Source organism: Amycolatopsis sp. NPDC051045 (assembly GCF_040682955.1).
GTDB lineage: Bacteria > Actinomycetota > Actinomycetes > Mycobacteriales > Pseudonocardiaceae > Amycolatopsis.
This window is the reverse complement of the sequence record NZ_JBFBCC010000006.1, coordinates 1-111,573: the sequence shown is the minus strand read 5'-3', so window position 1 is coordinate 111,573 and position 111,573 is coordinate 1. Positions and strand designations below refer to the sequence as shown.

Annotated in this window: 110 protein-coding genes (1 of these 110 only partly in view); 58 read left to right on the top strand and 52 right to left on the bottom strand. The window is 71.6% G+C overall.

Annotated elements, in window-relative coordinates; translation table 11 throughout:
- The 3 genes from AB0M80_RS16920 to AB0M80_RS16910 form a co-directional block, all read left to right on the top strand.
- Positions 1–375, top strand: the 3' end of a protein-coding gene (locus AB0M80_RS16920) for an ROK family protein (protein ID WP_364565774.1). Its footprint begins 564 nt before the window's first position; the window shows 375 of its 939 coding nt (coding positions 565–939); the start codon falls outside the window, past its left edge; the stop codon is at positions 373–375.
- Between the two features lie 175 nt (positions 376–550).
- Positions 551–814, top strand: a complete 264-nt coding sequence (locus AB0M80_RS16915) for a hypothetical protein (protein ID WP_364565046.1) — start codon at positions 551–553, stop codon at positions 812–814.
- A gap of 37 nt (positions 815–851) precedes the next feature.
- A complete protein-coding gene (locus AB0M80_RS16910) occupies positions 852–1,694 on the top strand; it encodes an NUDIX hydrolase (protein WP_364565043.1) in 843 nt (280 codons plus the stop codon).
- On the opposite strand, the gene AB0M80_RS16905 is transcribed toward AB0M80_RS16910, so the two are convergent.
- Genes AB0M80_RS16905 through AB0M80_RS16895 form a run of 3 tightly spaced genes read right to left on the bottom strand, consistent with a single transcriptional unit; the run spans position 1,691 to position 4,135 of the window.
- Positions 1,691–2,830 (bottom strand): glutamate--cysteine ligase, encoded by a 1,140-nt coding sequence (locus AB0M80_RS16905; RefSeq protein ID WP_364565041.1) that lies wholly within the window; start codon positions 2,828–2,830, stop codon positions 1,691–1,693. The genes AB0M80_RS16910 and AB0M80_RS16905 overlap by 4 nt on opposite strands.
- A gap of 13 nt (positions 2,831–2,843) precedes the next feature.
- Entirely contained in the window at positions 2,844–3,371 is a 528-nt protein-coding gene (locus AB0M80_RS16900; protein WP_364565038.1) for a hypothetical protein, read from the bottom strand.
- Complete coding sequence (locus tag AB0M80_RS16895; protein WP_364565036.1) at positions 3,368–4,135, bottom strand: alpha/beta fold hydrolase; 768 nt, start codon at positions 4,133–4,135, stop codon at positions 3,368–3,370. Before AB0M80_RS16895 ends, AB0M80_RS16900 begins: the two co-directional genes overlap by 4 nt.
- Positions 4,136–4,348: 213 nt before the next feature.
- Between AB0M80_RS16895 and AB0M80_RS16890 the strand changes: the two genes are divergently transcribed.
- Together AB0M80_RS16890 and AB0M80_RS16885 are read left to right on the top strand one after the other, a co-directional pair.
- Positions 4,349–5,110 (top strand): lysophospholipid acyltransferase family protein, encoded by a 762-nt coding sequence (locus AB0M80_RS16890; protein WP_364565035.1) that lies wholly within the window; start codon positions 4,349–4,351, stop codon positions 5,108–5,110.
- A gap of 17 nt (positions 5,111–5,127) precedes the next feature.
- Positions 5,128–5,616: a polyadenylate-specific 3'-exoribonuclease AS gene (locus tag AB0M80_RS16885; protein WP_364565034.1), complete on the top strand. Its 489-nt coding sequence runs from the start codon at positions 5,128–5,130 to the stop codon at positions 5,614–5,616.
- A gap of 214 nt (positions 5,617–5,830) precedes the next feature.
- Here AB0M80_RS16885 and AB0M80_RS16880 read toward each other — a convergent pair whose 3' ends face one another.
- Complete coding sequence (locus AB0M80_RS16880) at positions 5,831–6,913, bottom strand: 3-deoxy-7-phosphoheptulonate synthase (RefSeq protein WP_364565033.1); 1,083 nt, start codon at positions 6,911–6,913, stop codon at positions 5,831–5,833.
- A gap of 283 nt (positions 6,914–7,196) precedes the next feature.
- Here AB0M80_RS16880 and AB0M80_RS16875 point away from each other — a divergent pair, with 283 nt between their 5' ends.
- A complete protein-coding gene (locus AB0M80_RS16875) occupies positions 7,197–8,222 on the top strand; it encodes a 6-phosphofructokinase (protein WP_364565031.1) in 1,026 nt (341 codons plus the stop codon).
- Between the two features lie 52 nt (positions 8,223–8,274).
- Here AB0M80_RS16875 and AB0M80_RS16870 read toward each other — a convergent pair whose 3' ends face one another.
- The 4 genes from AB0M80_RS16870 to AB0M80_RS16855 form a co-directional block, all read right to left on the bottom strand.
- Positions 8,275–9,159 (bottom strand): CU044_5270 family protein, encoded by an 885-nt coding sequence (locus tag AB0M80_RS16870; RefSeq protein ID WP_364565029.1) that lies wholly within the window; start codon positions 9,157–9,159, stop codon positions 8,275–8,277.
- The gene (locus tag AB0M80_RS16865) at positions 9,152–9,736 is read right to left on the bottom strand and encodes an RNA polymerase sigma factor (RefSeq protein ID WP_364565028.1); all 585 of its coding nucleotides are present in this window, start codon (positions 9,734–9,736) and stop codon (positions 9,152–9,154) included. The genes AB0M80_RS16870 and AB0M80_RS16865 overlap by 8 nt, the downstream gene beginning before the upstream one ends.
- A 65-nt stretch (positions 9,737–9,801) precedes the next feature.
- Positions 9,802–11,238, bottom strand: coding sequence for an aromatic amino acid ammonia-lyase (locus tag AB0M80_RS16860; RefSeq protein ID WP_364565026.1), 1,437 nt, complete (start codon positions 11,236–11,238; stop codon positions 9,802–9,804).
- Positions 11,239–11,274: 36 nt separating this feature from the next.
- Positions 11,275–11,919: a group II truncated hemoglobin gene (locus AB0M80_RS16855; protein WP_364565023.1), complete on the bottom strand. Its 645-nt coding sequence runs from the start codon at positions 11,917–11,919 to the stop codon at positions 11,275–11,277.
- 67 nt (positions 11,920–11,986) lie between these two features.
- Here AB0M80_RS16855 and AB0M80_RS16850 point away from each other — a divergent pair, with 67 nt between their 5' ends.
- Positions 11,987–12,316: a helix-turn-helix domain-containing protein gene (locus AB0M80_RS16850; protein WP_364565020.1), complete on the top strand. Its 330-nt coding sequence runs from the start codon at positions 11,987–11,989 to the stop codon at positions 12,314–12,316.
- 78 nt (positions 12,317–12,394) lie between these two features.
- Here the strand turns inward: AB0M80_RS16850 and AB0M80_RS16845 are convergent, their stop codons facing one another.
- A complete protein-coding gene (locus AB0M80_RS16845) occupies positions 12,395–12,703 on the bottom strand; it encodes a metalloregulator ArsR/SmtB family transcription factor (RefSeq protein WP_364565772.1) in 309 nt (102 codons plus the stop codon).
- A 167-nt stretch (positions 12,704–12,870) separates the two neighbouring features.
- Between AB0M80_RS16845 and AB0M80_RS16840 the strand changes: the two genes are divergently transcribed.
- The 8 genes from AB0M80_RS16840 to AB0M80_RS16805 all read left to right on the top strand — a co-directional run bounded on the left by AB0M80_RS16840 (position 12,871) and on the right by AB0M80_RS16805 (position 22,275).
- Positions 12,871–14,085: a glycoside hydrolase family 18 protein gene (locus AB0M80_RS16840; RefSeq protein WP_364565019.1), complete on the top strand. Its 1,215-nt coding sequence runs from the start codon at positions 12,871–12,873 to the stop codon at positions 14,083–14,085.
- Between the two features lie 59 nt (positions 14,086–14,144).
- Complete coding sequence (locus AB0M80_RS16835) at positions 14,145–14,810, top strand: DUF2461 domain-containing protein (protein WP_364565016.1); 666 nt, start codon at positions 14,145–14,147, stop codon at positions 14,808–14,810.
- A 124-nt stretch (positions 14,811–14,934) separates the two neighbouring features.
- A complete protein-coding gene (pyk, locus tag AB0M80_RS16830) occupies positions 14,935–16,359 on the top strand; it encodes a pyruvate kinase (protein ID WP_364565013.1) in 1,425 nt (474 codons plus the stop codon).
- A 36-nt stretch (positions 16,360–16,395) separates the two neighbouring features.
- Complete coding sequence (locus AB0M80_RS16825; protein ID WP_364565010.1) at positions 16,396–17,292, top strand: acyl-CoA thioesterase II; 897 nt, start codon at positions 16,396–16,398, stop codon at positions 17,290–17,292.
- Between the two features lie 348 nt (positions 17,293–17,640).
- On the top strand, positions 17,641–18,543 hold the full coding sequence (locus AB0M80_RS16820) for a helix-turn-helix transcriptional regulator (protein ID WP_364565007.1): 903 nt from the start codon (positions 17,641–17,643) through the stop codon (positions 18,541–18,543).
- A gap of 12 nt (positions 18,544–18,555) precedes the next feature.
- On the top strand, positions 18,556–18,759 hold the full coding sequence (locus AB0M80_RS16815; RefSeq protein ID WP_364565005.1) for a DUF397 domain-containing protein: 204 nt from the start codon (positions 18,556–18,558) through the stop codon (positions 18,757–18,759).
- Between the two features lie 158 nt (positions 18,760–18,917).
- A complete protein-coding gene (locus tag AB0M80_RS16810; protein WP_364565003.1) occupies positions 18,918–19,127 on the top strand; it encodes a hypothetical protein in 210 nt (69 codons plus the stop codon).
- Positions 19,128–19,251: 124 nt separating this feature from the next.
- Positions 19,252–22,275: an AAA family ATPase gene (locus AB0M80_RS16805; RefSeq protein WP_364565000.1), complete on the top strand. Its 3,024-nt coding sequence runs from the start codon at positions 19,252–19,254 to the stop codon at positions 22,273–22,275.
- Between the two features lie 85 nt (positions 22,276–22,360).
- Here the strand turns inward: AB0M80_RS16805 and AB0M80_RS16800 are convergent, their stop codons facing one another.
- The 3 genes from AB0M80_RS16800 to AB0M80_RS16790 all read right to left on the bottom strand — a co-directional run bounded on the left by AB0M80_RS16800 (position 22,361) and on the right by AB0M80_RS16790 (position 25,708).
- Complete coding sequence (locus AB0M80_RS16800; RefSeq protein ID WP_364564997.1) at positions 22,361–23,971, bottom strand: succinic semialdehyde dehydrogenase; 1,611 nt, start codon at positions 23,969–23,971, stop codon at positions 22,361–22,363.
- Between the two features lie 109 nt (positions 23,972–24,080).
- Complete coding sequence (locus tag AB0M80_RS16795) at positions 24,081–25,007, bottom strand: hypothetical protein (RefSeq protein ID WP_364564994.1); 927 nt, start codon at positions 25,005–25,007, stop codon at positions 24,081–24,083.
- A gap of 83 nt (positions 25,008–25,090) precedes the next feature.
- Positions 25,091–25,708: a TetR/AcrR family transcriptional regulator gene (locus AB0M80_RS16790; RefSeq protein WP_364564991.1), complete on the bottom strand. Its 618-nt coding sequence runs from the start codon at positions 25,706–25,708 to the stop codon at positions 25,091–25,093.
- Between the two features lie 95 nt (positions 25,709–25,803).
- On the opposite strand from AB0M80_RS16790, the gene AB0M80_RS16785 reads away from it, so the two are divergent.
- Both AB0M80_RS16785 and AB0M80_RS16780 read left to right on the top strand, forming a co-directional pair.
- Positions 25,804–26,955: an acyl-CoA dehydrogenase family protein gene (locus tag AB0M80_RS16785; RefSeq protein WP_364564988.1), complete on the top strand. Its 1,152-nt coding sequence runs from the start codon at positions 25,804–25,806 to the stop codon at positions 26,953–26,955.
- A gap of 17 nt (positions 26,956–26,972) precedes the next feature.
- On the top strand, positions 26,973–28,109 hold the full coding sequence (locus tag AB0M80_RS16780) for a CaiB/BaiF CoA-transferase family protein (protein ID WP_364564985.1): 1,137 nt from the start codon (positions 26,973–26,975) through the stop codon (positions 28,107–28,109).
- Here AB0M80_RS16780 and AB0M80_RS16775 read toward each other — a convergent pair.
- Together AB0M80_RS16775 and AB0M80_RS16770 are read right to left on the bottom strand one after the other, a co-directional pair.
- A complete protein-coding gene (locus AB0M80_RS16775) occupies positions 28,106–28,636 on the bottom strand; it encodes a GNAT family protein (RefSeq protein WP_364564982.1) in 531 nt (176 codons plus the stop codon). The genes AB0M80_RS16780 and AB0M80_RS16775 overlap by 4 nt on opposite strands.
- A 127-nt stretch (positions 28,637–28,763) precedes the next feature.
- On the bottom strand, positions 28,764–29,537 hold the full coding sequence (locus AB0M80_RS16770; protein WP_364564979.1) for a crotonase/enoyl-CoA hydratase family protein: 774 nt from the start codon (positions 29,535–29,537) through the stop codon (positions 28,764–28,766).
- 103 nt (positions 29,538–29,640) lie between these two features.
- Here AB0M80_RS16770 and AB0M80_RS16765 point away from each other — a divergent pair, with 103 nt between their 5' ends.
- The 5 genes from AB0M80_RS16765 (at position 29,641) to AB0M80_RS16745 (ending at position 32,511) form a co-directional block, all read left to right on the top strand.
- Positions 29,641–29,808, top strand: a complete 168-nt coding sequence (locus AB0M80_RS16765) for a hypothetical protein (RefSeq protein WP_364564976.1) — start codon at positions 29,641–29,643, stop codon at positions 29,806–29,808.
- Between the two features lie 360 nt (positions 29,809–30,168).
- A complete protein-coding gene (locus AB0M80_RS16760; RefSeq protein ID WP_364564973.1) occupies positions 30,169–30,654 on the top strand; it encodes a helix-turn-helix transcriptional regulator in 486 nt (161 codons plus the stop codon).
- Between the two features lie 123 nt (positions 30,655–30,777).
- The gene (locus AB0M80_RS16755) at positions 30,778–31,692 is read left to right on the top strand and encodes a lytic murein transglycosylase (protein ID WP_364564971.1); all 915 of its coding nucleotides are present in this window, start codon (positions 30,778–30,780) and stop codon (positions 31,690–31,692) included.
- 110 nt (positions 31,693–31,802) lie between these two features.
- A complete protein-coding gene (locus AB0M80_RS16750) occupies positions 31,803–32,156 on the top strand; it encodes a hypothetical protein (protein ID WP_364565769.1) in 354 nt (117 codons plus the stop codon).
- 13 nt (positions 32,157–32,169) lie between these two features.
- Positions 32,170–32,511: a DUF3817 domain-containing protein gene (locus tag AB0M80_RS16745; protein WP_364564968.1), complete on the top strand. Its 342-nt coding sequence runs from the start codon at positions 32,170–32,172 to the stop codon at positions 32,509–32,511.
- Here AB0M80_RS16745 and AB0M80_RS16740 read toward each other — a convergent pair.
- Positions 32,489–33,922: an MFS transporter gene (locus tag AB0M80_RS16740; RefSeq protein ID WP_364564965.1), complete on the bottom strand. Its 1,434-nt coding sequence runs from the start codon at positions 33,920–33,922 to the stop codon at positions 32,489–32,491. The two genes, AB0M80_RS16745 and AB0M80_RS16740, sit on opposite strands and share 23 nt — an antisense overlap.
- A gap of 135 nt (positions 33,923–34,057) precedes the next feature.
- Between AB0M80_RS16740 and AB0M80_RS16735 the strand changes: the two genes are divergently transcribed.
- Positions 34,058–34,618, top strand: a complete 561-nt coding sequence (locus AB0M80_RS16735; protein ID WP_364564962.1) for a TetR/AcrR family transcriptional regulator — start codon at positions 34,058–34,060, stop codon at positions 34,616–34,618.
- Between the two features lie 7 nt (positions 34,619–34,625).
- On the opposite strand, the gene AB0M80_RS16730 is transcribed toward AB0M80_RS16735, so the two are convergent.
- Entirely contained in the window at positions 34,626–36,218 is a 1,593-nt protein-coding gene (locus AB0M80_RS16730; RefSeq protein WP_364564959.1) for a cation acetate symporter, read from the bottom strand.
- Complete coding sequence (locus tag AB0M80_RS16725) at positions 36,215–36,655, bottom strand: DUF485 domain-containing protein (RefSeq protein WP_364564956.1); 441 nt, start codon at positions 36,653–36,655, stop codon at positions 36,215–36,217. The genes AB0M80_RS16730 and AB0M80_RS16725 overlap by 4 nt, the downstream gene beginning before the upstream one ends.
- Positions 36,656–37,664: 1,009 nt before the next feature.
- Here AB0M80_RS16725 and AB0M80_RS16720 point away from each other — a divergent pair.
- From AB0M80_RS16720 to AB0M80_RS16705, 4 genes are read left to right on the top strand one after another with little or no spacing between them, the layout of a single operon-like run.
- Positions 37,665–41,579, top strand: a complete 3,915-nt coding sequence (locus AB0M80_RS16720) for a nitrate- and nitrite sensing domain-containing protein (protein WP_364565766.1) — start codon at positions 37,665–37,667, stop codon at positions 41,577–41,579.
- Positions 41,576–42,028: a roadblock/LC7 domain-containing protein gene (locus AB0M80_RS16715; protein ID WP_364564954.1), complete on the top strand. Its 453-nt coding sequence runs from the start codon at positions 41,576–41,578 to the stop codon at positions 42,026–42,028. Before AB0M80_RS16720 ends, AB0M80_RS16715 begins: the two co-directional genes overlap by 4 nt.
- Before the next feature lie 7 nt (positions 42,029–42,035).
- Positions 42,036–42,752: a DUF742 domain-containing protein gene (locus AB0M80_RS16710; RefSeq protein WP_364564951.1), complete on the top strand. Its 717-nt coding sequence runs from the start codon at positions 42,036–42,038 to the stop codon at positions 42,750–42,752.
- A 28-nt stretch (positions 42,753–42,780) separates the two neighbouring features.
- Positions 42,781–43,344 (top strand): ATP/GTP-binding protein, encoded by a 564-nt coding sequence (locus AB0M80_RS16705; RefSeq protein ID WP_364564949.1) that lies wholly within the window; start codon positions 42,781–42,783, stop codon positions 43,342–43,344.
- 42 nt (positions 43,345–43,386) lie between these two features.
- Here the strand turns inward: AB0M80_RS16705 and AB0M80_RS16700 are convergent, their stop codons facing one another.
- From AB0M80_RS16700 to AB0M80_RS16685, 4 genes are all read right to left on the bottom strand, one after another.
- Positions 43,387–43,947, bottom strand: coding sequence for a dihydrofolate reductase family protein (locus AB0M80_RS16700; RefSeq protein WP_364564947.1), 561 nt, complete (start codon positions 43,945–43,947; stop codon positions 43,387–43,389).
- Positions 43,948–44,026: 79 nt separating this feature from the next.
- A complete protein-coding gene (locus AB0M80_RS16695) occupies positions 44,027–44,686 on the bottom strand; it encodes a DUF899 domain-containing protein (protein ID WP_364564944.1) in 660 nt (219 codons plus the stop codon).
- Complete coding sequence (locus AB0M80_RS16690; RefSeq protein ID WP_364564942.1) at positions 44,683–45,129, bottom strand: SRPBCC domain-containing protein; 447 nt, start codon at positions 45,127–45,129, stop codon at positions 44,683–44,685. The genes AB0M80_RS16695 and AB0M80_RS16690 overlap by 4 nt, the downstream gene beginning before the upstream one ends.
- Positions 45,122–45,457 (bottom strand): metalloregulator ArsR/SmtB family transcription factor, encoded by a 336-nt coding sequence (locus AB0M80_RS16685; protein WP_364564939.1) that lies wholly within the window; start codon positions 45,455–45,457, stop codon positions 45,122–45,124. Before AB0M80_RS16685 ends, AB0M80_RS16690 begins: the two co-directional genes overlap by 8 nt.
- 137 nt (positions 45,458–45,594) lie before the next feature.
- Here AB0M80_RS16685 and icmF point away from each other — a divergent pair, with 137 nt between their 5' ends.
- Complete coding sequence (gene icmF, locus AB0M80_RS16680) at positions 45,595–48,828, top strand: fused isobutyryl-CoA mutase/GTPase IcmF (RefSeq protein ID WP_364564937.1); 3,234 nt, start codon at positions 45,595–45,597, stop codon at positions 48,826–48,828.
- Here the strand turns inward: icmF and AB0M80_RS16675 are convergent.
- A complete protein-coding gene (locus tag AB0M80_RS16675) occupies positions 48,825–49,520 on the bottom strand; it encodes a class I SAM-dependent methyltransferase (protein ID WP_364564935.1) in 696 nt (231 codons plus the stop codon). The two genes, icmF and AB0M80_RS16675, sit on opposite strands and share 4 nt — an antisense overlap.
- 87 nt (positions 49,521–49,607) lie before the next feature.
- On the opposite strand from AB0M80_RS16675, the gene AB0M80_RS16670 reads away from it, so the two are divergent.
- Positions 49,608–50,438, top strand: a complete 831-nt coding sequence (locus AB0M80_RS16670) for an LLM class F420-dependent oxidoreductase (protein WP_364564933.1) — start codon at positions 49,608–49,610, stop codon at positions 50,436–50,438.
- 105 nt (positions 50,439–50,543) lie between these two features.
- On the opposite strand, the gene kstR is transcribed toward AB0M80_RS16670, so the two are convergent.
- Positions 50,544–51,170 (bottom strand): cholesterol catabolism transcriptional regulator KstR, encoded by a 627-nt coding sequence (gene kstR, locus AB0M80_RS16665; RefSeq protein ID WP_360180369.1) that lies wholly within the window; start codon positions 51,168–51,170, stop codon positions 50,544–50,546.
- A 141-nt stretch (positions 51,171–51,311) separates the two neighbouring features.
- Between kstR and AB0M80_RS16660 the strand changes: the two genes are divergently transcribed.
- From AB0M80_RS16660 to AB0M80_RS16650, 3 genes are all read left to right on the top strand, one after another.
- Positions 51,312–53,366, top strand: coding sequence for an acyl-CoA dehydrogenase family protein (locus AB0M80_RS16660; RefSeq protein ID WP_364564931.1), 2,055 nt, complete (start codon positions 51,312–51,314; stop codon positions 53,364–53,366).
- A gap of 102 nt (positions 53,367–53,468) precedes the next feature.
- Positions 53,469–56,609 (top strand): SNF2-related protein, encoded by a 3,141-nt coding sequence (locus AB0M80_RS16655; RefSeq protein ID WP_364564929.1) that lies wholly within the window; start codon positions 53,469–53,471, stop codon positions 56,607–56,609.
- The gene (locus tag AB0M80_RS16650; RefSeq protein ID WP_364564926.1) at positions 56,609–57,769 is read left to right on the top strand and encodes an SWIM zinc finger family protein; all 1,161 of its coding nucleotides are present in this window, start codon (positions 56,609–56,611) and stop codon (positions 57,767–57,769) included. The genes AB0M80_RS16655 and AB0M80_RS16650 overlap by 1 nt, the downstream gene beginning before the upstream one ends.
- 37 nt (positions 57,770–57,806) lie before the next feature.
- Here AB0M80_RS16650 and AB0M80_RS16645 read toward each other — a convergent pair whose 3' ends face one another.
- Positions 57,807–59,042, bottom strand: coding sequence for an alpha/beta hydrolase (locus AB0M80_RS16645; RefSeq protein WP_364564924.1), 1,236 nt, complete (start codon positions 59,040–59,042; stop codon positions 57,807–57,809).
- A gap of 64 nt (positions 59,043–59,106) precedes the next feature.
- Here AB0M80_RS16645 and AB0M80_RS16640 point away from each other — a divergent pair, with 64 nt between their 5' ends.
- The gene (locus tag AB0M80_RS16640) at positions 59,107–60,501 is read left to right on the top strand and encodes a wax ester/triacylglycerol synthase family O-acyltransferase (protein ID WP_364564921.1); all 1,395 of its coding nucleotides are present in this window, start codon (positions 59,107–59,109) and stop codon (positions 60,499–60,501) included.
- Here AB0M80_RS16640 and AB0M80_RS16635 read toward each other — a convergent pair.
- Positions 60,488–60,982, bottom strand: a complete 495-nt coding sequence (locus tag AB0M80_RS16635) for a nitroreductase family deazaflavin-dependent oxidoreductase (protein WP_364564919.1) — start codon at positions 60,980–60,982, stop codon at positions 60,488–60,490. The genes AB0M80_RS16640 and AB0M80_RS16635 overlap by 14 nt on opposite strands.
- 122 nt (positions 60,983–61,104) lie before the next feature.
- Here AB0M80_RS16635 and AB0M80_RS16630 point away from each other — a divergent pair, with 122 nt between their 5' ends.
- The 6 genes from AB0M80_RS16630 to AB0M80_RS16605 all read left to right on the top strand — a co-directional run bounded on the left by AB0M80_RS16630 (position 61,105) and on the right by AB0M80_RS16605 (position 66,422).
- Complete coding sequence (locus AB0M80_RS16630; RefSeq protein WP_364564917.1) at positions 61,105–62,190, top strand: acyl-CoA dehydrogenase family protein; 1,086 nt, start codon at positions 61,105–61,107, stop codon at positions 62,188–62,190.
- Positions 62,175–63,329: an acyl-CoA dehydrogenase family protein gene (locus AB0M80_RS16625; RefSeq protein WP_364564914.1), complete on the top strand. Its 1,155-nt coding sequence runs from the start codon at positions 62,175–62,177 to the stop codon at positions 63,327–63,329. The genes AB0M80_RS16630 and AB0M80_RS16625 overlap by 16 nt, the downstream gene beginning before the upstream one ends.
- A complete protein-coding gene (locus AB0M80_RS16620) occupies positions 63,326–64,234 on the top strand; it encodes an OB-fold domain-containing protein (protein ID WP_364564912.1) in 909 nt (302 codons plus the stop codon). The genes AB0M80_RS16625 and AB0M80_RS16620 overlap by 4 nt, the downstream gene beginning before the upstream one ends.
- A complete protein-coding gene (locus AB0M80_RS16615) occupies positions 64,231–64,617 on the top strand; it encodes a MaoC family dehydratase (protein ID WP_364564909.1) in 387 nt (128 codons plus the stop codon). Before AB0M80_RS16620 ends, AB0M80_RS16615 begins: the two co-directional genes overlap by 4 nt.
- A complete protein-coding gene (locus AB0M80_RS16610; protein WP_364564907.1) occupies positions 64,614–65,798 on the top strand; it encodes a lipid-transfer protein in 1,185 nt (394 codons plus the stop codon). The genes AB0M80_RS16615 and AB0M80_RS16610 overlap by 4 nt, the downstream gene beginning before the upstream one ends.
- A 72-nt stretch (positions 65,799–65,870) precedes the next feature.
- Positions 65,871–66,422 (top strand): DUF5134 domain-containing protein, encoded by a 552-nt coding sequence (locus AB0M80_RS16605; RefSeq protein WP_364564905.1) that lies wholly within the window; start codon positions 65,871–65,873, stop codon positions 66,420–66,422.
- Between the two features lie 129 nt (positions 66,423–66,551).
- Here the strand turns inward: AB0M80_RS16605 and AB0M80_RS16600 are convergent, their stop codons facing one another.
- From AB0M80_RS16600 to kstD, 6 genes are read right to left on the bottom strand one after another with little or no spacing between them, the layout of a single operon-like run.
- Complete coding sequence (locus tag AB0M80_RS16600; protein WP_364564903.1) at positions 66,552–67,019, bottom strand: riboflavin kinase; 468 nt, start codon at positions 67,017–67,019, stop codon at positions 66,552–66,554.
- 56 nt (positions 67,020–67,075) lie between these two features.
- Entirely contained in the window at positions 67,076–67,924 is an 849-nt protein-coding gene (locus tag AB0M80_RS16595) for a MaoC/PaaZ C-terminal domain-containing protein (RefSeq protein WP_364564900.1), read from the bottom strand.
- A gap of 9 nt (positions 67,925–67,933) precedes the next feature.
- The gene (locus tag AB0M80_RS16590) at positions 67,934–68,971 is read right to left on the bottom strand and encodes a ferredoxin--NADP reductase (RefSeq protein ID WP_364564898.1); all 1,038 of its coding nucleotides are present in this window, start codon (positions 68,969–68,971) and stop codon (positions 67,934–67,936) included.
- Positions 68,964–69,221 carry a hypothetical protein gene (locus tag AB0M80_RS16585; RefSeq protein ID WP_364564896.1) on the bottom strand — a complete coding sequence of 86 codons (258 nt, stop codon included), beginning with the start codon at positions 69,219–69,221 and terminating at the stop codon, positions 68,964–68,966. The genes AB0M80_RS16590 and AB0M80_RS16585 overlap by 8 nt, the downstream gene beginning before the upstream one ends.
- Complete coding sequence (locus AB0M80_RS16580; RefSeq protein ID WP_364564894.1) at positions 69,218–70,354, bottom strand: Rieske 2Fe-2S domain-containing protein; 1,137 nt, start codon at positions 70,352–70,354, stop codon at positions 69,218–69,220. The genes AB0M80_RS16585 and AB0M80_RS16580 overlap by 4 nt, the downstream gene beginning before the upstream one ends.
- A complete protein-coding gene (kstD, locus tag AB0M80_RS16575) occupies positions 70,351–72,015 on the bottom strand; it encodes a 3-oxosteroid 1-dehydrogenase (RefSeq protein ID WP_364564892.1) in 1,665 nt (554 codons plus the stop codon). Before kstD ends, AB0M80_RS16580 begins: the two co-directional genes overlap by 4 nt.
- A 196-nt stretch (positions 72,016–72,211) precedes the next feature.
- Here kstD and AB0M80_RS16570 point away from each other — a divergent pair, with 196 nt between their 5' ends.
- From AB0M80_RS16570 to AB0M80_RS16545, 6 genes are all read left to right on the top strand, one after another.
- Positions 72,212–73,813, top strand: a complete 1,602-nt coding sequence (locus AB0M80_RS16570) for an FAD-binding protein (RefSeq protein ID WP_364564890.1) — start codon at positions 72,212–72,214, stop codon at positions 73,811–73,813.
- A gap of 35 nt (positions 73,814–73,848) precedes the next feature.
- A complete protein-coding gene (gene hsaA, locus AB0M80_RS16565; RefSeq protein WP_364564887.1) occupies positions 73,849–75,012 on the top strand; it encodes a 3-hydroxy-9,10-secoandrosta-1,3,5(10)-triene-9,17-dione monooxygenase oxygenase subunit in 1,164 nt (387 codons plus the stop codon).
- Positions 75,012–75,857, top strand: a complete 846-nt coding sequence (gene hsaD, locus AB0M80_RS16560; RefSeq protein WP_364564886.1) for a 4,5:9,10-diseco-3-hydroxy-5,9,17-trioxoandrosta-1(10),2-diene-4-oate hydrolase — start codon at positions 75,012–75,014, stop codon at positions 75,855–75,857. The genes hsaA and hsaD overlap by 1 nt, the downstream gene beginning before the upstream one ends.
- Positions 75,857–76,771 carry an iron-dependent extradiol dioxygenase HsaC gene (hsaC, locus tag AB0M80_RS16555; protein ID WP_364564884.1) on the top strand — a complete coding sequence of 305 codons (915 nt, stop codon included), beginning with the start codon at positions 75,857–75,859 and terminating at the stop codon, positions 76,769–76,771. Before hsaD ends, hsaC begins: the two co-directional genes overlap by 1 nt.
- Positions 76,768–77,307 (top strand): 3-hydroxy-9,10-secoandrosta-1,3,5(10)-triene-9,17-dione monooxygenase reductase subunit, encoded by a 540-nt coding sequence (gene hsaB, locus AB0M80_RS16550; protein ID WP_364564881.1) that lies wholly within the window; start codon positions 76,768–76,770, stop codon positions 77,305–77,307. The genes hsaC and hsaB overlap by 4 nt, the downstream gene beginning before the upstream one ends.
- 140 nt (positions 77,308–77,447) lie before the next feature.
- Positions 77,448–78,047: a hypothetical protein gene (locus AB0M80_RS16545; protein WP_364564880.1), complete on the top strand. Its 600-nt coding sequence runs from the start codon at positions 77,448–77,450 to the stop codon at positions 78,045–78,047.
- Here AB0M80_RS16545 and AB0M80_RS16540 read toward each other — a convergent pair whose 3' ends face one another.
- The 14 genes from AB0M80_RS16540 to AB0M80_RS16475 all read right to left on the bottom strand — a co-directional run bounded on the left by AB0M80_RS16540 (position 78,048) and on the right by AB0M80_RS16475 (position 89,904).
- Complete coding sequence (locus AB0M80_RS16540; RefSeq protein WP_364564879.1) at positions 78,048–78,302, bottom strand: Smr/MutS family protein; 255 nt, start codon at positions 78,300–78,302, stop codon at positions 78,048–78,050.
- A gap of 87 nt (positions 78,303–78,389) precedes the next feature.
- The gene (locus AB0M80_RS16535) at positions 78,390–79,451 is read right to left on the bottom strand and encodes an MBL fold metallo-hydrolase (protein WP_364564876.1); all 1,062 of its coding nucleotides are present in this window, start codon (positions 79,449–79,451) and stop codon (positions 78,390–78,392) included.
- Positions 79,452–79,477: 26 nt separating this feature from the next.
- Positions 79,478–80,497: an acyl-CoA desaturase gene (locus tag AB0M80_RS16530; RefSeq protein WP_364564874.1), complete on the bottom strand. Its 1,020-nt coding sequence runs from the start codon at positions 80,495–80,497 to the stop codon at positions 79,478–79,480.
- A gap of 82 nt (positions 80,498–80,579) precedes the next feature.
- Complete coding sequence (locus AB0M80_RS16525) at positions 80,580–82,961, bottom strand: excinuclease ABC subunit UvrA (RefSeq protein ID WP_364564872.1); 2,382 nt, start codon at positions 82,959–82,961, stop codon at positions 80,580–80,582.
- A gap of 24 nt (positions 82,962–82,985) precedes the next feature.
- On the bottom strand, positions 82,986–83,399 hold the full coding sequence (locus AB0M80_RS16520) for a VOC family protein (RefSeq protein WP_364564869.1): 414 nt from the start codon (positions 83,397–83,399) through the stop codon (positions 82,986–82,988).
- 5 nt (positions 83,400–83,404) lie between these two features.
- Complete coding sequence (locus AB0M80_RS16515; RefSeq protein WP_364564867.1) at positions 83,405–83,662, bottom strand: AraC family transcriptional regulator; 258 nt, start codon at positions 83,660–83,662, stop codon at positions 83,405–83,407.
- Positions 83,653–84,816 (bottom strand): MFS transporter, encoded by a 1,164-nt coding sequence (locus tag AB0M80_RS16510; RefSeq protein WP_364565763.1) that lies wholly within the window; start codon positions 84,814–84,816, stop codon positions 83,653–83,655. The genes AB0M80_RS16515 and AB0M80_RS16510 overlap by 10 nt, the downstream gene beginning before the upstream one ends.
- Positions 84,817–84,881: 65 nt before the next feature.
- Positions 84,882–85,292 (bottom strand): VOC family protein, encoded by a 411-nt coding sequence (locus AB0M80_RS16505; protein WP_364564866.1) that lies wholly within the window; start codon positions 85,290–85,292, stop codon positions 84,882–84,884.
- A 10-nt stretch (positions 85,293–85,302) separates the two neighbouring features.
- Entirely contained in the window at positions 85,303–85,764 is a 462-nt protein-coding gene (locus tag AB0M80_RS16500; protein WP_364564864.1) for a helix-turn-helix transcriptional regulator, read from the bottom strand.
- A gap of 524 nt (positions 85,765–86,288) precedes the next feature.
- Complete coding sequence (locus AB0M80_RS16495) at positions 86,289–87,704, bottom strand: FAD/NAD(P)-binding oxidoreductase (protein ID WP_364564861.1); 1,416 nt, start codon at positions 87,702–87,704, stop codon at positions 86,289–86,291.
- Complete coding sequence (locus AB0M80_RS16490) at positions 87,697–87,927, bottom strand: ferredoxin (RefSeq protein WP_364564859.1); 231 nt, start codon at positions 87,925–87,927, stop codon at positions 87,697–87,699. The genes AB0M80_RS16495 and AB0M80_RS16490 overlap by 8 nt, the downstream gene beginning before the upstream one ends.
- 1 nt (position 87,928) lies before the next feature.
- On the bottom strand, positions 87,929–88,546 hold the full coding sequence (locus AB0M80_RS16485; protein WP_364564856.1) for a ferric reductase-like transmembrane domain-containing protein: 618 nt from the start codon (positions 88,544–88,546) through the stop codon (positions 87,929–87,931).
- Positions 88,539–89,330, bottom strand: coding sequence for a DUF4142 domain-containing protein (locus tag AB0M80_RS16480; protein WP_364564854.1), 792 nt, complete (start codon positions 89,328–89,330; stop codon positions 88,539–88,541). Before AB0M80_RS16480 ends, AB0M80_RS16485 begins: the two co-directional genes overlap by 8 nt.
- Complete coding sequence (locus AB0M80_RS16475; protein ID WP_364564852.1) at positions 89,314–89,904, bottom strand: hypothetical protein; 591 nt, start codon at positions 89,902–89,904, stop codon at positions 89,314–89,316. Before AB0M80_RS16475 ends, AB0M80_RS16480 begins: the two co-directional genes overlap by 17 nt.
- Before the next feature lie 239 nt (positions 89,905–90,143).
- On the opposite strand from AB0M80_RS16475, the gene AB0M80_RS16470 reads away from it, so the two are divergent.
- The 4 genes from AB0M80_RS16470 (at position 90,144) to AB0M80_RS16455 (ending at position 94,241) form a co-directional block, all read left to right on the top strand.
- Positions 90,144–90,704: a sigma-70 family RNA polymerase sigma factor gene (locus tag AB0M80_RS16470; RefSeq protein WP_364564851.1), complete on the top strand. Its 561-nt coding sequence runs from the start codon at positions 90,144–90,146 to the stop codon at positions 90,702–90,704.
- Positions 90,705–90,711: 7 nt separating this feature from the next.
- On the top strand, positions 90,712–91,503 hold the full coding sequence (locus AB0M80_RS16465) for a zf-HC2 domain-containing protein (protein WP_364564848.1): 792 nt from the start codon (positions 90,712–90,714) through the stop codon (positions 91,501–91,503).
- A gap of 274 nt (positions 91,504–91,777) precedes the next feature.
- Positions 91,778–93,259 (top strand): DUF1996 domain-containing protein, encoded by a 1,482-nt coding sequence (locus AB0M80_RS16460; protein ID WP_364564845.1) that lies wholly within the window; start codon positions 91,778–91,780, stop codon positions 93,257–93,259.
- 40 nt (positions 93,260–93,299) lie between these two features.
- Entirely contained in the window at positions 93,300–94,241 is a 942-nt protein-coding gene (locus tag AB0M80_RS16455; protein ID WP_364564843.1) for an SCO0930 family lipoprotein, read from the top strand.
- Between the two features lie 549 nt (positions 94,242–94,790).
- Here the strand turns inward: AB0M80_RS16455 and AB0M80_RS16450 are convergent.
- Positions 94,791–95,855 (bottom strand): Lrp/AsnC family transcriptional regulator, encoded by a 1,065-nt coding sequence (locus AB0M80_RS16450; RefSeq protein ID WP_364564841.1) that lies wholly within the window; start codon positions 95,853–95,855, stop codon positions 94,791–94,793.
- 68 nt (positions 95,856–95,923) lie between these two features.
- Between AB0M80_RS16450 and AB0M80_RS16445 the strand changes: the two genes are divergently transcribed.
- The 3 genes from AB0M80_RS16445 to AB0M80_RS16435 all read left to right on the top strand — a co-directional run bounded on the left by AB0M80_RS16445 (position 95,924) and on the right by AB0M80_RS16435 (position 98,666).
- On the top strand, positions 95,924–97,141 hold the full coding sequence (locus AB0M80_RS16445) for a M20 family metallopeptidase (protein ID WP_364564839.1): 1,218 nt from the start codon (positions 95,924–95,926) through the stop codon (positions 97,139–97,141).
- Between the two features lie 134 nt (positions 97,142–97,275).
- Positions 97,276–97,467: a hypothetical protein gene (locus tag AB0M80_RS16440; protein ID WP_364564836.1), complete on the top strand. Its 192-nt coding sequence runs from the start codon at positions 97,276–97,278 to the stop codon at positions 97,465–97,467.
- The gene (locus AB0M80_RS16435) at positions 97,464–98,666 is read left to right on the top strand and encodes an amidohydrolase family protein (RefSeq protein WP_364564834.1); all 1,203 of its coding nucleotides are present in this window, start codon (positions 97,464–97,466) and stop codon (positions 98,664–98,666) included. The genes AB0M80_RS16440 and AB0M80_RS16435 overlap by 4 nt, the downstream gene beginning before the upstream one ends.
- A gap of 5 nt (positions 98,667–98,671) precedes the next feature.
- On the opposite strand, the gene AB0M80_RS16430 is transcribed toward AB0M80_RS16435, so the two are convergent.
- A complete protein-coding gene (locus tag AB0M80_RS16430; protein ID WP_364564832.1) occupies positions 98,672–99,469 on the bottom strand; it encodes an alpha/beta hydrolase in 798 nt (265 codons plus the stop codon).
- A gap of 64 nt (positions 99,470–99,533) precedes the next feature.
- Here AB0M80_RS16430 and AB0M80_RS16425 point away from each other — a divergent pair, with 64 nt between their 5' ends.
- Entirely contained in the window at positions 99,534–99,920 is a 387-nt protein-coding gene (locus AB0M80_RS16425) for a RidA family protein (RefSeq protein ID WP_364564829.1), read from the top strand.
- On the opposite strand, the gene AB0M80_RS16420 is transcribed toward AB0M80_RS16425, so the two are convergent.
- On the bottom strand, positions 99,917–101,074 hold the full coding sequence (locus AB0M80_RS16420) for a steroid 3-ketoacyl-CoA thiolase (protein ID WP_364565761.1): 1,158 nt from the start codon (positions 101,072–101,074) through the stop codon (positions 99,917–99,919). The two genes, AB0M80_RS16425 and AB0M80_RS16420, sit on opposite strands and share 4 nt — an antisense overlap.
- 228 nt (positions 101,075–101,302) lie before the next feature.
- On the opposite strand from AB0M80_RS16420, the gene AB0M80_RS16415 reads away from it, so the two are divergent.
- The 3 genes from AB0M80_RS16415 to AB0M80_RS16405 all read left to right on the top strand — a co-directional run bounded on the left by AB0M80_RS16415 (position 101,303) and on the right by AB0M80_RS16405 (position 104,626).
- On the top strand, positions 101,303–102,529 hold the full coding sequence (locus AB0M80_RS16415; protein ID WP_364564826.1) for a cytochrome P450: 1,227 nt from the start codon (positions 101,303–101,305) through the stop codon (positions 102,527–102,529).
- Between the two features lie 211 nt (positions 102,530–102,740).
- On the top strand, positions 102,741–103,532 hold the full coding sequence (locus AB0M80_RS16410; RefSeq protein ID WP_364564824.1) for a transglutaminase family protein: 792 nt from the start codon (positions 102,741–102,743) through the stop codon (positions 103,530–103,532).
- A gap of 74 nt (positions 103,533–103,606) precedes the next feature.
- The gene (locus AB0M80_RS16405; protein ID WP_364564822.1) at positions 103,607–104,626 is read left to right on the top strand and encodes a YhjD/YihY/BrkB family envelope integrity protein; all 1,020 of its coding nucleotides are present in this window, start codon (positions 103,607–103,609) and stop codon (positions 104,624–104,626) included.
- Between the two features lie 25 nt (positions 104,627–104,651).
- Here the strand turns inward: AB0M80_RS16405 and AB0M80_RS16400 are convergent, their stop codons facing one another.
- The 4 genes from AB0M80_RS16400 to AB0M80_RS16385 all read right to left on the bottom strand — a co-directional run bounded on the left by AB0M80_RS16400 (position 104,652) and on the right by AB0M80_RS16385 (position 108,681).
- Positions 104,652–105,815: a thiolase domain-containing protein gene (locus AB0M80_RS16400; protein ID WP_364564819.1), complete on the bottom strand. Its 1,164-nt coding sequence runs from the start codon at positions 105,813–105,815 to the stop codon at positions 104,652–104,654.
- Complete coding sequence (locus tag AB0M80_RS16395) at positions 105,812–106,825, bottom strand: thiolase domain-containing protein (protein ID WP_364564817.1); 1,014 nt, start codon at positions 106,823–106,825, stop codon at positions 105,812–105,814. Before AB0M80_RS16395 ends, AB0M80_RS16400 begins: the two co-directional genes overlap by 4 nt.
- A gap of 7 nt (positions 106,826–106,832) precedes the next feature.
- Complete coding sequence (locus AB0M80_RS16390) at positions 106,833–107,810, bottom strand: OB-fold domain-containing protein (RefSeq protein WP_364564815.1); 978 nt, start codon at positions 107,808–107,810, stop codon at positions 106,833–106,835.
- Positions 107,811–107,892: 82 nt separating this feature from the next.
- Entirely contained in the window at positions 107,893–108,681 is a 789-nt protein-coding gene (locus AB0M80_RS16385; protein ID WP_364564813.1) for a crotonase/enoyl-CoA hydratase family protein, read from the bottom strand.
- Positions 108,682–108,742: 61 nt separating this feature from the next.
- Between AB0M80_RS16385 and AB0M80_RS16380 the strand changes: the two genes are divergently transcribed.
- Positions 108,743–110,359, top strand: coding sequence for an acyl-CoA synthetase (locus AB0M80_RS16380; RefSeq protein WP_364564810.1), 1,617 nt, complete (start codon positions 108,743–108,745; stop codon positions 110,357–110,359).
- Positions 110,360–110,373: 14 nt separating this feature from the next.
- The gene (locus AB0M80_RS16375) at positions 110,374–111,474 is read left to right on the top strand and encodes a nitronate monooxygenase family protein (RefSeq protein ID WP_364564808.1); all 1,101 of its coding nucleotides are present in this window, start codon (positions 110,374–110,376) and stop codon (positions 111,472–111,474) included.
- Positions 111,475–111,573 lie beyond the last annotated feature (99 nt).

Here is a 111,573-nt window from a genome sequence, read left to right as displayed (position 1 = left end):
CACCCGGGCCGCTCGACGGTGCTGGCCCCGCAGGTCGCGGGCGACCCGGGCTCGGTGACGGGCCGCCGCGTCGCCGGCGCGGCTCGCGACGGCGACCCGATCGCCCAGCTGGCGATGGCCGAGCTGGCCAAGTGGCTGGGCGAGGGCCTGGCGCTGGTGGCGGACGTGTTCGACCCGGAGATCATCGTGATCGGCGGAGGGGTGTCGGAGTCGGCCCCGCTGTTCCTGGACGAGGCCCGCGAGCACTACGCGGGCGCCATCACAGGGGCGCGGCACCGCCCGTTGGCCCGGATCAGGACGGCTCACCTGGGCGACGACACGGCGATCGTCGGGGCGGCGGCGCTGGCGTTGGAAGCGGCGAAGACCCCGGTCTGACGCCGTCCGGCCGCCTTGGCCGGCGAAGCAGAACTGTCGGTGCACCCCGGTAGCGTGCAAAACGGGGGCTGCTCGAGACGGCTGACCGCGCTGACGGCGGCGAAGATCCCGGCCGTCCCCGTGTCGCCTGTCGCCCGATCGGGTACTTCCCCTCAGCCGAGGGGAGGGAGCGGGCATGCCGGCCGAGGTGTGGATCGGGGCAGGCGGTGCGGTTCTGATGGCCGCCGCGGGATTCGCCCGGGCGAAGGCGAGCCGGAAACGGGTGGCGGTGACGGCCGGTGTCCTCGTCTTCGCGGGCTGGACCCTCGTGGGGCAGTTCCTCGTCAAGCCGCTGGTGCCCGGCCCGGTGATGGCCGCCGTCCTGCTCGGCGGCATCACGCTCGGCATCATCCTGACCGCGATCATCGGCGGCCGCGCGAAGCGGGCCCCCAAGCGATGACCGGCGATCCGCCACCGACGTGTGACAGGCTGGGACGGTGAGTCACCTGTCCGCGAGCGTCTTCGTCCGCTGTTCCTGCGGGCACCTGCACTGGGGCCGCTACGGCGCCGCGGGCCTGCTGCTCGTCGACCCCGCCCGCGGCGTCCTCCTGCAGCGTCGCGCCTGGTGGGTGCACCACGGCCGCACCTGGGCCCTGCCCGGCGGCGCGATCGAGGCGGGGGAGACCGCCGTCGACGCGGCCGCCCGGGAAGCCTTCGAAGAGACCTCCGTTCCCGCCGATGCCTTCCGCGCCGTCTCGGCGTCCGTCGTCGACCACGGCGACTGGAGCTACACCACCGTGCTCGCCCTCGCCGACGGCGCCGAGGCGCGCGTCGCCAACACCGAAAGCGCGGAGGTGCGCTGGGTGGACCCCGACGACGTCCCCGGTTACCCCCTCCACCGCGACTTCGCCGCGGCTTGGCCCCACCTGCGCGACCGCGTCGGCCGGGAACTCGTGCTGGTCGTCGACGCGGCCAACGTCGTCGGCTCGCGCCCGGACGGCTGGTGGCGCGATCGGCACGGTGCCGCCGAGCGCCTGCGCGACCAGCTGGCCAAGCTCGCCGAAGCGGGCGTGCCGGACCCGGACGACCCCGCGGTGACCTGGTGGCCGCGGATCATCCTGGTCGTCGAAGGCCAGGCCAAGCACGTGACCGGAACCACGGGGGCCGAGGTCGTCGCCGCGGACACCGACGGCGACTCGAAGATCGTCGAAGTCGTCGCGCAGCAGAAAGCGAAGGTCCTGGTCGCGACGGCGGACCGGGAACTGCGGCGGCGGGTCGAAGCGCTCGGCGCGTCGATCCTCGGCCCCGGCACGCTCCGCACGCAGCTGGACGCGCTTTAGCCCTTCGCGATCCCGTCGCGCATCTCGGCCACCAGCGAGGCGACCACGGCCTTGAGGCTGCCCTTGTGCCGTTCCGCGACGGCCCGCTGACGCCGGTAGCTCGGCCCGTAGCGGAGGATCGTCTCGACGTCCCGCAGCTCGGCCACGCAGTCCAGCCGCCGCGCCACCGGCTCCAGCCGGTCGAGCAGGTCCGCCACGTCGTCGGTGACCAGCCGCTCGCGTCCGGCCGCGTCCAGGATGACGATCGCGTCCGTGCCGTAGCGGGCCGCACGCCACTTGTTCTCCTGGACGTGCCACGGCGGCAGCGACGGCAGGATCTCACCGTCGTCGAGGCGCTCGCTGAAGTCGTCGACCAGGCACTGCGTCAGCGCCGCGATCGCGCCGACCTCCTCCAGCGTCGGCAGGCCGTCGCAGACGCGCATCTCGACCGTGCCGAGCTTCGGCGACGGCCGGATGTCCCAGCGGATCTCCGAAAAACTGTCGATCACGCCGGTGGTGAACATGTCCTCGACGTAGCTCTCCAGCTCCGCCCACTTCCGGAACTGGAACGGCAGCCCGGCCGTCGGCAGCTGCTGGAACATCAGCGCCCGGTTCGACGCGTACCCGGTGTCCTCGGCGCCCCAGTACGGCGACGACGCCGACAGCGCTTGCAGGTGCGGCGCGTAGTTGAGCAGCGCGTCGAGGATCGGCAGCACCTTCTCGCGGTGGTCGATCCCGACGTGGATGTGGACGCCGTAGATCAGCATCTGCCGTCCCCACCACTGGGTCCGGTCGATGAGCTTGGCGTAGCGCTCCTTGTCGGTGACCTTCTGCTGGTACCAGTTCGAGAACGGGTGCGTCCCCGCCGAGAACATCTCGACGCCGAGCGGGTCGGCGACGCCGTGCACGACGTCGAGGGAGTCGTTCAGGTCCGCCTTGACCTCGGCGATCGTCGAGCAGACACCGGTGATGATCTCGATGGTGTTGAGCAGCAGCTCCTGCTTGATCTTGGGGTGCTCGGCCGCGCCGTCCGGGCGCACCGCCTCGAGGATCTGCTCGGCCACCGAGGACAGCTCGCCGCTGCGCCGGTCCACCAGGCCGAGCTCCCACTCCACGCCGACGGTCGATCGCCGCGAAGGACTGAACTCGATGTGCATCGCTGTCGGCGGCTCAGACCTGGGCGCCGTTGCTGGGGTCGGCGCCGGGCGGCGGACCCTGCCGGACGCGCAGCAGCAGCAACGCGATCGCCGTCGCGAGCGCGAGGATGCCCAGCGGGGTCGCCACCGTCGGGCCGACGCCGATCGCGCCGGGCAGGATCAGCAGGAACAGGCCGGCCAGGAACAGCAGCAGGATGAGGAACGCCCCCATCTTCGGCCGCGGCAGCGGCGGCGGCTCCGGCGGGACGTAGTGCTCGTCGTCGCCCGCCGGGTCGTCGGAGAACATCGTGGTGTCCCACGACGTGCCCCCGGACCGCCACCCGGGCTCCGGCGGGGTCTCCACGGACGGCGGCTCGGCGGGCCGGTCCGGCGTCTTGCGCGGCTCGCTCTCCGGGCCGGCCCCCGACCCCGCCGCCGCGGCGGTGCCCGCCGTGTCGGCGGTGTCGCTCTCGGGGAGCCCGAACCCGTCGGCCCGCAGGTCGGCGACGATCTCGGCGAACGTCGCGTCGACGTTCTCCGGCCCGTCCTTCCCCCGGCTCATGTGGTCTCCTCCGGCTGTGCGGCGTGCGCCCTCGCGAACTCGACGCTACGCGTGAAAATCACCTCGGCGTCGTTGTCCTGCGTCGCCACGTGGTAGCTGTTCTCCAGCACGACCTCGGTGACGTCGGTGCTCGAGACGCCTCGGAGCACCAGCTGGGAGTTCACCGGCTCGACGACGTGGTCGACCGACGAGTGCAGCAGCAGCACCGGCTGGGTGACCTTGCCCAGGTCGGCGCGCACGATCGCCCACAGCTTCGCCAGGCTCGCCGCCGCGCGCACCGGGGTCCGCGGGTAGGCCAGCTCCGTCTCGCCCGGCTTCTTGATGTCGTTCGCGATCGCCGGCACCGACGGCACGATCCGGCCCAGCACCGGCAGCAGCCGCGTGTCCCACTTCAGCCGCGTCACCGACGGGTTGACCAGCACGATCCCGGCGATCCGGTCGCCGAACTCCTCGGCCAGGCGCAGGGTGAGCGTGCCGCCCATCGAGAGGCCGCCGACGAACACGGTCCGGCACGTCGCCAGCAGCGCCAGCAGGGCCTCGCGGACGGCGCCGTACCAGTCCTCCCACGTCGTGCGGTTCAGGTCCGGCCAGCGGGTGCCGTGGCCCGGCAGCAGCGGGCAGCGCACGGTGAACCCGGCCGCGGCCAGGTGGTCGCCCCAGGCCCGCATGCTCGCCGGGGTACCGGTGAACCCGTGGCAGAGCAGGAACCCGGTTTCGGCCGAACCGGTGTGGCCGAACGGTTCCGCGCCGGCGAGCACGCCCATGCGATCGCCTTCCGTGTGAGCGGTGGAGTCCGTCCATGCTCTCACGGCCGGCGGACGTTGTGGGGGTCCGCCCGGGCCCGGAATCGGCTGTGAGAAGGATCGCTGCCGGCGTGGTAACCGGGTGGTCTCCGTTGTGCGGCGGCCGCCCGGGTTCGTAGGCTGTCCGACGCGGGTGAACAGGGGCTGCGGCTGCGATGGAGGACTGAGGCACCAGTGCTGTACTGGCTCATGAAGTGGGTGTTCCTCGGACCGCTGCTCAAGACGCTCTGGCCGACCAAGGTCGTCGGCGCGGAGAACATCCCCGAGACGGGTGGGGCGATCCTGGCCGGCAACCACCTGGCGGTCGCGGACTCGTTCTTCATGCCGCTGCGGGTCAAGCGCAAGGTGACCTTCCCGGCCAAGTCCGAGTACTTCACCGAGCCCGGGTTCAAGGGCAAGCTCAAGAAGTGGTTCTTCACCGGGGTCGGCCAGTTCCCGATCGACCGGTCCGGCGGCAACGCCGCGCAGGCCGCGCTCGACACGGCGATCCGCCTGGTCAAGGCCGGTCACCTGCTCGGCATCTACCCCGAGGGCACCCGCTCCCCGGACGGACGGCTGTACAAGGGCAAGACCGGCGTCGCCCGGATCGCCCTGGAGTCCGGCGGCGTCGTGGTCCCGGTGGCGATGATCGGCACGGACAAGGTCAACCCGATCGGCTCCAAGATGTGGTGGCCGCGCCGCCTCGAGGTCCGCTTCGGCAAGCCGCTGGACTTCTCGCGCTACGAGGGCCTCTCGGGTGACCGCTTCGTCGAGCGGTCCATCACCGACGAGATCATGTACGCCCTGATGGAGCTGTCGGGCCAGGAGTACGTCGACATCTACGCGGCGAAGGCGAAGGAACTGCTCGCCGCGGAGGCCGCCGGGATCGACCCGAAGGTGCCGTCGCAGCCGGCGGCGCGGGACGCGGCCCGGGTGCCGGATTCCAAAGTGGGTTGACCGACTACTGTTCACCGGTGCGGTTTTTCTACGACACCGAATTCATCGAGGACGGCGTGACGATCGACTTGGTGTCGATCGGTGTCGTTGACGAGCGCGGCCGGGAGTTCTACGCGGTTTCGACCGAGTTCGACCCTGCGAAAGCGGGGCCGTGGGTCCGGGACAACGTCCTGGACAAGCTGCCGTCCCCGGCCGACCGGGCGTGGCGGAGCCGGGAGAAGATCCGCAACGACCTGCTGGAGTTCTTCGGCAAGCCCCCGGGCGGCATCGAGCTGTGGGCCTGGTTCGCGGCGTACGACCACGTCGCGCTGGCCCAGCTGTGGGGCCCGATGCCCGCCCTGCCGCGGCAGCTGCCACGCTTCACGCGCGACCTGCGTCAGCGCTGGGAGGACGCCGGGAAGCCGAAGCTCCCGGCGGCGCCGACCGATCAGCACGACGCGCTGGCGGACGCGAAGCACAACCTGGCCCGCTGGGAAGTCATCGAGAACTACTTTCCGCGCCGCTGACCCCGGGTCGCCGACGCTCACCCCCCCGAACGCCCCAAGACGGCCTCCGTTGAGGGTGGTGGTGGGGGCATCGGTGGAGCCCCCAAGGCGGCCTTCGGTGCGTCTGACGCAACCAAGGCCGCCTCAGGCGCCGGTTCCCGGCGGAGCGCACGGCCGGAATTGTCGGGGGTCCCCGGTAACGTAAGAACCGGGGGACCCCCAGGCCGGGGACCTCTCAGCGGCGCGCCCGCACCGCCGAGGCCAGCTCGTCCAGCAGCGGCGCCGTGTCGTCCCACGCCAGGCACGCGTCGGTGATCGACTGGCCGTACGTCAGCTGCTCCGGGTGCCCCAGCGAAAGGTCCTGCCGCCCGCCCGCCAGGAAGCTCTCCATCATCAGCCCGGCGATCCCGCGCTCACCCGATGCCAGCCGCGCAGCCAGCTCCCGCACCACCGCTCCCTGCCGCACCTCGTCCTTGCCGCTGTTCCCGTGCGAAGCATCGATGATCACCCGCTCCGGCAGGCCCGACTTCGCCAGCCGCGCGAGCGTGTCGGCGACAGTGGGAGCGTCGTAGTTCGGGCCCGCGCTGTGGCCGCGCAGGATCACGTGGCAGTCCGGGTTGCCCGACGTCGTGAGCAGCGCCGCGAGGCCGTCGATGTTGATGCCCGGGAACACGTGGCTCGCCGCGGCCGCGCGGGTCGCGTCGATCGCCACCTGGACGTCGCCCTCGGTCGAGTTCTTGATGCCCACCGGCATCGACAGCGCGCTGCACAGCTGCCGGTGCACCTGGCTGGCCGCCGTCCGCGCGCCGATCGAACCCCACGTCACGATGTCGGCGATGAACTGCGGCGTGATCGGGTCGAGGAACTCGCAGCCCACCGGCAGGCCGAGCGCGGAGACGTCGAGCAGCAGCTTCCGGGCCAGCCGCAGGCCCTTGTTGACGGCGAAGGTGCCGTCGAGGTCCGGGTCGTTGATCAGGCCCTTCCAGCCCAGCGTGGTGCGCGGCTTCTCGAAGTACACGCGCATCACGACGTGCAGTTCGCCGCGCAGCTCCTCGGCCTTCGCGGCCAGCCGGCGGGCGTAGTCGAGGGCGGCTTCGGGGTCGTGCACCGAGCACGGGCCGACCACGACGAGCAACCGGTCGTCCCGGCCTTCGAGGATGTCGACCGTCTCGGCGCGGCCCTGGCGCACGACCTTGGCGACAGCGGCGTCCGCGGGATGGTCTTCGCGCAGCAGCGCGGGCGAAATGAGCGGACTGATCGACGTGGTGCGCGCGGCGTCGAGGTCACCGATGGTGGCTGGGCCGACGGAGAGCGTCATGGCGGGGGTGTTCCTTCCTGGTGGACACCGACCCGCGGGGGACTCGCCGAGCCGGTTTCGAAATCCGGCTCGGGGGTGGGAGTCAGCGCAGGTTCACGCCGCCGTGCCCACCCGGGGCCGGCTTCGTAAACCAGAAATAGCGCTGCACGGGGCCAAGTTAGCACAGGCCGCCCGCGGACCGATCCGGCAGGTGGTACGGGCTGCACCGATCAAGACGGGAGCCGCTACGCTGGCGAGCGACGAAATGTGACTGTCATCTCCCGAGAACAGACGGAGGCTTCTCATGCGTGTCGGTGTGCTGACCGGCGGCGGCGACTGCCCGGGACTCAACGCGGTGATCCGCGCGGTGGTGCGCAAGGGCATCGAGGTGCACGGCTGGGACTTCGTGGGCTTCCGCAACGGCTGGAACGGCCCGCTCACCGGCGACAGCCGCCCGCTGGGCCTGAACGACGTCGAGGACATCCTCACCCGCGGCGGCACCATCCTGCGGTCCTCGCGCACCAACCCGTACAAGGTCGAGGGCGGTGTCGACAAGATCAAGCAGGTCCTCGCCGACCAGGGCGTCGACGCGCTGATCGCGATCGGCGGCGAGGACACCCTCGGCGTCGCGAAGCGGCTGACCGACGACGGCATCGGCGTCGTGGGCGTGCCCAAGACGATCGACAACGACCTGGGCGCGACCGACTACACCTTCGGCTTCGACACCGCGGTCTCCATCGCGACCGAGGCGATCGACCGGCTGCACACCACGGCCGAGTCGCACCACCGCGCGCTGGTCGTCGAGGTCATGGGCCGGCACGCCGGCTGGATCGCGCTGCACTCCGGCCTCGCCGGCGGCGCGAGCGTCATCCTGGTGCCGGAGCGGCACTTCAGCGTCGACCAGGTCGTCTCCTGGGTCGAGCGCCGCTTCGAGAAGGAGTACGCGCCGATCATCGTCGTCGCCGAGGGCGCCCTGCCCGAGGGCGGCGAGGAAAAGCTGCTCACCGGCGAGAAGGACGCCTTCGGGCACGTCCGCCTCGGCGGCATCGGCACCTGGCTGGCCGACGAGATCGCCCACCGCACGGGCAAGGAGTCCCGCGCGGTCGTGCTGGGCCACGTCCAGCGCGGCGGCACCCCGACGGCCTACGACCGCGTCCTGGCCACCCGCTTCGGCCTCCACGCGGTCGACGCGGTCGCGGACGGCGACTTCGGCGTCATGGTCGCGCTGAAGGGCACGGACATCGTCCGCGTGAAGCTGTCCGAGGCGACGGCCGAGCTGAAGACGGTCCCGGTCGAGCGCTACCAGGAAGCCGAAGTCTTCTTCGGCTGAGTTCCCCGTCGAAGGGCCGCCCCGGGAATCCCCGGGGCGGCCCTTCGCGCGTTCAGGGCCGCTGGCGCACCGCGTCGACGATGCCCTGGCTCACGACCGCACCGGTCGTCCCGTTGCCGACGTAGGCGAAGGTCACCGGATCGAACAGGAACTCGTCCTGGTTGCCGATCCCGTGCTCGGTCGTGCTGTTCCAGGTGATCCCCAGGACGGCCCGGCCGGTGGCATCCTTCGCGTCGGTGCGGGCGACCAGCCCGGGCACCTTCGCCACGGCCTCGTAGAGGGCGGCCCGTGCCGCCGGGCGCAAGTAGCCCTCGGCCAGATCGACGACCTCGCGGCCGAGGTCGTGCAGGGTGTCGCCTTCGCCGTAGGTGCTCTTGTGCAGGTAGGCGAGCATGGCGTCGGCGTCCGTGGGCAGCTCCGGGTGAGCGGCGGGGTGCGGCGTGCACTGGCGCGTCACCGTCCGCCCCTGGCCCTCCTGTTGCACGCGCTTGCCGTCGCGGCAGCCCGCGATTTCCGATTCGTGGCCGAAGAGGACCTGGAACCCGTCGTGGGTCCCGTCCGCCGACGCCCAGAACTCGTTCTCCCGGCCGTCCGCGAGACGGGTCCTGGTGTAGAGGAACTGGTCCGGGCGCGGTTCGACGTCCGGCAGGGCGCGCGCCTTGGCGGCCGCGGTGTGCATGATCCACACCGGGTCGGTCGCCGGCCGGGGCTCGGGACCCGGCGAGACCGCCGGGCCTGCCGGGGTGAGCACGACAACGGCGGCGGCGGCCGCGGCGAGCCCGGTCGCGGTGAGCCCGCCCCACAGGACGTGCCGGCGCCGGGCCGGCTGACGCGCGGTCGTCGCCGCGATCAGTTCGGCCCGCTTCCGGGCCAGGTCGCCGTTCGCCGGGAGCCCGGCCGGTCCGGCGAAATCGCGAAGCAGCTGCATCTCATCCATGGTTCGAGACCTCCTTGGCGGGCGCGTGCCCGAGTTCCGTCCGGACCTTCCGGCGAGCCCGGTTCAACCGCGACCGGACCGTGCCGACCGGGATCCCCAGCGCGCCCGCGACCTCCTCGTACGTCAGGCCCTCCCAGGCGATCAGCACGAGCACGTCCCGGTCCCCCCGGGCCAGTCCGGCCAGGGCTCCGGCCAGCCGTTCGTTCATGGCCTGGGCGGTCACCCGCTCGGCGACGCGGTCCGCGTGACCGTCCTGCTCGGCGGGCGGCCCGAGGGCGGCTCGCAGCCGGTACTCGCGCGCTTCTTCGCGGCGGCGCTGGCCGACGAGATTGGTGGCGATGCCGTAGAGCCACGGCCGCGCGCTCGGGAACGCGGGGTCGTAGCGGGCGCGGCCGCCGAACGCGATCAGGAACGTCTCGCCCATCAGGTCGTCCGCGACCTGGCTGCCGAGCCGCCGGGCGAAATAGCGATGGATGTGCGGGGCGTGGCGGTCGAAGACCACCGCGAACCGCTCCGGATGTCGGAGCGACGCGGTGATGACGTCCGCGTCGTCCCCGGTTTCACCTGGTGAACTCATGAACCGCCTGCCTGTCGTGACGCTGTCTGCCCCGTTGTTGGCGGAACGGGCGGTTCGAGTTCACGCTAGATGCGGGCCAGCTGCTCCAGGACGCCGACGGCGGCGGCGATGTCGCCGGTCAGCGGCCGGTCCTCGACGCTCTCGTCCAACACCGCGGCCGCGGTGTCGAACGCGTCCCGCACCGGCAGCTCCACCAGGTCGGCCTCCCGCATCCGCAGCGCCCGGACCGCGGCCACCAGCTCGCACGCCAGGACCTGCTGGTAGGCCGAGCACGCCGCGGTCGCCGCGCGCGCGGCCTGGGTCGAGAAGCTCGCGTGGTCCTCGATACCGCGGGACACCACCGCCGTGCCGAGCGTGGCCGGGAGCGCCGCCTGGCGCAGCTCCGTGAGCGCGTCGTGGGCCACGTACTCCAGGATCATCACGCCCGAGCTGCCCGGCGGCCCCGCCGCGAGGAACGGCCGCAGCCCGGTGAACTCCGGCTCCACCAGGTCGCCGAGCCGCGCCACCGACAGCTCCGCCACCTGGTGCACGGTCGCCCGGGCCTGGTCCAGCGCCGTCGACACGTACGCGGTGTGGAAGTGCGCGTGGTGGTAGGCGTCCCCGTGCACGGTCGAGATCATCGGGTTCTCCGTGCTCGCGTTGATCTCCACGGCGAGCACGTCCCGCAGGTAGTGGATCGCGTCCAGGGCCGGGCCCTGCACCTGCGGGAAGGCCCGCAGCCCGAACGGGTCCTGGATCCGCCGCCCCGGCTTCGGCGTCTGGTGCATGCCCAGCAGCCGCCGCATCTCGGCCGCGCAGGCGACCTGCCCCGCGTGCGGCCGCGCTTCGTGCACCGGCGTCGCGTACGCCTCGGGGTTGCCGTCGAGCGCGACGTACGTCAGCGCCGCGACGGCGTGGCTCGCCCGGGTCAGCGTGTCCAGCCGCATCGCCGCGAGGGTCGCTTCGGCGAGGGTCGCGGCGTTGCTGCTCATGAACGCCAGCGCGTCCCCCGCCCGCACCGGCACCGGCGGCACGTCCCCGGTGACCCACGGGCGCTCACCGGTGAGCGCCAGCGCCGTCTCGGCCAGCGGGGCCAGGTCCCCCGTGCCGATCGCGCCGAGCCGGTGCACCTGCGGCCGCGCGCCGGTGCGGACCGCCGCGGCCAGCGCGCCGATCAGCTCGGGGCTGATTCCGGACCGTCCGGCGAGCAGCTGGTTGAGCCGGATCAGCAGCATGGCCCGCACCTGGCCGGGCGGCAGCTCGTCGCCGCTGCCGCCGGCGTGGCTGCGCAGCAGCCGCAGGCCGTGCTCCGTGGAGCTCTCGACCGTGTCGTCCTTGTTGGCCCCGACGCCGGTGGTCCGGCCGTAGACCACCCGCCGCGTGCTCAGTTCTTCGGCGAGCTTCCACGCCTGCTCGGCCGCCCGCAGCGCGGCGATCGAGACGTCGATGCCCAGCGGCCCTTCGGTGCTCGCCGCGATCACGACGTCGGCGCACCGCAGGGTCCGGCCGTCCACCCGGATCAACGGCAGCCCTCCTTTCCGGCTGCCCTCACTATGCGGCTAGGCCGCCGGTGGCTGCCAGGGCGGCCTCGCCCAGTCCCAAAGCGGGACCGGCTCGTGCAGGTTCGGCTCGGCCCCGGGCGCGGAGAACACGACGGCCAGCCGGCTGCCCCACTCGAGGTAGCCGGCGAACGCGGCCCGGAACTCCGGGTCGTCGGGCAGGCCGGCCTCGTCGGCGGCGTCGAGCAGCAGGCCCACCCACCGGCGGCGCTGCTGCTCGGTGATCCCGCGGCCGAGGTGGCGGCCGATCATGTGGGCGTGCCCGCCGTGCCCGGCCGAGTAGCCGGCCGGGCCCCCGAAGACCTCGCCGAGCCAGCCCGCGACGTGCTCGGCGTGGTGCGGGTCCATGTGGCGGAAGACCGGCTCCAGCAGCGGATCTTCGAGCACGTGGCCGTAGAAGATCGTCAGCAGCTGCACGAGCGCTTCGTGGCCGCCCGCCCAGTCGTAGAGCGTGGGAGTGGTGGTTTCGTAGCGTTCGGGGTCGCCGTCGGGCGTGAAGCCTTCGATGCCGGCGAAGGGCGCGCCGCCCTTGCGCCGCACGAGGTACCGCCCGGGGCCGCGCTCGATTTCGTGCCCGGCGGCGGCCTTTTCGAAGTCCGCGCTCGCGGTTTCTGGCACGGTGTAGCGGAGGTATTCGACGATCACCGGCCCAGGCAACCAGGCGTGGCCCGGCCGGGCAACCACGCACTTCCCGGTGCGTAGGGAGAGCGGGATGAAGCGCTACCACTGCGCGGTCGAGCTGGCCGTCGACCTGATCGGCGGCAAGTGGAAGCCGGTGATCCTCGCCCACCTCAAGGAGGGCGCCCACCGCTACGGCGAGCTGCGGCGCCGGATGCCGGGGGTGAGCGAGAAGATGCTGACCCAGCAGCTGCGCGAGCTGGCGGCGGACGGTCTCGTCCGCCGCGAGGAGTTCGCCGGCCGGGTCCCGCACGTCGAGTACCACCTGACGGAGGTGGGGGAGGAGCTGCGCCCGGCGCTGACGGCGCTCTACGAGTGGGGCGAGCGCCGCGCGGCGGACCGCGGCATCACGTTCGAGCCCTGACCGGAGCGTCCCAGGGTGGTGGCTGGGGGCAAGGGAGGAGCACCCGAGGCCGCCTCGGGGCGCATCGGCGGGTGTCGGTCAGGCGGGGTCCGTGGCGTCCAGGCGGCGCTCCAGCGCGTCGAGCCGGTCCGACCAGAAGCGGCGGTAGGGCGCCAGCCACGCGTCGACCTCCGCCAGCGGCTCCGGGCGCAGGGCGTAGCACCGGCGCTGCGCCGCGACCCGCACCGTCACCAGTCCGGCTTCGCGCAGCACCCGCAGGTGCTTGGACACCGCGGGCTGGCTCAGCTCCAGTTCGTCGACCAGCTCGCCGACCGAGCGCTCGCCGTCCCGCAGCAGGTCGAGGATGGTCCGGCGCCGGGGTTCGGCGAGGACGTCGAAAGTCTGCATCACCCCTGAAATGTGCTCCGCCGGGCATATTCCTGTCAAGGAATGTGGACCTTGCGTCCGGCGGTTTGGTCTGAACCATTGACCTAGTGGTCTAGTCCACTTACGGTGAGTGTGGTCCCCACCACTCCGGCACCGTCGCCGTGAGTCATTCTCGGAAGGGAGAACACATGTCCCGTTTCCGCAGGAAGAGCTACTCGGCCCTGCTGACCGTGGCCGCCGCCGCGGGCCTCGCCTTGGGCGGCGTAGCCGCCCCGGTGGCCACCGCCGCGACCGAGGCCTCCGTCGGCAAGGTGGTCGGCTACTTCACCGAATGGGGGGTCTACGACCGCAACTACCACGTCAAGAACATCGAGACGTCGGGCTCGGCGAGCAAGCTGACCCACATCAACTACGCCTTCGGCAACGTGACGAACGGCGGCTGCGCGATCGGCGACGCCTACGCCGACTACCAGAAGACCTACGACGCCGCGGGCAGCGTCGACGGCGTCGCCGACACCTGGGACCAGCCCCTCGCCGGCAGCTTCAACCAGCTCAAGAAGCTCAAGGCCAAGCACCCCGGCCTGAAGGTCATCTGGTCCTTCGGCGGCTGGACCTGGTCGGGCGGCTTCGCGCAGGCCGCGAAGAACGCAGCCGCGTTCGCGAGCTCCTGCTACAACCTCGTCAACGACCCGCGCTGGGCCGGCGTCTTCGACGGCATCGACATCGACTGGGAGTACCCCAACGCCTGCGGCCTGTCCTGCGACACCAGCGGCGCGGCGGCGTTCAAGAACCTCCTCCAGGCGCTGCGCGCCAAGTTCGGCTCGAAGCTGGTCACCGCGGCGATCACCGCCGACGGCACCAGTGGCGGCAAGATCGACGCGGCCGACTACGGCGGCGCCGCGCAGTACGTCAACTGGTACAACGTGATGACCTACGACTATTTCGGCGCCTGGGCCGCGCAGGGCCCGACGGCTCCGCACTCGCCGTTGACGTCGTACTCCGGCATCCCGACCGCCGGGTTCTACTCCGACGCGGCGATCCAGAAGCTCAAGAGCAAGGGCGTCCCGTCGAGCAAACTGCTGCTGGGCATCGGCTTCTACGGCCGCGGCTGGACCGGTGTCACCCAAAGCGCCCCGGGCGGCAGCGCGACCGGCCCGGCGCCCGGCAAGTACGAGCAGGGCATCGAGGACTACAAGGTGCTCAAGACGTCGTGCCCGGCGACCGGCACCGTCGCCGGCACCGCGTACGCCAAGTGCGGCAGCAACTGGTGGAGCTACGACACCCCCGCGACCATCGCCGGCAAGATCTCCTACGCCAAGACCCAGGGCCTGGGCGGCGCGATGTTCTGGGAACTCTCCGGTGACACCACGAACGGCGAGCTGATCACGGCCGTCGCCAAGTAGCACAGCGCCCGCGGGGGCACCGGCGGAAACCGTCGGTGCCCCCGTTTATCGTCCACGCCGTGACGTTCAGCGGATTCGGCGAGTACGCCGTCGACTTCTTCGACGGCCTGGTCGAGGACAACTCCAAGCCCTACTGGGACGACCACGTCGAGACCTACCGGGCCGACGTCCGGGCGCCGATGGAGGCGCTGCTGGCCGAGCTGGCGCCCGAGTTCTCCGACGGCTTCGGCGAGCCCAAGGTGTTCCGCCCCTACCGCGACGTCCGCTTCGCCAAGGACAAGACGCCGTACAAGACCCACTGCGGCGCGGTGATCGAGCAGGGCCGCGGCGGCGGGGCCTACTACGTCGAGGTCGGCCCGGCCGGCCTGCGCGTCGGCGGCGGCTGCTTCCACCTCGCGCCCGACCAGCTCGCCCGGTTCCGGACGGCCGTCGACACCGAGCTGCACGGCGAGGCGCTGCGGAAGATCCTGGCCAAGCTGGAGCGCGCCGGCTGGGAGGTCAAGGGAGACCGGCTGAAGTCGAAGCCACGCGGGTTCGATGCCGACCACCCGCGCCTCGACCTGCTGCGCCACCGCTCCGTGTACGCCGTGCGCGGCTGGGAGCCCGACGACGTCCTGCACGAGCGGGGCGCCCTCGACCGCGTCCGGAAGGCCTGGCGGCAGCTGCGCGAGTTCAACGAGTGGGCCCGCGACCGGGTCGGGCCGAGTGACCGGCCGCGTCGTTAGCGTGACGGTGACCTCCGGGACCACGCCCGCGAAGCGAACCTGAGCAGGCAGGTTTCTGAACACTTTCTTGAACATTCGGGATCGGTACAGACGAACGCGCGAAGAGGGTCTACGCTATGTGGACGTGAGCCGACGCGCGAAGATCGTTTGTACCCTGGGACCTGCCACTGCCACCCCGGAGAAGATGCGGGCCCTTGTCGACGCGGGCATGGACGTGGCCAGAATGAACTTCAGCCACGGCAGCCACAGCGACCACAAGCAGGTCTACGACCTGATCCGGGCCGCGGCCGCCGACAGCGGCCGCGCGGTCGGCATCCTGGCCGACCTGCAGGGCCCCAAGATCCGGCTCGGCACGTTCGCCGGTGGCCCGGTCGAGTGGCACAACGGCGACATCGTCCGGATCACCGTCGAGGACGTCGCCGGCACCCACGACCGGGTCTCGACCACCTACAAGGGCCTGGCGAAGGACGCCAAGCCCGGCGACCGGCTGCTCGTCGACGACGGCAAGGTCGGCCTGGTGGTCCGCAAGGTCGAGGGCCCGGACGTGGTCTGCGAGGTCACCGAAGGCGGCCCGGTCAGCAACAACAAGGGCGTCTCGCTGCCCGGCATGGACGTCTCCGTGCCGGCGATGTCCGAGAAGGACATCGAGGACCTCGAGTTCGCGCTCGAGCTGGGCGTCGACTTCATCGCCCTGTCCTTCGTCCGCTCGCCGGCCGACATCGACCTGGTCCACCAGGTGATGGACCGGGTCGGCAAGGGCAGGCTGCCGGTCGTCGCCAAGATCGAGAAGCCCGAAGCCGTCTACAACCTCGAGGCCATCGTGCTGGCCTTCGACGCGGTGATGGTCGCCCGCGGCGACCTGGGCGTCGAGCTGCCGCTGGAGCAGGTCCCGCTGGTGCAGAAGCGCGCCATCCAGATCTGCCGCGAAAACGCGAAGCCGGTCATCGTCGCGACGCAGATGCTCGAGTCGATGATCAACAACTCCCGGCCGACCCGCGCCGAGGCCTCCGACGTCGCGAACGCGGTGCTCGACGGCGCCGACGCGCTGATGCTGTCCGGTGAGACCTCGGTCGGCCGGTACGCGATCGAGGTCGTGGAGACGATGGGCCGGATCATCGAGGCGGTCGAGACCGACTCGCCGATCGTGCCGCCGCTGTCGCACGTCCCGCGCACCAAGCGCGGCGTCATCTCCTACGCCGCCCGCGACATCGGCGAGCGGCTCAACGCGAAGGCCCTGGTCGCGTTCACGCAGTCCGGTGACACCGTGCGCCGCCTGGCCCGGCTGCACACCCGGCTGCCGCTGCTGGCGTTCACCCCCGAAGAGTGCGTGCGCAGCCAGCTCTCGATGACCTGGGGCACCAACACCCACATCGTGCCGCAGGTCAGCTCGACCGACCAGATGATCCAGCAGGTCGACCACGCGATGCTGGAGATGGGCAGGTACCAGAAGGGCGACCTGGTCGTCATCGTGGCCGGGTCCCCGCCGGGCACCGTCGGGTCGACCAACCTGATCCGGGTGCACCGCCTCGGTGAAGACGACCACGCATAAGGGACGGGTCGCCCTCGCACCACATAGGGTCCGGTCATGACTGAATTGGCCAGGACGGCCGCCACCGAACTGGAGATCCCGGGTGGCGGCCAGCCGGTGCTGGACCGCCTGATCGCGTTGCTCGACCTGGAGAAGATCGAAGAGAACATCTTCCGCGGCGTCTCGCCCGCCCACTCGCCGGTGCGGGTGTTCGGCGGGCAGGTCGCCGGCCAGGCGCTGGTCGCGGCCGGGCGCACGGTCGCCGAGGATCGCCGGGTCCACTCGCTGCACGCGTACTTCATCCGCGGCGGCGACCCCAGCGTGCCGATCGTGTACGAAGTCGACCGGATCCGGGACGGCCGGTCGTTCACCACGCGCCGGGTCGTGGCGATCCAGCACGGCAAGGCGATCTTCTCGCTCTCGGCGTCGTTCCAGAAGGACGAACCGGGCATCGAGCACGCCGAGGTCATGCCGGAAGGCGTGCCGGCGCCCGAGACGCTGCCGACGCTGATGGAACGCGCCGAGGGCTACGCGATCGGTGCGCACGCCCGGCCGCGGCCGATCGACCTGCGGTACGTCAACGAGCCGCCGTGGGTCACCCGGGAGACCGGCGAGCGGCCCGCCCGCAACCAGGTGTGGATGCGGGCCGACGGGAAACTGCCCGACCAGCAGCTGCTGCACGTCTGCGTGCTGACCTACGCCTCGGACATGACCCTGCTGGACTCGGTGCTCGCGCGCCACGGCGTCTACTGGGACACCGACAAGGTGCTCGGCGCCAGCCTCGACCACGCGCTGTGGTTCCACCGGCCGTTCCGCGCCGACGAGTGGTTCCTCTACGACAGCGCCTCGCCGACGGCGTCCGGCGCCCGCGGGCTGGCCACCGGCCGGTTCTTCGCCGCGGACGGCACGCTCATCGCCACGGTCGTCCAAGAAGGACTCCTGCGCGTCTTGTGAAGTTCGGCGGCAAATCACCCTCACGGGCGACGAATAGCCCGAATAGCGATCGCCGGAAAAGGGCATTCGGCCTCGGCGAGGGGGCCGGGACCGATCGGGGGACGGCCCCGGACCCTTCGCCCGATGATTGCGCGGCACTTCGCGCGATCATCGTCTACCCTGCTCAGAGGCCGGTCGAAGCCCCGGCAGGCCGACCGCCCGGCGCTCGTCGCAGTGCAGGGTGCGAGGATACAAGAGCATTTTGCAAATTGCAGATCCGGTGCCGGAATCGACTCCCGTCAATGTTCCACCAAGTCCGGGCCCGGCTGGTCAGATACAGGAAGCACGTCGACATCCGGAGGTACCGCGATGGCAAGGGGACAGAGCCCCACGGTTCGCCGGCGGAGACTCGCGGGCGAGCTGCGCCGGCTCCGCGAGGCCTCGGACCTCACCATCGACGAGGTGGGCGAGAAGCTCGAGTGCTCCGCCTCGAAGATCAGCCGCATCGAAACCGGCCACGTCGGAGTCACTCCGCGTGACGCCCGCGACATGCTGGCCCTCTACGGGATCATGGGCGACGAGCAGGAGGCACTCGTCCAGCTGGCCAGGGAAGCCCGCAAGCGCGGCTGGTGGCACGCGTACAACGAGGTCTTCACCGGCACCTTCGTCGGGCTCGAGGCCGACGCCAGCTCCCTGCGAGCGTTCCAGGCGCTGCTGGTGCCTGGGTTGCTGCAGACCGAGCGGTACGCCCGCGCGGTGATCCGCGCACTGCGCCCGGACGCCGACGAAGCCGAGATCCGCCGCCGCGTCGCCGCCCGGATGGCCCGCCAGGAACTGCTGTCCGAGACCCCGCCGCCGGAGTACTGGGCGGTGATGGACGAAGCCGTGCTGCGACGCGTGGTCGACAGCCCCGAAGTGATGGCCGAGCAGCTCTACCGGATGGTCGCCGTCGCCGAGAAGCCGAACGTGACCGTCCAGGTCGTGCCGTTCGGGGCCGGCGCGCACCCCGGCATGGAAGGCCCCTTCCTCATCATGGGCTTCCCCGAGCAGGCCGACCCGGACGTCGTCTACGTCGACGACAGCACGTCCAGCGGCCTCTACCTGGAGGAACCCACAGACGTCCGGCGCTACGGGCTGATGTTCGACCATCTGCGCGCGGCCGCACTGAAGCCGGACGACTCGGTGGAGCTGATCGCCGAGGCGGCCGGACGGTTCGCCGAACAGGCGGCCGTACCGGCTCCGGTGCACCATCCGGAAGCGAGGACAAAGTAAGGAGTGGGGACCATGGAAGCAGAACTCTCCGGGGCGCAGTGGCGCAAGAGCAGCCACAGCGGTGGCGGCAACGACTGCGTCGAGGTCGCGTTCGTCGACGGCGGTGCCGCGGTGCGCGACTCGAAGGATCCCGAAGGGGGTGCGTTCCGCTTGCCCGCGTCGGGCTGGCGGGGTCTGCTGGCCGCGGTGCGGCCCGGCGGCCCGGCGCACGACTGAGGCGCCCGCCGAAGACCCCTTACCCCCGCCGAGCTGGGCTCGGCCGGGAGTAAGGGGTCTTTTCACGCCCAGGCCTACGTGATCACCCGATGCCCGGGGTGTCCCCTCAGGACGAACCTGAGTGCTACGAACAGGAGAACCAGGGACAGGGGAACACGATGCACAGCGATCTGATGCTGGACGCGGTCCGAGCCGAAGCGGCCTACCGGGCCGAGGAACTGCGGAAGGCCGGGCGCAGCGCCTGGGCCGCCCGCGCCCGCCGCGCCGTCCGCCACATGCGGGCCGCGCGCACCGACGCCGACGTCCCGGCGCAGGAGCGCCGCGAGGTCGCGCGGGCCACCGCCGACGCCGGCAAGACCGCCCGGTAGGCGGCGGGTGATGGTGGCGATGGCGATAAGCGTGCGGAACTTGTCGGTGACATCTGGGGCGTTGCCCCAGGTCGGGGGCTTCGCCACCCGAACCCCCGACAAACTGTCGGTGGGGTAGGCAACAATGCTCCTCGTGCCCCGACTCGGCTCCGGAATCCCGCTCGTCGCCCGTACCCACGAGATGCGGCGGCTCCGCGCCGCCTTCGCCCGGGCCGAACGGGGCGAAGCCGGCGCGGTGCTGCTCTCGGGGGACGCCGGGGTCGGCAAGACCCGGCTGCTGACCGCGCTCGGCGAGCACGTCGAGGCGTGCGGTGGGCTGGTGCTCACCGGCCGCTGCATCGACGTCCGCGAGGGCGGTCTTCCTTATCTTCCGTTCGCCGAGGCGCTCGCCCCGCTGGGCAGTGCGACGGACCCGGCGGTCGCCGCCGCGGTGCGGGCCCGGCCCGCGCTCGGGCGGCTGCTGCCGCAGGGGCCGGGCTTCGAGGAGCCCCGGGCGGCCGAACACCCGCCGATGACCTCCAACGACCGGGAAACCATGGTGCGTCCCCGGCCGGAGCAGGACCTCGGTCAGCTGCAGTTGTTCGACGCGGTACTGGGGGTGCTGACCGAGATCGCCGAGTCGCGCCCGGTGGTGATCCTCCTGGAGGATCTCCACTGGGCCGACGCGTCGACCCGCAACCTGCTGTCTTTCCTGCTCAGCAGGCTGCGGGCGCAGCGGCTGCTGGTCGTGGGCAGCTACCGCGAGGAGGACGTGCACCGGCGCCACCCGCTGCGCGACGTCCTCTCCGAGCTGGTCCGGCTCGCCACGGTCGAGCGCGTCGACCTGCATCCCTTCGGCGCGGTCGACGCCCGCAAGTTCGTCGAGGCGCTGGCCGACGAGCCGCTGCCGGCGGACGTCGTGGGCGACATCGTCACCCGCTCCCAAGGCAACCCGTTCTTCGCCGAAGAGCTGCTCGCCACCAAGACCGAGTGCAACGACCTGCCCGCCGGGCTGGCCGAGGTGCTGCTGTCCCGGCTCGAGCGGCTCTCGCCGGACGCCCGCCGGGTGGCGCGGGTGATCTCGGTGGCCAACGAGCCGGTCATGCACGCCGCCCTCGCCGAGGTCTCCGCGCTGGGGGAGCTGGAACTCGACGACGCACTGCGCGAAGCCGTCCAGCACCACGTGCTGGTGGTGCTGTCCGACGGCTCCTACACGTTCCGGCACGCGTTGCTGCAGGAAGCGGTGTACGGCGACCTGCTGCCGGGGGAGCGGTCGCGCACGCACGCGGCGTACGCGGCGCGGATCAAGGCGCGGCCCCAGGGCCGCGGGCACGACGCGAAGCTGGCCTACCACTCGATGCAGAGCAGTGACCTGGTCACCGCGCTGCCGGCGTTGCTGCGCGCGATGGACGAGGCCGAGAAGCTGGGCGCGCCCGGGTCGGCGCTGCAGCACGTCGAGCAGGCACTGTCCATCTGGGACGCCGTCGCCCCGGCCGACCGGCCGGCGGGGTTCGACGAGCTGCGGCTGCTGTACGAAGCGTCGTACTTCGCGGGCACGTCCGGCGAACCGGAGCGGGCCGTCGCGTTCGCCCGCACGGCGACCCAGGCGCTGACTCCGGACATCCCGCACGACCGGGCCGCGAAGGTGTGGCGGCGGCTGGCGGACGCGCTGCTCGCGCTGGAGGGCACCCTCGACGAGGCCGTCGCGGCCATCGACCGGGCCTGGAACCTGGTGAAGGACACCGAACCCAGCTCGGCGCGGGCGTGGGTGCTCGCCAGCCGGGCCGGGTTCCTGCGGATCCTCGACCAGCCCGAGGCGGCGCTGGACAGCGCCCTCACCGCGGTCGCCGACGCGCAGGCGGTCGGCGCGGCGGGCGCGGAGGCGTCGGCGCTGGTCACCCTGGGCACCCTGGCCGACTCCCGGGGGGACGCGGCCGAAGCCCGCGAGTGGCTGCGCCAGGCCGAACACAAGGCGCGGGACGCCGGGGCGTTGAACACCGAAATCCGCGCGACCTACTTCCTGGCGCTGAGCCACGACGACCAGGGCGAGTTCGCCGAAGCGCTGGAACACGCCGCGCGCGGCGTCGCCCGGGCCGAGGAATCCGGGCTGAGCTGGAGCGTCTACGGGCTGGAGCTGCGGGCGCGGCAGCTCATGCTGCGCTACCTGATGGGCGACTGGCCGGACGAGAGCGCCGGCCGCGCCGGGCGTGGGGTGTCCAGCGCGGTCGCCGCGCGGATCCAGGCCATCTGGTCGCTGTTCGTCGTGGCCCGCGGCCGGTTCGACGGAGCCGCGAAACTCGTCGCCGGGCTGCGGCAGCACTGGACGGCGGACATGCAGATCCCGCTGTCCGCGGGGGGCGCCGGGATCGAGCTGGCGTACTGGCGGGGTGACCACGCCGAGGCGGTGCGCCGGGCCGAGGACCTGATCGGCTGGCTGGAACGGATCGAACCGGGGCTGCTGGCCGGCATCCGGGTGGCTGCGCTCGGGGTGGCCGCCGCGGCCGCGGCGGCCACCGACGCCCGGGTCCACGGCGGCCAGGCCGCGGCCGACGCCGCGGTGGCGGCGGGCGAGCGGATGCTGGCGCACGGCCGGATGTGCTCGGTCGTCGGGCAGCCGCGGTCGGGCAAGCTCGGTCCGGAGGGCCGGGCGTGGCTGGCCCGGCTGGAGGCGGCCGCGACCTGCCTGTCCGGCCGGGGCGACGCGGGAAAGTGGGCGGTCGCGGCGGAGGCGTTCGGCTACGGCGCCGTGTACGAGCAGGCGATCTGCCGCTGGCACGAGGCCGAAGCCCTGCTGGCGGCGGACGCCGACGCCGGCGCGTCCCTCGAAGCGGCCCACGCCGTGGCGGTCCGCCTCGGCGCGATCCCGCTGCGCGACGCCGTCCGGGACCTGGCCCACCGCGCCCGCGTCGAGCTGGCGGGCGTCGAACCGGCGGCCCCGGCCCGCACGGTCACCGACCCGCTGACCGACCGCGAACGCGACGTCCTCGAGCGCGTCGCCCTCGGCCGCACGAACCGCCAGGTCGGCGAAGAGCTGTACATCAGCGAAAAGACGGTGAGCGTCCACCTCTCCCGCGTGATGGCGAAACTCGGCGCAAGCCGCCGCGCGGAAGCCGTCGCGATCGCCTACGACCGCGGCCTCCTCACCGCCCCCACCGCCGAACACGCGTGATCAGACCCGGAACTCGCGTGATTGAAGCCGTCACGGCTCCAAATCACGCGAGTTCCGGCCCGGATCACGCGAGTTACGGGTTTCGTCAGCGGGGGAGGCGGCGGAGGGCTTTGAGGCCGAACGTCATGCCGCGGGCCCACAGCGAGCCCGAGATCCCGCGCGGGGGCCGCAGGGCCAGGCCGCGCTGCAGGGCGATCGACTGGGACTCCGTGTACTTCAGCAGGCCTTCGGCGCCGTTGCGGCGGCCGACGCCGGAGTCCTTCATCCCGCCCATCGGCACGCCGACGCTGCCGAAGGTCGCCGCGTAGCCTTCGTTGACGTTGACCGTCCCGGCCTTGAGCCGGGCGGCGACCTCCCAGCCCGCGCGGCCGTTGCGGGACCAGACGCTGGCGTTGAGCCCGAACGGCGTGTCGTTGGCCCGCTCGATGGCGTCGGTGACGTCGGTGTAGCCGTAGATCGACACGACCGGGCCGAACGTCTCCTCCGCGAACGGCAGCATGTCCGGGGTGACGCCGGACAGCACCGTCGGCTCGTAGAACAGCGGGCCGAGGTCAGGCCGGGCGCGGCCGCCGGTGAGCACCGACGCACCCTTCGCCCGGGCGTCCTCGACGTGCGCCGACACCGCCGCGAGCTGCTCTTCCGACGTCAGCGAGCCCATCTGGGCGTGGTAGTCGAGCGCGCCACCGAGCTTCAGTGCGGCGGTGCGAGCCACGAACGCCCGGGTGAACTCGTCGCGGATGTCCTCGTGGACGTAGATGCGCTCGACCGACACGCACAGCTGGCCGGCGGAAGAGAAGCACGCCGTCACCGCACCCGTCGCGGCCTTCGCGACGTCGGCGTCGGGCAGCACGATCATCGGGTTCTTGCCGCCGAGTTCGAGCGAGTACGACGTCAGCCGCTTCGCCACCTGCCCGGCCAGCTCCTTGCCGGTCGGCGTGGACCCGGTGAAGCACAGGTAGTCCGACTCTTCGACCAGCGCGGTGCCGATCTTCGAGCCGCGGCCGAGCACGATCTGCCAGGTCCCGGCGGGCAGCCCGGCCTCCTCGGCGAGCTCGTGCAGCCAGAGCGCCGAAAGCGCGGTCTGGTTGTCCGGCTTCTGCACGACGGCGTTCCCCGCGGCCAGGGCCGGCAGGACGTCCATCGCCGTCAGGGCCAGCGGGTAGTTCCACGGCGAGATGATCCCGACGACGCCCTTGGGGTGGCGGAGCTCGCCGGCGCGGGTCAGGCCGGGGATGACGCCGGCGACGCGGCGCGGGGCGAGGATCTTCGCGGCGTGCCTGCCGTAGTAGGCCGCCACCAGCGCGGTCGCGCTGACCTCGTCGAACGCGTCGAGGCGGGCCTTGCCGGCCTCGATCTGGACGAGGTCGAGGACCTCGTCCTGCCGGGCAAGCACCAGGTCGTGGAGGCGGGTGAGGACGCGGGCGCGCTCGGCGGGGGAGCGGTCCGCCCACGCCCGCTGGGCCGTCCGCGCGTCGGCGAACACCGCGCGGACGTCGGCGTCGGTGGCCTGCGGCAGGGTCGCGATCGGCTGCCCGGTGAAGGGCGCGCGCATGCGGATCGGCGCCGAGTCCGCGCCGCCCGCCACGCGGGCGACGAGCTGGGCGGCCCGCGCCGAGCTCGGGGCCCCGGCAATACCGCCGACGGTCGGGGGCACCGGGGTCTCTTCGACGGCCTTCGCGGGGGTGGTGCTGGTCATGACGTCTCCGTTCCGCGGCGTCCGGAGTCCGCGCGACGCCGCGCAGGGGTTACCGACGAGTACACCATACCGTCGGTACGTCAGATGTCCAGCCTGATGTGAATAAGATTCACGTCTTGGGTGGGTCGAGGGGCGGCAGCTGGTAGTTCGGCTCGGTCGGGGACGCGGGCTCCTGCTGCGCCGGGTGCGCCTGGGCCTGCGTCACGCCGCCGTAGGGATCGCCGGGCTGCTGCGCCGGGAACGGCTGCGACGCCGGGGCGCCGTACGGCGGCTGCGGACCGGTCTGGGCCGCGAACGGCTGCGATGGCGGTCCTTGGGCGGGAAACGGCTGCGAACCCGGATACCCCGGGTACGGTCGCGGACCCCCGAACTGCTGGGGCGGCACCGGGTACGGCCGCGACTGCTGCTGGTACGGCTGCACCGGGTGCCCGCCGCCGGGGGCCGCGACGGGTGTCCGCCGCCCGGCCAGCACCGCGAACACCAGTGCCACCAGGGCGAGGACCCCGCCGCAGAGCAGCAGCCAAAATCCCGTCCCGGTCGCGTAGTGCGACTTGAGCGTCCCTTCGTCGGACTCGTAGCTCAAGGTCGCCGAGACGTCCATGCCGAGCATCCACACCGCCGCGGTCACCCCGGCGGCCCCCGCCACCAAGGCCGTCCGGGCGCCCGAGCGGACGCCGGGGCCCGCCGAGCGGCGCGTGCCGGCGAACGCCAGCCCGGCACCGGCCAGCAGCACCACCGCGCCGGCGGCGAGCGGGATCCCGTACCGCGCGACGTGGGTGTGCTCGTAGAACTTCTTCGCCTCCTCGCCGGGTTCGACGGAGAACGAGCGCGACCAGGCGCTGATCGTCTGGCTGCTCTCGGTCTTGCCGTCGACGACCTGCTCGAACGACGTCTGCGGCAGGAACGATCCGGTGATCACCAGCACCGCGGCGAGGGCGCCGAGGATCCCGGCGAGCAGCCGGAAGAAGGCGTCCGGGTCGGCCGGCGGCTGGGCCGGTGGCGGGCCGTAGGGGTATTGGTACGGGGCGGCGGTCATCGGAACTCCCCTCGTTCGGGGGGATTGGACCACGAATCCGCCTGCGGGATAAGGGGCAAAGCACCCTTGTGGCGCCGCGCTGGTCAGCTCGGCGCAGCGGTGGCGTCCTGGTAGAGCAGGACGGCGATGCGCTTCCACTCGTCCAGCAGCTGGCGGCGCCGGTTCGGGTCGCCGCCGAGCTCGGCGTCCAGCGCCAGTCCGCGGGTCAGGTTCACGGTGAGCCAGAACAGCATTTCCGCGCGTTCGGGCGGGAGTTCGCCGGCGACCTGGGTGACGTGCTCCAGTGTGGCGCGGCCGAGCGCGCGGTCGACCGGGCGGATGGCCGCGCGCAGCTCGGGGTCGGTGCGCGCGGCGACCCACAGCTCGGTGACGGCGGTCGAGAGCGTGCCGGAGTAGCCGGCCCACAGCAGGTCGATCGCCGCGGCGACGCCGGTGCCGCCGCCGGGCAGCTCGTCGAGCGACTCCGCGAGCCGGCGCCGCAGCTTCGTCGTCAGGTGCTCGACCGCGGCCGCCATCAGCTCGGCCTTCGCGGTGAAGTGGTGCTGCACCGCGCCCTTCGACACGCGCGCGCGAGCGCAGATCTCCTGGACCGAAGTGCGCGCGTAACCGACCTCGACCAGGCAGTCGATGGTGGCGTCGAGCAGCGCCGTGCGGGTCTGTTCGCGCCGCTGCGCCTGGGTCCGGTGCGTCGTCTCGGTCACCGCGGCCTCCCTGCTTTACCTACAGGCCGGTACGGATGTACATTCCGATCAGAACTTACATGCTGAGCGTCATGTTTTCCAGCAGGAGGGTCCCCGTGGCACTGCAACTGCCGAAGAGCTCGTGGAGCACGACCGAGCTCGATGACCTCCGCGAGCTCGCGCGGTCGTTCCTGCAGAAGGAAGCCGTCCCGCACCAGGAACGCTGGGCGGCGGAGAAGAAGGTCGACCGCGAGCTGTGGACGAAGGCCGGCGACGTCGGCCTGCTCTGCCTGTCGATCCCCGAGGAGTACGGCGGCGGAGGCGGCACCTTCGCCCACGAAGCCGTCCTCTACGAAGAGCAGGCGCGTGCCGGCGACAGCGCGTGGGGTGTCACCGTCCACAATGGAATTGTCGCGCACTACCTGCTCGCGTACGCCGCGGAAGAGAAGAAGCGCGAGTGGCTGCCGAAGCTGGCCAGCGGCGAGATGGTCGGCGCGATCGCGATGACCGAGCCCGGCACCGGCTCGGACCTGCAGGGCATCAAGACCCGTGCCGTGCGCGACGGCGACCACTACGTCATCAACGGCGCGAAGACCTTCATCACCAACGGGTTCCACGCCGACCTGGTCGTCGTCGCGGTGAAGACCGACCCGGACGCGGGCGCGCAGGGCGTCTCGCTGGTCGTGGTCGAGACCGACACCCCGGGCTTCCGCCGCGGCCGCGTCCTCGACAAGGTCGGGCTCAAGGGCCAGGACACCGCCGAGCTGTTCTTCGACGACGTCCGCGTGCCCGCCGCCAACCTCCTCGGCGACGCCGAAGGCCAGGGCTTCGTCCAGCTGATGCTGCAGCTGCCGCAGGAACGGCTGATCATCGCCGTCACCGCGGTGGCCGGGCTGGAAGCGGCGGTCGACCTGACGCTCGAGTACACCAAGGAGCGCACGGCGTTCGGCCGGCCGATCTTCTCCTTCCAGAACACCAAGTTCACCCTCGCCGAGGCGGCCACGGAAGCCGCCGTCGCGCGGGCGTTCCTCGACCAGTGCATCGAACGGCACCTCAAGGGCGAGCTCGACGTCCAGGGCGCGGCGATGGCCAAGCTGTGGACCACCGAGCGCGTCAACAAGGTGATCGACGACTGCGTGCAGCTGTTCGGCGGCTACGGCTACATGACCGAGTACCCGATCGCGCGGGCCTGGGCCGACGTCCGGATCTCCCGGATCTTCGGCGGCACCAGCGAAATCATGAAGGAAATCATCTCCCGCTCGCTCTGATCCGGAAGGACCACGTCATGAAAGCAGGTCCGCTGAGCGGGCTGAAGGTGGTGGAACTGGCCGGGCTGGCCCCCGGGCCGTTCGCCGCGATGATCCTCGCCGACCTCGGGGCCGACGTCGTCCGCGTCGACCGCGCCCAGCCCGGGGAGGACATCCTCGGGATCCAGACCGACCCGCTCGCCCGCGGCCGCCGGTCCGTCGGCATCAACACCAAGACGCCCGAAGGCGTCGAGCTGGTGCTGAAGCTGTGCGACACCGCCGACGTGCTCATCGAGGGCTTCCGCCCGGGTGTCGCCGAGCGGATCGGGCTCGGCCCCGAGGTCGTGCACGCCCGCAACCCGAGGCTGGTCTACGGCCGGATGACCGGCTGGGGCCAGGACGGGCCCCTGGCCAGGGCCGCCGGGCACGACATCAACTACATCGGCATCGCCGGCGCCCTCGAACCGATCGGGCGCGCGGGCGAACGGCCGGTGCCGCCGCTGAACCTCGTCGGCGACTTCGGCGGCGGCGGCCTGCTGCTGGCGATGGGCATCCTGGCCGCGTTGTACGAACGGAACACCTCGGGGCGCGGCCAGGTCGTCGACGCCTCGATGGTGGACGGCGCCGCGCTGCTCACCACGAGCCTCCACGGCATCAAGGCGGCCGGGCTCTGGGCCGGCGAGCGCGGCGAAAACATGCTCGACGGCGGCGCCCCGTTCTACGACACCTACGAAACCGCCGACGGCAAGTACGTGGCCGTCGGCGCGATCGAGATGCGGTTCTGGGGCGACCTGGTCAAGGTCTTGGAGCTGGACCCGGCGGAGCTGCCGCTGCACATCGATCAGGCGCAGTGGCCGAAGCTGCGGGAAATCGTCGCCGGCGCGATCGCCAAGCACACCCGGGACGAGCTCGTCGCGCGCGCCGAAGGCACCGACGCGTGCCTGACTCCGGTGCTCTCACCCACCGAAGCGGCGTCGCACCCGCACAACGCGGCCCGCGGCACGTTCGTCGAGATCGGCGGCATGGTCCAGCCGGCGCCGGCGCCGCGGTTCGACCGGACGCCGCCGGAGACCCCGGAAGCCCCGCACGCCAAGGGTTCCGACACCGAAGCCGTGCTCGCCGAACTGGGCGTCACGGACCTCGGAGCGCTGCGTGAAGCCGGGGTGATCGCCTAGTCCTTCGCGAGGTCGGGACGCACGACCGAGTAGATGACGTGGTCGCGCCACTCGCCGTCCCGGAAGCCGTAGCCGCGAAGTACTCCTTCGCGGGTGAAGCCGGCCTTCTCGAGCGAGCGTTGTTCCGCGCGGTTGCCGACCTCGGTCGTCGCTTCGACCCGGTTCAGCTGCGTGTGCGCGAAGAGGTAGCCGACGAGCTGGCGCTGGGCCTCGGTGCCGTAGCCGTGGCCCCGGGCTTCCGGGACGAGCACGAGGCCGACGTTCCAGCAGAACGACGTCGGCCCGGTGCGGCTGCGGTGCCAGGAGAGCAGGCCGAGCACGCGGCCGCCGAGCGTCGGCACGAGCATCCCGCCGTCGGTGCCGAGCATGCCGGTCTCCTGCCAGCGGCGGCGCAGGTAACCGGGGTCGTGCCAGCCGAACCACTGGTGCTCGCCCGTCGCGACGGGATCGTTGGTCAGCCGTTCGAGAAGCTCGAGGTCGGCCTCGGCCATCGGCCGGAGCTCCACTCTGGAACCGTCGTCGTCCATCCGCCGACCTTATCGGCCGCTTGACCGGAATCAGCCCGCCGACGCAGCACATCGCTCGCTCGAAGCATGACCCGTGACCGTGACCGTGTCCGCTTCCCGGGGGCAACTCCAGGAGATGGCTGCCGGATCACGTGAAGGTGCCGTGCCTGCCTTCGCCGGCCGTGAAGCGGGCCGCGCCGTCGACTGCCTCCTCGGCCAGGACGCCCGTTCCCATCGCTGCGGCGAACTCCGCGGTCAGCGCGTCCTCTTCGGACTCACCCCACTGCGCCAGCGCCGACCGGCGGTCGCCGCGCAGGCACGCCTGCGGGAACGCCGCGAGCTGCCGCGCCAGCTCCTGCGCCGCCGGCACCGCCTCGCCCGACGGGACCAGGCGGTTGGCCAAGCCGATCTCGAAGGCCTCGGCGGCCTCGACCGGGCGTCCGGTGAGGATCAGGTCCATCGCCCGCGACTGGCCGATCAGGCGCGGCAGCCGCACCGTCCCGCCGTCGATCAGCGGGACACCCCAGCGGCGGCAGAACACGCCGAACACCGCCGTGGCGTCCGCGACGCGCAGGTCGCACCACAGCGCCAGCTCGAGCCCGCCCGCGACGGCGGGCCCGTGCACCGCCGCGATCACCGGTTTGCCGAGGACCAGCCGGGTGGGGCCCATCGGGCCGTCCCCGTCCGGGTGAGTCCGGTTCACCCGGCCGGTGCCGATCGCCTTGAGGTCGGCACCCGCGCAGAACGCGCCGCCGGCCCCGGTCAGCACCGCGACGGCCGCGTCCGGGTCGCGGTCGAAGGCGCGGAAGGCGTCGGCCAGCTCCGCCGCGGTCGGCCCGTCGACGGCGTTGCGCGCCGCCGGCCGGTCGATGGTGATCGTCGTCACGGGGCCGTCCCGCTGCACCAGCACGTTCCGGGGCATCGTCGCTCCTGGGGGTCGATCGGGGTGTCTTCCGCGCACGCCTTCCCTAGAGTATTGGGATGGCCACTCCCAGGACGGGGACGGCGAGCCGGGGAGGAAGCGCATGTCGGGTGGCGTGAAGAAAATTCTCATCGTGGGCGTGGTCGCCCTCGTGCTGTTCCTCCTGATCACTCAGCCCCAGCAGTCCGCCGATTTCGTGCACCGGGTGCTCGGCTGGCTGAAGGACGGCGCCGAAGCGATCGTCACTTTCTTCCGGGCGCTCTTCTCCTGACCTCGCGTTTCTCCCGGCCGGCACCGCTTCGGGCGGTGCCGGTGGCTACCGTGCGTGTTAGCGGACGGTAAATCACGCAGTGTCACCAATCCCGGATTTCGGACTCCACCACTCGACCATCCGGGTGGATTGCGGTCGAAAACACGCAGGTCGACGAATTCATGGCACCCGGGGTCTGGCGAAGACGACCACGCGGGCCCTACGGTGCTCACATTGCGTGATCGGGTGGTTCGCCATTCCCCTCGGAGAGCCCGGTACGCAGGCATTTTCCACTCAGCAAGGTGCAGGTTGGTGCGTGCGGCACCACCGCGTGGGACAGGCGTCAGGTCCTGTCCGTCGGGGACCTACAAGGAGGCAGGGATGACCGGAGATCCCGGAGTGGACGCGTTGATCCGGCAGTGGGCCGCCGAGCGCGAGCAGACCCCCGAGGAGCAGGAGGTCGACCGGATCGCGTCCGAGTGGCTGGCCGACGCCCCGCCGCAGGCCGCCCCGGGCATCCCCGGCCAGCGCGCCCGGTCCGGACCGTCGCGGTTCGTCCCGGTCGAGTCGGCCGACCCCGGTTACCTCGAAGCGATGCGCCGCCGGCTGCCGGAGGTGCCCGAAGAACTCCTGACGGCCGCCGCGAGCTGGTGGCAGATGGTCGGCGGCGTCGCCGAGGCCGAGGAGTGGTGGGACGCCGGCCTCAGCCCGCTCGACCAGCGGGCCCTCGACTACCGGGCGGCCGGGCTCGCGCCGTCCGACCTGAGCCGCCGGCTCGGGCCGATGACCGTCCTGCAGCACCTGCGCCGCGGCAGTGCCCCGGCCTGGTGCGTGGCGCGGCTCGCGCGTCAGCAGAAGTCCGCCTGACGAGACGGTTTTCCACTCGGCCGGGTGACCCGGTGTGGTGAGACGATCGGAACGACCCGCGTAACGCTAACCTGCGCGGGCTCGTTGACCCTTCGTCGACCCACGCTGGAGGACCGGAGTTTCGTGCGCACCAGGACCGGAAAGACCGAGGACGACCCGATCGGCCCCCGTGCCGAGGAAGCCGTCCCCGCCGCACCGGCAATGCGCTCTCCGGGCGTGGCCGTGCTCACCCGGCTGATCGTGGTCCTCGCCGTGCTGGCCGTGGCCGGCGGCGGGATCTGGCTCGTCACCCGCGCCGCGACGCCGGCAGCGAGCCCGACGACCACCGAAATCCCCGCCCTGCAGATCAAGGCGGCCGACGTCCGCCCGGGGTCGGTCGCGCCGGCCGGTGGTGCGGTGGCCGGCGGGGCCGAGCAGCAGACGGCCCCGCAGCAGGCCCGCTCGCGCAGCACCGGCCCGGCGACCCTCTCACAGTGGGCGAGCCAGGTCGCCGCGGTCACCGGCGTCCCGGCGCGGGCGCTGGCCGCTTACGGCAACGCCGAGCTGGCCATGCGCGCGGACCAGCCGAACTGCAAGATCTCGTGGGCGACGCTCGCCGGCATCGGCCGCATCGAGTCCAACCACGGCCAGTACGCCGGCGCGGTCCTCGGCGCGGACGGGCGGCCGTCCAAGCCGATCGTCGGCGTCCCGCTCGACGGTTCCGCGGGCGTCCAGGCGATCGGCGACACCGACGGCGGCCGCTACGACGGCGACGCCGGGGTCGACCGGGCGGTCGGGCCGATGCAGTTCATCCCGGGCACGTGGCGCAAGTGGGCTTCCGACGGCAACGGCGACGGCCTCGGCGACCCGCAGCAGATCGACGACGCGGCCCTGTCGGCGGCCCGCTACCTGTGCGCGGGCGGCCGCGACATGGCGAGCCCGTCGGGCTGGTGGGCGGGAATCCTGTCGTACAACAACTCGACGGAGTACGCGCAGAAGGTGTTCGGCCTGGCGGACGGGTACGCCAAGGCCGCGCAGTCGGTGCGCAAGCAGGGCTGAGAGCCGGGCCACCTCGACCGTGACCGCGCGTCTTCCCCCGGCCGCCCAGTGCTAGCGTCGACTTCGTGCCAGCATCCCCTCCGCCGGCGGGGTCCCCCTGGGGACGCCGGATCGCGATCGTCGCGACTTCCCTGGTGAGCCTGCTCGTCTGCTGCGGGCTCGCCTGGTGGCAGTGGGACCGCTTCACGTCGGCGAACGGCACCTTCCAGAACCTCGGCTACGTCCTGCAGTGGCCGCTGTTCGGGCTCTTCCCGGCCTTCATGTTCTGGCGGATCCGGCAACTCCGGCGGAAGGCCGAAGCCGAAGGGCCCGCGGAGGAACAGCCCGGGAACGACCAGGCCGAGGTGCCCGCTCCCCGTCCCCGCACCGAGACGGTGCCGCCGGACGACGAGGACGAGGAGCTGGCCGCCTACAACCGTTACCTGCGCGAGCTGAACGCCCGCGACCAGCAGGCCGCAGAGTGAGGACGACGACCCGATGACCACCAGCACCGAAGGCGCCCAGACCGCCGTGCCGCTCGCCGGCCCCCTGCTCCGGTTCCGCACCGCCGCCTACGTCACCGGTGTCGGCCTGCTCGGCCTGTGCTTCGTGATGGTGCTGCGGTACGGCTTCGACAACCCGGAGCCGTCGGCGGTCTACTCGCCCATCCACGGCGTGCTGTACATGATCTACCTGGTGCTCACCATCGACCTGGCGATCAAGGCCCGCTGGTCGATCAAGGGCACCGTGCTCGTGCTGCTGGCCGGTTGCGTCCCGTTCGTCTCGTTCCTCGTCGAGCGCCGGGTGACGCACAAGGTCAAGGCCGGGCAGAAGCTGTAGCCGCGACCTGACGGCGGAAGGTCAGCGCCACCAGCACGGTGCAGGCCGCGAACACCGCGGCCGTCGCGAACGCCGCGGTCATGCCGTCGACCGTGAGCTGGGCACCCGTCGTGCCCGCCGAACGGGTCACCGCGCCGAACACCGTGATCAGGACAGCCAGCCCGAGCGTGCTGCCGACCTGCTGCACGGTCTGCAGGACACCGCCCGCGGCGCCCGCGTCCTCGGCGGGCACGGTGGCCATGACGATCACGTTGAGCGGCGCGAACGCCAGCCCGCCGCCGAGCCCCATCAGCAGCAGCGGCCCGAGCAACGCCGGGAAGTACGTGCTCCCGGTGGTGAGCAGCGCGAGCCAGCCGACGCCGGCGACCATCAGGAGCGACCCGGTGACGGCCAGCGGCTTCGGCCCGTAGCGGGGGAGCAGCCGCGGCACGAGCCTGCTCATCGTGAAGATCAGCGCCGCCATCGGGAGGAAGGCGAACCCGGTGGCCAGCGCGGCGAAGTGCCGGATGTCCTGCATGAACTGGGTGAGGAAGAAGAACATCGACATCATCGCCATCGGCCCGAGGAAGAAGTTGACGTAGGCCGCGCTGCGGTTGCGGTCGGCGAACAGCCGCAGCGGGACCAGCGGCAGCGCGGTGCGGGCTTCGATGGCGACGAATCCGGCGAGCAGGGCCAGGCCGGCGGCGAGCGAGCCGAGTGTCACCGGGTTGCCCCAGCCGTCGGACGCGGCGTGGGTGAAGGCGAACACGAGCGAGCCGACGCCGAGGGTGCCGGTGACCGCGCCGGGCAGGTCCAGGTGCGCCCGGCGGCGTTCGGGTTCGGCCACGAACCGCGGGGCGAGCAGGGCGATCGCCAAGCCGAACGGGACGTTGATGAACAGCGCCGCGCGCCACGAGATCCATTCGGTGAGCAGGCCGCCGACGATCAGGCCGATGGCGAACCCGCCGCTGGACATCGCGGAGAACAGCGCCAGCGCACGGACGCGGGCCTGGGGCTCGGTGAACGTGGTCGTGATCAGCGCCAGCGTGCTCGGCGCCGCCATGGCGGCGCCGACGCCCTGCAGTGCGCGGGCGGCGATGAGCAGCGTGGCCGAGTCGGCGAGCCCGCCGGCCAGCGAGGCCACGGTGAACACGATGGTGCCCGCGACGAACATGCGCCGCCGTCCGAACAGGTCGCCCGCGCGGCCGCCGAGCAGCAGCAGGCCGCCGAAGACCAGGCTGTAGGCGGTCATCACCCAGGACAGGCCGGTGGCGGAAAACCCCAGGTCGGACTGGATGCGCGGGAGCGCGACGTTGATCACCGTCGCGTCGAGGATGAGCATGAGCTGGCAGGTGAGGATGATCGCGAGGACCAGCCCGCTGTGCCTGCGTGACGCCGGTGTGGGCGCACGGTCGAGCATCTGTTGTGACAAGGGATACTCCCCCGAGGAGTAAGAGAAGAAGCGGAGACCTTCTCCGCTTGGGTGCGATCCGATAATATGGAGAGCGTCTCCGGATGCGCAAGTGAATTCGGAGAATCTCTCCGGTTAAGTGGCGAGGAGGCCGGGATGCCGAGTGTGGAGCGTCCGATGCGCGCGGACGCGCGGCGCAACTACGAGCGCATCGTCGCGACGGCGAAGGACCTCTTCACCACGCACGGCGCCGACGTGCCGCTGGACGACGTCGCGAAAACGGCCGGCGTCGGCGCGGGCACCCTGTACCGGCACTTCCCCACCCGCGAGAAGCTCTTCGAAGCGGTCTACCGCAACGAAATCGAGGTGCTCGCCGACCGCGCGTTCGCGCTGCACGACGAGCTCCCGCCGTGGGAAGCCCTCGAAGCCTGGCTGCGCGCCCAGGTGGCCTGGGTGGTCGAGCGGCACAAACTGGCGACGATCCTCAAGGAGTCGATCGACGCCGGCTCGGAGACCTTCCAGTACTGCCAGAAACGGCTTCGCGAAGCGACGGGCGTGCTCGTCGAAGCGGCGCAGGACGCCGGGCTCGTCCGGCCGGACGTCGTCGGCGCGGACATCCTCCGCCTCGGCCACGGCGCCGGGATGGCGGTGCGCAACTGCAGCCCGGAAGACGGCAAGCGCGTGCTGAACGTGATCCTGGACGGTCTGCGCGCCTGACGGCGGCTCAGCTTCCGATGCCGGTCATCGAGCGGACCTCCATCTCGGCCTGCTTCTCCGGGTCCGCCTTCGACCGGCCCACCAGCGTCCCGGCGAACCCGCACAGGAACGAGAACGGGATCGACACCAGGCCCGGGTTCTTCAGCGGGAACCAGGCGAAGTCGAGGCCCTTGAAGATCGCGTCCGGGGCGCCCGAGACGACCGGCGAGAACAGCACCAGCAGCAGGCACGCGATCAGCCCGCCGTACATGCCCCACAGCGTGCCGGTGGTGTTGAACCGCTTCCAGAACAACGAGTACAGCATGGTCGACAGGTTCGCCGACGCCGCCACCGCGAACGCCAGCGCCACCAGGAACGCGACGTTCTGCCCGTTCGCCAGCACCCCGCCGGCGATCGCCAGCACGCCCACCACGATCGCGGTCAGCCGCGCGACCCGGACCTCGTCGGCCGGTTCGGCCTTGCCGCGCTTGAAGATGTTCGCGTACACGTCGTGGGCGAACGAAGCCGACGCCGTGATCGTCAACCCGGCCACCACCGCGAGGATCGTCGCGAACGCCACCGCGGCGATGACGCCCAGCAGCAGGGTGCCGCCGATGTGCAGGGCCAGCAGCGGCGCCGCCGAGTTCTCCCCGCCCGGCGCGCCCTTGATCTCGTCCGCGCCGACCAGCGCGGCCGCGCCGAAGCCGATCACCAGCGTGCACGCGTAGAACACGAGCATGCACACCGTCGCCCAGACCACCGAACGGCGTGCTTCCAGGGAGTTCGGCACCGTGTAGAAGCGCATCAGCAGGTGGGGCAGTGAAGACAGGCCGAGGACCAGGGCCAGTGCGAGCGACACGAAGTCGAGCTTGGTGGTGTTGTCCTTGCCGTAGGAGCCGCCCGGCTCCAGGAGGTGCTCACCCAGCGGGCTCTTCTCGGTCGCGGCCGAGAGCAGGTTCGAGAAGCTGAAGCCGTACTTGCCGAAGAGGAACACCGCGATCAGCACCACGGCCAGCATCAGCACGCCGGCCTTGATGATCTGCACCCACGTGGTGCCCTTCATCCCGCCGACCAGGACGTACAGGACCATGACCAGGCCGACCACGCCGATCACGAGCGCCTGCCCGAGCCGGGTGTGGATGTCGAGCAGCAGGGCGACCAGGCCGCCGGCGCCCGCCATCTGCGCCAGCATGTAGAAGAAGGAGATCACCAGGGTCGACGTCGCCGCCGCGGCCCGGACCGGCCGCTGCTTCATCCGGAAGCTGATCACGTCGCCCATCGTGAACCGGCCGGTGTTGCGGGTCAGCTCGGCGATCAGCAGCAGGTCGACCAGCCAGGCGACCAGGAAGCCGATCGAGTAGAGGAAGCCGTCGTAACCGTGGACGGCGATCGCGCCCGCGATGCCGAGGAACGACGCCGCCGACAGGAAGTCCCCGGAGAGCGCGATGCCGTTCTGGCGGCCGGTGAAGGCGCTGCCCGCGGCGTAGTAGTCCGACGTCGAGGAGCTCCGGCTGCCGGCCCGGTAGACGACGTACAGCGTGATCGCCACGAACAGGGCGAACACGACGGTGTTGACGATCGGGTCGCTGGCGGGCGTCCCGCCCGCGGCGAGGGCGCTCATCGGCGCTGCTCTTCCGGCAGGCCCGCACGGGCCCGCAGCTGCGCGACCCGCGGGTCGAGCCGCCGGCGCGCGTAGCGCAAGTAGAGCCAGGTGACCAGCGCGGTGCTGGCGAACTGGCCGAGGCCGAACAGGATGGCCACGTTGACCTGGCCGAACACCTTGCGGCTCATGAAGTCGTGCGCGTAGGCGGCCAGCAGCACGTAAGTCATGTACCAGGCGAAGAAGGCGAAGCTCATCGGGAAGACGAACCCGCGGAACCGGCGGCGCAGCGAGACGAACTCGGGGCTGGCCTGGATCGCGGCGTAGTCGGGGCCCGTGCGGGCGGCGGGCCGGCGGTGCTGGACCCCGGCCGGGTGGTGGTCCCCGGGGGGCAGGGCCGGGATCCGGCCGGTCTCCTCGAGGGCGTTGCCCGGCGCGGGCCGCGCTACGTCGTACATGGTGCCTCCGGCAGAGTGCCTCCGTGGCGGCGGACCCCGGGCGCCTGCGAGTGGGGCGCCGGACCGCCCTTGCGGACTGCGAGGGCACATCGTAACTACGCCGTCCGGCGCTGCTCAGGGCGGCCGGACCAGCCGGTCGGTACGCGGGAGGGAATGCGGTTTCCCCTCGTCGCACCGAATGGGCCGGCGCCGACAAGAGCAGGGGAAGAACGTCCGCAATGCGAAAAGAATTGTGACGGGACGTTGTCGAGACTCATGGTCACTGCGACAAATGGGGGAACCGAGATGACCTTGCCTGCAGTGTGGTCACGATAAGTAGCCGAATCGGCAGATGCGATAGGGTTCGTGGGGGTCCCAGGTGGCGCCACGACGACGAAGATCCACTGGTCAGCCCCCTGTTTCGAAAGAAATCACCAGGTTGGGGTCTGGCGCGGGGCAACGCCACAACATCGGGCACACCTTGAGACTTGACCCACCCGTTGGTGGTACGCAGTGTAGATCGACCGAGGGACGCTGCTACCCTGCATGGGCTAATCGGGTGACCGCCGGATGCTTGTGGCCCACGCGTCCGGTAACCGGAATTCTCTCTTCGGGGCCGGCGAGGTGGAATGTCTTGGCCCGCTTCCGGCCGCGAAAGCACTTTTCGCAGGTCAGCGCCCGCGTGGGGAACACAATTGACCCCCATGGCATCGGGGGTACGATTCTTTGGCCCAGCTGACCACAGCGATGGATTGGCACCGATAAAGTTGATCTCGATCACCGTGCACAACGCAAGTTGCGCCGTGCACGTGCAGAGTCCCGGGCACGGGACGGCGAGGCGGTGCCTGCCCGGCCACGGGCGCGCGGACGGCGGGGCAGCCGGGGACGAGCGAGGGCGCCGGGGAAGCGGCAGGGTGGGGACGGCACGGCCGTCCGACGGCCCGCCGCGAGCCGGGACGCCGCGCCGCCGACGCGGATCCATGACGCCGGACAGGGAGTCACTCACGTGACCGTTGCAGGAGAAGGTCAGGTGCCCGTCGGGGAACTGCTCGGCCGAGCGCCCCGGCGGTCGAAAGGGAAGGCCGTGTGGCGCGCGCTCGTGCAATGGCGCGACTGGAGCCTGCCCGTCAAGCTTTCGGCCGTCACCGTCGTGCCCATCGTCCTCGCGCTGGTGCTGGGGAGCACGACGATCGCCGCGCAGGTCGGCCGCTCGGACGAGTACCAGCGGCTCGACCGGCTCGTCGCGCTCGGCGGCGGGGTGCGCTCGCTCACCGGTGCGCTCCAGCAGGAGCGCACGGTCACCGCGGCGATGCTCACCGAGGGCACCGTCGGCGGCACCCCCGAGCTGGCCGTGGCGCGCAAGGCCACGGACGCCGCGAGCGGGTTGTTCGCCGCGGAGCAGGCCCGCGCCGCCCGAGCCGAGCCCGGCGTGGCCGGCGCCGCGGGCGCGGCCACCGCCCAGGTCGGCAACCTCGCCTTCCTGCGCCGCCAGGTCGACGGCGGCCAGCTCGGCCCGGGCCAGGCCATCACGGCCTACTCCGCCGTCACCGGGTCGCTCATCAGCCTCGACACCGCGGCCACCGCGGGCGCCGGCGACGGCACCCTCGGCGGCACGCCGGCCGGGCTGCACGAACTGCTGGTCGCCGGCGAGCAGGTGTCGATCAGCCAGGCCCTCGTCGCCTACGGCATCGGGCGGGCCGGGCTGACGCCCAGCGAGCTGGCCACCCTGCGCGCCGCCGAACTGCGGCTCGCCGACCGGCTCGTCGACTTCCGCTCCGCGGCGGGGGACACGCTGCAGCGCGACTTCGCGGCGATCGCCGAAGGCACGCAGGCGCAGAGCCGGGCCCGGATGGTCGAGACGGTGCTGAACGCGTCGAGCGGCGCGGCGGACGACGCGTTCCGCGCGCTCCCGGCCGCGGACTGGAACGCCGCCTCCGCGGCGATGCGCGCGCAGATCGGCCAGGTCGCCGACCGGCTCGGCGCGTCGGCGTCGCAGACGGCGGCGGAACTGGTCGACGAGTCCAGCAGCGGCGCCGGCCTGCTCGCGGTGCTGCTGTTCGCCGCGATGGTGCTGGCCGTCGCGGTCGTCTTCCTCATCACCCGCCAGCTGCTGCGCTCGCTGAAGGTGCTGCGCCGCAGCGCCCTCGACGTCGCCGAGACCGCGCTGCCGGAGGCGGTCCGCAACATCCAGGAGGGCCGCGCGCAGGGCACCGACGTCCGGCCGGTCCCGGTGCACACCGACGACGAGGTCGGCGAGGTGGCGCGGGCCTTCGACAAGGTGCACCACCAGGCGCTGCGGCTGGCGACCGAGCAGGCCGCGATGCGCACCGGCTACGGCAGCGTCTTCGTCAACCTGTCGCGGCGCAGCCAGAGCCTGGTGCAGCGGCAGCTGCAGCTGATCGAGCAGCTCGAGCGGGACGAGGAGGACGCCGACCAGCTCGCGACGCTGTTCCAGCTCGACCACCTCGCCACCCGGATGCGGCGCAACAACGAGAACCTGATGGTGCTGTCGGGCGCCGAGCCGGGCCGTCGGTCCGGGAAGCCGGTCGGCACCACCGACATGCTCCGCGCCGCGGTGTCGGAGATCGAGCAGTACCAGCGGGTCCAGGTGCAGCCGCCGCCCCCGGCCCGGATCGTCGGCTACGCCGCGAGCGACCTGATGCGCCTGGTCGCCGAGCTGCTGGACAACGCCACGGCGTTCTCCGCGCCGGAGACCACGGTGACCGTGGCGTCGCGGCTGGGCGAGGACGGTTCGCTCGACATCGACATCCTCGACAAGGGCATCGGCATGAACGAGGCCGAGGTCGCCGAGGCGAACACCCGGCTGACCGAGGCCGGGTCGGTCGACCTGGTCACGTCGCGCCGGATGGGCCTGTTCGTCGTCGGCCGGCTGGCCAGCCGCCACCGGATCGGGGTGTCGCTGCACGGCGGCAAGGACATCGTCGGCGTCCGCGCGACGGTCGTGGTCCCGCCGGACCTGGTGATGCCGGTGACCGACGGCCCGGCGACCGGCCCGATCGGCGCCCTGCAGCAGCACCCGGCGAGCCCGGCGGCGGGCAACCCGTTGCCGCGCCGCCCGGTCAACGGCCACGCCCGCCCGCGGCCGGTGGTGCCGCAGCAGCCGGCGATGGGGGAGGACCGGTGGCCGTCGGCGAGCGACCTCGCCGGGCTGACCGGCAGCCAGGCCCCGCGACCGCCGTCGGACGTGGAAGTTTCCGGCACGGCGTTGTTCGCCCCGCTCGCGAAGGACGACGACGTCCCGCCGCCGCGCCCGGCCGTGCCGCCGGTGCCCGCGGTGCTGCCGTTGCCGCAGCGGCAGCCGCCGCGCGCGGAGGACCTGCCGGCGGGCAAGGACCTGTTCACGGCCAACGAGACGACGCTCAGCGACTGGTGGCAGGAGGCGACCGCGGGCTCGGAGCCGCCCCCGCCGCCGACCCCGGCGGCGGACCGCTCGGAGACGACGCCGATCTTCGACGAGATGCTGTCGGCGTGGTTCCGCGAGGACAAGCCGGCGGCCGAGGAGGAACCGGCCGCGGCCCAGGAGGTCCCGCCGGAGGAACGCCGCAGCTGGGATTTCGCGAGCGACGAGAACTTCCGCACGGTCCAGGAGGTCACGAAGGCGGAGCCGACGGCGTTCACGGAGGCGGGTCTCCCGCGTCGCCGCCGCGGCGAGCAGCTCCTCCCGGGCAGCGCGACCCCGCCCGCGGCATTGCCGAAGCCGGCCCCGCCCCGCCCGGACCTCCCGGTCCGCGACCCGGCGGAAGTCCGGGGGCGGTTGAGCAGCTTCCAGCAGGGCGTGACCCGCGGCCGCCGCCAGGCCGCAGCGCAGCGGCCGCGATCGGGCCAGCAGCGCGCGGCGCAGCCGGCCCAGGCTTCGCCGGCGGTGCAGGGTTTGGGGACGGCTCAGGACACGGCGCAGGCTGCGGTGGCACAGCAGGCGGCGGCCCAGGGTTTGGGGACGGCTCAGGACACGGCGCAGGCTGCGGCGGCACAGGCTGCGGTGGCACAGCAGGCGGCGGCCCAGGGTTTGGGGACGGCTCAGGACGCGGCACAGCAGGCGGCCGCACAGCAGGCGGCGGCAGCGCAGACTGCGGCGGCACCGCAGACGGCGGCCCAGGCTGCTGCGGCGGAGGCTGCTGCGGCGGAGGCGGCCGACCGGCAGCCCGAGGCCACGCAAGCCGCGCCGGCCTCGCCCGCTACGCAGGAGCCGGTCTCGGAGCAGGTCACGCCGTCGCCGGTTCAACCCGCCGCGCCGCAGGAGGCTGCGCCGGTGGCCGATTCGCAGTCCGACGGCCCGTCGCAGCCGAAGCTGCAGGGCGACATCTTCGCGGACGGGACGCTGCCGGACCACCAGCCGCCCGCAGAAGACTCGCAACCGGCCGCGCCGGCACCGGACCAAGGCACCCTTCCCCAGCCTCCTGCCCTCCCGCAGCCCGGCCGAGCCGCGGCGAAGCCGAACGCTCTCCCGCAGCGTTCCGTGCCCCTGCCGCAGCCGAGCCGTCCTCATCCGGAGGCCGAGCCGTCCGTCTTCCAGGAATCCGGGCAGCTGCCGATCGCGAACGGCCGTCCCGCCGCTCCGCCGTCCGGGCTGCCGACCCGCAGGCCGCCCACCCCGGAAACCCCGGTCCCGCGCGGGGAAGAGACCGCGGTGGAGACCACCGACGAGTGGAATTTCGGCACCGACGACGGCTGGCGCGCGGTGCAAGCGGTGTCCCAGTCGGCACCCCCCACCTTCACTTCGGCAGGATTGCCCCGGCGCCGTCGCGGGGAGCAGCTGCTTCCGGGCAGCGCCGGACCGTCCACCGGGGCCACGGCCCCCCGACCACAACGGGACGCACACGACGTGCGCGGCCGCCTGCGGAGTTTCCAGCAGGGCATCGAGCGCGGACGCCACCGCACCGCGCAGGCGGCCGAGACCCATCACGAGACCTTGGAGGGTGAATGACCTCGCCGAGTAGCGCTCAGCCGACGCAGAACCAGTTCGGCTGGCTGGTGAACGACTTCGCGGAGCGGGTGCCCGGCGTGGCGCACGCCGTGGTCGTCTCGGCGGACGGCTTGCTGCTGACCGCGTCGAGCCGGCTCCCGCTCGACCGGGCCGACCAGCTCGCCGCGGTCGCCTCGGGACTGGTCAGCCTCACCCAGGGCGCGGCCCGCTGCTTCGAAGCCGGCGCCGTCAACGAGACCGTCGTCGAGATGGAGCTGGGGATCATGGTGCTGATGTCGATCAGCGACGGCTCCTGCCTGGCCGTGCTCGCCGCCCCCAACTGCGACATCGGCCAGGTCGCCTACGAGATGACGATGCTCGTCGACCGGGTCGGCCAGATCCTCACCCCGGAGCTGCGCGCCCAGCTTCAGGGCTCCGGGGGGTCGCTGATCGGCGAACCGGTGGGATGATGGCGTGATGAGCACGGGGTCCGGATTCGACGGCGAACCACCCGCGGGGCGCAACCCCGCCGGGCGAGGGGACGACGGCACGTTCGCCGACGTCCTCAACGGGTTCACGCTGGATTCCGGCCGTGCCCGCCGGAAGCGCAGGAAGAGCAAGGAGTCCCCGCAACCCCCGGCCGCCGGTGCGCACGCGGCCGCGGATCCGCCGGCGCCCGCGCCGTCGGCCGACCCAGGAGATCGAGTGACCTCTTTAGTCTCTCCACCCGGCAGTACCGACGGGGACAGCCCCAGACCGGGTGGCCTGTTCGACCCGGGCCCGCCCAGCGGCGAATTCGTCATGCCCGCGGTGTTCGAACAGCCACCCGCGCCCGAGGAGCTGACGGCGATCGTCCGGCCCTACGCGCTGACCGGTGGCCGCACCCGGGCCAACTACGCCCTGGAGCTGGAGACACTGATCTCCGCGAAGGACTACGCTGCCACCGGTGGCTTCCCCGAAGTGGCCGCGGAGCAGATCGAATGCATCTCGATCATGGAAGAGTGCCGGACCCCCCGTTCGGTCGCCGAGATCGTTTCGGCGCTGCGGGTGCCTTTGGGCGTGGCCCGGGTGCTGATCAGCGACGCGGCGGACGCAGGGCTGGTCACGGTGCACAAGACGATTACGGGCAATGACGGCGCCGAGGCACATCTGGTGTTGATGGAAAGGGTTTTGAGTGGACTCCGTCGGCTTTAAGGCACCGCGGGACACCGCGCCCCCGACCATGACATCCGCCAAGATCGTGGTGGCTGGCGGGTTCGGCGCGGGCAAGACGACGTTCGTCGGATCGGTGTCGGAGATCGTGCCGCTGACCACCGAGGCGATGATGACCGACGCCAGCGTGGGGGTCGACAACCTCGACCACACGCCGAACAAGTCGACGACCACGGTGGCGATGGACTTCGGCCGGGTGTCGCTGGACGCGGACCTGATCCTGTACCTGTTCGGCACGCCCGGGCAGCAGCGGTTCTGGTTCATGTGGGACGACCTGGTCCGCGGCGCCATCGGCGCGGTGGTGCTGGCCGACACGCGCCGGCTGGCCGACTCGTTCGCCCCGATCGACTTCTTCGAAGACCGGGGCCTGCCGTACATCGTCGGTGTCAACACCTTCGACGGCGTGCTGGAGCACGACATCAACGACGTTCGCGAGGCGCTGTCGATCGACCCGAACATCCCGATCGTCCGCTGCGACGCGCGGGACCGCGAGTCGACCAAGCAGACGCTGATCACGCTGGTCGAGTACGCCATGCGGCAGTGGATCGCCCTGCGGGCGGCCAAAGCGAGGTGACGCCGCGCGGGCCCGGGGCACGCCCGGGCCCGGAGGCACCGCTCACGCGCGGCGGAAGCGCAGCAGCACGACCCGGCCGTCGAACGTGCGCGACTCCGCCAGGTGCAGGCCGAGCCGCGCGGTGCCCTCGGCGAACGGCCGCTTGCCGCCGCCGAGGACGACCGGGTGCACGAACACCTGGTACTCGTCGATCAGGCCGCGCGCGGTCAGTTCGGCGGCCAGTTCCGCGCCGCCCATCAGCAGCAGGTCGTCGCCCGGCTCGGCCTTCAAGGAGGCCACCGCTTCGCCGAGGTCGCCGCCGACGATCCGGGTGTTCCAGTCGGCCTTCTCCAGCGTCCGCGAGAACACGACCTTCGGCGTCTTCCGCCAGATGGGCGCGAACGCGACGTCGTGCGGGTCGTCCGAGATCGACTCGGCGGCCGGCCAGAACCCGGCCATCATGTCCCACACCTTCCGCCCGTAGGCGAACTCGCCGCAGCGTGCGCTCACCTCCTGCGAGTAGGCGGACAGCTCGGGGCCCATGGCCGGCCAGTCGAATTCGCCGTTCGGGCCCTCGATGCAGCCGTCGAGCGAAGTGTGGACCAGGTAAACGATCTCGCGCATTTCCGTCTCCTCGTGTGTGTCCGACACGAGGAGGTCGGAGCCGCGGACGCGGACCGGACACGCTCGCCGGAGAAATCTTTCAGTACTCGTCGTGCCGGCGCCACCACGAGCCGGGTGCGTCGTCGCCGCGGCTCTCCTCTTCCCACGCCTCCTGGCGGCCCAGCGGCGTGATGTCGAGGTACCGGTGCGACGACAGGAACGCCTCGCCGCCCCGGCCGGAGGTGAAGTACGTCCGGTGGACGTCGTCGCCGTCGCGGAGGAACACGCTGACGCCGAAGCCCGTGCCGACGCCGCAGTCCTCGGTGAAGTCGCTGCCGTGCGCGGACACCCACGGCACGTCCCAGCCCATGCGCGTCTGGTACCGCTCGATCTCGGCGAGGGTGGCGGGTGCGACGACCGTGAGCGTGACGTCCCGGGCGTGCAGGTGCGCCAGGTGCGGCATGTTGTCGACGAGCAGGGAGCAGCCGGGGCAGCCCGCTTCGTCGCCCGGGTGCAGCATGAAGTGGTAGACGATCAGCTGACGGCGGCCGTCGAACAGGTCGAGCAGGCTCTTCTTGCCGTCGGCCGAGTCGAATTCGTACGGCTTCGTGAACGGCACCATCGGCAGCCGGCGGCGTTCGGCGGCGAGGTGGTCGGCCGCCTTCATGTGCTCCTTCTCCTTGACGAGCAGCGCGTCGCGCGCGGCCTGCCACGCTTCGGGCGAGACGATCTCGGGCAGGGTGTGGCGGGTCGCGGTCATCGGTCTTCCTCTCGTCGGGCGTGGATGAAGCCGGCCAGGTCGTCGAAGGCCGACGTCCAGCCGCCGTGGTGGCCGTCGCGGTCGGCGGCGGTCGGGAAGCCGGTCTGGACGAAGGTCATCTCGGTCTTGCCGTCGAGATCGGCGAAGTCGATCGTCACGAGGGTCTCGGCACGCAGGTCGCCTTCGGTGTCCCAGGTGAAGGTGAAGACCAGCCGTTCGGGGGCGTCGAGCTCGCGGTAGACGCCGTGCATCCAGTGCTCGTCACCCTCGGGGGAGCGGATGCACGCCCGCCAGGCGCCGCCGGGCCGGGTGGCGAGGGTGACGGCGGAGCCGGTGTAGCCGTGCGGCCCGAGCCAGCTCGCGAGCCGGTCCGGATCGGTCCACGCGGCGAAGACGAGCTCGCGCGGGGCGTCGAAGACGCGCGTGATGGTGAGCTCACGCATCGCCGGGACCTCCGGTCAGGGTCCGCAGGTGCTCTTCGAGGCGGTCGAACCCGTCGTCCCAGAAGCGGCGGTAGGCCGCCACCCAGCCGGCGACGTCTTCCAGGGGTTTCGCCTCCAGCCGGCAGGGGCGCCACTGGCGGGTGCGGCCGCGGGTGATCAGCCCGGCCTCTTCCAGCACCTTCAGGTGCCGGGAAACCGCGGGCAGGCTCATCGGGAACGGCTCGGCGAGTTCGCTCACCGTCGCCTCGCCGGCGGCCAGGCGCGCGAGGATGGCGCGCCGGGTCGGGTCGGCGAGCGCCGAGAACGTCCGGCTCAGCGTGTCGGTCATTTCACCATCCTGTTAATTAACGCACTCGTTAAATATAGGCCCGAGCTGGCCGTTGTCAAGTTCTCCCGGGCTGCGCTGAGAGCCGCGTCACTGGTCCTCGGGTTTCCAATAGTAGGAAGCCAAAGTATTTTGGAAGGATGAGCAGCGAGCTGTACCGCCCCGCGCACCCCGTCCGGTTCGTCACGGCGTCGAGCCTCTTCGACGGTCACGACGCGTCGATCAACATCATGCGGCGGATCCTGCAGTCGCAGGGCGCGGAGGTCGTCCACCTCGGCCACAACCGGTCGGTCGACGAGGTCGCCACCGCGGCCATCGCCGAGGACGTCCAGGGGGTCGCCATCTCGGCTTACCAGGGCGGGCACGTCGAGTACTTCTCCTACCTGGTCGAGCTGCTCCGCGAACGCGGCGCGGGCCACATCAAGGTCTTCGGCGGCGGGGGCGGGGTGATCGTGCGCGAGGAGATCGAGCTGCTGCACTCGCGCGGCGTCACCCGCATCTTCTCGCCCGAAGACGGCTACGAGATGGGCCTGCCGGGCATGATCAACATGATGATCAAGGCCTGCGACGTCGACCTCGCGGCCGAGGCGCCCTCGCTGGACAAGGTGCTCTCCGGCGACGTCGCCGCGCTCTCCCGCGTCATCACCCAGCTGCAGGCCGAGAGGCTGCCGGGCGACCTGCTGGGCGGCCTCACCGAGGCCGCCGGCCGGCGCGAGGTGCCGGTGCTCGGCATCACCGGCACCGGCGGCTCGGGCAAGTCGTCGCTCACCGACGAGCTGATCCGCCGGTTCCGCCTCGACCAGGAGGACAAGCTGCGGATCGCGGTCCTCGCGGTCGACCCGTCGCGGCGCAAGGGTGGCGGCGCGCTGCTCGGCGACCGGATCCGGATGAACTGCCTGGACGGCTCACCGGTCTACTTCCGGTCGCTGGCGACGCGCACGACGTCGGGCGAGATCCCGGCCGGGCTGCGCGAGTCGATCCTGGCCTGCAAGGCCGCCGGGTACGACTTGGTCATCGTCGAGACGCCGGGTATCGGCCAAGGTGACGCCGGGATCGTCGACTTCGTGGACGAGTCGCTGTACGTGATGACGCCGGAGTTCGGCGCCGCGTCGCAGCTGGAGAAGATCGACATGCTCGACTTCGCCGACGTCGTCGCGATCAACAAGTTCGAGCGCCGCGGCGCCGAGGACGCCCGCCGGGACGTCGCCCGTCAGCTGGTGCGCAACCGCGAGGCCTTCTCGCAGGGCCCGGACGACATGCCGGTGTACGGCACGAGCGCGGCGAAGTTCAACGACGACGGCGTCACCGCGCTGTACCAGCACCTGCGCGGGATGCTCGCCGAGCGGGGCCTCGGCGTATCCGCGGGGACGCTGCCGAAGGTCGAAGGCAAGGTTTCGACCGACGCCTCGACGATCATCCCGGGCCACCGGTCCCGGTACCTGGCCGAGATCGCCGAAACCGTGCGCGGCTACCACGCGAAGACCGAGCAGCAGGTCGCCGCGATCCGCAAGCGCGACGCGCTGGCCCTCGCCCGCGCCGAGCTGGCCGCGGTGGACGCGTCGACCGACGCGCTGGACGGGCTGCTCGCCGCCGCCGAGTCCGATGTGGACGGGGAGTCGACCCGGCTCCTCGAGCGGTTCCGCGCGCTGGCGGAGGAATACCGCCAGGACGAGCTGGTCGTGAAGATCCGCGACAAGGAGCTGCGCACGCAACTGTGGCGCGATACGTTGTCCGGCAACCGGATCCCGCGCGTCGCCCTGCCGCGGTACACCGAGTCCGGTGAGCTGCTGTCGTTCCTGCGCCGCGAGCACCTCCCGGGCTACTTCCCGTACACGGCGGGGGTTTTCCCGTTCAAGCGCGAGGGCGAAGACCCGGCGCGGATGTTCGCCGGCGAGGGCGACGCGTTCCGCACCAACCGCCGGTTCAAGCTGCTGTCGGCCGACTCGGAAGCCAAGCGGCTGTCCACGGCGTTCGACTCGGTGACGCTCTACGGGCACGACCCCGACACCCGCCCTGACATCTACGGCAAGGTCGGCACGTCGGGCGTGTCCATCGCGACGCTCGACGACATGAAGGCCCTCTACGACGGCTTCGACCTGACCGCACCGAACACCTCGGTGTCGATGACCATCAACGGCCCGGCGCCGACGATCCTCGCCTTCTTCCTCAACACCGCGATCGACCGGAAGCTCGAGGAGTTCCGCGCCGAGCACGGCCGGGAGCCGTCCGACGCCGAAGCCGCCGAGCTGCGCGAGTGGACGCTGCGCACCGTGCGCGGCACCGTCCAGGCCGACATCCTCAAGGAGGACCAGGGCCAGAACACCTGCATCTTCTCCACCGAGTTCAGCCTCCGGATGATGGCCGACATCCAGGAGTGGTTCATCGAGCACGGCGTGCGGAACTTCTACTCCGTATCGATTTCCGGCTACCACATCGCCGAGGCCGGGGCGAACCCGATCTCGCAGCTGGCCTTCACGCTGTCCAACGGCTTCACCTACGTCGAGTCGTACCTGGCGCGCGGCATGGACATCGACGACTTCGCGCCGAACCTGTCGTTCTTCTTCTCCAACGGCATGGACGCGGAGTACTCGGTGCTCGGCCGGGTGGCGCGGCGGATCTGGGCGGTGGCGATGCGCGAGCGCTACGGCGCGAACGAGCGGTCGCAGAAGCTCAAGTACCACGTGCAGACCTCCGGCCGGTCGCTGCACGCGCAGGAGATGAGCTTCAACGACATCCGCACCACGCTGCAGGCGTTGTGCGCGTTGTACGACAACGCGAACTCCCTGCACACCAACGCCTTCGACGAGGCGATCACGACGCCGTCGGAGTCGTCGGTGCGCCGCGCGATGGCCATCCAGATGATCATCAACAAGGAGTGGGGCCTGTCGAAGAACGAGAACCCCCTGCAGGGTTCGTTCGTCATCGACGAGCTGACCGACCTGGTCGAGGAGGCCGTGCTGGCCGAGTTCGATCGGATTTCCGAGCGCGGCGGCGTGCTGGGTGCGATGGAGACGGGCTACCAGCGCGGCAAGATCCAGGACGAGTCGATCCTCTACGAGCGCAAGAAGCACGACGGCTCGCTGCCGATCATCGGCGTCAACACGTTCCGCAACCCGCACGAGGGCGAATCCGACGTCGAGGTCGAGCTGGCCCGGGCGACGGAGGCCGAGAAGCAGTCGCAGCTGGACCGCCTCGCGGACTTCCAGCGCCGCCACCACGAGGAGGCCCAGCAGGCGCTGAAGGCCCTGCGCGAAGCGGCCACCCGCGGCGGCAACCTGTTCGGGGTGCTGATGGAAGCCGCGCGGGTGTGCTCACTGGGCCAGATCACGGAGGCGTTCTTCGAGGTCGGCGGGCAGTACCGCCGCAACGTCTAGGAGCGCACGGCTTTCAGCTGCCAGACCGGGACCAGGACCCGCCCGTCCGCGTCGGTGTCCAGCCCGGTCAGGTCGGCCGGGTCGGTGTCCAGCACCACCCGGACGCTCTGCCGCAGCTCTTCCGCCGTCATCGACGTCGTGTAGACGGCCGGCTCCAGGCGTTCGATCGTCCAGGCCTTGCCGACGGTCTCCCGCAGATTGGCCTCGCTGATCAGGTACGGCGCCGGGAAGCCGGCCGGGACGTCCTCCGAGAAGCAGAACAGGTGCAGCGTCGCGCCCGGCCGGGTCGCGCGGGTCAGCGCGGCCAGGTACCGACGCCGCTCGTCCTCGGCGAGGCAGTGGTAGAGCGCGCTGTCGAGGACCGTGTCGAAGCGGCCTTCGTGGCCTTCGAGCTTCGTCGCGTCGGCGACGGCGAACTCGATGTCGAGGCCCTTCGCCGCGGCGCGGGCGCGGGCCTGCTCGACCGCCGATGGCGCCCCGTCCAGGCCGGTTACGTGCAGGCCGCGCGAGGCGAGGAACGCGGAGTTGTCCCCGAGGCCGCAGCCGATGTCGAGGACGTCACCGGTGAACTCGCCGGCGTCGGCCAGCGCGACGACCGCGGGCTGCGGCGCGCCGAGGTCCCACGGCATCTTGCGCCCCATCGGCGTGGCGCCCTGGTACAGCAGCTCGAAGTCGACGTCCTGAACGTCCATGACTGCCCCCTATTCAACGTATGATGAGATAACTCCATCGTGCTGCTGTTCGTGGCCGGCTGTCAACCCACGTGATAGAGGTGGGGTATGAAATTCGGGATCTCGACGTTCGTGACCGACGAAGGCATCCGGCCCGACGTGCTGGGTGCGGCGCTGGAGGAACGCGGGTTCGACTCGCTGTTCCTCGCCGAGCACTCGCACATCCCGGTAAGCCGGGAAACCCCGTACCCGGGCGGCGGCGACCTGCCCCGCGTGTACTACCGCACGCTCGACCCGTTCGTGGCGCTCACCGCCGCAGCCGCCGCGACGTCGGAGCTGCTGCTCGGCACCGGGATCGCGCTGCTGATCCAGCGCGACCTGATCCACACGGCCAAGGAGGTCGCGTCGCTGGACCTGATTTCCGACGGGCGCGTGCTGTTCGGCGTCGGCGTCGGCTGGAACCGCGAGGAAATGCGCAACCACGGCACCGACCCGAAGACGCGCGGCGCGCTGATGGACGAGCAGCTGGCCGCGCTCAAGGAGATCTGGACGAAGGACGAGGCCGAGTTCCACGGCGAGCACGTCGATCTCGACCCGATCTTCAGCTGGCCGAAGCCGGTGCAGAAGCCGCACGTTCCGATCTACATCGGCGGCGAGAGCGAGGCGGCCCTGAACCGCCTGGCCCGCTACGGCGACGGCTGGCTGCTCCGGGGCTACACGAAGTACCAGGAGGCGCAGCGCGTCCGCCGCTGGCTGGCCGACCAGGGCCGGGAGGACGTCCAGTTCGCGGTCTTCGGCGGGCCGACGACGCCGAAGGTGATCGACGGCTTCCGCGAGGCCGGCGTCGAGCGGTACACGTTCCTGCTGGACACGCTGCCGGAGTCCGAGACGCTCAAGGTGCTCGACGAGCTGGCCGAGGTGGCCGCGGCGCACCGCTGACCGGCCAGGGGCCCAGGTCCGGGAGGGTGCCGGCCGGAACATGGCCGCGCGTCCACCCGGGCAGGGGCGACGGCTCGCGGACCTGCGCGGCCCCCGCCGCCGGGATCACTTGTCGAGCAGCAGGTGCACCGACAGTTCGAGGCGGTTCGCGACATCGGCCGCCGAGGCGCGGCGGGTCACCCAGGCCACCAGGTTCGCCATCCAGACGTCCGCGACGACGTGGAAGATGTCGCGGTCGGCTTCGGTCGGCTCGGCGATGCCCATCGCCTTGGCGAACATGTTCTCCATCAGCCGTCCGACCTGCTCGACCTCGGCGGCCGCGGAGGTGTCGGCGAACATGAACGCGCGCACCATGGCCTCGGTCAGGTGCGGGTCGCGCTGCATCAGGCGGGTGTTGCGGCCGAGCACGAACATCAGCCGCTCGGCGGGTGTCTCGCCGGGGATGGCCTGGCGCTCCAGCTTCTCCTGCGCGCGCTCGAACTCGCGGGCCAGTCCGGAGACGAGCAGGTGGATCTTCGAGGGGAAGTACCGGTACAGCGTGCCGAGGGCGACGTCGGCCTTCTCGGCGACGGCGCGCATCTGCACGGCGTCGTAGCCGCCCTTCGAGGCGAGTGCGAGGGTGGCGTCGATGATCCGGCGGCGGCGGTCGCGCTGGGCGGCCGAGCCGAGTTCGTCCGCGCCGATCGCGCTCAGGCCGTTGCCGCGGGCCTTGGTCTTGCCTGGCATCGGCATTCCCCCGTCCTTCGGAACTTGTTCCAGTTCACGACGTAGATTACCGGTCCTGGCGAACCGTGTGGCAACTGACCCACTGGCCGAAAAACTATAACACGTTCTACACTCGCGAGTAGTGTCCCATCGCCGCGAGGAGGCCCCATGCCGGTCGCGCTCACCGAGGAACAGTCCGCGCTGGCCGCGGCGATCCACGCCTGGTCCGCGGCGCACCACCCGCGTGGGGCGGTGCGCGCGGCGGAGACCGGGACCGGCGCGGGAATCCCCGCCGGCTTCGCCGGGCTCGGCCTGTTCGGCGTCGCGCTGCCCGCGGCGGCCGGTGGGGCCGACGGCAGCGTCGCCGACCTCGCCGCCGGGCTCGCGGCGGCGGCGGAGGACCTCGTTCCCGGGCCGGTGCTCGGCACCGCGCTCGCCGGGCTCCTGCTGGCCGAAGTCCCCGAGGCGAAGGAGCTGCTCCCGGCCCTCGCCGAGGGGGAGGCCACGGTCGCGGTCCTGCTGGACGCGCCGTCGCTCGCCGACGGCGTCACCGGCCCGGTGCCCGGGGCGGCTGCCGGGACCTGGCTGCTGGTGCCGGCCGACGGCGGCCACGTCCTGCTCGCGCCGGGCACGGCCGGGGTGACCGTCGAGCCGCTGACGCCGTTCGACTTCTCGCGCCCGCTGGCGCGCATCCGCTTCTCGGGCGTCCGTGCCGACCTGCTCACCTTGCCGCCGGTGGCCCCGGCGGCGGCGACCCTGGCCGCGGCCGAAGCGGCGGGCGTGGCGCGGCGGTGCCTGACCGTCGCCGTCGAGTACGCCAAGGTCCGCGAGCAGTTCGGCAAGCCCATCGGGGCGTTCCAGGCGATCAAGCACCTGTGCGCCGAAATGCTGTGCCGCGCGGAATCCGCCGAAGCGCTGGCCTGGGACGCGGCCTCCGGGCAGCATCCGCTCTCGGTGGCGAGCGCGGCCGTCGTCGCCCTCGACGCGGCCGTCGCCAACGCCAAGGACTGCATCCAGGTCCTCGGCGGGATCGGGTTCACCTGGGAGCACGACGCGCACCTGTACCTGCGCCGGGCGGTGGCCCTGCGGCAGTGGCTCGGCGGGTCGTGGCGGCGGTGGGCGGCTTCGCTGGCGCTGTCCGGGACCGAACGCACCCTCGCCGTCGACGTCGGTGACGATCCTTCGCTGCGGGAGGAGGTCGCGCGGATCGCCGCGCTGCCCCCGGGTGACCAACGGGTCGCCTTGGCTGACGCCGGGCTGCTGACCCCGCACTGGCCGGCACCGTTCGGCCGCGGCGCCGATGCCGCGGAGCAGCTGCGGATCGACGCCGCGTTGGGCGCCGCGGGCGTCCGCCGCCCGGACCTGGTGATCGGCGCGTGGGCGGTGCCGACGATCCTCGAGCACGGCAGCGACGAGCAGCGCGCCCGGTTCGCCAAGCCGACCCTGCGGGGCGAAATCACGTGGTGCCAGCTGTTCAGCGAGCCCGGCGCGGGGTCCGACCTGGCGGCGTTGCGGACGGCGGCCCGGCGCGTCGACGGCGGCTGGCGGTTGTCCGGGCAGAAGGTGTGGACCTCGCTCGCCCGCGAAGCCGACTGGGGCATCTGCCTGGCCCGCACCGATCCGGCCGCGCCGAAGCACAAGGGCATCACCTACTTCCTGGTCGACATGCGTGCCGAGGGCATCACGACGCGGCCGCTGCGCGAGATCACCGGCGAGGCGGTGTTCAACGAGGTGTTCCTCGACGACGTCTTCGTGCCGGACGCCGACGTCGTGGGCGAACCCGGCGGCGGCTGGCGGCTGGCGCGGACGACCCTGGCCAACGAGCGGGTGGCCATCGGCAGCGGTTCGGCGGTCGGCGAGAGCGTGCAGTCCCTGGTGTCCACACTGGACGCTTCGGAGCTGGACGACGTCGCGCTGGACCGGCTCGGTTCGCTGGTGGCCGACGGGGTCGCGGGTTCCGTGCTGGATCTGCGGGCGGCCCTTCGCCGGCTGGAGGGCCAGGACCCGGGTGCGGAGTCGAGCGTCCGGAAACTGCTCGGCGTGCAGCACCGGCAGGACGTGGCGGAGTTCGCGCTGGAGCTGGCCGGCTCGGCCGCGTTGGTGGCGGACGGCCGGGCCCAGCACGAATTCCTGCTGACCCGCTGTCTCTCGATCGCGGGCGGCACGACGCAGGTCCTGCGCTCCCTCACGGCGGAACGCCTGCTGGGCCTGCCCCGCGCCTGACGGCCCTCGGCGCGCGGGTGGGTTGCGTCGTGCAACGGCGCGAAAGGACCGTTCGTGCCGCCGAGGGCAAAACTGTCGGGGTCGTGTTCTAGCGTTGCGGTCGTGGAGTTCAGCGCAGACACCCAGGCCATCTACCTCCCCGCGGATCCCCCGCGGGACGGGGTGCTGGCCTTGTGGGGCGAGAACGTGGCCGGCGGGACCACGATCGAGCTCGTGCTGCCCCGGGGAGCCAAGTTCGCCCGGACGAAAGTCGATGCGGAGCTGATCCCCCTGGAGCGGGCGCTACCCCGGCTGCTGTCGGTGGGGGAGGAGGCCGGCCCGGCCCTCGCGGCGTGGTCGGCCGCGGTCAACGCCGGGGTGAACCTGGTCGCCCGGGGGCGGCTGCGGCCCGCCGTCTCCCCGGCCGGGGCGGCGGCCTGGCGGATCGGCCCGCTGGACGCCGCCGACGAGGAACTGCTGCGGGGCCTGGCCGGTGCCCTGCCGCCGGAGGCGTACGCGCTGCCGCTGACCGGGGTGAAACAGATCCGCCTGCACTCGCCGGACTCCCTGGTCCGCGCGCTCTGGGACGCGACCGCCGACCTGCTGGCGCGCAGCCCGGCAGCGACCGTCGGAGCCGGTGATCCCGCGTTCGCGGCGCGCGAGCCGGCGCTGCTCGGCCCGGACGGCGCCGCGTGGCTCGCGGAGCTGGAAGCCCGCGAACCGCGGGGGGTGCAGGTGCTCCTGCGGGTCGAGGGGCGGGGCGAAGATGCGTTCGCCGGGGTGCTGGCGGTGCGCAGCATGGCGGAGCCGAGCCTGGTGGTGGAGGCGGCGACGCTGTGGGACGCCCCGGACGCGGTGCTGAACCGGCTCGGCGACCAGGTCGAGACGCAGCTGCTGCTCGGCCTGCGCCGTGGTGCGCGGGCCTGGGCGCCGCTGAGCCGGGTGCTGGCGCAGCCCGCGCCCGCGGAACTGCCGCTGTCCGACGAGGAGGTCGTCGACCTGCTCACCGACGGCTCCCGGGAGCTCGGCGGCGCCGGGATCGAGGTGCTCTGGGCGAAGGGCCTGTTCGCCGGAGAGGTGAAGGCGAAGGCGAGCGCAACGCAGGCGCCGGCGAGCGTCACGGACGCGGAGTTCGCCCTGAAGACGCTGCTGGAGTTCCGCTGGCAGCTCAGCCTGGGCGGCGAGCAGCTGACGGAGGCCGAGGTCGCCGCACTCGCCGAGGCGAAGCGGCCCCTGGTCCGGCTGCGCGGCCAGTGGGTCCGCGTCGACCCGCAGCTGCTGGCCCGGGTCCGCGGCCGCACCCGCAAGCTCGACGCGGGCGAGGCACTGGCGGCAGCGTTGACGGGCGAGCTGGAACTGGACGGCGAGCGTGTCGAGTTCGCGGCGCCCCCGGTGCTGGGCGGGCTGGCCGAGCGGATCCGGGACCGGGCGGAGGCCTCGGCGGCCACGCCCCCGGGGCTGCACGCGACCTTGCGGCCGTACCAGCAGGCGGGGCTGGCCTGGCTGGCGACGATGACGGGGCTCGGGTTGGGTGCCTGCCTGGCCGACGACATGGGCCTGGGAAAGACGATTCAGCTGATCGCCCTGCACCTGCACCGGCGGGAACTGGCGAGGGCGGCCCACGCGCAGCCGGCCCCGGGGCATCCGGGCGCGTTGCCCGACGAGGCCACCCGACCGGCGGCTGGCTCGCCGCCGACCGCCGAGCCTGTGTCGGCGGGCGGCGAGCTTGCGGCTCCCGGTGGCGAGGTGTTGCCCGCCGACGGCCGGCTTCCCGTCGACGTCGTGCTTCCCGCGGACGTCGGGCTTCCCGTTGATGGCCGGGTTCCCGTCGACGTCGGGCTTCCCGTTGATGGCCGGGTTCCCGTCGACGTCGGGCTTCCCGCCGATGGCCGGGTTCCCGCCGCCGCCGCCGCCGGCGGCGAGCGGCTGTCGGCCGGTGCCGGGTTCTCGGGCGGCGGCGAGCTCCGGTCCGCCGACCCCGCACCGGCGGGCGCCGAGCTCCCACCCACCGGCGGCGGCCCCACCCTCGTCCTCTGCCCCACGTCCCTCCTCGGCAACTGGGAGCGCGAGTTCGCCCGCTTCGCGCCGGACATCCCCGTCCGCCGGTTCCACGGCGGCGGTCGCCACCTCGACGACCTGGCCCCCGACGAGGTCGTCCTGGCCACCTACGGCGTGCTGCGCCGCGACCGCGAGACACTGTCCGAAGTGGACTGGGGACTGATCGCCGCGGACGAGGCCCAGCACGTCAAGAACCCGTTGTCGGCCACGGCGAAGGAACTGCGCAAGATCCCCGCGCAAGCCAAGGTCGCCCTCACCGGTACCCCGGTGGAGAACCGGCTCACCGAGCTCTGGTCCATTGTGGACTGGACGACGCCCGGCCTGCTCGGCCCGCTCGACCGCTTCCGCCGCACGGTGGCGCGGCCGATCGAGCGCGACCGCGACAAGGCGGTCACCGAGCGGCTGGCCGCCACCGTCCGGCCGTTCCTGCTGCGGCGGCGCAAGTCCGATCCGGACATCGCCCCGGAGCTGCCGCGCAAGACCGAGACCGACCGGTTCGTCCCGCTCACCGCCGAGCAGACCACGCTGTACGAAGCCGTGGTGCGGGAAAACCTCGCGGAAATCCGGGAAACGCAGGGCATCAAGCGGCGCGGGCAGGTGCTGCAGCTGCTCACCGAGCTCAAGCAGATCTGCAACCACCCCGCGCAATTCCTGAAGGAACCGCAGGGCGCGCTCACCGGGCGCTCCGGCAAGCTCGCGGCGTTCGAGGAACTGCTGGACGTGATCCTCGACGAGGGCGAAAGCGTGCTGGTGTTCAGCCAGTACGTCCAGCTCTGCCGGCTGCTCGAGCGGCGCCTCAAATACCGGGGCCTGCCCACCGAGCTGCTCTCGGGCGGGAGCTCGCCGGCGAAGCGGCAGGACATGGTCGACCGGTTCCAGGCCGGCGAAATCCCGGTGTTCCTGCTCTCGCTCAAGGCGGGCGGGGTCGGGCTCAACCTGACCCGGGCCACCCACGTGATCCACTACGACCGCTGGTGGAACCCGGCGGTGGAGGACCAGGCCACCGACCGCGCGTACCGGATCGGGCAGGACCGGCCCGTCCAGGTGCACCGCCTGATCGCCGAAGGCACCCTCGAGGAGCGGATCGCGCAGGTGCTCGAGAAGAAGCGCGGGCTCGCCGAGTCGATCGTCGGGGCGGGGGAGGACTGGATCACCGAACTGTCGGACGATGCGCTCGCGGACCTGGTCCGGCTCGGGAGCGGGTGATGCCACCGAGGCGGAACTTCGGTACGACGTGGTGGGGCCGGGCCTGGGTCGAGGCGCTGGAACAGCGCGCGAAGCTCGACCCGAACCGGCTGCCCCGCGGGCGGACGTACGCGCGGAAGGGCACGGTCAGCGAACTGCACGTCGGTACCGGGGCGGTGAGCGCCCGGGTGCGCGGCAGCCGGCCGCAGCCGTACAAGGTGACGATCACCATGCGCACGTTCACCGACGGCGAGTGGGACACGCTGCTGGGCGTGGTCGGCACCCAGCTCGGCCACGCGGCGGCGCTGCTCGACGGCGAGCTGCCGGGCGCGCTGACCGAGCAGGCGCGCGAAGCGGGCGTCGACCTGCTGCCGGGGCCGGGCGACCTGCGGCCGCGGTGCTCGTGCCCGGACTCGGCGAACCCGTGCAAGCACGTCGCCGCGGTGTACTACCTGGTCGCCGACGAGGTGGACCGCGACCCGTTCACGCTGTTCCTGCTGCGCGGGCGCCCGCGAGCGGACGTGCTGGCCGAGCTCCGGGCCCGCCGGTCGCCGGCGCGCGCGGAGAAACCGAAGCTCCCGAAACCCGTGGACGAGGGCCTGACACCCCGGGCGGCCTACGCGCGGCGGCCGCGCCCGATCCCGGCCCTGCCGCCACCACCGCGGGTGCCGGGGCCCCCGGCGGTCCTGGACCTCGACCCGCCCCCGTCCACGGGCTGGACGGCGGCGGCCCTGTCCGTCCTGGCGGCGGACGCGGCTTCCCTGGCCCGCGACCTGCTGGTCGGCGGAGCGACGGCGGCGGAGCTGACGTTCGAGGAAGACCTCACCCGCCGAGCGGCCGGACGCGCCGGCGCGGAAGTCACCAAGCTGGCCACGGCGGCGGGAGTGTCCCCACGCGACCTGGCCCGCTGGGCGGAGGCGTGGCGCGAAGCAGGCCGCGGCGGCTTGGCAGCGCTGCGGGAGAGCTGGCAGCCCGGCCCGGGCCCGCTCTCGGAGGCCGAGTCGGTCCTGGCCGACGCGGGCCTGCCGGGGAGGCCCCGGATCTGGCGCAACCGCCTGACCCGGGGAGAGCTTCAGCTGCGCTACGGCCGCGACGCGCGCTGGTACCGCTTCGTGCGCGCTGGAACGGAGTGGCGCCTCGACGGGCCACCGTCGGCGAGCCCGCTGGACCTCGCCTACTGACCGCCGGAAACCGCCCGTCCAGGCCACCGCCAGCGGCCTACTGGTGCTCGGCCTTCCAGGCGTTGTACGTGTGGTCCAGGAACCGCGCCACCCCGCGCACCACGTGCGCGCTCCGCACCGACGTGAACACGTCGAACGCGTGCTGCGCCCCCGCCAGCTCCGCGTACGCCACCGGCTGCCGGGACTTTTCCCGGAGCCGCGAGACGAACTCGCGGGCCTCGCGCACCGGGACCAGCGAGTCATCCCGGCCGTGGAGCACGAAGAACGGCGGTGCGTCCGAACTGATCCGGTCCAGCGGGGACGCCGCGACGTAGTCGTCCAGGTGCTTCACCGGGTCCCGGTCGGGCGCGAACACCCGGCGGGCGATCAGGCTCTCCAGCCGGTACTTGCTCGCCGGGGCCCCGGAAGTCGCCGCGAAGTCGTACACGCCGTAGTGCGGCACGCACGCCTGGACGCTCGTGTCCGCGTCCTCGAACTCCGGTTGCAACGCCGGGTCGTTCTGCGACAACGCCAGCAACGCCGACAGGTGGCCGCCCGCCGAACCGCCCGTCACCGCCACGAACCGGGGGTCGCCGCCGTACGAGGCGATCTGCGAACGGATCCACGCCAGCGACCGCTTCGCCGCGATGATGTGCGCCGGCCAACGATGCACCGGGGACAGGGGGTAGTTGATCGCGACGCACACCCAGCCGCGGCGGGCCAGGTAGCGCATCAGCGGCCGGCCCTGCTCCTCCTTGTTGCCGATCACCCACGCGCCCCCGTGGACCTGCAGCAGCACCGGCGCACCCGAAACCGGCTCCGCGGGGCGGTAGACGTCCAGCAGGAACCGCTTGCCGCCCGGGGCGTACGCGATGTTGCGGTCGACCCGCACGTCCGGTGCGCCCATCCGGAACGGCAGCGCCAGCTCGCCCCACGGCAGGCCCAGATCGGACCGGCCCAGCTCTTCCGCGTAGTCCTCGCCCAACGCCGACGTCAGGGCCTTTTCGATCTCGTCGCGTGCGCCGTGCCCGGTCCGGATCAGCGCGGCCAGCCCGGCAGCAGACGCGGCCGCCATCGCCAGCCCCGCCTTGGTGGACCGGTCACCGGCGCCGTGGCGCGCGACGTGCACGGCCGCGTCGGCCGCCGTCAACGCCAGGAACTGCGGCGCCAGCTCGGCGGTCAGCCACCCGGCGAAGAACACCGGGATCGTCGTGGACCGCGCCCGCAGCGGGCGGAGCGCGTTGGCGGCCAGACCGAGCTGGACCGCACGGCGGATCAGGAAATTCGGCTGCACCACCGTGATGGTACCGGCGAGTAGGGTGACGCGCCGCTCACCAGGAGTGGCTTACCCTGGCGTCATGCAGCGATTGAGCGGCCTCGACGCGAGCTTCCTCTACCTCGAGACGCCGTCGCAGGTCCTGCACGTCTGCGGACTGCTCGTCCTCGACGGCTCGACCGTCCCCGGCGGCTACACCTTCGCGAAGCTCGAAGAAAAGCTGGAAGAGCGCGTCCGCATGATCCCGGCGTTCCGCCGCAAACTGCACAATCCGCTCTGGAACCTCAGCCATCCCGTGTGGATCGAGGACGAGGACTTCGACCTCGACCACCACGTGCACCGCATCGGTGTGCCGGCCCCCGGCGACCGCGCCGAGCTGGCCGGGCTGTGCGCGCACATCGCCGGAAAGCAGCTCGACCGCGCGCGCCCGCTGTGGCAGCTGTACGTCATCGAAGGCCTGGCCGACGGTCAGCTCGCCGTGCTGCTCAAGATGCACCACGCGAGCGTCGACGGGGTGAGCGGCGCCAGTCTGATCACCTACCTGGCCGGGCTCGAGCCCGACGGGCCGATGCCGGAGATCGAGGAGCGCGCGAACGCCGGGATGCCGTCGCCGCTGGACCTGCTCCGCTCCGGGGTCGAGAACGTCGTGAGACGCCCCGCCGAGGTCGCCCGGCTGCTGCCGGACCTGCTGGGGCTGGCGCCGCGGTGGCTCGGCCGGGCGTTGCGCGGCCAGGGGATGCCGGTCCCGTTCACCGCACCGAGGACGTCGCTGAACGGCACGATCACCGGGCATCGCAGCGTCGCCTTCGTCCAGCTCGACCTCGCCGAGATCAAGGAGGTCAAGAACGCCTTCGCGGTCACGGTGAACGACGTCGTGCTCGCGCTGGTCGCCGGCGCGCTGCGGGAGTTCCTGGCCGCGCGGGGCGAGCTGCCGGAGGACCCGCTGGTGGCGACCGTCCCGGTCTCGGTGCACGACCGGAGCGAACGCGACCACGGCAGCAACAAGGTTTCGGCGTTCTTCGCCTCCCTGCCGACGCACCTGGCCGACCCGGCCGCGCGGGTGTTCTTCCTCGCCGAGGCCAACCGGCGGTCGAAGGACCACCACCACGACATCGACGCCGACATGCTGCAGGACTGGGCGCAGTTCTCGGCCGCGACGGCGTTCGGGCTCGCTGTGCGGGCGTACTCGGCGCTGCGCCTGGCCGAGAAGCACCCGGTGGTGCACAACCTGGTCGTCTCCAACGTCGCCGGGCCGCCGATGCCGCTGTACCTGCTCGGTGCGCGGATCACCGGCTTCTACCCGCTCGGCCCGGTCTTCCACGGCGCCGGGCTGAACGTCACGGTGCTGTCCAACGCGGGCAAGGTGCACGTGGGCCTGCTCGGCGCGCGGGAACTGGTCGAGGACCTGTGGCCGCTGGCCGACGCGCTCCCGGACGCCCTTTCCGAGCTGCTGAAGGCCGCGCCTAGCGGGGGCTGAGCACGACGACCGGGATCTCCCGCTCGGTCCACGCCTGGTACTTCGCGAAGTCCGCGTACAGCTCGACCAGCCGCGGCCAGAGCTCGGCGCGTTCTTCCGGCCCGGCGACCCTCGCCGTGACCGGGACGCCGCGCCGGCCCTTGAGGTGGATGCGGGTTTCGGGGTGCGCCAGCAGGTTGCGGTACCACTGGGGGTGCCGGGGCAGGCCGCCTTGGGAGCCGACGATGACGACGTCCGCACCGGACCGCAGGTACAGCAGCGGGGTGGTGAACAGCCGCCCGGACTTGCGGCCGCGGTGTTCCAGCAGCAGCGTCGGCACCGGCTTGCGGAACCCCGCCCCGATCCGCCACGTGCTGCCGACGCGGCCGCCGGTCAGCCGGAAGACCGCCACCTGCGCCTTCGCCGCGTACTTCATGACCTTCGCCGTCACCGGCGAGTCCAGGCCGCCGGGCTTCTGCTCGGGCAGGCTGAAGCGTCCCATCAGGAAGTTCCTTCCTCGGCGGGAGTGGGCGCCATGCCGTGCCTCCGCAGGGGTTGCCGTGCCGTCCGGTTCCGGTTAAGACTAGAACATGTTTCAGTATTGCGTCGAGCCGGAGGTCGGGCGTGGACTTCACCCTTGACGACACGCAGAGCGAAATCGCCGCTCTCACGGCGAAAGTGCTCGGTGCCGGCGATGACCCGTGGCGCGCCCTCGCCGGAGCGGGCCTGCTGGCGCTCGCGCTGCCGCCGGACCTGGAGGGCGACGGCTTGGGCGTCGCCGAGGTCGCGCAGGTCCTGACCGAGGTCGGCCGGGCCGCCGCGCCGGTTCCCGCCTACGCCGTGCTGGCCCTGGGTGTCCTGCCGGTCGAGACGCTCGGCACGCCCGCACAGCGCGCGCACCTCCTGCCGCCGGTCGCGGCCGGGGAGGCGCTGCTCACCGCGGCCCTGCACGAGCAATCCGCGCCGCTGACCGCCGCACCCGCCGCGACCGCCCGGGCCGCCGACGGCAGGTGGCTGCTCGACGGCGTGAAGACGGCGGTCCCGTACGCCGCCGAAGCCACCCGGATCCTGACGCCGGTGTCCACTCCGCACGGCACCGCGGTGTTCCTGGTCGACCCGCACGCCGACGGTGTCACGCTCGTCCCGGCCCCCACCTCCTCCGGGACGCCGGAATGCACCGTGCGGCTGGACGGCGTCGCCGTCGAGGAGGCCGACGGCCTGGCCGGCCGGGACGCCGTCGCGGTCCTGCGCCGGTTCGCGCTGGCCGGCGCCCTGGCGCTGGGGGACGGGCTCCTGGCCGGCGCGCTCGCGCTGACGGTGAAGCACGTGGGCGAGCGCACCCAGTTCGGCCGGCCGCTGGCGGCGTTCCAGGCGGTGGCGGGGCAGATCGCCGACGTCTACGTGGCCGCGCGGACCGTGCACCTCGCCGTGACGTCCGCGGTGTGGCGGCTGGCTTCCGGGCTCGACGCGGACGCCGAACTGGACGTCGCCGCCTACTGGTTCGCCTCGCGGGCACCGGAAGCGCTGGCGACCTGCCACCACCTGCACGGCGGCGTCGGCGTCGACGAAACCTACCCGCTGCACCGGTATTCGTCGGCGGTCAAGGATCTCGGCCGGGCGCTCGGCGGCGCCGCGCACCGGCTCGGCAGGCTGGGCGAACGAGTGGCTGGGCGAACGAGTGGCGGGGTGAGCGGATGCACGTCGAACTGACCGCGGCGCAACAGGAACTGCGCGCCGAGCTGCGCGCGTACTTCGCCGGGCTGATCAGCCCCGAAGAACGCCGGGCCATGCGGCGCGAGCGGCACGGGCCGGTGTTCCGCGAAATCGTCCGCCGGATGGGCCGCGACGGCCGGCTCGGCGTCGGCTGGCCTGCCGAATACGGCGGTCAGGGGTTCGGCGGGATCGAACAGCACCTGTTCGTCGACGAGGCCGCGCGCGCCGACGTCCAGCTGCCGTCGGTGACGCTGCAGACCGTCGGGCCGACACTGCAGGAATTCGGCACCGACGAGCAGAAGTCCTTCTTCCTGCCCCGGATCCTGGCGGGCGAGATCCATTTCGCCATCGGGTACACCGAACCGGAAGCGGGCACCGACCTCGCGTCGCTGCGGACGACGGCGGTCCGCGACGGCGACGAGTACGTCGTCAACGGCCAGAAGACCTTCACCACCGGCGGGCACGACGCCGACTACATCTGGCTGGCCGTGCGGACGGCGCCGGACGCGCCCAAGCACAAGGGCATCTCGATCCTCATCGTCGACACGAGCGACCCCGGCTACTCGTGGACGCCGATCATCACCTGCGACGGTGCCCACCACGTCAACGCAACGTACTATTCGGACGTTCGCGTTCCGGTGAACCGCTTGGTGGGCCAGGAAAACGCGGGCTGGCGGCTGATCACCACGCAGCTCAACCACGAGCGCGTCATGCTCGGCCCCGCCGGGCGCATCGGCGGGCTGTACGACCGCGTGCGCGCCTGGGCCGCCGCGCACGGCCTGCTGGATCTCGCCGACGTGCGGGCGGTGCTCGCCGAGGCGCTGGCCGTGACGCGGGTGAACGAGCTGCTGAACTGGCAGGTCGCGGTGTCTTCGGCGAGCGCGCCGGTGGGCGTCGCGGACGCGTCGGCGACCAAGGTGTTCAGCTCGGAGGCCATCCAGCGGATCGGCCGGAACCTGGAAGAGCTCGTCGCGCGCCACGGTGACCCGGCCGATCCGGACACCGCCGAGCTGGCCGCATGGCTGGACGTCTCGGCGAAGCGCAACATCGTGCTGACGTTCGGCGGCGGGGTCAGCGAAATCCAACGGGAGCTGATCGCGTCGATCGGCCTGGGCCTGCCGAGGGTGCCGCGATGAACATCCGGGAAGCCGCCGAAGAGATCGCCGTCCGGGGGAAGTCCTCGCCGCGTCCGGCGCGCGACCCCGTCAACCAGGCGATGATCAACAACTGGGTGGAGGCGATCGGCGACGCCAATCCGGCGTACACCGATCCGGAGTACGCCGCGTCGAGCGTCCACCGGGGATTGGTCGCGCCGCCCGCGATGGCGCAGGTGTGGACGATGAACGGCCTGCACGGCACCCGGGCGGACGACGACCCGCTCGGCGCGATGATGGCCGTGCTCGACGAGGCCGGCTTCACGTCCGTGGTGGCCACGAACTCCGAGCAGACCTACCACCGGTACCTGCGGCCGGGGGAGCACGTCGCCGCGACGACCGAGCTGGAGAGCGTCATCGGCCCGAAGAAGACCGCGCTGGGCGAAGGCTGGTTCGTCACGACGCGGACGACCTGGTCCGTCGGGGCCGAAGCCGTGGCGGAGATGGTGTTCCGGGTGCTGAAGTTCCGCCCGCCCGCGCCGAAGCCGCCGCCGGCGCCGGTGCTCCGGCCGGTGATCAGCCGGGACACCGAGTTCTTCTGGGAAGGCCTGAAGGAAGGCGAGCTGCGGATCCAGCGCTGGGGCGAGACCCTGCGCCATCCGCCCGGGCCGATGCCGCCGGACGGTTCGCTGGACACGAAGCCGGACTACGTCGTGGCGAGCGGCCGCGGGACGGTGTACTCCTACGTCGTGCACCACCACCCGCCCGTGCCCGGCAAGGAGCTCCCGTTCGTCGTGGCCCTGGTGGAGCTGGAGGAGGGGGTCCGGGTGATGGCCGAACTCCTGGACGCCGCGCCGGAGGAGGTCCACATCGGACTCCCCGTGCTGGCCGCGTTCGTCCGGGTCGACGACGACTTGACCCTCCCCGCGTGGAAGGTGGCGCGATGACCGTCCCCGAAGGCACCGAACTGCCGCCGCTGACGATCGAGGCGACGCCGACGTTCGTGGTCAGCACGGCGCTGGCCACCCGCGACTTCCAGGACGTGCACCACGACCGCGACGCGGCCGTCGAGCGCGGCTCGAAGGACATCTTCCTCAACATCCTCACCGACACGGGCCTGGTCCAGCGGTTCGTTTCGGAGTGGGCCGGCCCCGAGGCGCTGATCCGGTCGATCAAGATCCGGCTCGGAGTGCCCTGCTACGCCTACGACACCCTGACGTTCAGCGGTCGCGTCGTCTCGGCCGACGGCAACGACGTCGTCGTGTCGGTGTCCGGGGTGGACTCGCTCGGCGAGCACGTCGCCGGGACCGTTGAGGTGACGTTGCCGTGACACTTTCGGGTCAGGCGGCCATCGCCGGGATCGGCGCGACGGAGTTCTCGAAGGATTCGGGGCGCAGCGAGCTGCGGCTGGCGGCGGAATGCATCTCCCACGCCTTGGCGGACGCCGGGCTGAAGCCGTCCGATGTGGACGGTTTGGTGTCGTTCACCATGGACGGCAACGCCGAAATCGCGGTGGCCCGGGAATTGGGGATCCCCGAACTGAAATTCTTCAGCCGCATCCACTACGGCGGTGGCGCCGCGGCGGCGACCGTGCAGCAGGCCGCGATGGCGGTGGCGACCGGCGTCGCGGACGTCGTCGTCGCCTACCGGGCGTTCAACGAACGGTCCGGGCACCGCTTCGGGCAGGTGTCGTCCGCGGCGGCCGGGCAGGTCAACTCGTCCGGGGTGGACAACGCGTTCCACTACCCGATGGGCATCGCGACCCCGGCGGCGACGGTCGCCATGGTGGCACAGCGTTATTTGCACGACTACGGCGCGACGAGCGAGGACTTCGGGCGCGTCGCGGTGGTCGGCCGCAAGCACGCGGCCACCAACCCGAACGCGTGGTTCCACGGGCGGCCGATCACCCTCGAGGAGCACCAGGCGTCGCGCTGGGTGGCCGAGCCGCTGCACCTGCTCGACTGCTGCCAGGAAAGCGACGGCGGGGTCGCGCTGGTCGTCACCAGCCTGGCGCGGGCGCGCGACCTGGCCCACCCACCGGCGGTGATCGCGGCGGCGGCGCAGGGCAGCGGGCCGGACCAGTACGTGATGACCAGCTACTACCGCGACGACCTGGCGGCGCTGCCGGAGATGGGGGTCGTGGGACGGCAGCTGTGGGACCGGTCCGGCCTCGGACCGTCCGATGTGGACGTCGCGGTGCTCTACGACCACTTCACGCCGTACGTGCTGATGCAGCTGGAGGAACTGGGCTTCTGCGGGCGCGGCGAGGCGAAGGACTTCATCGCCGGCGGGGCGCTGGAACTCGACGGCGCGTTGCCGCTCAACCCGCACGGCGGCCAGCTCGGCGAGGCGTACATCCACGGCATGAACGGCATCGCGGAGGGCGTCCGCCAGGTCCGCGGCACCGCGGTCAACCAGGTCGCGGGGGCGGCCCGGGTGCTGGTCACCGCGGGCACCGGGGTGCCGACGAGCGGGCTCATCCTGACGGGTGAGGCCGCATCACCTCATTGACGGCTGGTGCGCGACCGGCGTGGATGTCACGGTGGAGACACCATCCACGACGGAGAGTGAGGCCGCTGCGCGATGCTGGTCGACTGGGCGCTCACCGCGGTGTTCGCGGCGCTGGCGCTGCCGTGCGTGCTGCGGCTCGCCCGCCTCGACTACGCGCGGCTGGGACCCGCGGTCCGCCACGGCGACCTGGCCGAGCTGCTGCTGGTGGTCGCGATGGTGGCGATGCTGTCACCGGTCGGCGGCCCGATCCCGGCGGCGGGCTGGCAGGCGGTGCTGGCGCTGACGGCGGGCTGGTTCGCGGTGGCCTGGTGGCGGCGCGGGCCGGGCTGCGCGCACCACGCGCTCGCGGCGGCGGCGATGTTCTACATGGTCACGGCGATGCCGCACGGCGGCGTGGACCACGGGCCGTGGCTGACGATGTCCACCATGGATTCACGGTTGGCGTTGCCACTGGTCGCGGTCGCGGCCGCGGGGTACTTCGTGGTGGACGCGGCGTGGACCGGGGTGGTCGCGGTCCGCGGGTCGGCGGTGACCGCGGCCCGCCCCGGGCACGCTTCTCGCGCGGTGTGCCGCGCAGTCATGGGCGCGGGAATGGGGTACCTGCTGCTGGCCTCGGCCCTGTGACCCCGTCACCTCCGCCGCCCCTCCCGCAAGTGCGTGCCCGAGACGTACTTGACCGCGCTGGACGCGCTGGGGATCCGGCCGGGTGAGCCGTTGCTGATCCACGGCGGCACCTCCTCGGTGAGTGAGCCCTCAGCCGGTGACGCGGCGGACCTCGCCCGGGGCGAGGAGCGAAGCCCCTGGGAGCGAAGCCGTCGGCAGGGAAGCCGCCGGGTGGTCCGCCGTCCACTGGGTCGCCGCCGCGATGTCGTTCTTCAGTGCCGTGATCAGGTCCTCCGCCGAGGAGTACTTCTGCTGCTCCCGCAGGTGCGCTCCCAGCCACACCACCAGCGTCTCGCCGTACAGGTCGCCGCTGAAGTCCAGGAGGTGGGCCTCCAGCAGCCGGTACCCGTCCGCGCCGTAGTACGTGGGCCGCCGGCCGACCGAGATCGCCGCCGGGAGGTGCGTTCCGTCGGACCTGCGGACCCAGCCGGCCCACACTCCGTCGCCGACCGAGCCGGACTGGTCACTCAGCGCGATGTTCGCCGTGGGGAAGCCGAGCTCCCGGCCGCGCTGGTCACCTGATTCGACCGTGCCCCGCACCACGAAGTATTCCGGCATCGTCTTCCGTCCTCCCGAGGTCTCCCCACCACGGTAGCGGGCGGCCGCCGGCCCGATCAGATCGTGGACACCAGCACCGTGTCCGCCAGCACCGGCGCGTCGTCCCGCTCGGCCGCCGACGTCGTCACCAGCAGCCGGCCGTCCTCGCGCCAGACCCGGATCCGGAGCGTCTCGCCGGGGAACACCACCCCGGCGAACTTCGTCGCGAACGACGCCACCCGGGACGGGTCGCCGTCCAAGAACTCGTTCACCAGCACCCGCGCCACGATCCCGTACGTGCACAGCCCGTGCAGGATCGGCCGCTCGAACCCGGCCGCCCGGGCGAACGCCGGGTCCGCGTGCAGCGGGTTCCGGTCGCCGCACAGCCGGTACAGCAGTGCCTGCTGCGGCAGCGTCGGCGTCTCCACGACGAAGTCCGGCGCGCGCGACGGCCAGTCGATCCGGTCCGAAGGCCCGCGGGAACCGCCGAAACCGCCTTCGCCGCGGGCGAAGATGCTCGACCGGGCCGTCCACAACGGACTCCCGTCGGAGGAGGTGACGGCGACCTCCTGGACGACCACGGCCGCCTTCCCCTTGTCGAAGACGTCGGCGATCCGCGACCGCGCCACCGCCTTCCCCGAGGTGGGGATCGGGCGGTGCAGGGTGATCTCCTGCTTGCCGTGCAGCACCTTCGCCAGGTCGATCTCCACCCCGGGGAACGACACCGCCGGCGGGTCGAACACACGCAGGTTCGCCGCCACCGTCGCGAACGTCGGCAGCACCACCAGGTCCTGCTCGTAGGTGTACCGCAGCTCGTCCGGCCCCGCGCCGAGCGCCAGGTGGTAGAGCAGCACGTCCGACGACGTCCAGGCGAAGCTCACCTCGCCGATCTCGGCGCCGATGGCGACCGCGGGGTCGATGGGCACGCAGGGCTCCTATTCGTAGCTGATCGAGACGTCGTCGGTGACCGGCAGCGACTGGCAGGCCAGCACGATGCCGTCCGCCATGTCCTCGGCGTCGAGGACCTCGTTGTGCAGCATCTTCACCTCGCCCGACACGACCCGGCACGCGCACGCGCTGCATTGTCCCGCGCGGCACGAGTACGGCGCGTCCATGCCCGCCTCCAGCAGCCGGTCGAGGAGTTTCCGCTGCCGCGGCCAGGTCAGCTCCCGCGTCCGGCCGTCCAGCTCCACGGTGAGCGACACCGGGGCCTCGCCCGAAGGCTCTTCCTCGACGACCTCGGCGACGACGTCCTCGAACGGGTTCCCCGACAGCGACGTGAACTTCTCGACGTGCACCCGGTTCCGCGGCACCCCGAGCTGTCCGAGCGCCTCCTTGGCCGCCGCCATGAACGGCGCCGGACCACACAGGAACGCCTCGAACGACGTGTACGCCGAAGCCAGCCCGCGCAGCTGCGAGACGTCGGGGAGCCCTTGGACGCTCTCCAGCCAATGGACGACGACCAAGCGTTCGCCGTAGCGCTTCGCCAGCGAAGCCAGCTCGCCCGCGAAGATCACCGAGCGCTCGTCGCGGTTCGCGTAGACCAGCACGACCCGGCCGGAACCCTGCTCCAAGGCCGTCTTGAGGATCGCCATCACCGGCGTGATGCCGCTGCCGCCGGCGAACAGCAGGAAGTCCTCGTCGACCGACGCCGGGCAGAACACCCCCGACGGCGCCAGCACGTCCAGCGTCATCCCCGGCCGCAGCGAGTCGCAGATCCAGCTGGACCCGTAGCCGCCGTCGGTCCGCTTGACCGTCACCTGCACGCGGTTCTCGTGCGGCGCGCTCGACAGCGAGTAGCACCGCGCCACCGAACCGGTCCGGTCACTGGGGATGCGCAGGGTCAGGAACTGCCCGGCCGCGTACTCGAACGCCGCTGCGTGTTCGGCGGGGATCTCGAAGACCACCGACCGTGCGTCCGGCGTCTCGACGACGACGTCGGCGACGGTCAGCGTGTAGAACCGGTCAGCCATCGGCCACCGCCAGCGTGCCTTCGCGCACCGCGTCGGAGATGCTGCCGGCCAGCTTCGGGCAGGTGTCGAGCAACGCCGTCGGGCCGTCCGCGTCCGCGAACACCGGGCAGGTTTCCGCCGGTGCCGTCGTCCACTGGATGCTCGTGTGCTGGATGCTGTTCTTCTTCACCAGCACGCACGTCCCGCAGCTGCGGCACTCGTGCGGCCGCAGCCCGCCGGACAGGAACTCGGTCCGTTCGGCGGTGGTCACACTTCCGCCTCGGTCTTCTGCCGCGCCAGGTTCTCGGCGACCTCCGCCGACCACGCCTCGTTCGCCTTCGCAGTGTCCACTTCGAACTCGAACCGCCGGGTCATGTCCTCGGTGACGTCGGCGGCGTCGACGTAGAACTGCTGGTACCACCGGCGGAGCTGGTAGACCGGGCCGTCCTCTTCGCACAGCAGCGGGTTGTCGATCTGGGTCTTGTGCTTCCAGATCTCCACGTCCTGCAGGAACCCGGCGCCGATGCCGCGGGCCAGCTTCGCCGCGATCTTGTCCGCGTGCTCGTCCGAAATCCCCGGCACCTTCTTGACCTTCATGCCGTACTGCAGCACGAACGACGTCGGCGTGACGGGGTAGTGGCAGTTGATGAGCACGCTTTCGATCTCGTAGCCCTGGAACGAGTTGACCAGTTTGTTGATCATGTACGACGGCCCGAAGTAGGACGCCTCCGACCGAAGCAGGTTCTCCTCGCCGCCGTAGTTCGAGGCCATGCCCATGTCCGGGCGGCCCTTGGTGTTGAGGTACTGCGTGGCGATGTGGCCTTCGAACACGTTCTTGAAGTACGTCGGGTAGGCATAGTGAATATAGAAAAAATGCGCCATGTCCACGACGTTGTCGATGATCTCCCGGCAGTTCGAGCCCTCGATGAAGATCGAGTCCCACGTCCAGCTGCTCCACTCGGGGCTGTCGGCGGCCTCGATCCGCGGGATCGCCAGCTCGTCGGCCGGCGGGTTGCCCTCCGGGTCGTGCCACACGAGCAGCTGGCCGTTCTGCTCGGCCGACGTCCACGACCGCGTCCGCGCGCGCAGCGGAACCCGCTTGGCGTAGGGGATCGAGACGCACTTGCCCTTGCCGTTCCAGCGCCAGTCGTGGAACGGGCAGGCCACTTCGTCGCCCTTGATCGTCCCTTGGGTGAGGTCGCCGCCCATGTGCCGGCAGTAGCCGTCGAGCACGTGGAGCTCGCCGCGGGTGTCGGCGAACACCACCAGCTTCGTGCCGAACGCGGTGATGGCGTGTGGTTTCCCGTCGCGGAAGTGCTGCGCCAGGCCCAGGCAGTGCCAGCCGCGGGCGAACCGGGTCGGTGGCTCACCGGCGTGGATGGTGCGTACCGAATCCTGCGTCATCGCTGCCCTCCCGTGGTCCCCTGATCTTCGTGCGCCAGCCGCGTCGCCGCAAGGTAGCCGAACACCATGGCGGGCCCGATGGTCGCGCCCGGCCCGGCGTACGTCCGGCCCATCACGGCCGCGCTGGCGTTGCCCGCGGCGTACAGGCCCGGCACGGCCGAGCCGTCCTCGCGCAGCACCTGCGCGTGTTCGTCGGTGCGCAGCCCGCCTTTGGTGCCCAGGTCGCCCGGCACGATCTTCACCGCGTAGAACGGCGCCTTGTCGAGCGGGCCGAGGCTGGGGTTGGGTTTGTTGCGCGGGTCGCCGTAGTAGTGGTCGTAGTGGCTGACCCCGCGGTGGAAGTCCTCGTCGACGCCCCGGCGCGCGAAGCCGTTGAAGCGCTCGACGGTCGCGGAGAGCGCGTCGGCCGGGACGTCGATCTTCGCCGCCAGCCCGGCCAGTGACGACGACTTCGCGGCGATCCCGGCCTTGAACCAGCGGCCGGGCAGCGGCTGGCGCGGCCCGATGCCGGTGAACATGTACCGGTCCTTGTAGCACTGGTCGAACACCAGCCACGTCGGGATGTGTTCGCCCGGCCCGTCTCCGGTGCCGTACATCGCGTGCACGGCCTCGACGTAGGGCGCCGACTCGTTGACGAACCGCTCGCCGTGGGCGTCGACCATGATGCAGCGCGGCCGTGACCGTTCGGCCAGTGCGAACCACGGGCCGCCGGTGAGCGGCAGCGACGGCCCCCACCAGGCGTCGTCCATCAGGTCGAGCGCCGCGCCCAGCTTGAGGCCGGCGGTGATGCCGTCGCCGGTGTTGGCGGCCGCGCCGACGGTCCAGTCGATGCCGATCGGCGCGCGCTGGTACTTCTCGCGCATCTCGAGGTTCCGCTCGAACCCGCCGCTGGCGAGGATGACGCCGCGCCGCGCCGCGACGACACCGCTGTCGGTGACCACGCCGGTGACGCGGTCCCCTTCGACCTGGAGGTCCACGAGAGCGGTGTTCAGCCGGACTTCGACCCCGGCCCGGGCGAGCCCGACCCGCAGGCCGGCCGCAAGCGCTTGCCCCATGCTCAGCAGCCGCTGCCCGCGCACCCGGCCGAGCAGCCACTGCCCGCCCAGCGACAGCAGCCGGAGGGCGCCGCGCGGGTGCCGCGCCAGCAGGCTCAGCCAGCGGTAGTCCGCCTGGGTGATCGGCACGCCGAGCGGGGGCGCGCTGTAGGGCGGTTCGAGGTGGGTCAGTTCGGGCCCGAGCAGCTTGCCGTCGAGGGCGACCGGCTCGACCGACCGGCCGCCGGGGCGCCCGCCGGGGGCTTCGGGGTGGTAGTCGCTGTAGTCGCGGACCCAGCGGAACTTCAGCGGCGTGTGGTCGCAGACGAACCGCAGCACTTCGGGGCCGTGCGCGAGGAACGTGTCGCGCCGGACGGCGGGGACGACGTCGCCGACGATCGAGGCCAGGTACTCGCGCGCCCGCTCGGGCGGCTCGTCGATCCCGGCGGCGCGCAGCGCGTGGTTGCCGGGCAGCCAGACGCCACCGCCGGAGCGCGCGGTCGAGCCGCCGAAGCAGGCCGCCTTCTCCAGGACCACCACACTCAGGCCGTGGTGGGCCGCGGCCAGCGCGGCGGTCATCCCGGCGGCGCCGCTGCCGGCCACGACGACGTCGAACTGCTCCGTCATGCCACCTCACTGTGTCGATGGTTACCGCTCCGGCCGGCAGCCACGGCGGAACGGCTGCCGGCGAGTGGGTCGGCGCCGGTCCGTGTCCGCCTGCTTTTCGGTCGGATCGGTAACGTGTTCCATGGAACGAGTATCCAGTTGGGAGCCGTTTCCGTCACCATAGACGAGAACGTGTTCCAGTTCTAGGGTGGTGGCCATGGACGAACTCGTCGCGGACGTGGTGATCGTGGGGTTCGGGGCGGCGGGCGCCTGTGCCGCCCTCGAAGCGGCCGACGCGGGCGCCGACGTGGTCATCGTCGAGCGCTTCGCCGGGGGTGGGGCCAGCGCGGTCAGCGGTGGCGTGGTCTACGCCGGCGGCGGGACGACGCAGCAGCTCGACGCGGGCGTCGACGACTCCGTCGACGCGATGTACGCCTACCTGCGGCTGGAAACCGGGGACGTCGTTTCGGAACCGACGCTGCGGCGGTTCTGCGAGGGCAGCCGCGAGATGATCACCTGGCTGGAGGGCAACGGCGTGCCGTTCGAAGGCAGCCTCTGCCCGCACAAGACGTCGTACCCGAGCGACCGGCACTACCTCTACTACTCCGGCAGCGAGGCCGCCGGCGGGTTCCGCGACGCGGCGAAACCGGCTCCGCGCGGCCACCGCGTCAAGGGCCCCGGGACCTCGGGGAAGATGCTGATGGCGCGGCTCAAGGCGGCCGTGCGGGCCCGGGGCATCCGGGTGCTGACGCAGACGACCGCCCGGACCCTGATCCGCGACGACGCGGGCCGCGTCACCGGCCTGGTCGCCGACACCTTGGGCGACGCGCCGACGGGGGTGCGGGCGCGACACCAGCGCTTCGCGCAGTACGCCGCGAAGCCCGGGATCTACGTGCCGTCGCTGCGCAAGTCGCTGCACCGCCGGGTCGAGCGCTTCGAACGCGCGCATGGCCGTGAGCTGCGGATTTCCGCCCGGCGCGGGGTCGTGCTCGCGGCGGGCGGGTTCATCGCCAACCGCGAAATGGTGCGGGAGCACGCGCCGGCCTACCGCGGCGGGCTCGCGCTCGGCACGTCCGCCGACGACGGCTCGGGCATCCGGCTCGGCGTCGAAGCCGGCGGGGCGACCGGCGAGCTCGGCCGGATCTCCGCCTGGCGGTTCGTCACCCCGCCCAGCGCGTTCCTCGGCGGAATCATCGTCGATGCCGGCGGGCGGCGGGTCATCGACGAGTCCCGCTACGGCGCCGCTGTCGGCGAGAAGCTCATCGAGGACCACGGGAGCAAGGGCTGGCTGCTCGTCGACGCGCCGATCGTGGCCCGGGCGCGCCGGGACGGCCGGGCGCAAAGCCAGTGGTTCCAGTGGCTTCAGCTGCGCTACCTGCTGCAGCGCGGCCGGGTCACCGGGACGACGGTCGAGGAAGTGGCCCGCAAGGCCGGCGTCGACCCCCAAGGCCTGCGCGCGAGCGTCGAGGCCTACCACGGCGCCGAAGACCCGGCCGGCAAGCCCGACGAGTTCCGGCGGCGGCTGGAAACCCCGCCGTATTCGCTCATCGACATCTCGGTGCGGCCGAACCTCGGCTACCCGACCCCGATGCTCACCCTCGGCGGCCTGGTCGTCGACGAGGGGACCGGCGCGGTGCGCAGCACGGCCGGGGAGCCGATCCCGGGGCTGTACGCCGCCGGCCGCACCGCCGTGGGAATCTGTTCCAGGTCGTACGTGAGCGGTCTCTCGCTGGCCGACTGCGTGTTTTCCGGCCGCAGAGCGGGGATCAACAGTGCCTTGGCGCAGGGCGTTCTCGACAAAAACGAGAACGTGTTCTAGTCTCTGGAGGGAGTGAACAAAGAGAGGAATTGCGCATGAGCGAGCAGGTGATCGCCGGGGTCCGGGACCTCCTGCCGGTCCTGCGGGAGCGGGCCCAGGACACCGAGGACGCGCGGCGCGTTCCCGAGGAGTCCGTCAAGGCCCTGCAGGAGACCGGGTTCTTCAAGCTGCTGCAGCCGAAGCTCCACGGGGGCTTCGAAACCGACCCGGTGAGTTTCTACACCGCCGTCAAGCTGATCGCGAGCGCGTGCGGGTCCACCGGCTGGGTCGCCTCCATCCTCGGCGTCCACCCGTGGCACGTGGCGTTGTTCGACGCGCAGGCGCAGCAGGAGGTCTGGGGCGCGGACCAGGACGTGCGGATCTCCTCGTCGTACGCGCCGATGGGCAAGGCCGAAGTGGTCGAGGGCGGCTACCGGCTGTCGGGCCGGTGGAGCTTTTCCTCCGGCTGCGACCACTGCACGTGGGTGCTGCTCGGCGGACCGGCGTTCAAGGACGGCAAGCCGGTCGACTTCTGCACCTACCTGCTGCCGATCGCCGATTACGCGGTCGTGGACGTCTGGGACACGATCGGCCTGCGCGGCACCGGCTCGAACGACATCGTCGTCGAGGACGTCTTCATCCCCCAGCACCGGGCGCTGAGCTTCATCGCGACGTCGAAGTGCAAGGTCCCGGGCCAGGCCGTCAACCCCGGCCCGCTGTACCGGCTCCCGTACGGTTCGGTGCACCCGACCACGATCACGGCGCCGATCATCGGCATGGCGCAGGGCGCCTACGACGCCCACGTGGAGCACCAGGGCAAGCGGGTGCGGGCCGCGTACGCCGGTGAACAGTCCAAAGAAGACCCCTTCGCCAAGGTGCGGATCGCCGAGGCAGCCAGCGAAATCGACGCCGCGTGGCTGCAGCTGACTCGCAACATCGACGAGCTGTACGAACTCGCCAAGCGCGAGGAGCGGCTGCCCGTGGACCTGCGGCTGCGCGTCCGGCGCGACCAGGTGCGCGGCACCGAACGCGCCATCTCCGCGATCGACCGGCTCTTCGAGAACTCCGGCGGCCGCGCGATCCAGCGCGGCACCCCGATCCAGCGCTTCTGGCGCGACGCGCACGCCGGCCGCGTCCACGCGGCCAACGACGCCGAGCGCGCCTACGTCATGTTCGGCACCGGCGCCTTCGGGCTCCCCGTCGAGAACGCGATGTACTGATGGCTGCGCCTGAGGGCAAGTACGTCCAGGCCGGCAGTCTCAAGCTGCACTACCACGAAGCCGGCGCCGAACACGCCGAAACGGTGATCCTGCTGCACGGCGGCGGGCCCGGCGCGTCGGCGTGGAGCAACTTCGGGCGCAACCTGCCGGAGTTCGCCAAGCACTACCGGACGATCGCGGTGGACCAGCCCGGCTTCGGGCGCTCCGACAAGCCGACCGAGCACCCGCAGTACTTCCGGCACAGCGCCGATGCCGTCGTCGGCCTGATGGACGCCCTGGGCATCGAGCGCGCCCACTTCGTCGGCAATTCGCTCGGCGGCGGGGCCGCGGTGCGGCTCGCCCTGAACCACGGCAAGCGGGCCGGGCGGCTGGTGCTGATGGGGCCGGGCGGGCTGAGCGTCAACGTCTTCGCGCCCGACCCGACCGAGGGCGTCAAGAATCTCGGCAAGTTCGGCGCTCAGCCGAGCCGCGAGCGGATGGCGGCGTTCCTCCGGATCATGGTCCACGACCAGGCGCTGGTCACCGACGAGCTGATCGACGAGCGCTTCGCCGCCGCGAACACCCCGGAGTCCCTGGCCGCGATGCGCGCGATGGGGAAGTCCTTCGCGCAGCCCGGCACCTACGAAGAAGGCATGCTCTGGCGCGAAGCCCACCGCCTGCGCCAGCGCGTGCTCCTGATCTGGGGGCGCGAGGACCGCGTCAACCCCCTGGACGGCGCGCTTCTGGCGCTGAAGATGATTCCGCGCGCGCAGCTGCACGTGTTCGGCGGCTGCGGGCACTGGGCCCAGCTGGAGAAGTTCGACGAGTTCAACCGGCTGGCCCTCGACTTCCTCGGGAGTTCCTGATGGGCATCCGGTCACTGGGCTACCTCCGCATCGAAGCCACCGACATGGCGGCCTGGCGCGAGTACGGGCTCAAGGTGCTCGGCATGGTCGAAGGCAAGGGTGAAAACCCCGACGCGCTTTACCTGCGCATGGACGACTTCCCGGCGCGGCTGGTCATCACCCCGGGCGACGCCGACCGGCTGACCCGGACCGGCTGGGAGGCCGCGAACGCCGGCGAACTGGCCGAGATCCGGTCGCGGTTGGACAGTGCGTCGGTGCCGTACAAGGAGGGCACCCCCGAGGAGCTGGCCGACCGGCGTGTTGACGAGCTGATCAGCTTCGACGACCCGTCCGGCAACACCCAGGAGGTGTTCCACGGCGTCGCTCTGCAGCACCGGCGCGTGGTCAGCCCGTACGGCCACAAGTTCGTCACCGGCGAGCAAGGGCTCGGGCACGTTGTTTTGTCCACCAAGGACGACGAGGCGTCGCTGCGGTTCTACCGGGACGTCCTCGGCTTCCGGCTGCGCGATTCGATGCGCCTGCCGCCGCAAATGGTCGGCCGCCCCGCCGACGGGCCGCCTGCGTGGCTGCGGTTCTTCGGCTGCAACCCGCGCCACCACAGCCTGGCGTTCCTCCCGATGCCGACACCGAGCGGGATCGTGCACCTGATGGTCGAGGTGGAGAACACCGACGACGTCGGCCTGTGCCTCGACCGCGCGATCCGGCGGAAGGTGCCGATGTCGGCCACCCTCGGCCGGCACGTCAACGACCTGATGCTGTCGTTCTACATGAAGACCCCGGGCGGCTTCGACGTCGAGTTCGGCTGCGAGGGACGTCAGGTCGACGACGACAACTGGATCGCGCGCGAGAGCACCGCGGTTTCGCTGTGGGGGCACGACTTCTCGGTCGGCGCGCGGCCGCCCGGCGCGTCATGACGTCGGTGGCGGTCGACCAGACCGAGTTCCGCAGCGTGCTCGGGCACTTCTGCACGGGCGTCACCGTGGTCACCGGCCGCGACGGCGACACCCTCGCCGGGTTCGCTTGCCAGTCGTTCGCCGCCCTGTCACTCGACCCGCCGCTGGTGCTGTTCTGCCCGGCGAAGTCGTCGCGGACCTGGCCGGTGCTCGCCGCGGCCGGCCGGTTCGCGGTCAACGTGCTGGCCGAGGACCAGCAGGAGGTCAGCGCGGTCTTCGGCGCCCGCGGCGAGGACAAGTTCGCCCGGTTCGCCTGGAGCCCCGCGCCGTCCGGCGCCCCCCTGCTCGACGGCGCGCTCACCTGGATCGACTGCGAGCTGGAAGCGGTGCACGAGGCGGGCGACCACTACGTGGTGATCGGCCGCGTCACCGCGCTCGGCGCGCCGTCGGAAGCCCGCCCGCTGCTGTTCCACCGCGGCCGGTACGCGGTCACCGAACCCGCCCGCGACCCGCTGTCGGTCCTGATGCCCTGGCCCCGCCCCGACGACTGGCTGTGATCGGCTCTCGCCGTGGGTAGCACGACCGGGTGATTGTGCACCGGTTCACAGGTGGGCCGCATCCCATTCACGAGAGAAAGTCGAGCCCCGGCGCGCACACTGTTACCGAGAAGACACCTTCCGGGAGGAGTGAGCCGCGCATGCGTGGGCCCAGCGGACGAATCGCCCGGTTCGGGCGGCGAGTGCACCCCGGCCGCAACCCGCTCGCGCGGGCGGGCGATCGCGTCGAAGCCCTCCTGCTGCTCCTGGTCGTCGCCGGCGCGTTGCTCGCCGTGCCGTTCGCGGCGGCCTTCGGTTCCGAGACCTACGCCGCGCAGAGGGCCCGCGCCGAGCAGGAGCGCACCACCCACCACCCCGCGACGGCGGTGTCGCTGGCCGCCGCGTCCGGCCAGTCCTACGGCACCGACGGCGCCGGGGCCCCCGCCGACCAGACGACGGTGCCGGCCGCCTGGTTCGACGCGCGCGGCGCCCGCCACACCGGCGACGTCCTCGCCGACGCGGGCAGCCCGGCCGGCACCCGCGTGCCGGTGTGGCTGGACCAGCGCGGCGAGCTGACCAGCGAGCCCCTGTCACCGGCGACTTCGGCGGCCGACGGCGTCTTCGCGGCGCTCCTGCTGTGGACGGCGGTCACCGGCGCGCTGGCCGGCCTCTACGGTGCCGGCCGGTTCGTCCTGTCCCGCCTCCACGCGGCGGCCTGGGACCGCGCCTGGGCCGAGGCCCGGCACGACAGCCGCTTCTGATCACTTCCAGCGGAAGTGCACGAACACCCGGCCGAAGTTGTCCTTGTCCTTTTCGACCCGGTGGTACAGCGCCTTGACGTCCTTGCGCTCGAGGAACCGCAGGACGTGCTTCTTCAGCTGACCCGAACCCTTCCCGGGAATGATCTCGACGAGCGGCGCCTTCTTGGCGACGGCCTCGTCGATGACCGCCCGCAGGGCCCGGTCGATCTCGCCGCCACGGTTGTAGACGTCGTGCAAATCCAGCTTCAGCTTCACCCTGCCTCCCCCTCGACGTGATTGTGCGGCCGACTCGCGTGATTGAACCGCGTGTCGACCCTCTGATCACGCGTGTCGGCTCCTCGGTCACAGAGCCTGCCACCAGCCGTCCACCGGTGGGGGAGCGGTGACGTCGATGCGTTCACCCGGGCGGGGGATCGCCAGCGGGAGGTCGGCCTCCTTCGCCTCGCTCCACACGCGGTCCGCCGGCTCGCCCCACGGGTGCATGGCCAGCTGGAACGTCGCCCAGTGCACCGGGACCAGCAGCTTCGCCCGCACGTCGAGGCCCGCCGCGACGCCTTCCTCCGGGGTCATGTGGATGTCCGGCCAGTGCGGGGCGTACGCGCCGATCTGGATCAGCGCCGCGTCGAACGGGCCGTGCTCCGCGCCGATCGCCGCGAACCCGTCGAAGTAGCCCGTGTCGCCGCTGTAGAACACCCGGTGCGACGGCCCCAGCAGCGCCCACGACGTCCACAGCGTGTCGTCGTTCGTGATGCCGCGGCCGGAGAAGTGCTGGGCCGGGGTCGCGACGAACCGGATGCCCGCCACCGTCGCCTCTTCGCGCCAGTCGAGCTCGATGATCCGCGAAGCCGGGACGCGCCAGCGTTCCAGGTGCGCGCCGACCCCGAGCGGCACCAGGAACGGCGCCTCGGACGAAGCCACCAGCGCGCGGACCGTGGCCAGGTCCAGGTGGTCGTAGTGGTCGTGCGAAATCACCACGGCGTCGACCCGGCCGAGCCCGGACAGCGGCACCGGCGGCTCGTGCAGCCGCCGCGGCCCGGCGAACGCCGCGGGCGAGACCCGCTCGCTCCACACCGGGTCGAGCAGCACCCGGGCGCCGTCGAGCTCGACCAGCGTCGACGCGTGGCCGTACCAGGTCAGGTGCACGCCCTCGGCCGACAGCACCGGCTCCGCGGCGACCAGCGGCACCGCGCGGGCCGGTTTGCGCAGCTCGCGGTGCTCGCCGAAGAACATCTCGCGGAAGATGGTGCGCATCGCCGCCGCGGTCATCGGGTGCCGCGGCGCGACGTTGCGGAACACCTTGCCGTCGAACTGCGGCGAGGAGCGGACCCGCTCGGCCCGCGCGCCGGTGGCCTTCGCGCCGAACGCCGCCGGCAGGTCGCGCAGGGCCGCGACCGTCTTTTTCATAATCCCGTCTTCCTCATGCCCCGAGTCTACGAACGGTTCCTGAGAGGGGCCCCAGCTTCATGCAGGTGGGTGAGGGCCTGCCGGTAGGACTCGACCAGGCTCGTCTCCAGGTACGGGACGCCGAGCTCGGCGCAGTACGCCCGGACGATCGGCTGGGCGCGCCGCAAGTGCGGCGAAGGCATGCTCGGGAACAGGTGGTGCTCGATCTGGTAGTTGAGGCCGCCGAGGGCGACGTCGGTGACGACGCCGCCGCGGACGTTGCGCGAGGTGAGCACCTGCTTGCGGAGGAAGTCGAGCTCGGTGCGCCCGGTCAGCGTCGGCATGCCCTTGTGGTTGGGTGCGAAGATCGATCCCATGTAGACACCCCACAGTCCCTGGTGGACGACGAAGAACAGCAGCGCCATGCCGGGGGACAGCACGGTGAGCAGCGCGCCGAAGTACAGGACGAAGTGCGCGGCGAGCAACGCGGCTTCGACCCCACGGCGGCGCAGCCCCGGGCGCCGCACCGCGCGGATCCCGGACCAGTGCAGGTTCAGCCCTTCGAGGGTGAGCAGGGGGAAGAACAGGAAGGCCTGGTACCGCCCGATGAAGCGCGGGACGCCGCGGCTGGCGCGGGCCTGGTCCTTCGACCACACCAGGATGTCCGGGTCGACGTCGGGGTCGAGCTCTTCGTGGTTCGGGTTGGCGTGGTGGCGGGTGTGCTTGTCCATCCACCAGCCGTAGCTCATCCCGACGCCGAGGTTGCCCGCGAGCATCCCGGCGATTTCGGTGGGCCGCCGCCGGCGGAACACCTGCTTGTGCGCGAGGTCGTGGGACAGCAACGCGATCTGGCCGAACAGCACGGCCATGAAGGCCGCGACGGCCAGCTGCCACCAGGAATTCCCGAGCAGCGCGAAGGCCACCCAGCCGGCGGCGAACAACGCGGTCACGACGGCGATCCGGGCGGTGTAGTAGCCGGGACGCCGCTCCATCAGGCCGGCGGCGGAGATGCGGTGGCTCAGCCGGGCGAAGTCGCTGCCGGTGTGCACGAGGTCGTCTGTGGTCACCTGCCCGAGTCTTCGCGGCGGCGACCCTCCCCGGAATCCGGTGGGCTCCCGGGCCGGTGCGGGGGCCAGCCCTACCAAGGGGTCAGGACCCGGCGTATTCGGCCAGGTGCTTGCCCGTCAGCGTCTTCTTCCGCGCCTTCACCAGCTGCGCAGGCGTGCCCTCGAAGACGATCTTGCCGCCGTCGTGCCCCGCGCCGGGGCCGAGGTCGATGATCCAGTCCGCGTGGGCCATCACCGCCTGGTGGTGCTCGATGACGATCACCGACTTGCCCGAGTCCACCAGGCGGTCCAGCAGGCCCAGCAGCTGCTCGACGTCCGCCAGGTGCAGGCCCGCCGTCGGCTCGTCGAGGACGTACACCCCGCCGGTCTCCGCCATGTGCGTGGCCAGCTTGATCCGCTGCCGCTCGCCGCCGGACAGCGTCGTGAGGGGCTGGCCGAGGGTGAGGTAGCCGAGGCCGACGTCGGACAGGTGCGTCAGGATCTTGTGCGCCGCCGGGAGCTTCGCGTCTCCCTCGGCGAAGAACGCCGACGCCTCGGCCACGGACATCCCGAGCACCTCGCTGATGTCGCGGCCGCCGAAGGTGTACTCCAGCACCTCGGCGTTGAACCGCTTGCCCTCGCACACCTCGCACGGCATGGCGGTGCCGGCCATGATCCCCAGGTCCGTGTAGACGACGCCGGCGCCGTTGCAGTTCGGGCACGCGCCTTCGGAGTTGGCGCTGAACAGGGCCGGCTTCACGCCGTTGGCCTTGGCGAACGCCTTGCGGATCGGCTCGAGCAGGCCCGTGTACGTCGCCGGGTTGCTCCGGCGCGAGCCGCGGATCCCGGTCTGGTCGACCGTCACCACGCCCTCGCCGCCGGACACCGAGCCGTGGATCAGCGAGCTCTTGCCCGAGCCCGCCACCCCGGTCACGACCACCAGCACGCCGAGCGGGATGTCGACGTCGACGTCCTGCAGGTTGTGCGTCGAAGCGCCGCGGATCTCCCAAGAACCGGACGGCGACCGCACCGCGTCCTTCAGCGACGCCCGGTCGTCCAGGTGCCGCCCGGTCAGCGTCTTGCTCTTGCGCAGCCCGTCCACGGTGCCCTCGAACACCACCTCGCCGCCGTCGGTGCCGGCGCCCGGCCCGAGGTCGACGACGTGGTCGGCGATCGCGATCGCCTCCGGCTTGTGCTCGACGACCAGCACCGTGTTGCCCTTGTCGCGCAGCTGCAGCAGGAGCTCGTTCATGCGCTGGATGTCGTGCGGGTGCAGGCCGATCGTCGGCTCGTCGAAGACGTAGGTGACGTCGGTGAGCGACGATCCGAGGTGGCGGATCATCTTGGTGCGCTGGGCTTCCCCGCCCGAAAGCGTCCCGGAAGGACGGTCGAGCGAGAGGTAGCCGAGCCCGATTTCCACGAACGAGTCGAGGGTGTGCTTCAGCGCGTCCAGCAGCGGCGCGACCGACGGCTCGGCGAGCTTGCCGACCCACGCGGCGAGGTCGCTGATCTGCATCGCGCAGGCGTCGGCGATGCTGATCCCGTCGATCTTCGACGACCGCGCCTCCTCCGACAGCCGCGTGCCGGCACAGTCCGGGCAGGTCTGGAAGGTCACCGCCCGCTCGACGAAGGCGCGCAGGTGCGGCTGCAGCGAGTCGACGTCCTTGGACAGCATCGACTTCCGGATCGCCGGCACCAGCCCCGAATAGGTGAGGTTGATGCCCTCGACCTTGATCTTGGTCGGTTCCTTGTACACCAGGTCGTTCAGCTGCTTCTTGGTGTACTTCTTGATCGGCTTGTCCGGGTCGAAGAAGCCGGAGCCGCGGAAGATGCGGCCGTACCAGCCCTCCATGCTGTAGCCGGGGATGGTGATCGCGCCTTCGTTGAGCGACTTGTTCTCGTCGTACAGCGCGGTCAGGTCGATGTCGTTGACCTTGCCGCGGCCCTCGCAGGGCGGGCACATGCCGCCGGTGATGCTGAAGCTGCGGCGCTCCTTGATCTGCCGGCCGCCCTTTTCGATGGTGACCGCGCCGGCGCCGCTGATCGAGGCGACGTTGAACGAAAACGCCTGCGGCGAGCCGATGTGCGGCTGCCCGAGCCGGCTGAAGAGGATGCGCAGCATCGCGTTGGCGTCGGTCGCGGTCCCGACGGTGGAGTGCGCGTTGGCGCCCATCCGCTCCTGGTCGACGATGATCGCGGTGGTGATCCCGTCGAGGACGTCGACGTCGGGCCGGGCCAGCGTCGGCATGAAGCCCTGCACGAAGGTGCTGTAGGTCTCGTTGATCAGCCGCTGCGACTCGGCGGCGATCGTGCTGAACACCAGGGAGCTCTTGCCGGAACCGGAGACCCCGGTGAACACCGTCAGCCGCCGCTTGGGCAGCTCGACGTCGACGTCCTTGAGGTTGTTCACGCGCGCGCCGTGGACGCGGATCAGGTCGTGGCTGTCGGCCACGTGCGGTGCGTTCTTCCTCGTGGGCTTGCTCATCGGGATCTCCAGCTTTCCTTCGGATCAGCGCAGTTCTTGGATGCGGACGAGGTTGCCGGCGGGGTCGCGGAAGGAGCAGTCGCGAAGGCCCCACGGCTGGTCGGTCGGCTCCTGGACGACCTCGGCGTCGCCGGCCTGCACCCGTTCGAAGGTGCCGTCCAGGTCGTCGGTGGCCAGGTTGACCGCGGCGAAGGTGCCCTTGGCCATCATTTCCGTGATGGTACGGCGTTCTTCGTCGGACAGGTCCGCGTAGGCGGCGCCGGTCGGCTGCAGGACCAGCGCCGTGTCGGGCTGGCCGGGAAGACCGATCGTGAGCCAGTGCTGGCCGCCGTAGTCGACGTCGTTGCGCACCTCGAAGCCGAGGGTGTCGCGGTAAAAGGCCAGCGAAGCCTCGTGGTCGTGGTGGGGGAGGAAGGTCTGGTGAATGGTGAGGTTCATGGGGATCACGCTACTTTCGGCCGTGCGGCCGGGGCTTCTCGATTCCTGATCGCTTCGGCGGCTCGCCGGTAATCGTGCGGCGAAAGGCCGTAGGCGTCCCGGAACCGGCGGACGAATTGCGCGGCGGGCAGGCCCACACTGCGCGCGAGTACGTCGATGTCGAGCGGCCGCGCGCATTCCCGGTCGATGCGGTCGCGGACGCGGCGCAGCAGCGCCAGCTCGCGGTGGTGCTGTTGCGCGGCAACCTTGAGGCTCAGGCACATGTCGGATTTCCTTCCGGTGTCCGCCCGAGCACCGCCCGGGCCGCGATCGGGACCAGCAAAAAAGTCAGCACCCCGGACAGCGCCAGCCCGCCGGTGCTGCCGGCCAGCTCGATCAGCGGCCCGCCCAGCGCCAGGCCCAGCGGGGCGGCCACGGTCGCGCCGGTCGTCCAGAGGGTGACGACCTGCTGCTGTTCGCCGGGGGCCAGTCCGGATTGGAGGAAGCTGTAGGCGACCGGGGTGAAGGGTGCGTACACCAGCCCGCCCAGGCCGAAGACGAGCAGGGCCACGGTCAGGTCGCCGGTGAGCGCGAGGCCGATCGGGCACAGCGCCCACAGGCCGATGATCGCCACCAGCAGCGGTCGCTGCGGCAGGTTCCGCAGCCGGCTGACGAGAGCGGCGCCGAGGAACGCGCCCACCCCGAGCGCACCCCACAGCACCCCGAGGCCGGACGCGCCGGCGTGCAGCGTTCCGCTCACGTACAGCGGAAGCGCGACTTCGACGGGCATGTACAGGAAGTTGAAGAAGAACTCGACCACCAGCAGCCGCGCGGCGACCGGGCGGCGGCGCAGGATCCGCCAGCCCGAAACCCCGGTCCGCTCGGGGATTTCGGCCGCCTGGGGCACGCACGCGAGCGTGGCGGCCAGCAGGATGAGCGCGCCGCCCGCGTCCACGAAGAGCGCGAGGCCCGCGCCGGTGGTCGCCACGACCACCCCGCCCAGCACCGGCCCGGCGATGTAGAGCGCGAACGTCGTGTTGAGCCCGAGCAGGCCGTTGACCGAGAACCGCCCGGCTTCCCCCGCGGCCGACGTGGCCAGCAGGCGCCGGCTGCTCGACCCGGCCAGCCGGAACGTCGCGCCGAAGAGGAGGCCGGCCACCAGCACCGGCAGCGTGAGCCGATCGGTGACAGCCAGGACGCCGAGGGCGGCGAAGGTCAGCGACCGCAGCACGCAGTCGGCGACGAGCAGCGTGCGCGGCGGCACCCGCACCCGGCCGAGGCTGATGGCCAGCGCCAGCACGGTGGACAGGACGAACGGCGCGGCCTCCACCAGCCCGATGGCGATCGCTTTCGGCACGCCGCCGTGCAGCGACAGCGTCTGCACGGGCATGGCCACGAGGAGCATGCCGGTGCCGACGTTGGCCAGGAGGTCGCCCAGCAGCAGGCCGGCGACCCGCCGGTCGCGCAGGACTTCGTGATAGCTGTGGGCCGCCGCGACCTCGGTCAGCGCAGTTCCTGGATGCGCAGGAGGTTGCCGGCGGGGTCGCGGAACGAGCAGTCGCGGATGCCGTAGGGCTGCTCGACCGGTTCCTGGACGACCTCGGCGTTCCCGGCCTCGAGCTTCGCGAAGAGCGCGTCGAGGTCCTTGGTGGCGAGGTTGACGCCGGCGTAGGTGCCCTTGGCCATCATCTCGTTGACGGTGCGGCGCTCGTCGTCGGTCAGGCCGGGCATCGCGGCCACCGGGGTCAGCACGATCGCGGTGTCGGGCTGGTTCGGCGGGCCGATCGTGATCCACTGCAGGTCGCCGTACTTGACGTTCTGGCGGACCTCGAAGCCGAGCAGGTCGCGGTAGAACGCGAGCGAGGCTTCCGGGTCGGTGTGCGGGAGGAAGCTCGAGTGAATGGTGACGTCCATGGTCGTCACCCTAGGTGTGCGCCTGCGGTCGTGCTTCTCGATTCCTGATCGGTCTGGTGACCTGTTTGGCGACGCACGGCGGCATCCCGACGGTGGCTTCGGCCTGCTGCTCGCGGTAGACGCTCGGCGGCATGCCCACCAGCTCGGCGAACCGGGTGCTGAAGGTGCCGAGCGACGAGAAGCCGACGGTGAAGCAGACCTCGGTGACGCTCAGTTCGCCCGTGCGCAGCAGGGCCATCGCCCGTTCGATCCGCCGCGTCATCAGGTACGAATACGGTGACTCTCCGTAGGCACGCCGGAATTGCCGGCTGAGGTGCCCGGCCGACATGTTCACGCCGAGGGCCAGCGCCTCGACGTCGAGCGGCTGCGCGTACTCCCGGTCGATCCGGTCCCGGACCCGCCGCAGCAGCGCGAGGTCGCGCAGGTACTGCGCCGTGGCGGAGGTGCTGGTCACGGATGAATCCTGCCACATCGGACCGGTGCGGCGGAGGGAATCGTGTCGTCCCTCCAGAGACGCGTGTCGTCCGTCCGGAGACGCGTGTCGTCCGTCCGGACACGTGTGTCGTCCGTTCCCGCACGGCATCTCGCGTGATCGGCGGGTCGACACGGTGGTCGGCAGGTCATGCGGTGGAGGCCGTCCCGGGGGTTCCCGTTCCCCCGGGACGGCCGTGCACCGGTGCTTCACGGCCGTGGAGCCCCTTCCGGCGGCATACCCGTCCGCCGGAACGGCCCCCACGGCCGGTTGTGCCCCGGCGGGGAGACCCCGCCGCGGCACTCGACCCCGGGCCCCCGCCCGGTGCGCCGGAAGAAGGCCACCCCGGGGGCGTCGGGTTCCCTCGGGATGGCCCTCTCCTGGCCCGCCGGGCGCTCGGTCCGTTCGGACGCGAGGCGGGCAGGGGGACGTTGGGGCCGGCCACCACACCGCCCAGCCGCGGAGGGGGTGTGGTGGCCGGCAAGGGGACGGGGGCCGCCGCGCGCAGCCCCGCCCCGGCTTCGCTACCTCCCCATCGGGATGGCCATCGTCGGCAGCGACTGCGCCGGCAGCGCCGTCGTGGGCAGGGACTGCGCCTGGAACGCCGTCGTCGGGATGTCGTTGGCGAATTCGCTCTCGAACTCCCGCTCGAAGGCCTGCTGGTCGAACCCGCTCTCGAACTCCGGCGGCACCTCGGCCGCCAGCCCGGCGAGCGACGGCTCGACGACCGGGACCTCCGCGGCGGGCGCGGGCTCCGGCTCGGGCACGTAGTCGGGGGCGGGCAGCCGCCGGTCGAGCTCGGCCATCCAGTCGAGCATCGCCCGCGGCTTGTCCCACGAGGAGATGCCGACGAGCCTGCCGTCCCGGATGAACCCGGTGATGCCGTCGGCCAGCGACACGGTGTCCTCGGCCAGCGACGGCATCCCGCACATCTGCAGCCGGGTGTCGTACAGGGTCGACCAGGCGCGGGGGAGCGGGGTGAACGGCCGCGCGCTCGACTGCCCCATCAGCAGGTTCTCCGCCGCGTGCCGGGCCGACTCGACGGCGTTGATCCAGTGCTCGACCCGCCGCGGGGTCTCGTCGAAGCGCAGGTTCGGCCAGCGCGCGATGTCGCCGGCGATGACGACGTCGGAAGCGCCCTCGGCGAACAGCTTCGAGTCGCAGAGGACGCCGTCGCTGATGTCGAGGCCGGAGCCGCGCATCCAGTCCACCGACGGGACACTGCCGATGGCGAGCACGACGACGCTGGCGACCAGCAGCTGGTTGTTCGTCAGGTGCAGCCCGACGGTGTCCTTCGTGCTGATCCAGTGCCGGACTTCGCTCCGCATCGCCAGGTTCGCGCGGTGCTCGTGGTGCGCCTCGACGATGCCGCTCGAGACGCGGTCGCCGAAGCGGTGCAGCGGCGCCTTCGCGTGCCCGACCAGGGTGACGTCCCGGCCGATGTGCCGCATGCTCGCGGCGAACTCGTTGCCGATCAGGCCGGCGCCGATCACGACGGCCGGCTTCTTGCTGGCGTTGAGGCAGCGCCGCACCGCCATCGAGTCCTCGACCGTGCGCAGGATCCGCACCCGCGGGTCGTGCCGCGGCGCCCCGGGCAGGTGCCGCGGGTAGACGCCGGTCGCGGCGATCAGGCCGTCGTACCAGAGGGACTCGCCGCCGGGCAGGTGCACGACCCGCTCGGTGGTGTCCAAGTGCGTGACCCGCGCCCCGAGCCGCCAGTGCACGTCGAGGTCGGGCAGGTAGTGCGAGAGCCCGACGTCGCTGGGCCGCTCGGTGCCCATCACCAGGGCCTTCGAGATCATCGGCCGGTGGTACGGGCGCCGTGCCTCGTCGCCGATCAGCACGATCTCGCCGTCGAAGTTCAGTTCGCGCAGACGTTCCGCGGCACGCAGCCCGGCGACGCCCGCACCGACGATGACGATCCGGTCGCCGTCAGCCATCGAGGTCCCCTCTCATCACGACCGCCTGCATCGGGCAGCAGCGGGCGGCCATCTTCGCCTGTTCCATGGTGGTTTCGTCCAGCAGTCGCGTGTGGAAGCGCAGGCGGCCGTCCTGGCCGAGGTCGAACACGTCCGGCGCCTCCATGGCGCAGATGCCGTAGAGCTCGCACCGGTCGTTGTCGACGCTGATCCGGGGCCCGCCACCGGGCAAACGGAACGGCATGTCAGGCCACCTGCTCTTCCACGAGTCCGAGGCGTTCCAGGGTGCGGGCCGGCATGAACCGCAGCAGCGACACCGTCACTGCCGGGACGAGCAGCGTGATGCCGCCCAGCCAGACGGTCGCGAGGTGGCCGTTGGCGATGGCGCCGAACCAGGAGTGGAGCGCGGTCAGCGCCACCGCCGGGTACGCGCACCGGTGCAGCCACAGCCAGCGGCGGTAGGAGGTGAACCGCTGCAGGCCCGCGGTGAGGAAGATCGCCACCATCACCTCGAAGCCGACCATGCCGATGATGTGCCGGGTCTCCTGGCCGGACAGGAACGGGACGAACATGTACTGCCAGCTGTAGGGCTGGATCGTCAGGAAGGTGAAGCCGAGCGCGTGGATGCCGCCGAAGATCAGCGTCGCGGTGGCCAGCACCATGTGCGTGCTGCGCAGCCCCTTCCGGCCGGTGACCGAGCGGATCCAGCCGGTGGCGGTGAGCACACCCCAGGTGAGCGTCAGCATCATCGCCGCGTAGGACGTCCGGGCGGCGAAGGCCGCGAGACCGCGGGCCGCCGGGTCGGTCTTCGGCTGGAACTGCTGGGTGAGGAAGATCGTCGCGTCGTGCCAGGTCTCAACCATGGCTGCCCCCGGTTCTCGCAGTGGCCGGCCGGGACGCCCTCGCGCGGCCACGGTTGCTCTTGATCTGGCGCAGCACGTAGAACAACCCGCCGCCGACCAGCAGGAACAGCGCTCCCACCACGGCGATCTGGGACGTGTCGAGGCCGAGCTGGATCCCGGTGGGCGCCGCGGTGGTGGAAACGGCCGGGGTGGGCAGGGCGGTGTAGTCGACCATCCCGGTGCTCTCGAGCATCGTCATGTGCCGCATCACGGCCTGGTTGCCGACGGTCGCGAACGCGCGCACGTCGTCGTTGCGGGTGCCGGCCCGCAGCTGCGCGAGCACGGCGAACACCTGGCCGTGCGCCGCGCGCAGCCGGTTGGCGAAGATGCGGTCGAACTCCGGGCCGGGGGAGGCGTTCATCTGTTCGGCGAGCCAGCCGCGCTGTTCCTCGGAGGGCTGGTCCGGAACCGGCGAATTCAGCTTCGCCGACAGCGCACGGGTCGCCACGTCGAGGCGGCCGTGGTCCATCATGATCGCGAAGCCGACCTTCTGGACCAGCGGGCTGCCCTTCTCCATGGCCATCATGCCGGAGGGCATCTCCCACAGCCCGGCCTGGCGGACCTTGGTGAGCAGCACTGCGTCGGTGTCCGAGACCGCGGTGGTCTGGGCGGTCGAGGTCGAACCCGGCGCGAGCAGCGCCAGCACCGCGGCGACCACGAAGAGGATCCGGACCAGCGGCCGGGAGCGCTCGACGACCGACGGCGGATCGAACTCGAGCCAGGTGAGCTCAGACGCCGAACGCATTTTGCCTCCACTCGTCCTGGGTGAGCGTGATCTTCTTGCCGTCCGGCGCGATCGGGTACCACGCCTGGTCGAGGGCCTGGCCGGACGTGTCGGCCGGTTCGCTGTCGCCGGTGTAGTGGTACAGCGGCCAGCCGGCGAGGGTGAGCTGCTGGGTGCCGTCGTCGCGGTTGACCTGCCCGATCAGCGACTGGTCGACGTCCACCGGCGGCAGGTTGCCGCCGGCCTTGACCGGGACCCACTTCGTCGCGCACGCACCGGTGCAGTTCGACCGCGGGGGGTTGGTCGAGTCCCGGTCGTAGCGGTAGATCGTGTAGCCGGTTCCGTCGACGAGCAGGAGCCCGAGGTCGAACGTCTTCGCGGCCCGGAGCTGGCTCTTCGCCGGGTTGTTCGGGTCGGCGGTGATGGACTGCGGCATCGGCAGGACGACCTGTCCCTGCTGCATGCCGGGCATCTGCATCCCGGCGGCGTACCCGCCACCCGAGGTGGTGGCCGCGCCGGCGGTACAGGCGGTGAGCAGGGTGAGTGCGGTGAGGCACACGGCGGCGGGGACCACCGGTCGGGGAATGCGGATCACTGCTCCTCCGTGGGGCATGACTACGCGCTGTTGCCGGAGTGCAACGGAAAAGGGCGCGAAAGATCCACAGTGGACATTCGGTCCGGAGTGGATGTGGCGCGTTGCGGGGGACAACGCTTGGTCGGGGGTCTTCGGTAGGGGATACGGACACGGTACGGAAACGGTTCAAAAAAGTTTTGCACGCGGTTTGCGGCCCGGAGGACTGGACGTAGGCCGTCCGGCCCACCAGGATGTCCCGCGTGGGACGGCACACCCGAGCGCTGAGATCCGTCGGTGATCAGGAAGCCGTCGTCGAGCCCGGCGACGGCCATGACGATCTGGCGAAAGCGCTGTACCAGGAGTTCGGCGGGTCCCTGATGGCGTTCGCGCTGCGGCTGACCGGCCACGACCGGCAGTGGGCCGAAGACGTCGTCCAGGAGACCCTGATCAAGGCGTGGCGGAACGCCGACAAGCTCGACCGCCGGCCCGAGATGCTGCGTGCCTGGTTGTTCACGGTCGCCCGGCGCATCGTCATCGACGGCTGGCGCAGCCGCAGCGTCCGTCCCCAGGAGCTCGAGGAGATCGAGTCCGACGCGATCACGGTGTCCGACGAGTCGGACCGCACGCTCGCCGCGATGATCGTTTACGAGGCGTTGCAGGGTCTTTCACCCGAGCAGCGGGAGGCCATCCAGCAGACCTACCTGCGCGATCGGACCGTGAACGAGGTCGCGGCAACCCTCGGCGTGCCCCCGGGCACCATCAAGTCCCGCATCCACCACGCCGTCCGCGCGCTGCGCCGGGCTCTGCGCGAGCGGGGGTGAACTGAGCGTGGCCGGATCAGCACACACCGACGTCGCCGCGTACGTGCTCGGCGTCCTCAGCGAGGCCGAGAACACCCAGTTCGAAGCCCACCTGATGAACTGCCCGCACTGCCAGCTCGACCTGATCGAGCTCTACCAGCTGCCGGACGTCCTCGACCTGGTGAAGCGCAGCTGGCCGGAGCCGCCGATGCCGGCGCCCAGCCCGCGCACCCTCTCGCCGGGTCCCCGGGTGCTGCGCGGTCTCATGGAAGAGGCCGCCGTGAAGCGCCGTCGCCGTCGCCGGATCGGCATCCTCGCCGGGGCCGCGGCCGCCGCGGCCGTCATCGCCGGTCCGCTGGTGACCCTCGCGGTCCGGCCGGCCGACGCCGTCCCGCCCGCTTCGCTCTCCGCTCCGAGCAACAAGCAGCCGCCGCCGTCGCCGAGTGTCCTGGCGACGTCGATCGCACCGCCGTCCGCGGGCACCTCGAGCCAGCCCGGTGGCGGCCAGACCTACGGCCGCGGCAGCGGCGGGTCCGCCGTCAGCGCGCTGGTCACCGTTTCCCCGGTGGAGTGGGGCAGCCGCGTCGAGCTCGAGCTGCGCGGGATCGTCGGGCCGGTGAACTGCCAGCTGGTCGCCATCCCGACGGCCGGCGACGAGCGCGTGGTCTCCAGCTGGTCCGTGCCGCCCAAGGGATTCGGTATCCCCGGCTCGCCCGAACCGTTGCGGCTGCAGGGTTCCATCTCCCTCGCGATGGACCGGATCAGCCGGTTCGAGGTTCGCGGCGACGATGGCACGGTCCTCGTCGTCGTTCAGCGCTGAAACTCTTTGTCGACGGTGAAACGCCGTGACCTGGGTGAATGCTGCCCGGTTGCGTTCCGGTTGATAACGAACAGATAACGGGCCGGTCGCTTTTGAACCTCGAGGCGCTCATGTCCGTATCCCCCAATGCATCCCCCGATGCATCCGACAGCCGGAACCGACAGCATCCCCACCAGGTTCTGTGCGATCTCAAGCTCAATCAACGGTAGTTCTTGCCCGGGCTGCCGCGCTGTTGAAGCGCGCGCCCGGAAAAACGAACGAGGTGAACTAGTCTATGGCCCGGAATTCTCGGTCCCCCGTGACGGGCAAGCACCGCGTTGCCCGCCGAACCAAGATCGCTATGGGTGCGATCGGCCTGGCGATCGCCGTCGGCGCAATCGCCGTCGCGGTCACCACGGGCCGCACGGGCGAAGCCAGCGCGGACGCCGCGGACCCGTCGTTCTTCATCGACATCAACAAGGTCGCCGCCGGCACCAACGTCAACGCGGCCTTGGCGAAGAAGGGCGCCCAGGGCTCCTTCACCGTCGACTGTGGAACGAACGCGGACGGCGCGCACCACAACCCGGACAACTTCATCGCCCAGCCCGGGATCAAGAACGGCGCCCAGCACCTGCACGACTACGTCGGCAACGTGACGACCGACGCCGATTCCAGCCTCAAGAGCCTGCTCGCCGGCGACACCACCTGCAAGAACGGTGACCAGTCGGCGTACTTCTGGCCGGTCATCCGCATCGACCGCGAAGACGACGCGGCCAACAACCAGGAGAACCAGAAAGCCCAGCAGGATCAGCAGGGCAAGACGGGCGACGTCCAGCAGGACAAGAGCGCGCAGGATGCCAAGGACGCGCAGGACCAGAACCAGCGCGCACGCCAGGGTCAGGGCGGCGGCCGGACGGGCTTGAGCGCCCAGCAGCAGGGCGATCAGAACGACGGTCAGCAGCAGAACCAGAACCAGAAGAACCAGCAGCAGCAGAACAAGAACCAGCAGCAGAACGGCCAGCAGAACCAGCAGCAGCAGCAGAACGGCCAGCAGCAGCAGAACCAGCAGCAGCAGAACGGCCAGCAGCAGCAGAACCAGCAGCAGAACGGCCAGCAGCAGCAGAACCAGCAGCAGAACGGCCAGCAGCAGCAGAACGGCCAGCAGGACCAGCAGCAGAACCAAGACCAGGCCCAGCAGGAAGAGCTCGGCGGCCCGCAGGGCGCGAACGAAGAGGTCGGCGACAACGACGGCGAGATCATCGAGCCGGAGTCCGCGACGCTCAAGTTCATCGGCGGCGGCGCGCAGAACGTCGTCGCGATGCCGCTCGGCCTGAAGATCCTCTACGGTGACGCCAAGCAGAGCACCAACGGTCCGGCGAACGCCCGGCCCAGCTGGACCTGCACCGGCTTCGAGGACCGGCTGACCGACAAGTACCCGATCTGCCCGCAGGGCAGCAAGGTCGAGCGGATCCACGCCTTCCCGAACTGCTGGGACGGCAAGAACACCGACAGCGAGAACCACCGCACCCACATCGTGTTCTCCGACAAGCAGGGCAAGTGCCCTCAGGGCTTCAAGAACGTGCCCCAGCTGCAGGTCACCCTGGTGTACGACGTCCCGCAGGACGTCCAGCAGAACAAGCAGTACAAAGTGGACGCGTTCGCCCAGGAAGAGCACAACCCGAAGTCCGACCACGACGACTTCGCGAACGTGATGAGCAAGCAGATCATGGGCCGCCTGGTCAACTGCATCAACTCCGGCAAGGCCTGCGCCGAATAACCGTTTCCGGAACTTCGATACGCAGAAGGGAGAACTTCCGATGAACCGTGCTCGCCCGGCCGCTGCTCTGCCGCTCGCCGTCGCCGGACTCGCGCTGGTCGCGGCCTGCGGGACCAACCCGTACGCCACGTCCGGTGCCGTCCAGCCGGTGGCGCTCGGCGTGCAGCAGCAGCCGGCGAGCGCGGTTCCGGCCGGCTCCGGGGCCGGCCAGGCCCAGCTGGTCGCGTCCACTGTGGAAGGTCTGGGTGCGGTCCTGGCCGACGCCGAAGGCCACACGCTGTACCGTTACGCGAAGGACACGACCGAGCCCACCTGCACCGGTGCGTGCGCGGAAGCCTGGCCGCCGCTGGTCTCCGACGTCCCGGCGCTCGCCGCCGGGGTCGACAGCCGGCTGGTCGGCCTGGTCACCCGGCCCGACGGCCGCAAGCAGGTGACGGTCGGCGGCCGGCCGGTCTACCGGTACGCGAAGGACACCGGGACGGGCGTCGCGCTCGGCCGGGACGTCAGCGCGGACTGGGCGGCGATCACGCCGACGGGGGAGAAGGCGAGCGACGGCCAGCCCGGCGCGGCCACCCTCGGCACCACCGAAATCGACGGCCTCGGTCCTGTCCTCACGGACAGCGATGGCCGCACGCTCTACCTCTTCACCAAGGACGGCAAGGGTTCCGGGAAGTCCACTTGCGACGGAGCCTGTGCGCAGAAGTGGCCCCCGCTGCCCGCCGACGGCCGGATCACCGTCGCCGGCGGCATCGACTCCGGACTGATCGGCCGCATCCGCCGCGCGGACGGCACCAGCCAGGTGACGGTCGGCGGCTGGCCGGTCTACACCTACGCCCGCGACAGCACACCCGGCGAGGCGAACGGCCACGGCGCGGGCGGCACCTGGTACGCCGTGGAACCCGACGGCTGCAAGGCGGACCCGGCCCGCCGGCCCGACGTCCAGCAGGCCGTCGCGACCTCTCCAGCCCCCGGCGGGTACTGACCCGCCCCACGAACCCCGGCCCGGCGGACACTTCCCTCCACCTCACCCCCCGAGTCCGCCGGGCCGGTTGTTTCACCGCAGGAAATGGCGGGACCTGGTCCCGTCTCTCGAGCCCCGGTCCGGTGGACGCTTCCCTCCACCTCACCCCCCCAGTCCACCGGGCCGGGATTCTTCACCCCACACCGATCCGGCTCAGCCGGGTCAGCGAAGGAGGAGACGGCGGGAGTCGCTCCCGCCCGCGAGTTCCGGCCCGGTGGACACTTCCCTCCACCTCACCCCCCCGTCCACCGCGCCGGAACCCTCCCCCCACCCGACCCGCCCCCCATCACGCGAGATACCCGTTCCATCACACGAGATCCGCTCCCAGTCACAAGAGATCCGTCTCCAGTCACACGAGATCCGCGGCTGATCACGCTAGTCACGTCGCGAAGCACGCGACTTCCGTCCCGAAGCCGGCTCCCGGTGCCCGCCCCTCGGTCACCGGCCCGGAATTCGCGACGGCTCCCCGAAACCCCGGTCCCGGGGAATGCTTCCCTCCACCTCACCCCCTCATTCCCCGGACCGGTCAACGCTGCGGTCCCCGTGCTCCGGCACGGGGACCGCGGCCCAGAAGTCGAGCGGCACCCGGCCGGTGCCCCTCCCCGCCGCGTCGAGCAAGCGGCCCATCAGCTTGATGCTCCGCAGCGTCACCGCCCGGCCGGTGATCTCCAGCCACGGCAGCTTCGCCGCCAGCACCGCCTCGACGGAAAGAACGTCGTGCGGCGAAGGCAGCCACACCACCAGCATCAGGTTCGCCGCCCCGGACAGGGCCGCGCACATGCGGACCTCCGGCACCATCGCCAGCGACCGGGCCGTCGTCTCCAGCTTGTCCGGCGGCACCCGCAGCCACAACGTCACCGTGACCGGCGCGGGCGACACCGACCGCGCGATCTCGCAGCGGACGCGGAGCGCCCCACGGGCCAGCAACCCGTCGAGGCGGCGCCGCACGGTCGTCGCCCCGAGGCCGAGCTCGCTCGCCAACGCCGCCGCCGATGCCCGCGCGTCCGCGCCGAGCGCCAGGACCAGTGCCCGGTCCGCGGCGTCGAACCGCAGCGGGGCGCGGTTCTTCGCCGGCTTCCCCGAAAGCGCTTGCCGCTGACCCGGTGAGATCGCCCGCACGCGCCAGCGGCTGCCCTCGGTGAACATCCGCGGGGACAGCGTCGTCCGCACCCGCGCCACGCCGGGCACCGCCGCCACCCGGCCCGCCACGTGCGCCCCGAGCTCCCGCAGGGACGGCGCCACGACGTGGGCGAGCAGGTCGCACGGCCCGGCCACGTACTCGACGGTGGCCACGTGGACGTCGGCAGCCAGCGCGGCGGCGACGGAGAACGCGGCCCCGGGCTCGCACTCGACCTCGACGAAGGCCAGGACCAGCCGCGCGATCAGCTCCCCGCCGGCATAGGCGGTGAGCCAGGCGTCCCCGCGCTCCACGAGCGCGTCCCACCGGCGGGCCGCGGTCACCGCGCCCAGGCCGAGCGCGTGCCCGAGCGTCGACCAGGACGCCCGCGGCGCCGCCTGGAGCGCGTCGACCAGTTTGAGGTCCTGCTCGGCCAACATGGCGGATTCTTCGCTCATCAGACCTCGAAACGGTGGTTTCGGCGGTTTTCCCCGGCCATTGTGCTCGACCCTCGCATGATCGGCAGATGACCCTGCGCTCCGATGCCGCCGCCCTGCTCGACGAGCTGGTCGCCCTCCGCCGCGACCTGCACCGCATCCCCGAGATCGGCCTGCACCTGCCGCGCACCCAGGAGCGGGTGCTGGCGGCGCTGGACGGGCTCGGCCTCGAAACCAGCCTCGGCAAGAACCTCTCGTCGATCACCGCCGTCCTGCGCGGCGGCCGGCCCGGCGGCACCGTCCTCCTGCGCGGCGACATGGACGCGCTCCCGGTCACCGAGGCCGGCGGCGAGGAGTTCACCTCGACGCTCGACGGCGCCATGCACGCCTGCGGCCACGACCTGCACACCGCGGGCCTGGTCGGCGCGGCCCGGCTCCTCGCCGCCCGGCGCGACGACCTGCCCGGCGACGTCGTGTTCATGTTCCAGCCCGGCGAAGAGGGCTGGGACGGCGCCGGCCACATGATCGACGAGGGCGTGCTGACGGCGTCCGGCAAGCACGTCGACGCCGCCTACGGCCTGCACGTCTCGGCCGCGAGCTACGCGAAGGGCCAGTTCGTCGCCCGGCCGGGCACGCTGATGGCGGCGTCGGGTGCCCTCGCGGTCCGCGTCCAGGGCGACGGCGGCCACGGCTCGTCCCCGCACGACGCCCGCGACCCCATCCCGGCGGCCTGCGAGATGGTGACCGCGCTGCAGACGATGGTCACGCGCACCTTCGACGTCTTCGACCCGGTCGTGATCACCGTCGGCTCGTTCCACGCCGGCACGCGCCGCAACATCATCCCGGACGACGCGGTGTTCGAGGCGACGCTGCGGTCGTTCTCGCCGGAAGTCGCGGCGCGGGTGGGGGAGCGCGCGGTGCAGGTGTGCCGCGGGGTCGCCGCCGCGCACGGACTCGACATCGAAGTCGCCTACGAACCCGAGTACCCCGCGACGGTCAACGACGCCGAAGCGTACGAATTCGTGGCCGACACGGTCCGCGACGTCTTCGGCGAGGAGCGCTTCACCGAGATGGCCGATCCGATCACCGGTTCGGAGGACTTCTCCCGCGTTCTCGAACGGGTGCCCGGCGCGTACCTCTTCCTCGGCGCGTGCCCGACGGATCCGGCGACCGCGCCGGACAACCATTCGCCACGGGCCCGGTTCGACGACAGCGTGCTCGGCGACGGTGCCGCGTTGCTGGCCGAACTCGCGGTCCGCCGGCTCGGGCTCCTGGCCGGTGAGCCCGCGCTCGCGCCGGGAAGCTGATTGTCCACAGTGGAGCAAACGGGTGCCCGAGGCGGAGTGACCCGAACGGCGTATTGCGGACGCTGTCGCCGCAGTGGCCGCGGCCGTTCCGGATCGACGACGGCACGGTTGTGCCCGCGAGTACTCTTGCCCTCGTGCTCGGCATCTTCCGGCCGGATCTGCCGGCCACCCTGCTGGGGTTCCTGCGGCGCGTGCCGGTCGGCAAGGGCACGGTGCCGGCCGCCGGCGAGCTCGTCGTCCTCTGGCTGACCTTTGTGGACACTCACCCGGCCGGTACGGTCGACGTGGGCCTGGCGGTTCCGGAACCTTCGCGGGAGGCGGCGTGACGCGCACGGTGTTCACCGGCGGCTCGGTGTTCGACGGCACCGGCGCGGATCCGGCGCCCGCCGACGTCGTCGTCGAGCACGGCCGGATCGTCGAGGTCGGCACGGACCTGGACGGCGACGAGGGCGTCGACTGCGCCGGCACGGTGCTGCTGCCCGGCCTGTTCGACTGCCACGTGCACGTCACGGTGTCGGACATCGGGCTGCTGGCCCGCGTGCAGAAGCCGTTCTCCTACCAGTTCTACGAAGCCGCGCGGAACCTGTGGGCGACGCTCGGGCTGGGCATCACGACGGTCCGCGACGCCGCGGGCGCGGACCTCGGCATCAAGCAGGCGGTGGACGACGGGCTGATCCCGGGGCCGCGGCTGCAGATCTCGGTCGGGCTGATCAGCCCGACCGGCGGCCACGGCGACAGCTGGCACCCGTCGGGGCTCTGCGTCCCGCTGCTCGTGCCGCACCCGGGCCGGCCGGACGCCACGGCCGACGGCCCCGACGAAGTGCGCCGGGTGGCCAGGACGCTGCTGCGTGCGGGCGCCGACGTGCTCAAGGTGTGCACGACCGGCGGCGTGCTTTCCCCCCGAGACGATCCGCGGCATGCGCAGTTCACGCCGGAGGAACTGGACGTCCTGGTCACCGAAGCGGCGATGCAGGGCCGTCCGGTGATGGCGCACGCCCAGGGCGCGGCGGGCATCAAGAACGCGGTCCGGGCCGGGGTCCGTTCGATCGAGCACGGCATCTACCTCGACGACGAGGCGATCGAGCTGATGCTCGGCCACGGCACCTGGCTGGTGCCGACGTTGATCGCCCCGGTCAACGTGGTCCGGGCGGCCGACGCGGGTGTCGACCTCCCGGCGGCCGTGGTGGCGAAGGCCCGCGAAGTGGTGGAGGCCCACCGCGACTCGGTCCGCCGCGCGTACGCGGCGGGGGTCCGGATCGCCATGGGCACGGACAGCGGGGTGGGCCCCCACGGCACGAACCTCGAGGAACTGGCGCTGATGGCGGCGTGCGGCATGACCCCGGGGGACGTGCTGGTGGCGACGACGTCCTCGGCGGCGCGGCTGATGGGCCTGGACGGCGAGCTGGGGCGGATCGAGCCGGGGCTGCGGGCGGACCTCGTCCTGGTGGGCGGCGATCCGTACGACTTCCCGGCACTGGCGTCGAACATCCGGGAGGTCTGGAAGGACGGCACCCGGGTCGTCTGACGCGCTCAGGACTCCGGGTTCAGCAGGTCCTTCAGCGCCGCGGCGAACTTCGCCGGGTTCCGCTGCGGCGCGAGGTGCGCGCCCGGCATCTCCGTGAACGGCAAGCCCAGCTCCAGAGCCAGGATCTTCGCCGGCTGGTAGTGGTAGCGGCCCCGGCTGGTTTCGCCCGCCACCGGGAGGATCTCCGTGCTCGCCTTGCGCAGCGCGCGCAGGTCCGGCAGGTAGTCGAAGAACTCCGTCAGCTCGCGGTCGAACAGCCGGATCCAGTCGGCTTCGTGGGGCAGGCGCAGGTTCGGCAGGTTGGGCAGCGCCGCGCCCGCGATCGCGTCGGCGAAGCGCGTCACCGCGGCCATCAGCTCGCCCGAACGGGCCAGCCGGACCTGTTCCGCCGCCGCTTCGAGCCAGCCGCCCGCGTCCGGCATCAGGTGCACCGCCGGGGGTTCGTGCGCGACGAGGGTCGTGACGCGGTCCGGGTGGCGGGCGACGAGGTCGAGGCCGATCAGCGCGCCCGCGCTCGACCCGAACACCAGCGCCGGGCCGTCGGCGGCGTGGTCCAGCACCGCCAGCGCGTCGTCGGCCTGCAGCGAAACCGGGACCGGGCCCGTGGTGGTGTCGGTGCTGCCGAAGTGGCCGCGCCGGTCGTAGGTGATCACGGTGTAGTCCGCGGACAGCTGCTTCGCCAGCGCGCGGTAGGAATCGCCCGATCCGGTGCCGCCCGCGATCAGCAGCAGCGCCGGGCCCTCGCCGCCGCGGCGGACCAGGAGCTCACCGTTCTCCACCGGGCAACGGCTTTCCGAGATCATGCCCCGAAGTGAAGCACAACCTGTTCGCTGGACGGCGTGGTGGTCGATCCCTACCGTGCGAGGCATGACAGGACGGCGAGCGATCCTCAGCGGGTCGGCTTTCGAAGAACAGATCGGCTACGCCCGCGCGGTGGTCGACGGCGACCGCGTGTACGTCTCGGGCACCACGGGCTTCGACTACACGGCGATGACGATCTCCGACGACGCCGTCGAGCAGGCGGCCCAGTGCCTGCGCAACATCGAGGCGGCGCTGGCCGAGGCGGGCTGCACGTTCGCGGACGTGGTCCGCGTCCGCTACCTGCTGCCGTCCCGCGAGGACTTCGAGCCGTGCTGGCCGGTGCTGCGCAAGGCGTTCGCGGACGTCCGCCCGGCCGCGACGATGCTGGAGTGCGGCCTGGCGGATCCGCGCATGAAGATCGAGATCGAGGTGGACGCCCACCTGCCGGGCTAAAGCCGTTCGATGATGGTCGCCGTGGCGAGCGCGCCGCCCGCGCACATCGTCACCAAGGCCGTCGTTGCGTCCCGGCGCTCCAGTTCGTGCAACGCCGTCGTCAGCAGCCTCGCTCCCGTGCTGCCCACCGGGTGGCCCAGCGCGATCGCGCCGCCGTTGACGTTGACCCGCGCCGGGTCCGGTTCGACGACCTGCTGCCAGGACAGCGCGACCGAGGCGAACGCCTCGTTGACCTCGAACAGATCCACGTCACCCACGGTCATCCCGGCGCGGGAGAGCACGCGTTCCGTCGCGCGGATCGGGCCGTCCAGGTGGTAGTACGGCTCGGCGCCGACCAGGGCTTGGGCGACGATCCGGGCGCGGGGACGCAGGCCCAGCGCCGCCGCCCGGTCCGCGTCCAGCAGGAGCAGGGCCGCCGCGCCGTCGGAGATCTGCGACGACGTGCCCGCCGTGTGGATGCCGTCCTCGACCACCGGCTTGAGCCGGGCCAGGCCTTCCACCGTCGTCTCGCGGAGGCCCTGGTCGCGGCCGACCAGGCGGGTTTCCCCCGTCGGATCGCCGGTGCCGGAGAGGACCGGGGCCTTCACCGGCACCACTTCGCGGTCGAAGTGTCCCGCCGCCCAGGCGGCCGCGGCCTTGTGCTGGGACGCGGCGCCGAACGCGTCGACGTCGTCCCGCGTCAACCCGCGCCGGACCGCGATCCGCTCGGCGGCGCCGTACTGGTTGGGCAGGTCGATCGACCACGACGACGGCCGCGGGGACGCGCCGGCGCGGTTCGTCCCCAACGGCACCCGGCTCATCGCCTCGACCCCGCACGCGACGCCGGTCTCGATGGCGCCGGCCGCGATCAGGCCGGCGACGAGGTGGGTGGCCTGCTGCGCCGAACCGCACTGGGCGTCGATCGTCGTCGCGCCCGCCGTCTCGGGCAGGCCCGCGTGCAGCCACGCCGTGCGCGTGACGTTGTTCGACTGCTCGCCGGCCTGCGTGACGCAGCCGCCGATGAGCTGTTCGACGAGGGCCGGGTCGATCCCGGCGCGGTCCAGCAGGGCGAGCTGCGCGGCGCCCAGCAGCTCGGCCGCGTGCAGGCCGGCGAGCAGCCCGCCCCGCTTGCCGATCGGGGTCCGCACGGCTTCGACGATGACCGGCACGCCCATGTCGTCCCTTTCGTCCACCAACGCTGTTCCGGACAAAACTAGAACGAGTTATCGTTTCGTGCAAGAGTCTGCAGGTTTGGCCCCTTCTTGATCTTTGTCAAGTGAGCAGGTGCTCACCTGGCATCATCGGTCAAGTAAACGGGTTTCACTTTCGGGTCTTCCTTTGGTTAACACCGTATGCTTCAATCCAACCTAGAACGTGTTCCAAGCCGAACCGTGGGAGGCAACGTGGCCGTTCCGCTCATCCCCGCCGGGTTCGACTTCACCGATCCCGATCTCTTGGCCGAGCGACTTCCCGTCGCCGAGTTCGCCGAACTCCGGCGGACCGCCCCGGTGTGGTGGAACCCCCAGAAGCACAACACCGCGGGCTTCCGCGACGACGGGTACTGGGTCGTCTCGCGCCACGCGGACGTCAAGGAGGTCTCGCGCGACAGCACGCTCTACTCGTCGCGGGAGAAGACCGCCATCATCCGCTTCGACGAGAACATGACCGAGGACAACCTCGAAGCGAACCGCCTGGTGCTGCTCAACATGGACGCCCCGCAGCACACCAAGCTGCGGCGGATCGTGTCGAAGGGCTTCACCCCGCGCTCGATCGCCAAGCTCGAGGACACCCTCCGCGACCGCGCGGAGCGGATCGTCACCGAAGCCCGCAAGAAAGGCACCGGGGACTTCGTCACCGATGTCGCGTGCGAGCTGCCGCTGCAGGCGATCGCCGAGCTGATCGGCATCCCGCAGGAGGACCGGCTCAAGATCTTCGACTGGTCCAACCAGATGGTCGCCTACGACGACCCCGAGTACGAGCTCGAGCCCCTGGAGGCATCCACCCAGCTCATCGGCTACGCCTGGAACATGGCCGAGGACCGCCGCAGGTGCCCGATGGACGACATCGTCACGAAGCTGATCCAGGCCGACGTCGACGGCGAAGAGCTCGGCTCCGACGAGTTCGGCTTCTTCGTCATCCTGCTCGCCGTCGCCGGCAACGAGACGACGCGCAACTCCATCACCCACGGCATGAAGGCGCTCCTGGACCACCCGGACCAGTGGGAGCTGTTCAAGGAACAGCGGCCGAAGACCGCGCCCGACGAGATCGTCCGCTGGGCGACCCCGGTGATCGCCTTCCAGCGCACCGCCACCCGCGACACCGAGCTCGGCGGCGCGCACATCCGCAAGGGCGACCGCGTCGGCATGTTCTACAGCTCCGCCAACTTCGACCACGAGGTGTTCCAGGACCCGGAGAAGTTCGACGTCCTCCGCGAGGACAACCCGCACGTCGGGTTCGGCGGCACCGGTTCGCACTACTGCATCGGGGCGAACCTGGCCCGGTTGCAGATCGACCTGATCTTCAACGCCATCGCCGACGTGATGCCGAACATCACCGAGGCTGCGCCCCCGGTCCGGCTGCGGTCGAGCTGGTTGAACGGGATCAAGCACTACCCCGTCCGGTACGCCTGAGGAAGTTCGGCCGCGGGTTCGTCGTGGTCGGGGCCGTCCGCGTCGGTGGCGAAGTGGCCGATGCCCGGGTAGGTGCACACCCGGGCATCGGTGCCCGGTCGCCCGCAGCCGGTCGGCGAAGCGGAGTTCGACGGGCCGCAGCCCCAGCACGGAGCGGAACACCACGATTTCGGTCAGCCGGTGATCCTGCCGGGGATGACATGATGACCCGATGGCCCCGCGAGCGACCGTCGACGTCGAGTTCTCCGTCCGCGTCACCCGGCCCGGGCCTGCGGCGATCTCGGTCGCCGCGGCGCGGGCGGACACCGATGAACTGATCGTGTCGTGGCACGGTGGCAGCCGGCCCGTCGAGTTCGAGCACGGGACCCGCGCCGAGGTCTTCGAGCTGCCGGCCGGCGAGCACCGCGTCACCTACCACGCCGAACGTGAGCTGGCCGACCTCGAACCCGAGCCGGTCACGCTCGCCGACGCCATCGTGTTCACCCGGCCGAGCCGGTACTGCCCGTCCGACCGCATCGCCGGGCTCGTCCCGCCGGAACTGTTCGAGCACACGGAAACCGGGCACCAGGTCGCCGCCGTCGTCCGGCACGTCCACCAGCGACTGTCCTATGTGGTCGGTTCCAGCCGGGGGACCGACGACGCCGTCGACACCCTGCTCGCGGGGGAGGGCGTCTGCCGCGACTTCGCGCACGTCTGCATCACCCTGTGCCGGTTCCTCGACATCCCGGCGCGCTACGTCGGCGTCTACGCGCCCGGGCTGTCGCCGATGGATTTCCACGCCGTCTTCGAGGCTGCGGTCGACGGCCACTGGTACGTGTTCGACGCGACCCGCCTCGCGCCGCGGCAGACCATGCTCCGGATCTCCACCGGCCGCGACGCCGCCGACACCGCCTTCCTCGCCACGCTCGGCGGCGAGCTCGACTTCCTGGGCAGCACGGTGTTCGCGACGACGGACGCCGCACTCCCCGTCGACGACGGGTCCGGGCTGGTCGTCCTCGGCTGAGGCTGGGCACATCGCCTGCGGAAAGACCGCGTGTTGCCTGCGCAAGGACGGCCCCGGCTGGGTAGACAGTCTTCGTGAAGAGTTCCCCCAAGGCCCCGAGCCCCTGGGCCCGGGCCCGCGCCCGGTACCGGTGGCTGGACCACATCGCCCGCGCGACCAACCGCTACATCGACTCCGGCGGTTACCACTACGTCGCCTCGATCACCTACTTCAGCCTGCTGTCGCTGGTGCCGCTGCTGATGGTCGCCTCGTCGGTCGCCGGGTTCGTGCTGGCCAGCCAGCCGCACCTGCTCGACACGATGGTGCACTCGATCGTCAGCACGCTGCCCGGCGCGCTCGGCGACAAGGCCACCGACCTGCTCACCGGCTTCGTCGACCAGCGGACCAGCGTCGGGGCGTTCGGGCTGGCCATCGGCCTCTACTCGGGCTGGAACTGGATGAACGCGCTGCGGGACTCCCTGACGGCGCTGTGGGGGCAGAACCGGTCCGACCAGTCGCTGCTGCGGCTCATCGCCGTCGACCTGCTCGCCCTGCTCGGTCTGAGCGCGGCACTGCTGGTGTCGTTCACGCTCACCATCTCCGGCACCGCGCTCGGCGGCTACCTGCTCCGGCTCGTCGGCCTCGACGACACCAGCTGGGGGCACCGGCTCGTCTCCGTGTCCTCGGTGCCGCTGTCGCTGGCCGCCGACTGGCTGGTGTTCCTCTGGGTGCTGACCCGGCTGCCGCGGCAGCCGGTGGGTGTGCGCAGCGCGGTGCGCGGCGCGGTCGCCCTGGCCGTCGGGTTCGAGGCGCTCAAGCTGGCCGGCGGGTTCTACCTCCGGCTGATCGGCGACTCGCCGACCGGCATCGCGTTCGGCTCGGTGATCGGCCTGATCTTCTTCATCTCCCTGGTCGCGCGGATGCTCGTCTACGTCACGGCGTGGACCGCGACCGGCTCGGACGCGCCCCCGAAGCCGGTCCAGCCACCGCCGCCGGTGGTGCTGGAGCCGGTGGTCGTGGTGGACCCGCCGGTCGCGGTGCCCGCCACGGCCGGCGTGGTCACCGGAGTGATCGGGACGCTGCTCGCGCTGCGGTGGCGCCGCTCCCGGCGGTGAGCGCCCCTTTCACGGGAAAGTGACGTCAGGCCGGTTTCTCCGAGCCCACGAGCCACATCGAGAAGTACTGCGACCCGCCGCCGTAGGCGTGCCCGAGCGCGCGGCGTGCGCCGTCCACCTGGTAGTCGCCGGCCCGGCCCATGACCTGCTTCGCGGCTTCGGAGAACCGGAGCATGCCGGACGCGCCGATCGGGTTGGACGAGAGCACCCCGCCGGACGGGTTGCACGGCAGCCGCCCGCCGATCGCCGTCTCCCCGGCCTCGGTGACCTTCCAGCCCTCGCCTTCGGGGGCGAAGCCGAGGTTCTCCAGCCACATCGGCTCGAACCAGGAGAACGGCACGTAGATCTCGGCGACGTCCACTTCGGACATCGGGTCGGTGATGCCCGCCTCGGCCCAGAGCGCGGCCGCGGCTTCGCGCCCGGCCCGCGGGTTCACCTGGTCGCGGCCGGCGAACGTGGTCGGCTCGGTGCGCATCGCCGTCGCGTGGATCCAGGCGGCGCCGCCCTCGACGGCGTCCCCGGCGGCTTCGTCGCCGAGCACCATCGCGCACGCCCCGTCGGACGACGGGCACGTCTCGTCGTAGCGGATCGGGTCCCACAGCATCTGCGACTTGCGCACCGACTCGACGGTGATGTCCGGCTGCTGCAGGTGCGCGAAGGGGTTCAGGGCGCCGTTGCGCCGGTCCTTCGCCGCGACGATCGCCCCGACGTGCTCGGGCGCGCCCGAGCGGCGGATGTAGGAGCGCACGTGCGGCGCGAAGTAGCCGCCCGCGCCGGCCCCGACCGGCATCTGGAACGGCGGCAGGATCGACAGGCCCCACATCGCGTTCGACTCGGACTGCTTCTCGTAGGCCACCGTGAGCACCCGCCGGTGCACGCCCGCCTGCACCAGTGAGGCCGCGACCAGTGCCGTCGACCCGCCCACCGAACCGGCGGTGTGCACGCGCAGCAACGGCTTCCCGGTCGCGCCCAGCGCGTCGGCGAGGAACAGCTCGGGCATCATCACGCCCTCGAACAGGTCCGGTGCCTTGCCGAGCACGACGGCGTCGATGTCGGCCCACTCCACCTGGGCGTCGGTCATCGCGCGGTCGATCGCCTCGCGCAGCAGGCCGGGCATGGAGACGTCGGCGCGCTTGGCGCGGTGGTGCGTCTGGCCGGTGCCGAGCACGGCGGTGAGCTGCTTGGTCATCGGGCCTCCAGCACGGTCACCAGGTTTTGTTGCAGGGCCGGGCCGCTCGTCGCGTGGGCCACGGCCTTGCGGGATTCGCCGCGGTGGATCCGGATCGCCGCTTCGCCGATCCGGGCCAGCCCGGCGGAAAACATCGGGTTCGCGGCCAGCGCCCCACCGGAGGGGTTGATCCGCACGCCGTCGCCGAGCCCGAGCGCGCTCCGCAGGATGAGCTCCTGGTGCGTGAAGGGTGCGTGCAGTTCGGCGAGGTCGACGCCGTCGAGGTCCAAAGCCCGGCCCGCCGCCTCGGTGGACGGCGAGCGCGTGAGGTCGCGGGCGCCGAGCACGGGGGAGTCGACGCGGTGCTCGATGCCCGTGATCACCGCCGGGTGCTCGACGATCTCCCGCGCCCGCTCCACAGTGGACAGGACGATCACGGCGGCGCCGTCGGTGATCGGGGCGATGTCGTGCTTGCGCAACGGGTCCGCGAAGTACGGCGTGTCGAGCAGTTCGGTGACGTCGGTGCCCGTGCCGCGCGCGGCGACCTCGGCGAGGTCCTTTTCGGACCAGAGCCCGGCCTCCAGGCCCAGCCGCGCCTGGATTCCGGCGATCGAGATCGAGTCCGGCCACAGGGGGGTGACGACGTACGGGTCGAGCTGCAGGGCGAGCACCCGGCGCAGCTGCCCGGCGCTGGACTTGCCGAAGCCGTAGACGAGCGCGGTTTCGACCTCGCCCATCTTGATCTTCAGCCACGCCTCGTACAACGCCCAGGCGGCGTCCATCTCGACGTGCGACTCGTGGATCGGCGGGAACGCGCCGATCGCGTCGACGGCGGCGATGAAGGAGAACGCGCGCCCGGCCAGGTAGTCCGAGGAACCGGAGCACCAGAACCCGATGTCCTGTTTGGACAGGCCGGTCTGCGCGAAGACCTCGGCGAAGATCGGGACGAGCATCTCCACGCCATTGGTGGTACCTGGAGTTTCGCGGACGTTGGGGGCCTTCGCGAAGCCCGCGATCGCGACGTCTGGCATCAGGACCTCACAGGTGGTGGGCGAAGGTTTCGTAAGCCGCGTCGGGCTCACCGGTCGGCTCGAAGTGGCTGATGTTCTCCAGCGACGTCCACCACTCGTCGCGCGGCTTCCAGGCGGCGCGTACCCGCATCCCCATCTTGACGTCTTCGGCGGCGCAGCCGAGGACGAGGTGGAGGAAGGCGATGTCGGCGCCGTCGAGCAGGATGTACGCGGCGACGTACGGCGGCTTGATCCGCTGGCCCAGGAACGGGACGTTGACGATGCAGAACGTGGTGACGGTGCCGGTGTCGGGGAGCTCGACCTCCTCGGTCGTCGGCACGCCGTCGGTCGGGCAGGCGCCGCGCGGCGGGATGTAGACCTTGGCGCAGGCGGGGCAGCGCTGGCCGATCAGTCTCCCCTCGGCGAGCCCGCGCAGGTAGGTGCTCTCCTCGGGCGAGGCGGAGTGCATGTACCGCAGGTGCACCGGGGTGATGACGATGCTGACCGGCGCACCTTCGGCGCGTTCGGCGACCGGGGGAGCGGGTTCGGTGGGTGTGGTGTCCTCGGCGTCCACCGGCAGGAAGTAGGCGATGTCGCGGATGTGCCCGACGACCTCGTCGGCCCAGCGCACGCGCACCCGCTGTCCACTGTGGATGTTCTCCGGCGAGCCGGCGTCGACCGCGTGCAGCATCGCGGTGTCGGCGCCGTCGAGGCGGACCAGCGCCCAGGCGAACGGCCGGCTCAGCGGCTGGCCGTCCAGCGGACGCGGGCACCACGACCAGGAGACGACGGTGCCCTCTTCGCTCACCGGGACGAACTCGCCGAGCTGTTCGGCGGTCACGGGGTCGTACTCGACCGGCGGGACGTGCACCCGGCCGTCGCTGCCGCGGATGCCTTCGATGCGGCGTTCACGCAGCGCGTTGACGAACCGGCCGAGGACGGGCCCGGTCGAGCGGGTGTAGTCGAAGCCGACGTTCAGCGGTGCCGCAAGCGGTGTCTCGGTCACGTCCTTGAGTGAAACACGTTCTCGATTCGGCGGCAAGATTCCTTCGCGGACTGGTTCGACTAGAAGTGGAACGTGTTCTAACTCAGTGACCGCGGAAGTCCGGCTTCCGCTTCTCCGAGAACGCCCGCGGTCCCTCCTTGGCGTCCTCCGACGCGAAGACCTCGATGCCGTACTGCGAGTCCAGCTTGAACGCCTCTTCCTCGTGGAGCCCCTCCGTGTCGCGCATCGTCCGGAGGATGGCCCGCACTGCGAGGGGGCCGTTCGCGTTCACGAGTGAAGCCAGCTCGAGCGCCTTCGTCAGCGCGGAGCCGTCCGGGACGACGTGGCCGATCAAGCCGATGGCCTGGGCTTCCGAAGCGGTGAGGTGGCGGCCGGTCAGCAGGATGTCCGCGGCCACCGTGTACGGGATCTGGCGCGGCAGCCGCACCGCCGACCCGCCCATCGGGAACAGTCCCCACCGGGCCTCCGAGACCCCGAAGCGAGCCGACTCGCCCGCCACCCGGATGTCCGTGCCCTGGAGGATCTCGGTGCCGCCCGCGATGGCCGGCCCCTCGACCGCCGCGATCAGCGGCTTCGTCAGACGGCGGCCCTTCAGGAGCCCCGGGATGCGCGAAGGGTCGAACTTGCCCGCGGCGAACGACTCCGAAGGAGAGCTCCGGGACATCGACTTCAGGTCCGCGCCCGCGCAGAACGCGCCGCCCGCGCCGGTCAGGATGCAGCTGCGGATCGAGTCGTCGGAATCGACGCGGTCCCAGGCCGAGACCATGATCTCCATCATCTCGCCGGTGATCGCGTTGCGCGCCTCGGGCCGGTTCATCGTGACGACCAGCGTCTGCCCCTCTTGCGAAACCAGCGCGTGCGGTTCACCCACGAAAACCTCCTGAAGGAGCAGTGCCATTGCCCGGAACGATAACATGTTCTACTTTGAGGGCGTGGCACTCAACATCGCGGATCTTCTGGAGCACGCCGTCGACGCCGTGCCGGAGCGCGTCGCGGTCGTGTGCGGCGACCGGCAAGTCACCTTCGCCGAACTGGAGGCGCGGGCCAACCGGCTCGCCCACCACCTCGCTGCGCACGGCGTGGGACGCGGGTCCCACATCGGGGTTTACTCCCGCAATTCGATCGAGGCCCTGGAGGCGATGGTCGCGGCGTACAAGCTGCGGGCGATCGCCGTCAACGTCAACTACCGCTACGTCCACGGCGAGCTCGTGTACCTGTTCAACGACGCCGAGATCGTCGCGCTGGTGCACGAACGCGGCTACGCCGACAAGGTCGCCGCCGTCCTGCCCGAGGCGCCGAAACTGAAACACGTTGTCGTGATCGACGACGGCCGGGACGGCGACTACGAGAGCTACGGGGGCGTCGACTACGAATCGGCCCTCGAAGCACGAAGCCCCGAGCGCGATTTCGAGGAGCGCAGCGGCGACGACCTCTACATCCTCTACACCGGCGGCACCACGGGCTACCCGAAGGGCGTGCTCTGGCGGCAGGAGGACGTCTGGCGCGCGCTCGGCGGCGGGATCAACTTCGTCACCGGCGAGTACGTCCCGGACGAATGGACGCTCGCCGAGCAGGGCAAGGCCGGGAGCCTGACCCGGCTGCCCGCCGCGCCGCTGATCCACGGCGCCGCGCAGTGGGCCGCGTTCGGCGCGCTGTTCACCGGCAGTCCCGTGGTCTTCGTGCCCCGCTTCGACGCCCACGAGATCTGGAAAGCCGTGCAGGAGCACAAGGTCCAGGTCCTCACGATCGTCGGCGACGCGATGGCGCGGCCGCTCATCGAGGCTTACCGCGAAGGGGACTACGACGCTTCGTCGATCGTCGCCGTGTCGAGCCACGCCGCGCTGTTCTCGCAGTCGGTGAAGCAGGAGTTCGTCGAGCTGGTCCCGAACGCCGTCATCACCGACGCCATCGGCTCGTCGGAAAGCGGCTTCACCGGGATCGGCATGGTGGCCAAGGGGTCCGACCACAGCGCCGGCCCGCGGGTGAACTTCGGGCTGGACGCCATCCTGCTCGACGACGACGGCAACGTGGTGGAGAAGAAGGCCGGCGCCGTCGGGCTGATCGGCCGCCGCGGGCACGTCCCGCTCGGCTACTACGGCGATCCCGAGAAGAGCAAGAAGATCTTCGTCGAGGTCGACGGCGTCCGGTACGTCGTCCCGGGCGACTACGCCCGCTACGAAGAGGACGGCACCGTCACGCTGCTCGGCCGCGGCTCCCAGTGCGTCAACACCGGCGGCGAGAAGGTCTACCCGGAAGAGGTCGAAGGGGCGCTCAAGTCGCACCCCGACGTCTTCGACGCGCTCGTCATCGGCGTCCCGGACGAGCGGCTCGGCCAGCGCGTCGCCGCCGTCGTCCAGCTGCGCGAGGGCACCGAGCCGGACCTCGCCGCCCTCGAGGAGCACGTCCGCGGCGAGATCGCCGGCTACAAGGTGCCGCGGACCGTCTGGCTGGCCGACGAGATCGGCCGCTCACCCAGCGGCAAGCCGGACTACCCGTGGGCCCAGCGCTACGCCGCCGAGCACGAACCGGCCGCGGCCCAGCCCGTCTGAGGAGGACAACCAGCGTGCGGACACCCCTGTGCGACCGGCTCGGCATCGACCTGCCGATCATCGGGTTCACCCCGTCCGAGCACGTCGCCGCGGCGCTCAGCCGCGCCGGCGGCCTCGGCGTGCTCGGCTGCGTGCGGTTCAACGACGCCGCCGAGCTCGACCGGGTGCTCACCTGGATGGACGAGAACACCGGTGGCAAGCCGTACGGCGTCGACATCGTCATGCCGGCGAAGGTGCCCGCCGAGGGCACGCAGGTCGACCTCGCGAAGCTGATCCCGGACGGCCACCGCGCGTTCGTCGACCGGGTGCTTCGCGACCTCGCCGTGCCGCCGCTCCCGGACGACACCGACGAGCGCGCGGGCGTGCTCGGCTGGCTGCACTCGGTCGCCCGGTCGCACGTCGAGGTCGCGCTGAACCACCCGATCAAGCTGATCGCCAACGCGCTCGGCTCGCCGCCGGCGGACGTCATCGCCCAGTGCCACGACCGCGGGGTACCGGTCGCGGCACTCGCCGGCAAGGCCGAGCACGCGGTCCGGCACGTCGAAAACGGCGTCGACTTCGTGGTGGCGCAGGGCTACGAAGCCGGCGGGCACACCGGCGAGATCGCGTCCATGGTGCTGGTGCCGGAGATCGTCGACGCCGTCGACGTGCCGGTGCTCGCCGCGGGCGGAATCGGTTCCGGCCGGCAGATGGCCGCGGCGCTGGCGCTCGGCGCGGCCGGCGTCTGGATGGGGTCGATGTGGCTCGCCACGGAGGAGTACCTGCAGACGATGGGTGAGTCGGTGGCGATGCAGCAGGCGCTCGTCGCGGCGTCGTCGTCGGACACCGTGCGGACGCGGATCTACACCGGCAAGCCCGCCCGGCTGCTGAAGACCCGGTGGACCGAGGCGTGGGCCGCGCCGGACGCGCCCGAGCCGCTGCCGATGCCGCTGCAGAACCTGCTGGTTTCCCCCGCGCACAACCGGATCCACGCGGCGAACGACCCGAGCGTGGTCTCGATGCCGGTCGGGCAGATCGTCGGCCGGATGAACCGGGTCCGCCCGGTCGCCGAAGTCGTCGCCGAGCTCGTCTCCGGCTACGAAGAGGCACTGTCCCGGTTGGACAAGACGCGCTGAAAAGCCGTGAATGCCAGGCGGATTCACGCGGTGGTTGCAACACCTGTCGTTTGTTGATCTAACAGTAGCTTCGTGAGGGCCTCGGCTGGCGTTCGCCAG

Coding starts and splice junctions, on each gene's coding strand:
- icmF (WP_364564937.1), top strand. CDS start 45,595: ATGAGCAGCGAGCTGTACCGCCCCGCGCACCCCGTCCGGTTCGTCACG.
- AB0M80_RS16675 (WP_364564935.1), bottom strand. CDS start 49,520: ATGGACGTTCAGGACGTCGACTTCGAGCTGCTGTACCAGGGCGCCACG.
- AB0M80_RS16535 (WP_364564876.1), bottom strand. CDS start 79,451: ATGAAAAAGACGGTCGCGGCCCTGCGCGACCTGCCGGCGGCGTTCGGC.
- AB0M80_RS16800 (WP_364564997.1), bottom strand. CDS start 23,971: ATGACCAGCACCACCCCCGCGAAGGCCGTCGAAGAGACCCCGGTGCCC.
- AB0M80_RS16620 (WP_364564912.1), top strand. CDS start 63,326: ATGAACATCCGGGAAGCCGCCGAAGAGATCGCCGTCCGGGGGAAGTCC.
- AB0M80_RS16775 (WP_364564982.1), bottom strand. CDS start 28,636: ATGGACGACGACGGTTCCAGAGTGGAGCTCCGGCCGATGGCCGAGGCC.
- AB0M80_RS16815 (WP_364565005.1), top strand. CDS start 18,556: ATGGAAGCAGAACTCTCCGGGGCGCAGTGGCGCAAGAGCAGCCACAGC.
- AB0M80_RS16875 (WP_364565031.1), top strand. CDS start 7,197: ATGCGTGTCGGTGTGCTGACCGGCGGCGGCGACTGCCCGGGACTCAAC.
- AB0M80_RS16445 (WP_364564839.1), top strand. CDS start 95,924: ATGACCCTGCGCTCCGATGCCGCCGCCCTGCTCGACGAGCTGGTCGCC.
- hsaD (WP_364564886.1), top strand. CDS start 75,012: ATGGCTGCGCCTGAGGGCAAGTACGTCCAGGCCGGCAGTCTCAAGCTG.
- AB0M80_RS16400 (WP_364564819.1), bottom strand. CDS start 105,815: ATGACCAAGCAGCTCACCGCCGTGCTCGGCACCGGCCAGACGCACCAC.
- AB0M80_RS16590 (WP_364564898.1), bottom strand. CDS start 68,971: ATGGCTGACCGGTTCTACACGCTGACCGTCGCCGACGTCGTCGTCGAG.
- AB0M80_RS16795 (WP_364564994.1), bottom strand. CDS start 25,007: ATGACCGCCGCCCCGTACCAATACCCCTACGGCCCGCCACCGGCCCAG.
- AB0M80_RS16825 (WP_364565010.1), top strand. CDS start 16,396: ATGACTGAATTGGCCAGGACGGCCGCCACCGAACTGGAGATCCCGGGT.
- AB0M80_RS16705 (WP_364564949.1), top strand. CDS start 42,781: ATGACATCCGCCAAGATCGTGGTGGCTGGCGGGTTCGGCGCGGGCAAG.
- AB0M80_RS16810 (WP_364565003.1), top strand. CDS start 18,918: ATGCACAGCGATCTGATGCTGGACGCGGTCCGAGCCGAAGCGGCCTAC.
- AB0M80_RS16395 (WP_364564817.1), bottom strand. CDS start 106,825: ATGCCAGACGTCGCGATCGCGGGCTTCGCGAAGGCCCCCAACGTCCGC.
- AB0M80_RS16770 (WP_364564979.1), bottom strand. CDS start 29,537: ATGCCCCGGAACGTGCTGGTGCAGCGGGACGGCCCCGTGACGACGATC.
- hsaA (WP_364564887.1), top strand. CDS start 73,849: ATGAGCGAGCAGGTGATCGCCGGGGTCCGGGACCTCCTGCCGGTCCTG.
- AB0M80_RS16760 (WP_364564973.1), top strand. CDS start 30,169: ATGACCGGAGATCCCGGAGTGGACGCGTTGATCCGGCAGTGGGCCGCC.
- AB0M80_RS16625 (WP_364564914.1), top strand. CDS start 62,175: ATGCACGTCGAACTGACCGCGGCGCAACAGGAACTGCGCGCCGAGCTG.
- AB0M80_RS16730 (WP_364564959.1), bottom strand. CDS start 36,218: ATGAGCGCCCTCGCCGCGGGCGGGACGCCCGCCAGCGACCCGATCGTC.
- AB0M80_RS16725 (WP_364564956.1), bottom strand. CDS start 36,655: ATGTACGACGTAGCGCGGCCCGCGCCGGGCAACGCCCTCGAGGAGACC.
- AB0M80_RS16870 (WP_364565029.1), bottom strand. CDS start 9,159: ATGGATGAGATGCAGCTGCTTCGCGATTTCGCCGGACCGGCCGGGCTC.
- AB0M80_RS16685 (WP_364564939.1), bottom strand. CDS start 45,457: ATGACCGACACGCTGAGCCGGACGTTCTCGGCGCTCGCCGACCCGACC.
- AB0M80_RS16515 (WP_364564867.1), bottom strand. CDS start 83,662: ATGTGCCTGAGCCTCAAGGTTGCCGCGCAACAGCACCACCGCGAGCTG.
- AB0M80_RS16635 (WP_364564919.1), bottom strand. CDS start 60,982: ATGGGACGCTTCAGCCTGCCCGAGCAGAAGCCCGGCGGCCTGGACTCG.
- AB0M80_RS16900 (WP_364565038.1), bottom strand. CDS start 3,371: ATGAGCCGGGGGAAGGACGGGCCGGAGAACGTCGACGCGACGTTCGCC.
- AB0M80_RS16460 (WP_364564845.1), top strand. CDS start 91,778: ATGGCCCGGAATTCTCGGTCCCCCGTGACGGGCAAGCACCGCGTTGCC.
- AB0M80_RS16765 (WP_364564976.1), top strand. CDS start 29,641: ATGTCGGGTGGCGTGAAGAAAATTCTCATCGTGGGCGTGGTCGCCCTC.
- AB0M80_RS16455 (WP_364564843.1), top strand. CDS start 93,300: ATGAACCGTGCTCGCCCGGCCGCTGCTCTGCCGCTCGCCGTCGCCGGA.
- AB0M80_RS16905 (WP_364565041.1), bottom strand. CDS start 2,830: ATGCACATCGAGTTCAGTCCTTCGCGGCGATCGACCGTCGGCGTGGAG.
- AB0M80_RS16915 (WP_364565046.1), top strand. CDS start 551: ATGCCGGCCGAGGTGTGGATCGGGGCAGGCGGTGCGGTTCTGATGGCC.
- AB0M80_RS16485 (WP_364564856.1), bottom strand. CDS start 88,546: ATGGTTGAGACCTGGCACGACGCGACGATCTTCCTCACCCAGCAGTTC.
- AB0M80_RS16570 (WP_364564890.1), top strand. CDS start 72,212: ATGGACGAACTCGTCGCGGACGTGGTGATCGTGGGGTTCGGGGCGGCG.
- AB0M80_RS16525 (WP_364564872.1), bottom strand. CDS start 82,961: ATGAGCAAGCCCACGAGGAAGAACGCACCGCACGTGGCCGACAGCCAC.
- AB0M80_RS16695 (WP_364564944.1), bottom strand. CDS start 44,686: ATGACCGCGACCCGCCACACCCTGCCCGAGATCGTCTCGCCCGAAGCG.
- AB0M80_RS16650 (WP_364564926.1), top strand. CDS start 56,609: ATGCCACCGAGGCGGAACTTCGGTACGACGTGGTGGGGCCGGGCCTGG.
- AB0M80_RS16580 (WP_364564894.1), bottom strand. CDS start 70,354: ATGACGCAGGATTCGGTACGCACCATCCACGCCGGTGAGCCACCGACC.
- AB0M80_RS16450 (WP_364564841.1), bottom strand. CDS start 95,855: ATGAGCGAAGAATCCGCCATGTTGGCCGAGCAGGACCTCAAACTGGTC.
- hsaB (WP_364564881.1), top strand. CDS start 76,768: ATGACGTCGGTGGCGGTCGACCAGACCGAGTTCCGCAGCGTGCTCGGG.
- AB0M80_RS16780 (WP_364564985.1), top strand. CDS start 26,973: ATGAAAGCAGGTCCGCTGAGCGGGCTGAAGGTGGTGGAACTGGCCGGG.
- AB0M80_RS16895 (WP_364565036.1), bottom strand. CDS start 4,135: ATGGGCGTGCTCGCCGGCGCGGAACCGTTCGGCCACACCGGTTCGGCC.
- AB0M80_RS16615 (WP_364564909.1), top strand. CDS start 64,231: ATGACCGTCCCCGAAGGCACCGAACTGCCGCCGCTGACGATCGAGGCG.
- AB0M80_RS16865 (WP_364565028.1), bottom strand. CDS start 9,736: ATGAGTTCACCAGGTGAAACCGGGGACGACGCGGACGTCATCACCGCG.
- AB0M80_RS16520 (WP_364564869.1), bottom strand. CDS start 83,399: ATGAACCTCACCATTCACCAGACCTTCCTCCCCCACCACGACCACGAG.
- AB0M80_RS16490 (WP_364564859.1), bottom strand. CDS start 87,927: ATGCCGTTCCGTTTGCCCGGTGGCGGGCCCCGGATCAGCGTCGACAAC.
- AB0M80_RS16640 (WP_364564921.1), top strand. CDS start 59,107: ATGCAGCGATTGAGCGGCCTCGACGCGAGCTTCCTCTACCTCGAGACG.
- AB0M80_RS16715 (WP_364564954.1), top strand. CDS start 41,576: ATGACCTCGCCGAGTAGCGCTCAGCCGACGCAGAACCAGTTCGGCTGG.
- AB0M80_RS16430 (WP_364564832.1), bottom strand. CDS start 99,469: ATGATCTCGGAAAGCCGTTGCCCGGTGGAGAACGGTGAGCTCCTGGTC.
- AB0M80_RS16500 (WP_364564864.1), bottom strand. CDS start 85,764: ATGTGGCAGGATTCATCCGTGACCAGCACCTCCGCCACGGCGCAGTAC.
- AB0M80_RS16545 (WP_364564880.1), top strand. CDS start 77,448: ATGCGTGGGCCCAGCGGACGAATCGCCCGGTTCGGGCGGCGAGTGCAC.
- AB0M80_RS16495 (WP_364564861.1), bottom strand. CDS start 87,704: ATGGCTGACGGCGACCGGATCGTCATCGTCGGTGCGGGCGTCGCCGGG.
- hsaC (WP_364564884.1), top strand. CDS start 75,857: ATGGGCATCCGGTCACTGGGCTACCTCCGCATCGAAGCCACCGACATG.
- AB0M80_RS16820 (WP_364565007.1), top strand. CDS start 17,641: ATGGCAAGGGGACAGAGCCCCACGGTTCGCCGGCGGAGACTCGCGGGC.
- AB0M80_RS16690 (WP_364564942.1), bottom strand. CDS start 45,129: ATGCGTGAGCTCACCATCACGCGCGTCTTCGACGCCCCGCGCGAGCTC.
- AB0M80_RS16700 (WP_364564947.1), bottom strand. CDS start 43,947: ATGCGCGAGATCGTTTACCTGGTCCACACTTCGCTCGACGGCTGCATC.
- AB0M80_RS16805 (WP_364565000.1), top strand. CDS start 19,252: ATGCTCCTCGTGCCCCGACTCGGCTCCGGAATCCCGCTCGTCGCCCGT.
- AB0M80_RS16710 (WP_364564951.1), top strand. CDS start 42,036: ATGAGCACGGGGTCCGGATTCGACGGCGAACCACCCGCGGGGCGCAAC.
- AB0M80_RS16670 (WP_364564933.1), top strand. CDS start 49,608: ATGAAATTCGGGATCTCGACGTTCGTGACCGACGAAGGCATCCGGCCC.
- AB0M80_RS16660 (WP_364564931.1), top strand. CDS start 51,312: ATGCCGGTCGCGCTCACCGAGGAACAGTCCGCGCTGGCCGCGGCGATC.
- AB0M80_RS16745 (WP_364564968.1), top strand. CDS start 32,170: ATGACCACCAGCACCGAAGGCGCCCAGACCGCCGTGCCGCTCGCCGGC.
- AB0M80_RS16505 (WP_364564866.1), bottom strand. CDS start 85,292: ATGGACGTCACCATTCACTCGAGCTTCCTCCCGCACACCGACCCGGAA.
- AB0M80_RS16600 (WP_364564903.1), bottom strand. CDS start 67,019: ATGCCGGAATACTTCGTGGTGCGGGGCACGGTCGAATCAGGTGACCAG.
- kstR (WP_360180369.1), bottom strand. CDS start 51,170: ATGCCGATGCCAGGCAAGACCAAGGCCCGCGGCAACGGCCTGAGCGCG.
- AB0M80_RS16880 (WP_364565033.1), bottom strand. CDS start 6,913: ATGACGCTCTCCGTCGGCCCAGCCACCATCGGTGACCTCGACGCCGCG.
- AB0M80_RS16840 (WP_364565019.1), top strand. CDS start 12,871: ATGTCCCGTTTCCGCAGGAAGAGCTACTCGGCCCTGCTGACCGTGGCC.
- AB0M80_RS16410 (WP_364564824.1), top strand. CDS start 102,741: ATGGCCCCGCGAGCGACCGTCGACGTCGAGTTCTCCGTCCGCGTCACC.
- AB0M80_RS16420 (WP_364565761.1), bottom strand. CDS start 101,074: ATGGGCGTGCCGGTCATCGTCGAAGCCGTGCGGACCCCGATCGGCAAG.
- AB0M80_RS16480 (WP_364564854.1), bottom strand. CDS start 89,330: ATGCGTTCGGCGTCTGAGCTCACCTGGCTCGAGTTCGATCCGCCGTCG.
- AB0M80_RS16735 (WP_364564962.1), top strand. CDS start 34,058: ATGCCGAGTGTGGAGCGTCCGATGCGCGCGGACGCGCGGCGCAACTAC.
- AB0M80_RS16605 (WP_364564905.1), top strand. CDS start 65,871: ATGCTGGTCGACTGGGCGCTCACCGCGGTGTTCGCGGCGCTGGCGCTG.
- AB0M80_RS16425 (WP_364564829.1), top strand. CDS start 99,534: ATGACAGGACGGCGAGCGATCCTCAGCGGGTCGGCTTTCGAAGAACAG.
- kstD (WP_364564892.1), bottom strand. CDS start 72,015: ATGACGGAGCAGTTCGACGTCGTCGTGGCCGGCAGCGGCGCCGCCGGG.
- AB0M80_RS16845 (WP_364565772.1), bottom strand. CDS start 12,703: ATGCAGACTTTCGACGTCCTCGCCGAACCCCGGCGCCGGACCATCCTC.
- AB0M80_RS16850 (WP_364565020.1), top strand. CDS start 11,987: ATGAAGCGCTACCACTGCGCGGTCGAGCTGGCCGTCGACCTGATCGGC.